This is a genomic window from Idiomarina rhizosphaerae, from assembly GCF_024159085.1.
GTDB classification, from domain to species: Bacteria; Pseudomonadota; Gammaproteobacteria; order Enterobacterales; family Alteromonadaceae; genus Idiomarina; species Idiomarina rhizosphaerae.
Map to the genome: position 1 here is coordinate 170683 of NZ_JAMZDE010000007.1, position 115343 is coordinate 286025.

Annotated in this window: 117 protein-coding genes and 5 tRNA genes (2 of these 122 only partly in view); 48 read left to right on the top strand and 74 right to left on the bottom strand. The window is 46.6% G+C overall.

The window, feature by feature from the left end:
* On the bottom strand, nt 1-557 hold the 5' portion of the coding sequence (locus NJR55_RS08485; protein ID WP_253619566.1) for an NAD(P)H-quinone oxidoreductase. 412 nt of this gene lie to the left of the window's left edge; 557 of the gene's 969 nt are visible here — the first part of the coding sequence; it begins with the start codon at nt 555-557; its stop codon lies beyond the left edge, outside the window.
* Nucleotides 558-641: 84 nt separating this feature from the next.
* On the opposite strand from NJR55_RS08485, the gene NJR55_RS08490 reads away from it, so the two are divergent.
* Nucleotides 642-2285 (top strand): tetratricopeptide repeat-containing response regulator, encoded by a 1644-nt coding sequence (locus NJR55_RS08490; protein WP_253619567.1) that lies wholly within the window; start codon nt 642-644, stop codon nt 2283-2285.
* On the opposite strand, the gene NJR55_RS08495 is transcribed toward NJR55_RS08490, so the two are convergent.
* The 16 genes from NJR55_RS08495 to rpsB form a co-directional block, all read right to left on the bottom strand.
* The gene (locus NJR55_RS08495; protein WP_253619568.1) at nt 2282-3118 is read right to left on the bottom strand and encodes a pirin family protein; all 837 of its coding nucleotides are present in this window, start codon (nt 3116-3118) and stop codon (nt 2282-2284) included. The two genes, NJR55_RS08490 and NJR55_RS08495, sit on opposite strands and share 4 nt — an antisense overlap.
* Nucleotides 3115-4077, bottom strand: coding sequence for a glutathione S-transferase family protein (locus tag NJR55_RS08500; protein WP_253619569.1), 963 nt, complete (start codon nt 4075-4077; stop codon nt 3115-3117). Before NJR55_RS08500 ends, NJR55_RS08495 begins: the two co-directional genes overlap by 4 nt.
* Nucleotides 4078-4171: 94 nt before the next feature.
* Nucleotides 4172-5311 (bottom strand): lipid-A-disaccharide synthase, encoded by a 1140-nt coding sequence (lpxB, locus tag NJR55_RS08505; RefSeq protein WP_253619570.1) that lies wholly within the window; start codon nt 5309-5311, stop codon nt 4172-4174.
* Nucleotides 5311-6078 (bottom strand): acyl-ACP--UDP-N-acetylglucosamine O-acyltransferase, encoded by a 768-nt coding sequence (lpxA, locus tag NJR55_RS08510; RefSeq protein WP_253619571.1) that lies wholly within the window; start codon nt 6076-6078, stop codon nt 5311-5313. Before lpxA ends, lpxB begins: the two co-directional genes overlap by 1 nt.
* Nucleotides 6079-6534, bottom strand: coding sequence for a 3-hydroxyacyl-ACP dehydratase FabZ (gene fabZ / locus NJR55_RS08515; RefSeq protein ID WP_011234085.1), 456 nt, complete (start codon nt 6532-6534; stop codon nt 6079-6081).
* A gap of 14 nt (nt 6535-6548) precedes the next feature.
* A complete protein-coding gene (gene lpxD, locus NJR55_RS08520) occupies nt 6549-7574 on the bottom strand; it encodes a UDP-3-O-(3-hydroxymyristoyl)glucosamine N-acyltransferase (RefSeq protein ID WP_253619572.1) in 1026 nt (341 codons plus the stop codon).
* Nucleotides 7575-7577: 3 nt separating this feature from the next.
* Nucleotides 7578-8093 (bottom strand): OmpH family outer membrane protein, encoded by a 516-nt coding sequence (locus NJR55_RS08525; protein WP_253619573.1) that lies wholly within the window; start codon nt 8091-8093, stop codon nt 7578-7580.
* A 47-nt stretch (nt 8094-8140) separates the two neighbouring features.
* The gene (gene bamA, locus NJR55_RS08530) at nt 8141-10642 is read right to left on the bottom strand and encodes an outer membrane protein assembly factor BamA (protein WP_253619574.1); all 2502 of its coding nucleotides are present in this window, start codon (nt 10640-10642) and stop codon (nt 8141-8143) included.
* A gap of 31 nt (nt 10643-10673) precedes the next feature.
* Complete coding sequence (rseP, locus tag NJR55_RS08535) at nt 10674-12029, bottom strand: sigma E protease regulator RseP (RefSeq protein WP_253619575.1); 1356 nt, start codon at nt 12027-12029, stop codon at nt 10674-10676.
* Nucleotides 12026-13219: a 1-deoxy-D-xylulose-5-phosphate reductoisomerase gene (gene ispC, locus NJR55_RS08540; protein WP_253619576.1), complete on the bottom strand. Its 1194-nt coding sequence runs from the start codon at nt 13217-13219 to the stop codon at nt 12026-12028. The genes rseP and ispC overlap by 4 nt, the downstream gene beginning before the upstream one ends.
* 4 nt (nt 13220-13223) lie before the next feature.
* On the bottom strand, nt 13224-14087 hold the full coding sequence (locus NJR55_RS08545; protein ID WP_034820446.1) for a phosphatidate cytidylyltransferase: 864 nt from the start codon (nt 14085-14087) through the stop codon (nt 13224-13226).
* 3 nt (nt 14088-14090) lie between these two features.
* Nucleotides 14091-14864: a polyprenyl diphosphate synthase gene (gene uppS / locus NJR55_RS08550; protein WP_253619577.1), complete on the bottom strand. Its 774-nt coding sequence runs from the start codon at nt 14862-14864 to the stop codon at nt 14091-14093.
* Nucleotides 14865-14946: 82 nt separating this feature from the next.
* Nucleotides 14947-15504: a ribosome recycling factor gene (gene frr, locus NJR55_RS08555; protein ID WP_253619578.1), complete on the bottom strand. Its 558-nt coding sequence runs from the start codon at nt 15502-15504 to the stop codon at nt 14947-14949.
* Between the two features lie 31 nt (nt 15505-15535).
* Nucleotides 15536-16270, bottom strand: a complete 735-nt coding sequence (gene pyrH, locus NJR55_RS08560; protein WP_016341299.1) for a UMP kinase — start codon at nt 16268-16270, stop codon at nt 15536-15538.
* Nucleotides 16271-16373: 103 nt separating this feature from the next.
* Nucleotides 16374-17252 carry a translation elongation factor Ts gene (gene tsf, locus NJR55_RS08565; protein ID WP_034820442.1) on the bottom strand — a complete coding sequence of 293 codons (879 nt, stop codon included), beginning with the start codon at nt 17250-17252 and terminating at the stop codon, nt 16374-16376.
* Between the two features lie 15 nt (nt 17253-17267).
* The gene (rpsB, locus tag NJR55_RS08570; RefSeq protein ID WP_011234096.1) at nt 17268-17996 is read right to left on the bottom strand and encodes a 30S ribosomal protein S2; all 729 of its coding nucleotides are present in this window, start codon (nt 17994-17996) and stop codon (nt 17268-17270) included.
* Nucleotides 17997-18281: 285 nt separating this feature from the next.
* Between rpsB and map the strand changes: the two genes are divergently transcribed.
* Genes map through dapD form a run of 3 tightly spaced genes read left to right on the top strand, consistent with a single transcriptional unit; the run spans nt 18282 to nt 22564 of the window.
* On the top strand, nt 18282-19070 hold the full coding sequence (gene map / locus NJR55_RS08575) for a type I methionyl aminopeptidase (RefSeq protein WP_253619579.1): 789 nt from the start codon (nt 18282-18284) through the stop codon (nt 19068-19070).
* A gap of 20 nt (nt 19071-19090) precedes the next feature.
* Nucleotides 19091-21730 (top strand): [protein-PII] uridylyltransferase, encoded by a 2640-nt coding sequence (gene glnD / locus NJR55_RS08580; protein ID WP_253619580.1) that lies wholly within the window; start codon nt 19091-19093, stop codon nt 21728-21730.
* Nucleotides 21731-21739: 9 nt separating this feature from the next.
* Complete coding sequence (dapD, locus tag NJR55_RS08585) at nt 21740-22564, top strand: 2,3,4,5-tetrahydropyridine-2,6-dicarboxylate N-succinyltransferase (protein ID WP_034820436.1); 825 nt, start codon at nt 21740-21742, stop codon at nt 22562-22564.
* Between the two features lie 3 nt (nt 22565-22567).
* Here dapD and truC read toward each other — a convergent pair whose 3' ends face one another.
* Both truC and NJR55_RS08595 read right to left on the bottom strand, forming a co-directional pair.
* On the bottom strand, nt 22568-23278 hold the full coding sequence (gene truC / locus NJR55_RS08590) for a tRNA pseudouridine(65) synthase TruC (protein WP_253619581.1): 711 nt from the start codon (nt 23276-23278) through the stop codon (nt 22568-22570).
* A gap of 2 nt (nt 23279-23280) precedes the next feature.
* Nucleotides 23281-23625, bottom strand: a complete 345-nt coding sequence (locus NJR55_RS08595; RefSeq protein ID WP_011234101.1) for a YqcC family protein — start codon at nt 23623-23625, stop codon at nt 23281-23283.
* A gap of 93 nt (nt 23626-23718) precedes the next feature.
* Between NJR55_RS08595 and NJR55_RS08600 the strand changes: the two genes are divergently transcribed.
* Together NJR55_RS08600 and NJR55_RS08605 are read left to right on the top strand one after the other, a co-directional pair.
* Nucleotides 23719-24750, top strand: coding sequence for a DUF3549 family protein (locus NJR55_RS08600; RefSeq protein ID WP_253619582.1), 1032 nt, complete (start codon nt 23719-23721; stop codon nt 24748-24750).
* Nucleotides 24750-25061, top strand: coding sequence for a DUF3301 domain-containing protein (locus NJR55_RS08605; RefSeq protein WP_253619583.1), 312 nt, complete (start codon nt 24750-24752; stop codon nt 25059-25061). The genes NJR55_RS08600 and NJR55_RS08605 overlap by 1 nt, the downstream gene beginning before the upstream one ends.
* Nucleotide 25062: 1 nt before the next feature.
* Here NJR55_RS08605 and NJR55_RS08610 read toward each other — a convergent pair whose 3' ends face one another.
* Both NJR55_RS08610 and syd read right to left on the bottom strand, forming a co-directional pair.
* Complete coding sequence (locus NJR55_RS08610; protein WP_253619584.1) at nt 25063-25743, bottom strand: GNAT family N-acetyltransferase; 681 nt, start codon at nt 25741-25743, stop codon at nt 25063-25065.
* 94 nt (nt 25744-25837) lie between these two features.
* Nucleotides 25838-26392, bottom strand: coding sequence for a SecY-interacting protein (gene syd / locus NJR55_RS08615; protein WP_253619585.1), 555 nt, complete (start codon nt 26390-26392; stop codon nt 25838-25840).
* A gap of 59 nt (nt 26393-26451) precedes the next feature.
* On the opposite strand from syd, the gene queF reads away from it, so the two are divergent.
* Complete coding sequence (gene queF / locus NJR55_RS08620) at nt 26452-27276, top strand: NADPH-dependent 7-cyano-7-deazaguanine reductase QueF (protein ID WP_253619586.1); 825 nt, start codon at nt 26452-26454, stop codon at nt 27274-27276.
* Nucleotides 27277-27280: 4 nt separating this feature from the next.
* On the opposite strand, the gene NJR55_RS08625 is transcribed toward queF, so the two are convergent.
* Nucleotides 27281-29086 (bottom strand): M61 family metallopeptidase, encoded by a 1806-nt coding sequence (locus NJR55_RS08625; RefSeq protein WP_253619587.1) that lies wholly within the window; start codon nt 29084-29086, stop codon nt 27281-27283.
* Nucleotides 29087-29237: 151 nt separating this feature from the next.
* Between NJR55_RS08625 and NJR55_RS08630 the strand changes: the two genes are divergently transcribed.
* The 5 genes from NJR55_RS08630 (at nt 29238) to NJR55_RS08650 (ending at nt 35215) form a co-directional block, all read left to right on the top strand.
* Complete coding sequence (locus NJR55_RS08630) at nt 29238-30761, top strand: GGDEF domain-containing protein (RefSeq protein WP_253619588.1); 1524 nt, start codon at nt 29238-29240, stop codon at nt 30759-30761.
* A gap of 74 nt (nt 30762-30835) precedes the next feature.
* Nucleotides 30836-32191, top strand: coding sequence for a nucleotide 5'-monophosphate nucleosidase PpnN (ppnN, locus tag NJR55_RS08635; RefSeq protein ID WP_034820396.1), 1356 nt, complete (start codon nt 30836-30838; stop codon nt 32189-32191).
* Nucleotides 32192-32198: 7 nt separating this feature from the next.
* The gene (locus NJR55_RS08640) at nt 32199-32585 is read left to right on the top strand and encodes a DUF3192 domain-containing protein (protein ID WP_253619589.1); all 387 of its coding nucleotides are present in this window, start codon (nt 32199-32201) and stop codon (nt 32583-32585) included.
* On the top strand, nt 32582-34105 hold the full coding sequence (locus NJR55_RS08645; RefSeq protein WP_253619590.1) for a hypothetical protein: 1524 nt from the start codon (nt 32582-32584) through the stop codon (nt 34103-34105). The genes NJR55_RS08640 and NJR55_RS08645 overlap by 4 nt, the downstream gene beginning before the upstream one ends.
* Before the next feature lie 105 nt (nt 34106-34210).
* On the top strand, nt 34211-35215 hold the full coding sequence (locus tag NJR55_RS08650) for an isocitrate dehydrogenase (RefSeq protein ID WP_011234112.1): 1005 nt from the start codon (nt 34211-34213) through the stop codon (nt 35213-35215).
* Between the two features lie 93 nt (nt 35216-35308).
* Here the strand turns inward: NJR55_RS08650 and NJR55_RS08655 are convergent, their stop codons facing one another.
* From NJR55_RS08655 to NJR55_RS08705, 11 genes are all read right to left on the bottom strand, one after another.
* Entirely contained in the window at nt 35309-35614 is a 306-nt protein-coding gene (locus tag NJR55_RS08655) for a helix-turn-helix domain-containing protein (RefSeq protein WP_253619591.1), read from the bottom strand.
* 15 nt (nt 35615-35629) lie between these two features.
* Nucleotides 35630-35986, bottom strand: coding sequence for a type II toxin-antitoxin system RelE/ParE family toxin (locus tag NJR55_RS08660; RefSeq protein ID WP_253619592.1), 357 nt, complete (start codon nt 35984-35986; stop codon nt 35630-35632).
* A 268-nt stretch (nt 35987-36254) separates the two neighbouring features.
* Nucleotides 36255-37364, bottom strand: coding sequence for a 23S rRNA (cytidine(2498)-2'-O)-methyltransferase RlmM (rlmM, locus tag NJR55_RS08665; RefSeq protein WP_253619593.1), 1110 nt, complete (start codon nt 37362-37364; stop codon nt 36255-36257).
* A complete protein-coding gene (locus NJR55_RS08670) occupies nt 37364-37744 on the bottom strand; it encodes a DUF423 domain-containing protein (protein WP_253619594.1) in 381 nt (126 codons plus the stop codon). Before NJR55_RS08670 ends, rlmM begins: the two co-directional genes overlap by 1 nt.
* Complete coding sequence (locus NJR55_RS08675; RefSeq protein WP_253619595.1) at nt 37741-38364, bottom strand: alpha/beta fold hydrolase; 624 nt, start codon at nt 38362-38364, stop codon at nt 37741-37743. The genes NJR55_RS08670 and NJR55_RS08675 overlap by 4 nt, the downstream gene beginning before the upstream one ends.
* A complete protein-coding gene (locus NJR55_RS08680) occupies nt 38364-39263 on the bottom strand; it encodes a transcriptional regulator GcvA (protein WP_011234116.1) in 900 nt (299 codons plus the stop codon). Before NJR55_RS08680 ends, NJR55_RS08675 begins: the two co-directional genes overlap by 1 nt.
* Before the next feature lie 97 nt (nt 39264-39360).
* Nucleotides 39361-40125, bottom strand: a complete 765-nt coding sequence (locus NJR55_RS08685; protein WP_011234117.1) for an SDR family oxidoreductase — start codon at nt 40123-40125, stop codon at nt 39361-39363.
* A 20-nt stretch (nt 40126-40145) separates the two neighbouring features.
* Nucleotides 40146-41042 carry a 3-hydroxyisobutyrate dehydrogenase gene (mmsB, locus tag NJR55_RS08690; protein WP_253619596.1) on the bottom strand — a complete coding sequence of 299 codons (897 nt, stop codon included), beginning with the start codon at nt 41040-41042 and terminating at the stop codon, nt 40146-40148.
* 27 nt (nt 41043-41069) lie between these two features.
* Entirely contained in the window at nt 41070-42191 is a 1122-nt protein-coding gene (locus NJR55_RS08695) for an enoyl-CoA hydratase/isomerase family protein (protein ID WP_253619597.1), read from the bottom strand.
* Between the two features lie 9 nt (nt 42192-42200).
* On the bottom strand, nt 42201-43358 hold the full coding sequence (locus NJR55_RS08700) for an acyl-CoA dehydrogenase family protein (protein WP_253619598.1): 1158 nt from the start codon (nt 43356-43358) through the stop codon (nt 42201-42203).
* Between the two features lie 12 nt (nt 43359-43370).
* Nucleotides 43371-44870, bottom strand: a complete 1500-nt coding sequence (locus NJR55_RS08705) for a CoA-acylating methylmalonate-semialdehyde dehydrogenase (RefSeq protein ID WP_253619599.1) — start codon at nt 44868-44870, stop codon at nt 43371-43373.
* A 69-nt stretch (nt 44871-44939) separates the two neighbouring features.
* Here NJR55_RS08705 and NJR55_RS08710 point away from each other — a divergent pair, with 69 nt between their 5' ends.
* Nucleotides 44940-45818: an EamA family transporter gene (locus NJR55_RS08710; RefSeq protein ID WP_253619600.1), complete on the top strand. Its 879-nt coding sequence runs from the start codon at nt 44940-44942 to the stop codon at nt 45816-45818.
* A gap of 9 nt (nt 45819-45827) precedes the next feature.
* Here the strand turns inward: NJR55_RS08710 and NJR55_RS08715 are convergent, their stop codons facing one another.
* Entirely contained in the window at nt 45828-47009 is a 1182-nt protein-coding gene (locus NJR55_RS08715; RefSeq protein WP_253619601.1) for an acetyl-CoA C-acyltransferase, read from the bottom strand.
* A 78-nt stretch (nt 47010-47087) separates the two neighbouring features.
* Here NJR55_RS08715 and NJR55_RS08720 point away from each other — a divergent pair, with 78 nt between their 5' ends.
* From NJR55_RS08720 to rcsF, 11 genes are all read left to right on the top strand, one after another.
* Nucleotides 47088-47507, top strand: coding sequence for a MerR family transcriptional regulator (locus NJR55_RS08720; protein WP_034820370.1), 420 nt, complete (start codon nt 47088-47090; stop codon nt 47505-47507).
* Nucleotides 47504-48673: an isovaleryl-CoA dehydrogenase gene (locus tag NJR55_RS08725; protein WP_011234125.1), complete on the top strand. Its 1170-nt coding sequence runs from the start codon at nt 47504-47506 to the stop codon at nt 48671-48673. The genes NJR55_RS08720 and NJR55_RS08725 overlap by 4 nt, the downstream gene beginning before the upstream one ends.
* A gap of 15 nt (nt 48674-48688) precedes the next feature.
* Entirely contained in the window at nt 48689-50296 is a 1608-nt protein-coding gene (locus tag NJR55_RS08730; RefSeq protein ID WP_253619602.1) for a carboxyl transferase domain-containing protein, read from the top strand.
* A 16-nt stretch (nt 50297-50312) separates the two neighbouring features.
* The gene (locus tag NJR55_RS08735; protein WP_253619603.1) at nt 50313-51098 is read left to right on the top strand and encodes an enoyl-CoA hydratase-related protein; all 786 of its coding nucleotides are present in this window, start codon (nt 50313-50315) and stop codon (nt 51096-51098) included.
* 14 nt (nt 51099-51112) lie between these two features.
* The gene (locus tag NJR55_RS08740; protein WP_253619604.1) at nt 51113-53083 is read left to right on the top strand and encodes an acetyl/propionyl/methylcrotonyl-CoA carboxylase subunit alpha; all 1971 of its coding nucleotides are present in this window, start codon (nt 51113-51115) and stop codon (nt 53081-53083) included.
* Nucleotides 53084-53115: 32 nt separating this feature from the next.
* Nucleotides 53116-54015: a hydroxymethylglutaryl-CoA lyase gene (locus NJR55_RS08745; RefSeq protein ID WP_253619605.1), complete on the top strand. Its 900-nt coding sequence runs from the start codon at nt 53116-53118 to the stop codon at nt 54013-54015.
* A gap of 22 nt (nt 54016-54037) precedes the next feature.
* Nucleotides 54038-55981 (top strand): acetoacetate--CoA ligase, encoded by a 1944-nt coding sequence (locus NJR55_RS08750; RefSeq protein WP_253619606.1) that lies wholly within the window; start codon nt 54038-54040, stop codon nt 55979-55981.
* 3 nt (nt 55982-55984) lie between these two features.
* Entirely contained in the window at nt 55985-58201 is a 2217-nt protein-coding gene (locus tag NJR55_RS08755) for a putative bifunctional diguanylate cyclase/phosphodiesterase (protein ID WP_253619607.1), read from the top strand.
* A 17-nt stretch (nt 58202-58218) separates the two neighbouring features.
* The gene (locus NJR55_RS08760; RefSeq protein WP_253619608.1) at nt 58219-59868 is read left to right on the top strand and encodes an electron transfer flavoprotein-ubiquinone oxidoreductase; all 1650 of its coding nucleotides are present in this window, start codon (nt 58219-58221) and stop codon (nt 59866-59868) included.
* A 326-nt stretch (nt 59869-60194) separates the two neighbouring features.
* Entirely contained in the window at nt 60195-60611 is a 417-nt protein-coding gene (locus NJR55_RS08765) for an H-NS family histone-like protein (RefSeq protein WP_253619609.1), read from the top strand.
* Nucleotides 60612-60796: 185 nt separating this feature from the next.
* A complete protein-coding gene (rcsF, locus tag NJR55_RS08770) occupies nt 60797-61093 on the top strand; it encodes an Rcs stress response system protein RcsF (RefSeq protein WP_110012560.1) in 297 nt (98 codons plus the stop codon).
* Here the strand turns inward: rcsF and NJR55_RS08775 are convergent.
* Complete coding sequence (locus tag NJR55_RS08775) at nt 61090-61731, bottom strand: hypothetical protein (RefSeq protein ID WP_253619610.1); 642 nt, start codon at nt 61729-61731, stop codon at nt 61090-61092. The two genes, rcsF and NJR55_RS08775, sit on opposite strands and share 4 nt — an antisense overlap.
* A 213-nt stretch (nt 61732-61944) precedes the next feature.
* On the opposite strand from NJR55_RS08775, the gene tsaA reads away from it, so the two are divergent.
* Nucleotides 61945-62652, top strand: coding sequence for a tRNA (N6-threonylcarbamoyladenosine(37)-N6)-methyltransferase TrmO (gene tsaA / locus NJR55_RS08780; RefSeq protein ID WP_253619611.1), 708 nt, complete (start codon nt 61945-61947; stop codon nt 62650-62652).
* Between the two features lie 78 nt (nt 62653-62730).
* Nucleotides 62731-64434, top strand: coding sequence for a proline--tRNA ligase (locus tag NJR55_RS08785; RefSeq protein ID WP_253619612.1), 1704 nt, complete (start codon nt 62731-62733; stop codon nt 64432-64434).
* A 79-nt stretch (nt 64435-64513) separates the two neighbouring features.
* Here the strand turns inward: NJR55_RS08785 and gpt are convergent, their stop codons facing one another.
* On the bottom strand, nt 64514-64999 hold the full coding sequence (gene gpt, locus NJR55_RS08790) for a xanthine phosphoribosyltransferase (protein ID WP_253619613.1): 486 nt from the start codon (nt 64997-64999) through the stop codon (nt 64514-64516).
* Nucleotides 65000-65006: 7 nt separating this feature from the next.
* On the bottom strand, nt 65007-66299 hold the full coding sequence (locus NJR55_RS08795; RefSeq protein ID WP_110012563.1) for an NCS2 family permease: 1293 nt from the start codon (nt 66297-66299) through the stop codon (nt 65007-65009).
* Nucleotides 66300-66407: 108 nt separating this feature from the next.
* On the opposite strand from NJR55_RS08795, the gene NJR55_RS08800 reads away from it, so the two are divergent.
* A complete protein-coding gene (locus NJR55_RS08800) occupies nt 66408-66728 on the top strand; it encodes a 2Fe-2S iron-sulfur cluster-binding protein (protein WP_253619614.1) in 321 nt (106 codons plus the stop codon).
* A gap of 12 nt (nt 66729-66740) precedes the next feature.
* Here the strand turns inward: NJR55_RS08800 and NJR55_RS08805 are convergent, their stop codons facing one another.
* From NJR55_RS08805 to prmB, 5 genes are read right to left on the bottom strand one after another with little or no spacing between them, the layout of a single operon-like run.
* Nucleotides 66741-67883 (bottom strand): ATP-NAD kinase family protein, encoded by a 1143-nt coding sequence (locus NJR55_RS08805; protein WP_253619615.1) that lies wholly within the window; start codon nt 67881-67883, stop codon nt 66741-66743.
* A gap of 2 nt (nt 67884-67885) precedes the next feature.
* Nucleotides 67886-68014, bottom strand: a complete 129-nt coding sequence (locus NJR55_RS08810) for an entericidin A/B family lipoprotein (protein WP_110012565.1) — start codon at nt 68012-68014, stop codon at nt 67886-67888.
* 13 nt (nt 68015-68027) lie between these two features.
* Entirely contained in the window at nt 68028-68573 is a 546-nt protein-coding gene (locus NJR55_RS08815) for an elongation factor P hydroxylase (protein ID WP_253619616.1), read from the bottom strand.
* Nucleotides 68574-68579: 6 nt separating this feature from the next.
* Nucleotides 68580-69668, bottom strand: coding sequence for a chorismate synthase (aroC, locus tag NJR55_RS08820; protein ID WP_253619617.1), 1089 nt, complete (start codon nt 69666-69668; stop codon nt 68580-68582).
* Nucleotides 69668-70597, bottom strand: a complete 930-nt coding sequence (prmB, locus tag NJR55_RS08825) for a 50S ribosomal protein L3 N(5)-glutamine methyltransferase (protein ID WP_253619618.1) — start codon at nt 70595-70597, stop codon at nt 69668-69670. The genes aroC and prmB overlap by 1 nt, the downstream gene beginning before the upstream one ends.
* 86 nt (nt 70598-70683) lie before the next feature.
* Between prmB and smrB the strand changes: the two genes are divergently transcribed.
* Nucleotides 70684-71247 (top strand): endonuclease SmrB, encoded by a 564-nt coding sequence (gene smrB / locus NJR55_RS08830; protein WP_253619619.1) that lies wholly within the window; start codon nt 70684-70686, stop codon nt 71245-71247.
* Between the two features lie 3 nt (nt 71248-71250).
* Here the strand turns inward: smrB and sixA are convergent, their stop codons facing one another.
* Genes sixA through NJR55_RS08845 form a run of 3 tightly spaced genes read right to left on the bottom strand, consistent with a single transcriptional unit; the run spans nt 71251 to nt 72531 of the window.
* Nucleotides 71251-71733, bottom strand: a complete 483-nt coding sequence (gene sixA, locus NJR55_RS08835) for a phosphohistidine phosphatase SixA (RefSeq protein ID WP_253619620.1) — start codon at nt 71731-71733, stop codon at nt 71251-71253.
* Nucleotides 71730-72107 (bottom strand): RnfH family protein, encoded by a 378-nt coding sequence (locus NJR55_RS08840; protein WP_253619621.1) that lies wholly within the window; start codon nt 72105-72107, stop codon nt 71730-71732. The genes sixA and NJR55_RS08840 overlap by 4 nt, the downstream gene beginning before the upstream one ends.
* The gene (locus tag NJR55_RS08845) at nt 72085-72531 is read right to left on the bottom strand and encodes a type II toxin-antitoxin system RatA family toxin (protein ID WP_253619622.1); all 447 of its coding nucleotides are present in this window, start codon (nt 72529-72531) and stop codon (nt 72085-72087) included. Before NJR55_RS08845 ends, NJR55_RS08840 begins: the two co-directional genes overlap by 23 nt.
* Nucleotides 72532-72638: 107 nt before the next feature.
* On the opposite strand from NJR55_RS08845, the gene smpB reads away from it, so the two are divergent.
* Entirely contained in the window at nt 72639-73118 is a 480-nt protein-coding gene (gene smpB, locus NJR55_RS08850; RefSeq protein ID WP_034820895.1) for an SsrA-binding protein SmpB, read from the top strand.
* Here smpB and NJR55_RS08855 read toward each other — a convergent pair.
* The 13 genes from NJR55_RS08855 to queE all read right to left on the bottom strand — a co-directional run bounded on the left by NJR55_RS08855 (nt 73060) and on the right by queE (nt 82754).
* Nucleotides 73060-73572 carry a tetratricopeptide repeat protein gene (locus NJR55_RS08855; protein ID WP_253619623.1) on the bottom strand — a complete coding sequence of 171 codons (513 nt, stop codon included), beginning with the start codon at nt 73570-73572 and terminating at the stop codon, nt 73060-73062. The genes smpB and NJR55_RS08855 overlap by 59 nt on opposite strands.
* The gene (locus NJR55_RS08860; RefSeq protein WP_253619624.1) at nt 73526-73918 is read right to left on the bottom strand and encodes a DUF192 domain-containing protein; all 393 of its coding nucleotides are present in this window, start codon (nt 73916-73918) and stop codon (nt 73526-73528) included. The genes NJR55_RS08855 and NJR55_RS08860 overlap by 47 nt, the downstream gene beginning before the upstream one ends.
* Nucleotides 73915-74703 (bottom strand): type II secretion system F family protein, encoded by a 789-nt coding sequence (locus NJR55_RS08865; protein WP_253619625.1) that lies wholly within the window; start codon nt 74701-74703, stop codon nt 73915-73917. The genes NJR55_RS08860 and NJR55_RS08865 overlap by 4 nt, the downstream gene beginning before the upstream one ends.
* Nucleotides 74700-75551: a type II secretion system F family protein gene (locus NJR55_RS08870; protein ID WP_253619626.1), complete on the bottom strand. Its 852-nt coding sequence runs from the start codon at nt 75549-75551 to the stop codon at nt 74700-74702. The genes NJR55_RS08865 and NJR55_RS08870 overlap by 4 nt, the downstream gene beginning before the upstream one ends.
* A complete protein-coding gene (locus tag NJR55_RS08875) occupies nt 75533-76756 on the bottom strand; it encodes a TadA family conjugal transfer-associated ATPase (RefSeq protein ID WP_253619627.1) in 1224 nt (407 codons plus the stop codon). The genes NJR55_RS08870 and NJR55_RS08875 overlap by 19 nt, the downstream gene beginning before the upstream one ends.
* Entirely contained in the window at nt 76753-77967 is a 1215-nt protein-coding gene (locus NJR55_RS08880) for a type II and III secretion system protein family protein (RefSeq protein ID WP_253619628.1), read from the bottom strand. The genes NJR55_RS08875 and NJR55_RS08880 overlap by 4 nt, the downstream gene beginning before the upstream one ends.
* On the bottom strand, nt 77952-78659 hold the full coding sequence (cpaB, locus tag NJR55_RS08885; RefSeq protein WP_253619629.1) for a Flp pilus assembly protein CpaB: 708 nt from the start codon (nt 78657-78659) through the stop codon (nt 77952-77954). The genes NJR55_RS08880 and cpaB overlap by 16 nt, the downstream gene beginning before the upstream one ends.
* A gap of 184 nt (nt 78660-78843) precedes the next feature.
* Nucleotides 78844-79350 (bottom strand): hypothetical protein, encoded by a 507-nt coding sequence (locus NJR55_RS08890; RefSeq protein WP_253619630.1) that lies wholly within the window; start codon nt 79348-79350, stop codon nt 78844-78846.
* Nucleotides 79351-79460: 110 nt separating this feature from the next.
* A complete protein-coding gene (locus tag NJR55_RS08895; RefSeq protein WP_253619631.1) occupies nt 79461-79961 on the bottom strand; it encodes a hypothetical protein in 501 nt (166 codons plus the stop codon).
* A 2-nt stretch (nt 79962-79963) separates the two neighbouring features.
* Nucleotides 79964-80503 (bottom strand): hypothetical protein, encoded by a 540-nt coding sequence (locus NJR55_RS08900; protein ID WP_253619632.1) that lies wholly within the window; start codon nt 80501-80503, stop codon nt 79964-79966.
* Nucleotides 80490-81713 (bottom strand): TadE/TadG family type IV pilus assembly protein, encoded by a 1224-nt coding sequence (locus NJR55_RS08905; RefSeq protein WP_253619633.1) that lies wholly within the window; start codon nt 81711-81713, stop codon nt 80490-80492. Before NJR55_RS08905 ends, NJR55_RS08900 begins: the two co-directional genes overlap by 14 nt.
* Nucleotides 81710-81988: a Flp family type IVb pilin gene (locus NJR55_RS08910; RefSeq protein WP_253619634.1), complete on the bottom strand. Its 279-nt coding sequence runs from the start codon at nt 81986-81988 to the stop codon at nt 81710-81712. Before NJR55_RS08910 ends, NJR55_RS08905 begins: the two co-directional genes overlap by 4 nt.
* Before the next feature lie 94 nt (nt 81989-82082).
* Nucleotides 82083-82754 (bottom strand): 7-carboxy-7-deazaguanine synthase QueE, encoded by a 672-nt coding sequence (gene queE, locus NJR55_RS08915; protein ID WP_253619635.1) that lies wholly within the window; start codon nt 82752-82754, stop codon nt 82083-82085.
* Between the two features lie 62 nt (nt 82755-82816).
* Here queE and queC point away from each other — a divergent pair, with 62 nt between their 5' ends.
* Nucleotides 82817-83473 (top strand): 7-cyano-7-deazaguanine synthase QueC, encoded by a 657-nt coding sequence (queC, locus tag NJR55_RS08920; protein ID WP_253619636.1) that lies wholly within the window; start codon nt 82817-82819, stop codon nt 83471-83473.
* A 29-nt stretch (nt 83474-83502) separates the two neighbouring features.
* Here the strand turns inward: queC and nagZ are convergent, their stop codons facing one another.
* The gene (gene nagZ / locus NJR55_RS08925) at nt 83503-84495 is read right to left on the bottom strand and encodes a beta-N-acetylhexosaminidase (protein ID WP_253619637.1); all 993 of its coding nucleotides are present in this window, start codon (nt 84493-84495) and stop codon (nt 83503-83505) included.
* A gap of 133 nt (nt 84496-84628) precedes the next feature.
* Here nagZ and NJR55_RS08930 point away from each other — a divergent pair, with 133 nt between their 5' ends.
* Entirely contained in the window at nt 84629-85975 is a 1347-nt protein-coding gene (locus tag NJR55_RS08930; RefSeq protein WP_253619638.1) for a S41 family peptidase, read from the top strand.
* A gap of 31 nt (nt 85976-86006) precedes the next feature.
* Here NJR55_RS08930 and NJR55_RS08935 read toward each other — a convergent pair whose 3' ends face one another.
* From NJR55_RS08935 to hemA, 10 genes are all read right to left on the bottom strand, one after another.
* A complete protein-coding gene (locus NJR55_RS08935; protein WP_253619639.1) occupies nt 86007-88346 on the bottom strand; it encodes an acyl-CoA dehydrogenase in 2340 nt (779 codons plus the stop codon).
* A gap of 63 nt (nt 88347-88409) precedes the next feature.
* A complete protein-coding gene (locus NJR55_RS08940; RefSeq protein WP_011234169.1) occupies nt 88410-89036 on the bottom strand; it encodes a TetR/AcrR family transcriptional regulator in 627 nt (208 codons plus the stop codon).
* Between the two features lie 114 nt (nt 89037-89150).
* A complete protein-coding gene (locus tag NJR55_RS08945) occupies nt 89151-90644 on the bottom strand; it encodes a TrkH family potassium uptake protein (protein ID WP_253619640.1) in 1494 nt (497 codons plus the stop codon).
* Between the two features lie 4 nt (nt 90645-90648).
* The gene (kdsA, locus tag NJR55_RS08950) at nt 90649-91491 is read right to left on the bottom strand and encodes a 3-deoxy-8-phosphooctulonate synthase (RefSeq protein WP_420844465.1); all 843 of its coding nucleotides are present in this window, start codon (nt 91489-91491) and stop codon (nt 90649-90651) included.
* Between the two features lie 15 nt (nt 91492-91506).
* The gene (locus NJR55_RS08955) at nt 91507-92778 is read right to left on the bottom strand and encodes a DUF819 family protein (RefSeq protein ID WP_253619642.1); all 1272 of its coding nucleotides are present in this window, start codon (nt 92776-92778) and stop codon (nt 91507-91509) included.
* A gap of 15 nt (nt 92779-92793) precedes the next feature.
* The gene (locus NJR55_RS08960; protein WP_338034532.1) at nt 92794-93168 is read right to left on the bottom strand and encodes a SirB2 family protein; all 375 of its coding nucleotides are present in this window, start codon (nt 93166-93168) and stop codon (nt 92794-92796) included.
* A 24-nt stretch (nt 93169-93192) separates the two neighbouring features.
* Nucleotides 93193-94665, bottom strand: coding sequence for a response regulator (locus NJR55_RS08965; RefSeq protein WP_253619643.1), 1473 nt, complete (start codon nt 94663-94665; stop codon nt 93193-93195).
* A gap of 2 nt (nt 94666-94667) precedes the next feature.
* The gene (prmC, locus tag NJR55_RS08970) at nt 94668-95513 is read right to left on the bottom strand and encodes a peptide chain release factor N(5)-glutamine methyltransferase (protein ID WP_253619644.1); all 846 of its coding nucleotides are present in this window, start codon (nt 95511-95513) and stop codon (nt 94668-94670) included.
* Nucleotides 95510-96601 (bottom strand): peptide chain release factor 1, encoded by a 1092-nt coding sequence (gene prfA, locus NJR55_RS08975; protein WP_145914817.1) that lies wholly within the window; start codon nt 96599-96601, stop codon nt 95510-95512. The genes prmC and prfA overlap by 4 nt, the downstream gene beginning before the upstream one ends.
* Before the next feature lie 7 nt (nt 96602-96608).
* Entirely contained in the window at nt 96609-97880 is a 1272-nt protein-coding gene (gene hemA / locus NJR55_RS08980; protein ID WP_253619645.1) for a glutamyl-tRNA reductase, read from the bottom strand.
* Between the two features lie 132 nt (nt 97881-98012).
* On the opposite strand from hemA, the gene lolB reads away from it, so the two are divergent.
* From lolB to ychF, 6 genes are all read left to right on the top strand, one after another.
* Nucleotides 98013-98639, top strand: a complete 627-nt coding sequence (gene lolB / locus NJR55_RS08985; RefSeq protein ID WP_253619646.1) for a lipoprotein insertase outer membrane protein LolB — start codon at nt 98013-98015, stop codon at nt 98637-98639.
* Nucleotides 98630-99490 (top strand): 4-(cytidine 5'-diphospho)-2-C-methyl-D-erythritol kinase, encoded by an 861-nt coding sequence (gene ispE / locus NJR55_RS08990; protein ID WP_253619647.1) that lies wholly within the window; start codon nt 98630-98632, stop codon nt 99488-99490. Before lolB ends, ispE begins: the two co-directional genes overlap by 10 nt.
* A gap of 15 nt (nt 99491-99505) precedes the next feature.
* Nucleotides 99506-100453, top strand: coding sequence for a ribose-phosphate pyrophosphokinase (locus NJR55_RS08995; protein ID WP_016341307.1), 948 nt, complete (start codon nt 99506-99508; stop codon nt 100451-100453).
* A gap of 139 nt (nt 100454-100592) precedes the next feature.
* A complete protein-coding gene (locus NJR55_RS09000) occupies nt 100593-101258 on the top strand; it encodes a 50S ribosomal protein L25/general stress protein Ctc (protein WP_034820239.1) in 666 nt (221 codons plus the stop codon).
* A 14-nt stretch (nt 101259-101272) separates the two neighbouring features.
* A complete protein-coding gene (pth, locus tag NJR55_RS09005; protein WP_034820237.1) occupies nt 101273-101869 on the top strand; it encodes an aminoacyl-tRNA hydrolase in 597 nt (198 codons plus the stop codon).
* Between the two features lie 6 nt (nt 101870-101875).
* The gene (ychF, locus tag NJR55_RS09010; RefSeq protein ID WP_253619648.1) at nt 101876-102967 is read left to right on the top strand and encodes a redox-regulated ATPase YchF; all 1092 of its coding nucleotides are present in this window, start codon (nt 101876-101878) and stop codon (nt 102965-102967) included.
* 49 nt (nt 102968-103016) lie between these two features.
* On the opposite strand, the gene NJR55_RS09015 is transcribed toward ychF, so the two are convergent.
* The 4 genes from NJR55_RS09015 to NJR55_RS09030 are packed head-to-tail and all read right to left on the bottom strand — an operon-like array spanning nt 103017 to nt 107242.
* On the bottom strand, nt 103017-103424 hold the full coding sequence (locus NJR55_RS09015) for a group I truncated hemoglobin (RefSeq protein WP_253619649.1): 408 nt from the start codon (nt 103422-103424) through the stop codon (nt 103017-103019).
* A 9-nt stretch (nt 103425-103433) separates the two neighbouring features.
* Nucleotides 103434-104288: a DUF3034 family protein gene (locus NJR55_RS09020; RefSeq protein ID WP_253619650.1), complete on the bottom strand. Its 855-nt coding sequence runs from the start codon at nt 104286-104288 to the stop codon at nt 103434-103436.
* A gap of 6 nt (nt 104289-104294) precedes the next feature.
* Entirely contained in the window at nt 104295-106586 is a 2292-nt protein-coding gene (locus NJR55_RS09025) for a bifunctional diguanylate cyclase/phosphodiesterase (protein WP_253619651.1), read from the bottom strand.
* Nucleotides 106586-107242: a methylamine utilization protein gene (locus tag NJR55_RS09030; RefSeq protein ID WP_253619652.1), complete on the bottom strand. Its 657-nt coding sequence runs from the start codon at nt 107240-107242 to the stop codon at nt 106586-106588. Before NJR55_RS09030 ends, NJR55_RS09025 begins: the two co-directional genes overlap by 1 nt.
* Before the next feature lie 194 nt (nt 107243-107436).
* Between NJR55_RS09030 and NJR55_RS09035 the strand changes: the two genes are divergently transcribed.
* The 7 genes from NJR55_RS09035 to NJR55_RS09065 all read left to right on the top strand — a co-directional run bounded on the left by NJR55_RS09035 (nt 107437) and on the right by NJR55_RS09065 (nt 110146).
* A complete protein-coding gene (locus NJR55_RS09035) occupies nt 107437-108819 on the top strand; it encodes a class II fumarate hydratase (RefSeq protein ID WP_253619653.1) in 1383 nt (460 codons plus the stop codon).
* 24 nt (nt 108820-108843) lie between these two features.
* Nucleotides 108844-109512, top strand: a complete 669-nt coding sequence (locus tag NJR55_RS09040; RefSeq protein WP_253619654.1) for an SDR family oxidoreductase — start codon at nt 108844-108846, stop codon at nt 109510-109512.
* A gap of 144 nt (nt 109513-109656) precedes the next feature.
* A tRNA-Met gene (locus NJR55_RS09045) sits at nt 109657-109733 on the top strand.
* Nucleotides 109734-109752: 19 nt separating this feature from the next.
* Nucleotides 109753-109837: transfer RNA gene (locus NJR55_RS09050), tRNA-Leu, on the top strand.
* Between the two features lie 21 nt (nt 109838-109858).
* Nucleotides 109859-109933: transfer RNA gene (locus NJR55_RS09055), tRNA-Gln, on the top strand.
* Nucleotides 109934-109970: 37 nt separating this feature from the next.
* Nucleotides 109971-110045 (top strand) — tRNA-Gln (locus NJR55_RS09060).
* Nucleotides 110046-110059: 14 nt separating this feature from the next.
* A tRNA-Leu gene (locus NJR55_RS09065) sits at nt 110060-110146 on the top strand.
* Between the two features lie 77 nt (nt 110147-110223).
* On the opposite strand, the gene NJR55_RS09070 is transcribed toward NJR55_RS09065, so the two are convergent.
* Complete coding sequence (locus NJR55_RS09070) at nt 110224-111366, bottom strand: FAD-dependent oxidoreductase (RefSeq protein WP_253619655.1); 1143 nt, start codon at nt 111364-111366, stop codon at nt 110224-110226.
* 106 nt (nt 111367-111472) lie between these two features.
* Between NJR55_RS09070 and NJR55_RS09075 the strand changes: the two genes are divergently transcribed.
* The 4 genes from NJR55_RS09075 to ybeY all read left to right on the top strand — a co-directional run.
* Entirely contained in the window at nt 111473-112342 is an 870-nt protein-coding gene (locus NJR55_RS09075) for a DMT family transporter (RefSeq protein WP_253619656.1), read from the top strand.
* 79 nt (nt 112343-112421) lie between these two features.
* Nucleotides 112422-113861, top strand: a complete 1440-nt coding sequence (gene miaB, locus NJR55_RS09080) for a tRNA (N6-isopentenyl adenosine(37)-C2)-methylthiotransferase MiaB (protein ID WP_253619657.1) — start codon at nt 112422-112424, stop codon at nt 113859-113861.
* 15 nt (nt 113862-113876) lie between these two features.
* The gene (locus NJR55_RS09085) at nt 113877-114866 is read left to right on the top strand and encodes a PhoH family protein (RefSeq protein WP_253619658.1); all 990 of its coding nucleotides are present in this window, start codon (nt 113877-113879) and stop codon (nt 114864-114866) included.
* A protein-coding gene (gene ybeY / locus NJR55_RS09090) for an rRNA maturation RNase YbeY (protein ID WP_253619659.1) crosses the window boundary here: on the top strand, nt 114866-115343 show its 5' portion. Its footprint extends 14 nt past the window's final position; only the first 478 of its 492 coding nucleotides appear in the window; its start codon is at nt 114866-114868; its stop codon lies off the right edge, out of view. The genes NJR55_RS09085 and ybeY overlap by 1 nt, the downstream gene beginning before the upstream one ends.

Below are 115343 nucleotides of genomic sequence, written 5' to 3' on the forward strand. Positions count from 1 at the left end.
ATTGCATGCTTTGCACCCAGTTTCAGACAAAACTCTGCTTTCTCTCCACTACCCACTATGGCGATAAGTTCGTTACCGCTTTCCCGGCAAAGCTGTGTTAATGAAGAGCCTACCCCACTGGCACCTGCATGAGCTAAGACTTTCTCTCCGGGTTTTAAGTCAGCTAATTGATAGACATTAAGATAAGCCGTAGCAAAAGTTTCCAGCCAGCCCGCAGCTTCTGCATGACTCCAGCTTTCCGGCACCTCCAGTATTTGTTCAGCGGAAACATTCACCTGCTCAGCAAAGCCGCCGCCAGCCAATAACGCGCTGACACGTTGCCCGGGTTGCCAACCATTGACCTCGCTACCCACTTTTTCTATAACACCACAGACTTCTAAGCCGGGAACAGCTGACGCGCCTTTAGGTGGTGGGTATTTCCCTGCTATTTGCATTAAGTCGGCACGATTAAGTCCGGCGCTTAGTACCCGCAGCTGAACTTCATTAGCCTGTGGTTCGTCCAGTTCAGGGTGGTTCTTCCAGTGTACTTTTTGTTCGGAAATCGCAATTGCTTTCATATCAGCCTCTGTTGCCGCTTAACATTATTGAAATTAGCCAGTATGCTGTCGGTATGAATAAGATCAGGATACTGTTTGACGCAAATGGACAAAACCTTAGAGCTCAATAATAAACGCGTATTATTAATAGATGACCAGAAGCCCTTTCAGGTCATGCTCAAAGGCTTGCTGTTAAACTTGGGGGCGCAGGACGTACAAGTCAAGACCACTGGCGAAGCCGGCATTGCCGCTTACATCAAAAATCCGCACGATATTCTGCTGGTAGACTATAACCTGGGGCGTGGGCGCAATGGCCGTCAAGTTTTAGAGGAACTGCAGGTTCGGGGGTTAATGAAAGAGCACACTCTGTTCTTTATTATTACCGGCGACAACACTCGCCCTATGGTGCTCAGCGCACTTGAATTACAACCCGATGATTATTTGATGAAACCGTTTTCACATCGTGTGTTGCGCTCCCGTCTGGTGCGCGCTTATAAACGCCGCATGTGGTTAAAAGACGTATTCAAGGCGCTGACAAATCATGATTATGAGGCCTGTATTGAGGCCTGCCAGAAACATATTCAGTCTAACAGCCGCTACAGTAATTACTGCCGCAAACTGCAAATTGAGTTGTACAACAAAACCGGGCAACTGAATAAAGCGGAGACGGCAATTAAAGAGTTGCTGGAAGAAAACTCTCACAGTTGGGTCTTTCTAAAACTGGCTGAAACGCGGTTATTACAAAACTCTCCCGAAGAAGCCCTGAATATTCTTAACCATTTAATTAAACGCATGCCTAATGCTGTTGAAGCGTATGACCTGAAAACGGAGTGTTACCTTCAACAGCAACAGCTGGAAGACGCTTTGGAAAGCGCCCGTGATGCCATTACCATGGCGCCATTTTCAATTGAAAGACAAACCAAACTGGCTCATATTGCCCGCGATAACGGCGACTTTGATATCGCCAAGCAGGCCATGAACAACGTGTTGCAGATAGCCCGTAAGTCAGTTTTCCGTAACGCACATCACTTATGCAACTATTTACGCAGTATTCTAGACGCGGCCGAAAATAGCGATACGCCTCAGCAAATCAGTAAGTATCAGACAGAAGCAACAATGGAGCTGCAACGAGCCCGCTATGACGAGCATCTGTTGCATGCCGATATTTCGTTTGAGGATTTGGAATCCATTTTATTGTCGCGTATTGATTCATTTAATGGTCGTCTACGCGAGGCACAACAGCGCTTAAATGAAGTTGTCGGCGAAAAACTGGCGCACAACCAGCCTATCAATAAAGACTTATTACCTGACGTTATCGCCATTTTGCTGGATGTCGGAGAGTATGAAAAAGCAAATGCCCTGGCAGCGAATCAGGACGAAAACCCGACTCTTGACAGTTACACTTCTAAAATTTTACAGGCGCGCTTAGCTGCTGCTCAAAAACAGCAGGACAACTTCTTTGAGGTTCACAAAGCAGGCTTAGATGCATACCAGCAAGGCGACTACATTCGTGCACTGGAACTGTTTCGTAAAGCCATGGAAGCCGCGCCAATGAACAGTGGTGCCGCACTTAACTTTATTCAGGCGGCCGTCCGTTATGTTGAAGAAACTCCAGGTGGAGAGCGAGTTCGGCTTAAGAAAGAATGCGATAATTGCTTTAAAGTCTTAGAGGGGCTGCAATTATCCAGTAGCCACAGTAACCGCTATGAGCGGTTACTGGAGCAAACTGAAGGATTAGAACTGCGTTAGCTCAGCTTTTGGTTAGCGGCTAACTGACCTGATTGATAATCCTTAATAGCCTGCTCAATCTGATCCGACGAATTCATGACAAAAGGACCGTACTGGGCAATGGGTTCTTCAATAGGTTTCGCGGCCAGCAGAATAAAGCGCGCATTTTCAGTGCCGGAAATATCTAATGTTTCAGCAGGATCAAGCAACATTAACTCGCCCTCTTTCGCTGCTTCTCCATTCACTGTCAGCTCCCCCTGATAAACATAAGCCAGACGTCGTTTTTGCCCTTGTGACGGCAAACTGAAGCGGTCACTTCCTAAGTGAACATCCAGCATTAGAAAGTCTCTTCCCGGCGCATTTACAGGGCCATTCTGCTGCTGGTATTGCCCCGAAATAATTCTGACCAGAGCATCACCATTTTTCACTTCAGGAATGGTAGCTGACGGGTAGTCGTGCCACTCAGGTTCACTCATTTTTTCATCGCCCGGCAAATTGACCCAGAGCTGAAAGCCCCACATAAGGCCTTCAACTTGCTTCGGCATTTCAGCGTGAATAATACCTTTCGCTGCTTTCATCCACTGCACACCGCCTGCATCAACTTCACCGCTATTACCGACAGAGTCTTTATGTTCCATAGTGCCCGCTAACATATAGGTCAGCGTACAAAAACCGCGGTGTGGATGGGGCGGAAAACCAGCAATATAATCATCCGGGTTATCGGAACGAAACTCATCCAGCATTAAAAACGGATCCTGATGTTTTAACCCTGGCTGATTAATAATACGAGTGAGTTTAACTCCCGCGCCGTCCTGCGCAGGCATTCCCCGATGTTTGGCTAAAATAACACTCATGACTGGCTGCTCCCCTCGCTACCCCGGTTATGTGTCTGGTGAAAATCGATTTCCGGCCCCTTAGGTACCACTTGGGTCGGATTAATGGTTTTATGGCTGGCATAATAATGCGTTTTAATGTGGTCCATCACTACGGTCTCCTCTACGCCCGGGTGCTGGTATAGCTCCAATAGGTAATTCCACATGTTAGGGTAATCGACAATGCGCTTCTTGTTGGTTTTAAAGTGCCCGAAATAAACCGCATCAAAACGAACCAAAGTAGTAAATAATCGCCAGTCCGCCTCGGTGAGCTTATCCCCGGTTAAATAACGGTTTTGACTAAGAATACTCTCTACCTTGTCTAAAGCAGCAAACAACGACTCGTAGGCTTCTTCATACGCCTGCTGCGTGGTCGCGAAGCCACTACGATAAACGCCGTTGTTAATGTCGTTGTAAACCCACTCATTAACTTCTTCGATTTGCTTTTGCTTATCTGCAGGAAAGAAGTCCAGCGTATTCCCGGTCAGTTCATTAAACGCAGAATTGAAAATGCGGATAATCTCGGCCGACTCATTGTTCACTATAGTCTGATTTTTCTTATCCCATAGCACTGGGACGGTTACTCGTCCGGTGTATTCAGGGTCGGCTTTTAAATACAGCTGATAAAGAAAGTCTGCGTCATACAGTGGCTCGTTAAGTGGCGCGTCAGCAAACTCCCAGCCATTCTCCAGCATCAGCGGGTGCACAACGGAAACGTCGATATGACTTTCCAGACCTTTTAATTTGCGGAAGATAAGCGCCCGGTGAGCCCACGGACATGCGTAAGAAACGTAAAGGTGATAGCGCCCGGACTCAGCCTCAAACTCAGTACCCTGCGCTACGGTATTGCGAAACTGTGATTCACTGCGAACAAAGCGGCCACCATGCTTTTTGGTGTCATACCACTTGTCGTGCCATTGGCCATCAACTAATAAACCCATAATAAACTCCTTAAGTTGGTATAGCCTTATAATAGAGTCAATTTTTTGGAATTATTAGCGCATTATTTTCTATTTATTATTCTAAAAAATAGAACTATAGAAAGGATTCGACCACATCAGCGGCTTTTTCGCTCGCCGACACCTTCAGTTGTTGGTGAAGATTCGTGAATTGCTCCAACAAGGGCTGGTTGTCTTGCTCAATTAACTGGACAAGCGCTTGTTCGATAGCCTCTTCAGAGGCTTCTGATTGAGCCAGTTCCGGCACTATTTCTTTACCCGCTAAGAGGTTAGGTAAGGAAAAGAAAGGCGCGTGAAACAAACGTTTAATGATTTGATAAGATAACCAATGAAAACGATAAGCTACTACCATTGGCCGTTTAATCAGCAAGGCTTCAAGCGCAACAGTTCCCGACGTTAGCAGTAAATAATTGGCTGCAGCCATAACTTTTCGACTTTCACCAACAGGTAGTGCAATATTCAGATCGGGGCTGTACTGATCTACTAGTTCCTGCAATTGTGTGGCGCGAGCTTCGCTTATCATAGGTGCCACAAAGCGTAGTTCTGGATATTTTTTCGCTAGCTTGTTCGCGACCTTCAGAAATATCGGCGCCATACGGGCAATCTCACCCTTACGACTTCCAGGTAAAATGGCAAGATACGTAACATCAGGTTCAAGTTCCAGTTCGTTACGTGCTTCTGTTTGTTGCCACTGCATAGGAATATCATCTGCCAGCGGATGACCAACAAAGGTTGCTGGTAGCTGGTGCCTGTCGTAGAAATCTTTCTCAAAAGGCAATAAACACAGTACGTGATCAACAGCCTTTTTTATGCCTTTGATACGACCCTCACGCCATGCCCAGACAGATGGACTGACATAATGAATAGTAGAGATACCGGCTTTTTTAAGGCGGGCTTCAACCGTCAGATTAAAGTCAGGAGCATCAATGCCTATCATCACATCCGGTTGCTCAGAAATGAGATAGTTCACCAGGTTCTTTCTGTGTTTTAACAACTTAGGCAGTTGCTGAAAAACTTCAGCAATGCCCATAACGGCCAAATCATCCATGGCAAAGAACGAGTTCATCCCCTGCTCTGCCATTAAAGGCCCGCCGACCCCAATAAAAGTTGCATTGGGGTGACGTTTGGCAATAGCCTGCATTAGCCCGGCACCTAACAGATCCCCCGAGTGCTCACCGGCAACAATAGCTATTTTAGGCGGCTGATTGCGGCTCATTACGGACGAATAATGCCTCGTGAACTGTTTTCAACAAAAGCTTTAAAACCATCCAATACCGGTTCATTTAATGCTGAAATAGCTTCCAGGGCTTCGTCGACAGTCAGGCTGGAGCGGTACAAAATTTTATAGGCACGACGAACGTTTTGAATTTGCTCAGACGTGTAGCCGCGACGCTTTAAACCTTCGGCATTGATTGTTCTCGGTTTAGCGTTATGACCCTGCGCCATCACAAAGGGAGGAATATCCTGAACGATAATCGAGTTAACCGCGGCGAAAGAGTGCGAACCAATATGACAAAATTGATGCACACCACTCATACCACCCAGAATAACCCAATCACCTACGTGAACATGGCCAGCCAGAGTAACCTGGTTAGCAAAGATATTGTCATTACCTATGACACAGTCGTGAGCAACATGTACGTATGCCATAAACAGGTTATTATCGCCAATTTTGGTTAGCGAATTATCCTGCACCGTACCACGATGAATGGTTACTGACTCGCGGATAACGTTATTGTCGCCAATCTCAAGCTCTGTCGGTTCGCCATCGTATTTTTTATCCTGACAGTCTTCACCAACCGACGCAAATTGATAAATGGTATTGTTTTTACCAATGGTTGTCGGGCCTTTTAAAACAACGTGTGAGCGGATATCGCAGTTGTCACCGATAACAACATCTGGGCCAATAACCGTCCATGGACCGACACTAACGTTAGTACCGAGTTTGGCGCTGGGGTCAATAATTGCGGTTTCGTGAATCACTTAAACTTCTCTTCTTGCACAAATAATTTCGGCAGTACAGGCAACGTCACCGTCGACTTCCGCACGACCGGTAAACTTCCAGATACCACGACGTTCTTTTTCGAAGGTAACAAAGAAATCAACCGTATCACCCGGGATAACCTGACGTTTAAAGCGGGCATTATCAATACCAGCAAAAAGATACAAATCGTTTGCATTCTTCTTGCTTTCTGTAATTTTAAAACCTAATAAACCACAAGCTTGAGCTATAGCTTCAAGCAATAACACTCCCGGGAAAATAGGCTTCGCCGGAAAATGCCCATTAAACATAGGCTCATTAAAAGTAACGTTTTTTATAGCGTGTAACGAGTCTTTAGAGTTTGTTTCTATAACTCTGTCTATTAATAAAAACGGATAACGATGAGGCAGTAAATCTAGTACGCCCTGAATATCAAAACCTGATTCCGTAATTTTCAAATCTTTCACCTTACTCAGTTATTATCGTCAGCTTGTTTTTCTAACTCTTTGACACGCTTGAATAGATCATCCAGCTGACGGAATCTCGCCCCATTACGTCGCCATTCGCGGTGTCCACTGGCGGGGATCCCTGACGCATAAACTCCTGGCTCGGTGATTTCTTTTATCACCATAGCAAATCCCATAATTTGTACGTCGTCACACACACTGATATGACCGTTAATAGCCGAAGCCCCACCAATCATACAGCGCTTACCAATGCGGCAACTGCCTGCTAGTACAGTACAGCCTGCGATAGCCGTATCTTCATCAATGAATACGTTATGCGCAATTTGGCATTGGTTATCAATAATGCAGCCCGACGAAATAATAGTGTCGTCCAGAGCTCCGCGATCGACCGTTGTACTGGCACCAATTTCAACATTGTCTTTAATAACAACGCGGCCTAGCTGAGGAATTTTTAGCCATTTGCCATTATCAGGAGCCCAGCCAAAACCATCAGCACCAATAATTGAGCCGGAATGAAACAGGCAGTCATCACCAATAACACAACGGTGGTAGATTTTAACGCCTGACCAAAGTGTGCATCCGGAGCCAATTTGAGTTTCCGAACCTATATAACAATGTGGCCCAATACTGGTGTTATCACCAATTATGACGCCATCATCAATAACCGTATATTCACCAATACTAACGTTCTTACCGATACTGGCTGACTGCGCAATTTTTGCGGTTTCAGCTATGCCTCTAGCTGGCTTTGGTGTGGTGTCTAATAGCTGTGCAATTCGTGCAAAAGCCGCGTAAGGGTTAGCTACCCGAATTGCGTTATCAATCGCATCGCTATCGTCTTTTTCAGAGACAATAACAGCGCCGGCAGAGGTTGTTTCTAACTGACTTTTGTAACGGCTATTAGCCAGAAAAGCGATAGCGTCACCAGTAGCAGACTGCAAGGTCGCCACGCGCAAAATGGGGAGCTGCGAATTACCTCGCACCTCCCCACCCACATGGTCAGCCAACTGCTGCAATGTGTACTCAGACATAAATTAGTTACCTGAAGTCATTTTCTCGACAACGGCACCAGACAAGTCATTATCGGCTTTCATGTAAGTAACCGCGTTACTTTCAAGAACCATGTCATAGTCTTTTGCTTCTGCAACAGCAGTAATCGCGTCCTGAACTTTTCCAAGCAACTTGTTACGTTCTTCATTTTGACGACGACGAGTGTCCTCTTGCAACGCTTTGCTTTTCAGCTGCGCTTCAGAAATAGTCTGCTCAATGTCACGTTCTAGCTGAGTTTTTTCAGAAGCTGACATGATTGATGCATCGCGTTCTTGCTTTTGACGCAGTTCCTGAACTTTCTGTTCAAGCTGACGCATTTCCTCAAAGCGATCCTGGAACTCGGTCTGCAGTTGCTCGGAGATTTGCTCACGTTGTGGTAACTGCTGGAATACTTCCATCATATCGACCACACCGATTTTTTGTTGTGCCTGTGCGGCACCAGCAAAAAGCGCTGTTGAAACAGCAACCGCTGCAGCTGTAGATTTAATTAACTTTTTCAAGGTAAAACTCCTTCAAATTTTTTGTAACTATTATGTAATTATTATTATCAGAATGTAGTTCCGATATTAAATGAGAACACTTGGGTTTCATCACCCTCAACTTCTTTTAAAGCCCGACCTAACGAGAAAGTTAATGGACCCATTGGAGATATCCATTGCACAGACACACCTGCCGATGCGCGGAAATCTCCCGGTGAGCTATAGTCAGTTAACGGTTGTGGACTAGTATTTTCCAAGTCCTTGTATCTATCGTAGTCGAATTCAGTATCCCAAACCATACCAAAATCAACAAAGACACTAGTTCGTATGCTATTACGCATACCTTCGTCAACAAAAGGTGTCGGTACAATCAGTTCCAGTCCACCAGAGACTTTAGCATTACCGCCTAAAGAATAGTTATTTTGTACAAACAACTGCTGGTTACCCGTTTCCGAACTGTAGTTCGGTGTTGGCAATCCTGTGAAGTCCGGAATACCCTCTGAATTGACTGACTCAGGTACAACATACACAGCTCTAGGACCTACAGTATTAGGTTCAAAACCACGTAAGTCGCCCTGGCCACCAATACGGAAGTATTCCCAGAACGGTAACAGGTAATCATTTCCGGCATCGTCTTCACCGTAACCGTTACCATAACCTAAATTCAGTCTGGTGAGAAATGACCACTGCTGATCACGACTTAACGGATAATAGTGCTTGTACTCATAGTTTAAACGAAAATATTTCACATCGCTAAATGGTGCTGAAATTTCGGCACTAGCTTGCTGCGACGAACCGCTCGTCGGGAACATGCCTCGGTTAAGAGTCACACGCGACCAACCTGCGTTAAGTTCATAAATATCGAAACTGATTGGTCGCTCTGGATTCTGATCATCCAGATAAGACCGGTAAAACTGCTGAATCTGCTCAATACTTTGGTTCTGTGAATTGACACTCACTTCCTGATTTTTATAACCAACTCCAAAGTTTAAGCGGTTAATTTCATCTATTGGAAAGCTTAGTCCCGTGGATAATCCATAGGTTTTCTGATTATAGTTAACGAGGTTTTGCGCATTACCTGCGTCAAACTCACTCATATAAATCTGACCTGAGAGTCCAACACCATTCATAGTGAAATAAGGGTCGGAATACGACACGCTGACGTTTTTGTTAAAACGACTGGTACTGATATTGAACCCGACTCGGGTACCCGTACCTAAAAAGTTGTTTTGCTGAACACCGGCATTAAGTTGCAGACCAGAGTAATCGCCGTAACCAATACCGGCATTAAAGGAACCTGAAGGTTGCTCTTTAACCTTATAAGTCACATCAACCTGATCATCCCGACCTTCAACCCGTTCAGTGGACGTTTCTACGGTTTCGAAATAACCAAGACGCTCAAGACGCACTTTACCCTGCTCAATGTTGCTGTCAGACAACCAAGCGCCTTCGAGTTGACGCATTTCACGGCGTAATACCCGGTCTTTGGTCGCGCCATTGCCTTCAAAGTTAATATGACGAACGTAGACGCGTTTTCCTGGGTTTATCGAAAAGGTAATTTTAACCGTTTTATCTTCGTCATCGTGCTCAGGAATAGCTCTAACTTCTGGGTACGCGTAACCATAGCGACCATAAAAGCGGCTGATCATGTCTTCAATATAAGTTACCTGTGCCGCGTTATAGAGCGTGCCTTCTTCAATTTTAGCTATTTTCCCAACCAACTCGTCATGACCTTTTAAATCACCAATGACATCGGTTTCGCTAATTTTATATTTATCACCTTCACTCACGTTTATGGTGATATAAATGCCTTCACGATCCGGCGTCATAGAGACCTGTACGGACTCTACCCGGAAGCGCAAATAACCGCGGTCACGATAAAATGACTCTAAGGTTTCCAGGTCACCGCTTAATTGTTGCTTCTGATAACGCTTTTCACCTATAAAGTTCCACCATGGAAGGTTATCTCGAAGTTCAAAGGTATCCAGTAATAGCTCATCAGCGAAAGCTTTATTGCCCACAATGTTGATTTGTGCAATTTCTGCTGCATCACCTTCTTCAAAGTTCATGCGCAACTCAACACGGTTACGTGGCAAATCCACCACCTGAACTTCTACCGATGCATTGTATTTACCCACACTGTGATAAAAGTCTTCCAGACCTTTTTCAATGCCAGAAATAGTGGTTCTGTCTAACGGCTCACCAGTAACAATATTATTATCAACTAAGCTTTCCTGAAGCTGTTCGTCTTTAATATCGCTGTTACCTTCAAAGGTGATTTCGGCTATGGTTGGCCGTTCACTAACGGTGAAGATCAAAGTGTCTTCATCTCTGCGCGCATCGATATAGTCGAAGTGAGTAGAGGAGTAAAGCGAACGAATGGCGCTACGAATTTGCAGCTCACTCACTTCGTCACCAACCCTCACGGGGATGTAAGTTAACGCAGCACCTAAGGCGACACGTTGTAACCCTTTTACTTCAATATCTTCGACAACAAATTCATCTTGTGCGTAGGCTGGTGCTACTGCACCTGCAATCATGGCACTCACTAACAGCTTTTTAAACGTCATTATCACTAGCTACTTATTGTTAATTCGTGACTCAGAATGCGAAACGGGCGATGTCATTTGATATTGCTAACGCCATCAACGCGAATACCAGCACCCCACCAATCCTATAGCAAACGTCTTGCACTCTTTCGGATACCGGCTTACCACGCACCCATTCAATGCTATAAAACATCAAATGACCGCCATCTAAAACCGGTAAAGGTAATAAATTAATTATCCCTAAATTGACACTTAGCAGCGCCAAAAAACTTAAAAAATAAACGAACCCATTGCTGGCACTAACTCCAGCACTTTCGGCAATACTTAAAGGTCCTGCCAGGTTCTTTACAGAAACATCTCCGGTCAGCAGTTTACCTATCATTTTCACGCTAACAACCATCAATTCCCAAGTTTTTTCTGCGCCTTTAGCTAAGCCACCGAAAAAACCGTATTGATGGTTAAAAACGTAATTGTCTGGCAACGGCTCTGTTACCGGAACTACGCCAAGGTAGCCTATGACACCATTTTGGCTTTCCCGTTCCCCTATTTGAACAGAAATTTGCTGCTCAACCTGGTTCCTCTCAACAGTAAATAAAACTTCCTGTCCCGCCGATTGAGCGATTATTTTACGTATTTCAGCCCAGCTTTCGACACCTTCATCACCAATTCGAGTGATTGTGTCACCTTCTTTTAATCCACCGGCTTCGGCTGGCGAGCCACTTTCCACCTGGCTAAGTTCGGTATAAACAGTGGGTTGATAAACCTCAATTCCTAAACTGCCAAAGGTCGATTCCGTTTCCGGATCAAACTGCCAGCCACTTAAATTCAGTGTACGTTTCACTTCATCGCCATCCGGCGTTCTTAATGTGAGTACAGTTTCATCGTCACCAATTGCCGACATAAGCCCCAGCTGAACCTGTTGCCAGTCATAGGCTTCAACGTTATCAACTGAAAGAATTTCGCTGCCTCTTTCAAGCTGAGCTTCGGCTGCAACAGAGCCGGCTTTTACATCGCCGATAACCGGTTTCACCGTTGGAACACCAATGCCAAACATCAACCATAAAACAGCAACCGCTAATACAAAGTTCGCGATTGGGCCTGCAGCAACTATCGCGAAACGTTTATATACTGACTGCGCGTTAAAGCTGACATCTCGCTCTTCCTCGCTGACATCATCAATGCGTTCGTCCAGCATGCGAACGTAGCCACCAAGAGGAATAATACCCAGTTGATAAACCGTGCCGTCTTTGCCTTTACGTTTCCATATAGCCCGGCCAAAACCCACAGAAAAAGTTAATACTTTTACACCGCAACGGCGCGCAACCCAGAAGTGACCAAACTCGTGGAAAGCAACTAAAATGCCCAGAGTTACAACGAAAGAAAAGAAATACCAAATTGCGTCTATCACTGTGCGTACTCCTGCAACCATTTATTGGCCGCTAAACGCGCTTGTTTATCTATGGCTAACAGCGTCTGTAAGCTGTCGGCCTCATCAGCTTGTATTGACTGCAATACCGAATCACAAACTTTTGCAATATCAGTAAAACCAACCTGTTCTTGTAAAAATGCAGCAACGGCAACTTCGTTCGCCGCGTTTAAAGCCGTAGTGGCCCACTGCCCTTCCCAACATGCTTCTATCGCCAACTGTAAACACGGATAACGTTGCGCTTCGGGCTGCTTAAAGGTCAGTTCGGCGATTTGAGTAAAATCTAAGCCCGCAACACCACTTTCTAAACGCTCTGGATAACCCAGGGAATGGGCTATAGGTGTGCGCATGTCCGGCTCGCCCATTTGAGCAAGTACGGAACCGTCGGTGTATTGCACCATAGAGTGAATAACGCTCTGCGGGTGAATAACAACTTTAAGTTGGTCGCGCGAACAATTAAATAACCAGCGGGCTTCAATGTATTCCAGCCCCTTATTCAGCATGGTGGCAGAATCCACCGAAATTTTCCGGCCCATGGACCAATTCGGATGATTGCATGCCGCTCCTGGAGTTTGTTGAGACAACTCATCAAGAGGTAAATCACGGAACGGACCGCCGGAGCCGGTTAACAATAAATACTGTATCCCATGCTCGGTTAACTCCATAGTGCCGACCTGCTGCTGCGCAGCCTGAGGTAAACACTGAAAAATAGCGTTGTGCTCACTGTCGACCGGGATAATTTTAGCGCCAGAGCGTTGAGCATGATCAATAAACAATTGACCGCTCATGACCAGGGCTTCTTTATTGGCCAACAATACGTCTTTACCCGCGTCAATTGCGGCAAGTGTCGGTGATAATCCGGCCGCACCTACTATAGCCGCCATAACCACATCCACCTCACCGTCCGAACTGACTTCAGCTAAAGCCTGTTCTCCATAAATAACCTGAGTTGAAGTCTGTTGACCGAGCAGCGATTTAAGCTCAGCAGCGGCATTTTGTGAGCCCATAACCGCATATTGCGGATTATGCTTTAAACAAAGCTCAGCCATAGCACTAATCTGGCTATGGGCTGTTAAGGCAAAAACCTGAAAGTCATCCGGATGCCGTGAGACAACGTCCAGCGTGTTTTGACCAATAGAGCCGGTTGCTCCCAAAACTGTTATTCGACGCATAGGTTTAATGCAAAAACTCCAGATAAGCTAAGGTGAAAATAGGCACTGCAGCTGTAAGACTGTCAATACGGTCAAGAATTCCCCCGTGCCCGGGTAAAATTGAACCACTGTCCTTAACCCCTGCACTACGCTTAAACATGCTTTCGTTTAAATCACCAAATACTGAAGCAACCACAGTAAACAATCCGGTTAAGTAATAACCGGTAAATTGATCGGCCGGCACTTTGGTCCAGTGCGCCACAACCATCATCACCACAAAAGCTAAGGTCACACCACCACAAAGGCCTTCCATCGTTTTACCCGGGCTTACCGCCGGCATCATTTTATTACGACCATAGCGTACGCCGGCAAAATACGCACCGACATCTGCCGCCCAAACCAGCAGCAAAATAAACAGAACCACCCAGCCACCAAAGAAGCGAGACTCATCAATATCAATTGAGCGTACGGTAACTAAAGCGGCCCAGGTAGGAATAAAAATTAACAAACCAAATACGCCGACAATGGCGCGGGTTCGTGACCACATACGTCGGCTAGAGGGATAATTTACAATCATTGCCAGCGCAACGACCCACCAGACACCGCCAGCTAAAATGGTGTAGTAGATGAGTTTAGAGAGCTCACCGCCCTCCCATAAGTGCTCGTACGGAGCCAGCCAGGACAACACGCCAATTATGGCACCGACAAATAAGGTGTAAGCAATTCGCGCTGAGGTGCGGCGCACGCCCATTAGCGGCGACCATTCCCAGGCGCCTAGCATAAGTACACCCTGAATAAAAAGAGCAAAGCCCCACAACGGCAGCATAAAAACACCGTACAGTGCCACCGGAACCAGCAATAGTGCTGTAATAATACGTTGTTTTAGCAAGTGTTATTCCTCTATCCGAGTTTCTATGCCTTGCATTAGCACGGTTAGTTGTTCGCTTGTTAAACCAAAGCGGCGTTCCCGTTGCGCAAAATCTGTAATTGCCTGAGCAAAGGCCGTATCGTCAAAATCGGGCCATAATACTGAGGTGAAATACAGTTCGGCATAAGCCAACTGCCATAAAAGAAAGTTACTGATACGATGTTCACCGCCTGTACGAATGAGTAAGTCCGGCAAAGGCTGGTCTGCCATCATCAATTCGCCTGCTATTGTCTGTTCAGTAATTTCTGTCGGCTCTATTTCACCAGCTTTCACTTTCTCAGCTAATTTACGACTGGCTTGCGTAATGTCCCACTGACCGCCGTAGTTCGCCGCTATGTTCAGATTGAGTCCGCTGTTACTTTGCGTTTGCTCTTCTGCTTCGCTCATGCGCTTTTGCAAACGCTTTGAAAAAGCCTCTTTGTCACCAACTATGCGCAAGCGAATATCGTTGTCATCTAATTTTTTAATTTCGCTTTTCAGCACTGACATAAACAGTTCCATCAATACCGATACTTCAGTGGCCGGACGCTTCCAGTTTTCACTACTAAATGCGAACAAAGTCAGTGACTCAATACCGTTACGGCGAGCAAAGGCAACAGCCTTGCGCACTGCTTCTGCGCCCGCTTTATGACCAAAGGTTCTTATTTTACCGCGTTGTTTCGCCCAGCGCCCGTTACCATCCATTATAATGGCAACATGCTTGGGGACTAACTGCTCAATTGACGGTAATTCTTTCATTCAATCTGCCGTAAACATTAAAAAACGCCGTGCGAGTATACCTGACACGGCGTCATAGACCAACGTAGGGAAGGTTTGATGGTTAAATTTCCATCAAATCCGCTTCTTTTGCTTTCAGAGCTTCATCAATTTGCTTCACGAATTTATCGGTCAGTTTTTGAATCTCTTCTTCAGCATTACGTTCTTCGTCTTCAGTAATTTCTTTCTCTTTCAGCAGATCTTTAATATCGCCATTAGCATCGCGACGAATATTACGTACCGCAATACGTCCATTCTCAGCTTCGGCACGAACAATTTTAACTAAGTCGCGACGACGCTCTTCTGTCAACGGAGGTAATGGAATACGAATAACTGCGCCTGCAGAGGCCGGGTTCAGACCCAAATCGGAATTAATAATAGCTTTTTCGACAGCGGCTGAAGCTGACTTATCAAACACAGTCAGAGCCAGAGTTCTGGAGTCTTCCGTGGTGATATTAGCTAACTGCTTAAGAGGCGTGTCTGTGCCGTAATAGTTCACCATGACACTGTCCAGTATACTAGGATGAGCACGGCCCGTACGCACTTTTGACATCTGACTGCGCAGCGACTCAACACTCTTTTCCATGCGATCTTTAGCGTCTTCTATAATTTCTTTTATCACTGTCTTATACCCTTTTATTCAATAACTGCAGTTACTCTGCGTTCTTGCTGATCAGTGTACCTTCTTCTTCACCCATTATCACGGCTCGTAAAGCACCCGGCTTATTCATATTAAACACCCGGATAGGCAAAGCATGATCGCGTGCCAGAGTAAATGCGGCTAAATCCATTACTTTTAACTGTTTTTCCAGTATATCATCGTAATTAATATGCTTATACAAAGTCGCATCCGGGTTACTCACCGGGTCATCGGAATATACTCCGTCAACCTTGGTTCCCTTAAGTACGACTTCAGCTTCAATTTCGATACCGCGCAAACAAGCGGCAGAATCTGTAGTAAAGAACGGGTTACCGGTTCCCGCAGAAAATATCACCACACGTCCTGATTTTAGCAAACTGATAGCTTCAGCCCAGTTGTAACTGTCACAGACACCCGTCAATTCAATAGCTGACATTAAACGTGCGTTAACAAAGGCGCGGTGTAAAGCGTCACGCATAGCCAGGCCGTTCATTACGGTTGCCAGCATGCCCATGTGGTCGCCCACAACACGATTCATACCTGCTTTTGCTAAGCCTTCTCCACGGAATAAGTTACCGCCCCCAATGACTAAACCAACCTGAACCCCAAGTTCAACTAATTCTTTAATTTCCTGCGCCATACGATCAAGTACTTTGGCGTCAATACCAAATGGCTCATCTCCCATAAGGGCTTCACCACTGAGTTTTAACAATATGCGTCGATAACTGGGTTTCGGATGGGTGCTCATCATTGCCTCTACTCTTTCCTTTAGTTTAAAAAAAACCGCGTCCTGAACGCTCAAGACGCGGTTTATAATTTTCTATTTCATGGGGCTGGTCGAGACCACGCTATTAGCCTTTACTCGCTGCCGCCACTTGTGCCTGAACTTCAGAAGCAAAATCTTCTTCTTTACGTTCAATACCTTCACCCACTTCAAAGCGAACGAAAGTAACAACATCAGCACCAGCTTTCTTCAGTAACTCACCAACAGTCATTGATGGATCTTTAACGAAAGGCTGACCTGTCAGGCTGATTTCGCCGGTAAACTTACGCATACGGCCTTCAACCATTTTTTCAGCAATTTCTTTCGGCTTACCGCTTTGCATTGCGATATCAACCTGAATAGAACGCTCTTTTTCTACAACTTCAGCTGCAACGTCTTCAGGCTTAACGAATTGCGGGCTGCTTGCAGCAACGTGCATGCACAGGTCGCGAGCCAGATCTTCGTCACCGCCGGTTAAAGCAACAGCAACACCAATGCGGGCACCGTGAGTATAAGTCGCAACAACGTCGCCAGCTTCAAGAGTTTGAACACGACGAACATTCATGTTCTCACCAATTTTAGCCACTAAGTCTTCACGAGTCTTCTCTACAGTCTGACCATCGATGTCAGTAGTTTTTAATGCTTCAACGTCATTTTCTTTGTTAGCAAATGCAGCGTTGATAACTTTATCGCCGAATGCCAGGAAGCTGTCATCGCGAGCAACAAAGTCGGTCTCACAGTTCAGTTCAACCAAAGTTGCCTGGTTACCTTCAGATTTAACTAAGATAACGCCTTCAGCCGCAACACGGCCTGCCTTTTTAGCTGCTTTTGCCTGACCGCTTTTACGCATCAGTTCAATTGCCGCTTCCATATCACCGTCGACTTCCTGCAGTGCTTTTTTGCAGTCCATCATGCCAGCGCCTGTGCGCTCGCGCAGTTCTTTAACTAGAGCTGCTGTAATAGCCATGATTCTATTCCTCGATTATTCAGTTGCTTCGACGAAATCGTCTGAGTCTTTCGCTTCAACTTGCGCTGTACGTGCTTCTTTTACCGCTTCAGCAGCAGTGTTCAAGTATAATTGAACCGCACGGATTGCGTCATCGTTACCTGGAACAATGTAGTCCACACCGTCAGGGTTAGAGTTTGTATCCACAACAGAAACAACTGGAATGCCCAGGTTATTTGCTTCTTTAATAGAGATGTGTTCGTGATCAGCGTCGATAACAAACAGAACGTCAGGTAAGCCGCCCATGTTTTTGATACCGCCTAAGCCTTTTTCCAGCTTTTCCATTTCACGAGTATTAACCAAAGCTTCTTTCTTGGTCAGTTTCTCGAAAGTACCGTCCTGGCTCATTGTTTCAAGGTCTTTTAGACGCTTGATTGATTGACGAACTGTTTTCCAGTTAGTCAACATGCCGCCTAACCAACGGTGGTTTACATAGTACTGACCACAGTTAATGGCTGCTTCTTTAACCGCTTCAGCTGCTGCGCGCTTAGTACCAACAAACAGGATTTTACCTTTGTTAGAAGCAACGTGCTGCATATAGCTCAACGCATCGTTGAACATAGGCACAGTTTTTTCGAGGTTAATGATATGAATTTTGTTACGAGCACCAAAAATGTAAGGTTTCATTTTTGGATTCCAGAAACGAGTTTGGTGACCGAAGTGGACACCCGCTTTCAGCATGTCACGCATTGACACGTTAGCCATAATATTTTCCTTTTTAGGGGGTTAAGCCTCCATACATCCCATAAGCCGACCTGTTCTTAGACAAGCACCCCGCCTTATGTGTCGATGTATGTGTGGATTATAATTTACATACAAGTGTACTTTGTTGGCATAAGGCCAAAAAAGCGTGCGTTTTATACCATAAAGCCGAGCCCTGCACAACAAAAAACCTTCGCTAACTTCTGCTTTGACCCGCCTCAAAGATAGCGAATTTTATCAGTCACTGTTAAACTGTCGGCTTTTCCAGCAGTCATGGACAGGAAGAGAATGACCATCTCAATTAAGACACCCGAAGAAATCGAAAAAATGCGCGCCGCGGGCAAGCTCGCCGCCAGTGTGCTTGAAATGATTGGTGAGTACGTCAAACCCGGCGTAACCACGGAAGAACTGGATGATATCTGCCATAAGTACATCACGGATCATAACGCCTATCCAGCACCATTAAACTATCACGGTTTCCCTAAATCGATATGTACTTCGGTTAACCATTGTGTCTGTCATGGTATTCCTGGCCCGAAAAAACTGAAAGACGGCGATATCATGAATATTGACGTTACCGTTAAACTGGATGGTTACCATGGCGACACCTCGAAAATGTTTGTTGTGGGTAAACCTTCAATCATGGCCGAACGGTTAATTAAGGTAACTCAGGAGTCGCTTTATAAAGCCATAGAAATGGTTAAGCCAGGTATCAAACTGGGTGACTTTGCTGAAGTTATTCAGAAACATGCCGAAGGCCATGGCTACTCTATTGTTAGAGAATACTGTGGTCACGGTATTGGTTCTGTATTCCATGAAGACCCACAAATTCTGCATTACGGTGAGGCCGGTACTGGCGAAGAGCTAAAAGCCGGTATGTGTTTCACTATTGAACCTATGGTCAATGTGGGTAAGCGTCACACAAAATTAATGAAAGACGGCTGGACCGTACTGACTAAAGACCGCAGCTTAAGTGCACAGTGGGAACATACATTATTAGTCACCGAAAACGGTGTTGAAGTACTGACACTGCGCAGTGACGAGCCCGACTTAGCGCGAGTTATCGAGCACAGCTAACGCATTTGCAGGGAGAGCCTATGGCTAACGTTCAAGAAGATAAAGACTTTCACGGGCGCTGGCCTGACCGAACCCTGCAACCTTGCCTAAAAGACTACAAAGCGCTTTTAGAAAGTTACCAGAACTGGTCTGCAGCACGTTTTGTCACCGCCGATATCGATGAGCTGGTTCATCACCGTGCGACCTTCTTTGACCAGTTAATAAGCCAGTTGTGGCAGCAATTTCAGCTTGAGAACGAGCCCGCAAGCATCTTAGCTGTGGGTGGCTATGGTCGTGAAACTCTGCACCCTGGTTCAGACATCGACCTGCTCATTTTAGTGGGTTCGGAAAATGCTGAAGCCGAAGCTAAGTTGTCTGAAAAGCTCGGTCAGTTCGTTACCTTTTTATGGGACTTGCACCTGGATATCGGCCATTCGGTACGTACTATCGAAGACTGCTTCGCTCAGTCAGAAAACGATATCACGATAGCCACAAACCTTATTGAAAGTAGATACCTTTCAGGGGCTGAGTCGCTTTACAATGAATTTCATCAACAGTTGTTAAATGACTTCCCCTGGTCAAGCCGTGATTTCTATCAGGCCAAGCTGGATGAACAAAAGCAGCGCCACCAGCAATACCACAGTACATCTTATAACCTGGAACCGAATATTAAATCGAGTCCCGGTGGGCTACGTGATATTCAGACCGTAGGCTGGATTGCTAAGCGTCATTTCCGCACACACTCGGATGAAAACCTGGTTGAATACGGTTATATGACAGCCGATGAATTCGTTGAATTGCGTGACTGCATGAACTGGCTATGGCGTATACGCTTTGCCCTTCATTTGGAAGCAGGTAAGCGCGAAGACCGCTTACTCTTTGACTTTCAGCCAGGCGTTGCTGTTCGTCTGGGCTACGGTAACGACGGTAAGGCATCCGTTGAAACCATGATGAAAGATTACTTTAAAGTGGTTTTACGCGTCAGCGAGCTTAACCAGATGCTTCTGCAGTTTTTTCATCAAGCAATATTAGGAACACAGGACTTACAACACGCTGAACATATTAGCGATGACTTTGCGGTTGCCAATAAACTGTTAACAGCACGCCACGATAATGTATTTGATAATCACTGCAATATTATCCGCGCTTTTGTCTGCATTGCGGAACACCCGCAAATACAAGGCATACACTCGAATACCATACGTTTACTCAGAAATGCCCGAGCCCAACTCGGCGAGCCGCTAAGCCACGACCCCGAATGTCGTGACTTATTCAATCAGTTGATTCAGCATCCCAGAGGCTGTGGTTTGCCCTTTGCGCTGATGCATCACCACAGTGTTCTGGCAAGTTACCTGTCGCAGTGGCAACAAATTGTCGGACAAATGCAGTTTGACCTTTTTCACGCCTACACCGTGGATGAACACACCTTTCGTTTAGTGAGAAACTTATACCGCTTTAGCGACGAGGATTATCAGGATCAGTTTCCGCTGTGCGAGAAGCTCGTGGCGCAAATGGATCGCCGTTATTGTCTGTATCTGGCGGGTATCTTCCATGACATAGCAAAAGGTCGCGGCGGTGATCACTCAGAGCTTGGCGAAATGGATGCGCGAAATTTTTGCCACCAACATGGTTACAGTGAAGATGACGCCGAATTGGTTGCCTGGCTGGTGCGGCATCATTTAACCATGTCGGTTACCGCGCAAAAGCGGGATATTCATGACCCGGAAGTTATTCAGGACTTTGCAAATCAAGTTTCGACGCTCGAGCGGCTAGATTACCTTTACTGTCTTACGGTGGCTGATATTCGGGCAACGAACCAGTCGCTGTGGAATAACTGGAAAGCAACGTTACTGGAAGAGCTTTATAACGCCACTTCGTACTTGCTGCAGCAGGACACTAATAAGCCCACTCTGGATATTCGCCAAAGAATTAATGAAAATAAAGCCAGTGCAATGGCCTTGCTGCTAAGCGCTGGCTTTGAAAAAGCTGAAATTCAGGCATTATGGGGACGTTTTACCGCAGATTATTTTTTCCGCCATACGGCAGAGCAAATCAGTTGGCATTCACAGCATATTCTGAACCTGCCAAGCGAGCAATTACCGCTCATTCTCATTGGAGACGAAAACAACTATGGCACAACCGAGTTGTTTATCTACCATCACGAAGAGGGTCATTTGTTCGCGTCGGTTGCCGGTGTTCTCGACAGTCAGCAACTAAACATTCTGGACGCCCAAATTCTGGCTACCCGCGACGGCTTTGTCATGGATACCTTTGTGGTACTACAACGAGACGGTAAGCCGTTAACAGAGCATCATCGTATTGAAGAGGTAAAACAGCAATTGCTGGATGTTCTGCACAAGCGGATACCCGTTCCCAGCACTAAGCGGCCATTGTCGCGTCGCATGAAGAACTTTTCGGTGGCAACTGAGGTCACTTTTATACCCAGTAAACATCACGGCCGTACCACCTTCGAGCTGGTAACACTGGACAGGCCGGGGCTTATTGCTAAACTTGCCGCTATTTTACAACAACAGAACGTTATCCTGCTGGCAGCGAAAATTACGACCATAGGCGAGCAGGCAGAAGATTTATTTATTGTCACTACCGAGCAGCAAACCGCCCTTAGCGACAAACAGAAAAAAACATTGAAAGCAAAAATTATCAAAGACCTGGAGTTTTAAATTCTTATCATGGAAAACATAAAGCAGCGCATCATTGATGCATTTGAACAACGCGATCAAATCAATGCCCGTACAGACAACGACGACCTTCGTGAAGCCGTCCGTTACGTTATCGACGAAATTGACCGCGGCGAGTTACGGGTAGCCGAAAAAATTTCCGGTGAGTGGGTTGTTCATCAATGGCTTAAGAAAGCGGTTCTGTTGTCATTTCGCTTAAACGACAACGACCTGATTGAGGGCGGAGAAACCCGCTTCTGGGACAAAGTACCGGCCAAATTTGCTGACTATGACAGTGCCCGTTTCCGCGCTGAAGGCATGCGCGTTGTGCCACCGGCTATGGTTCGTAAAGGTGCCTTTATCGGCCGCAACGTTGTCGTAATGCCATCGTACGTTAATATTGGTGCTTACGTTGGTGAAGGCACTATGGTGGATACCTGGGCTACCGTGGGCTCTTGTGCGCAAATTGGAAAAAATGTTCACTTGTCCGGCGGCGTTGGCATCGGTGGTGTATTAGAACCGCTGCAGGCCAACCCAACCATTATTGAAGATAACTGCTTTATCGGCGCTCGCTCAGAGATTGTAGAAGGCGTCATTGTTGAAGAAGGCGCGGTGATTTCCATGGGCGTTTACATTGGCCAGAGCACCCGCATTTATGACCGCGAAAATGACCGTATTCTATATGGTCGCGTACCTTCAGGCTCCGTTGTTGTACCCGGTTCATTGCCTTCTGCAAATGGAACGCACAGTCTTTACGCTGCTATCATTGTTAAACGGGTTGATGCTAAAACTCGTGCCAAAGTGGGTATCAATGCCCTGCTACGCAGCGCGGAATAACTTTCACTTAAGAAATGGCTGGTGAAACTCATCCGGCAGTGGTATTTCCAAATTGATGGAGTCACCACTGACCGGATGTTTAAAGCTAAGCCCAGTCGCTGCCAGCAGTAAACGGTGGCAATTAAAGTGCTCGCGAAAGAAGTTATTATGCCGTCCGTCACCATGGTTAGTATCACCGACAATGGGATGCCGAATGTGCGCCATGTGTCGACGTAATTGATGCTTGCGCCCCGTTTCCGGTTGCATCTGAACCAGTGAGTAGCGCGTGGTGTCATGTTTTTTACTGACTTTATACGGCAGTTCAACCTGCTTTAAACACTGATAATGCGTAACGGCTGGCTGCTTATCTTTATCCGGATCCGCGTCTTTATCAGCAAGCTTATCCAGTTCTTCATTCAGTGCGTAATCGATAGTGCCGTTTTCTGGTACGTAACCTCTGACCACAGCATGATAAGTTTTACTCACTTCGCGCGCGGTCAGTTGCTCTGTCATGGTACGGGCAACATCGCTGTTTAAGCCAAAAATCAACAAACCGGATGTCGGGCGATCTAAACGATGAACAGGGTAAACGTGGCAGCCAAGTTGATTACGCAGCATTTGCATTGCAAACTCACGGGCACCGCTTGCTATACGGCTTCGGTGAACCAATAAGCCACTGGGCTTATTAATAACGGCAAGGTGCTCATCAAGGTAAACAAGGTCTAACTGACTCACCGTTAGACATCTTCCTGCAAGGGGTCAGTTCCGCTGAGCAACACATCAAATTCACGTATCAGTGCAATAAGTTGTTCGTATTGTTCCAGCTCGCTGCGATATATATGCGCAGCCATGGGGCTAACGGCAATACCTTCAGGCAAAGGACGCTTGCTATCCACTAACGCCCACATTCGGGGAAGCATAATAAACTGCAACCACTGATGAAATTCCAGCGTGTCGACAGCAAAAGGCTGCTGACTCTCCAACGCCTGCACCGGCGGGTGGTGAGACTGCCATAAGCCAAGACTGTTCAGTTCACGCTCTATTCTATCCAGCAATCGAGCGGCTTTCTGATACTGCTCCATATCAGACTCCGTTACCACATCATTGTATAAACCGATATAATGGCGCCATAGTGATTTAATACGCCTTAAAATTCAAGCGAAAAGGGAGCGCCTGTGTCAGCACCGACCATCACCACCTTAGGTGAGTTTTTGCAAGCCGGCCAAGCCGAATACAAAATTTTTGATATTGGCAGATGCCTGACGGAGCTGTCTCAAGAAGAGTTTGCAGCTATTGAGCAACAACAACGTCCGTACCCCTACCCCATTGCGCGGCAGGCTCAATTGGCAATACTGTTCCAACATAAACAACATGACCAACAGCCTTTTATCTGGTTTTTGCAATTTCCGTTAGACGAGCGCGGGCTCTTAAATATAGCCGCACGTAATCAATACCTGGAGTATGTAGTTAATGCATTAGGCCACGAAATTACCGGAGAAATGACCGAGGAGCAGCAAAAACAACTGCAGCAAAATCCGTATTTATTGACGCCGAATGAGCAACAGCGCGCGGCTTTGCATGCCCGGGTTCAGCGCCAGCAAAAATTGTCGCCGTCCATACATTTTGAAACGGCGGAAGCCTATTTGAGGCAACCTGAAAGCGGCATAGACTGGCAACAAATAGGCTTGCAGGGTTTACATGACTGCGCTGCCCGGTTAGAGCAATTGCCGGAACTGAGCAAAGCCATAGCAACGCATTTCTCTCATTATCCGAGTACTGTGCGCCAGCCGTTGGCGGTTGCGCTTGAGCAACAAAGCCTGACGCCACCGGTAAGAGACGCTCTTTTGCATAACCTCGAGAGCAGCAATGCTCAACTGTGCACTGACAGTTTGCGCGCGCTGGCCTCAGCGTCAGCTCATCCTCGGGTACAAAAAGCAATAAACAAACTGGTTCCAAATGCTAATGCCGATCAGCTCGTTGTTATTGCTGCACGTTTATGGCCGGTGCTTTGCGAAGAACAAAATTTGCTGCGCTACTTAGACGCCATCGCAGAGCTTGATAATTCATTATTTGATGCATTATTCCAGGATATTATTGCCCTGCCAGACATACGTCCGTTACTGTTATCCATTATTGCTCAACAAAAACAGTCTGCGGCGGTTAATGAAGCATTAAACCGATTAAAACAACAGACTCAGGGAAGCTAATGAATTTACTCGATGTCATTGTTTTACTGATGCTGGCAACAGCAATATGGGTGTTCTGGCAACATCGCCAACAGTCAGAAAGTGCGCAAAAACATGCGGTATTTTACTGTAAGCAGCAAGGGCTTCAGTTTTTAGATATTCGTCGCGAGGAGACACGTTGGTCGTTTAAAGGCAGCCAGCCGGGCTGGCGTAGTACTTTTAAAATGGGCTTTAGTAGCGACGGCGAGACTCGTTATGAAGGCGACTTAACCCTTCATAACCAGCGTTTGGTCGGCGTAGAATTACCGCCCTTTAGAATTCCCGCGCAATAATTTAACCAGGCTGCCGTTGGTAGAACAGGACTTCACCGGGCAGCTTTTCAACTTCTATCTGAGCTTGTATGCGGTAGCCGCGCTTTTTAAAGAAAGCCTGATAATCCGAACGAGTGACATAAACGGCTATCCCTTGTGATTCCGGATCTTCTTCAAAAACCGCTTTCGCGGCTTCAACAAGTAAGTGCCCCACTCCCTGCGACTGATACTGTGGTGCTACCGCAATAAATGCCAGCATATGGTAAGGCACATCCGGCATCGCTTCCTGAATTAAGCGTTCCTTTTCAAGTACCTGTTTAGTACTTAAAAAACCAGCCGTGAGCAACATGCTTATCCGCCAGTGCCAGAAACGCCCAGAACCAAAGCTTTTGCCAGGGCGGGTAAGACACGCGACACCTAATAGTGTGCCACCGTCTCTAATACCAATAATAGGCTGTCCGCTTTCCCAAAAAGCGTTTAAGTCTTCGCGGATAGCCGCGCGTAAACGCTTATCGTAGTCAGGTTTGTCTGACCGGAAAATCTTTTGCAGCAATTCATCATCGTAATAAGTCTGGAACAAAAGCGAGGCCGCTAATTTCAGGTCTTCAGCAACAAGGTAAACCAGCTCGCCCTGAACATGCTCACTGCTGTTCTCACCTGCCTCATCAATTTCGCTTTCCGTTTTTTCTGTCAGACCCTGCATAGTGAATAGCCAATTGTTAGTTTTTCATAACACCAACTTAACCATTTTTCGGAATTCTGTCGAGAGCCATTTCTCCACTATTCCAGCAAAGCTGTCACCAAGAGTTTTTGCCTGCATCAATTTGAGGCTGGCAATTATCAAGCCAGTCAGCCAATGAGTCCGACAGAACTTCGTGCTGTTCTTTACCTACCCACTCAAGTCCAACCGCACCACTTTGGTTATCTAGGGTTACCAATAAGCCGTCATCCTCGCTGCCTAAACCAATAAAGACAGTTTCAGGTTGCTTCAAACGACGCTTCATTAAAATGTGACCAGTAATATTTTCTAATAAACGCTCACCGTCTTCCAAACTCTGCGTTTGTAGTAAGCTAATTGTGTGCCCCTGATAATCAAGCGCAAGGTCTCCTGCGTACCAGCGACCAAACAAAGTCTTAATACTTTCATGAAAACTCACTTCCAAAGCACTCTCAAGATCATCAAAGTTTAACGCTTCGGGTTGCCGGCTCGGCGTCCATTCAACGGTATTCTCATCAATAACAGTTCCGTAAATTGGGCTATTCCACTCTTCTACGTACTCTGTATAGCGCACAGGAACATTCTCCTGATAGCGCATCATTAGTGCATCGATTGATTCTTCTAACGTCTTCATCTGGTACTTACACCTAAGAAAATTTACAATACGGCCATTGTACTTACGGAGCGACTTAAATGCCAAAGAAGGACGCACTAGACCATTTATCACTGGGTCAGCACACCGACTACCCTAATGAATATGATCCGAAGCAGCTGCAGCCAGTCCCCCGCTCACTGAATCGGGAACCTATAGGGCTTAAAGATAAGCTACCTTTTTCAGGTGTGGATTTATGGACCGGTTATGAAATCTCCTGGCTAAATTCAAACGGACTGCCACAGGTTGCGGTAGGTTATTTTTCGGTGCCGGCCGAAAGCCCTAACCTGATCGAATCCAAGTCGTTTAAGCTTTATTTAAACAGCTTCAATGACTCGCGTTTTGGCACTTGGGAGCGTGTGCAACAACTGATGGAAACCGACCTGTCCGCTTGTGCCGGTGCGCCGGTTAACGTCAAGCTGAGACATTTATCTGAGCTGGAAGGTGAATCGGTGGCGACTTTCCCGGGTCATTGCATAGATGATCAGAATATTAGTATTTCGCATTACGACTATCAGCCGTCACTACTTGCTACAGAACAAAATGAAACAGAAGAAGAACTGCACAGTCACCTGTTAAAATCGAACTGCCTGATAACCAATCAACCCGATTGGGGTTCGGTTTACATTCATTATCAGGGGCCGAAACTGGATCGCGCGGCGCTGCTGGCTTATCTGGTCTCATTCAGACGTCATAACGAATTCCACGAGCAATGCGTTGAGCGCATTTATCAGGATCTGAAGGCACTAAGAATGAAGAAGTTGACGGTTTACGCCCGTTACACACGTCGTGGTGGTCTGGACATAAACCCATTTCGTTCCGACTTCGAGCCAGCGCTGCAAATGCAACGCATGGCCCGACAATAATTGATTAAGCGTTAGGGTGCGGAATTTGTAACCATTGCAGGAAACGAGCTTTCTGTTTAGCAGTAGGCTCGTCTAATGGTTCAATTTTTGCGTCAGTTGCAGGAGTTGGTTGCACCGTTAAGGTTTTCTTGTGCAACTGGTCGCGACGGAAGAATGTCACTTCAATTGAATCACCCGTTTTATATTCAGCAAAAGCTTCTTTAAAGCGACCATCAACTACGGTGTGTCCGTCGTAAGCAACAATGACATCGCCCGGCGTAAAGCCCGCTTCCCAGGCGGGGCTGCCCTTACTAACCCGAGTCAACTCCATACCGCCGCTGACTTCGCTGGCACTCCAGCCAGCCCAGACTTTCTCAGCTTCGGGTTCGCCCTCGTCTTCATCCTTGTCCTGATCGTAAACCAGCTCTAAACCCACCTGCTCCAGCATGCTCTCAAACGGAATATCTGCGGCCGGACTTTCAACATTCTCTTGCCACCAGTCCTGCCAGGACTCACCCGTTAAATCTTTCAAAATAGTTAGCACGTCGGCTGAGGTGAAGCCCTGCTCTTCGGCATCGAAGCGCTGATACAACTCATTATGCACGTCGCGATAGCTAACTTCCCCATCAGTTGTTTTCAACAATTCGCTGTCCAGCAGCCAGGAAACCAGAGCACCTTCCGAATAAATATTCACAGAATCGTTGTGCGCGCGGTCTCCATATTGATCAATCCACGCCTCAAAAGAGGCTTCAGCCACTGACATAACCTCCCGGCCTGGCTTTGATCGATAACGGTCAATACTGGTTGCTACTCGTTCAAAATACTCAGACGGCTCCATAATGCCCGCCTGTAATAACAAATGGTTCTGGAAGTAACTCGTTGAACCTTCCGCAATCCAGAATAAATCGGTGTAGTTTTCCTCTTGATAATCGTATGGAACCAGCCCGTCCGGACGATAAGCTTTCACGTTCCATGTATGCACAAACTCGTGTGACGCTGTGGACATAAACGACAGGTAGTCATCGCGACTGGCAAAGCTGTATCTGGGACGTTGTATAATGGTTGAGTTTTTATGCTCAGTTGCGCCACCCGCGCCAGTTGTCGCGTGGATCATGAAAACATAACGCTCAAATGGATAACTGCTCCAAATCGAGTCACCGGTAGCGACCAGCTTTTGTAAGTCCTCGACCGTTTTTTCAGCGTCGTAGTTACCCTCCCCCCAGAATACGACTTCATAATCGCGATCATCCTGAGTGAATTCATAGTGTTTGTTAATACCCGTCTCTATGGGCGAGTCAACTAAGACATCCCAGTTTGCGGCCGAGAACTGGTGCTCGCCTTCTCTTTCCATACCGGAGTAACTCTTCCACTCGCCCGGAACATCCAGAGAAACGGACACCGGCTCATCACGCCAGGCGTCTGCATACATAAATACAGCGGATGCATCTAAGTAGGCATGAGTGTCATCGATATGCCGACTGCGACGCCCAAGTTGATTGGCGTAAATTTCGTAGTCAACGGTTACTTCGCCGCTGTCTTCAGGTAAATAAACGCGCCAAGTGCTTTTATCGACCTTTTCCCAGCGAAGTTCTTCCCCGTTGCTCTGGGCATCAAAGTCACGAACGCCATTAGCCAGGTTCAAAATGCGGTAATAACCTGTTCTCCAGGCTGGCATTTTTATATCCAGAAACTTAGCATCACTGGCCGGGAAGGTTATCGACACTTCGCCTTTGTGGTGCTCAGGTTGCGTTAAATCAATTTTATAATCGGTATTTGCCAATACAATGGAAGGTGCCAACATAACACCAACAGCTAATAAGCTCTTGCGCACAGTTTATCTCCGTTAGTTTCGCTTTATTTGTTAGTTAACTTGTTCAGAGACTACCACAATTCACCAATAGAAAATAAATTCAGATAGGTTAGACTTTATGGGATTATCTTTCGTATTATGCGTATTGACTTCAAAATTTGGTAGGTGAGCATTGGCAATACCGGAAACACCGCAAGAGCAGGTTCAGCACCTTAGCAAGAAGCTGCGACAAAGCATCCAGTCGCGTAAACAGATAGAAGACGACTATCAGCGCGACTCGCAACGTTACTCAAACTTTGTGAACGACCTTTGTCTGGCATTAAATGGTGTTGATAGTGAGTTAGACGGTTTACTGCATAAATTACGAGGTCACCTGCAACAAAATGCGTCAGCTGCGGTTCTAGAACCTATGATGCAACAAGTGGGTGAGGTAATTTCTCAGCATACCGTGCGTATGCAAACTCTGCTGAAAGAAACCAACGAAAGTATTAGCCTGGCATTACAGTCTATTAAGCCGCGCGATAGCGGCGGCAGAAGCCAACTACAAAAAATAGCAAATGAGTTCGAGCAACCAACAATGACGGTTTCTCATTATTTGCCATTGGTTAACCAATTGATGGCATTATCCTACCGGCAACAAGGTACTCAGACAGAAACTCCAGTAACCCAATATCAAAGTCAATTGCTTGATTTACTGAGTGAAGTCGAGTTTCTTGGAAGCGCAGCTGATACCTTGCAGCAAGTAAAAGTGGCTTTGCAAAAGCCGCAAACCAGCGAAACCTTGTTAGCTATCACCCTGAAAGTTATGCGGTTGCTATTTAACAACATTAATGATGAACGCCGCTCAGCGCAGCTGTTCCTGCAACAATTAAATGCTTCTTTAGAATCTGTTCAGAGTGTATTAGGTAAAACCATCAGCCACTCTGAAGACTTTGCCGACCAGCGACTGCACCTGAATCAACAACTAAAAAGTGGCGTTTCCGAAATAAAAGCTTGCGTCACTGACGCGTATGAACTGAACGATTTAAAAGAATCGGTCGGTTTGCAACTGCACCGTTTAGGTGAAACTTTAAATCAGCACCTAAAGTTGCATGACGAAGAACGTCAAAGCTTTCATAGCAACACCCAGGCCATGGAGCAGAAACTTCGTGAAACCGAAGAGCAGGTTTTACATTACAAGCAGGAGCTGGCTAAACAAAAGTTCCGCAGCTTACAGGACAACCTGACCAAGCTACCTAACCGCTCTGCTTTCGACGAACGACTGAATCTTGAATTTCAACGTTGGATAAAAGATGAAACTGCACTCACCGTTGCAATCATCGACGTTGATCATTTCAAAAGTATCAACGACAACTTCGGCCACATTGCCGGTGACAAGACCTTACAAGTCATCGCAGGCACGCTTAGCAAATCATTACGAGAATCAGCCTTTGTTTGTCGCTATGGTGGCGAAGAGTTTGCTATCATATTCTGTTCCGATGGACAAAGTGCCCATCAACATATAGAGAATACGCGGGAGAAAGTGGCTAATATCCCGTTTAAATTTAAAACCGACGATATACGCATTACTATTTCCGCGGGAATAGCACAATTTAAATACAATGAAGATACACCGCTGGCGGTTTTTGAAAGAGCCGATAAGGCGCTCTATGAAGCAAAAAATAGCGGGCGCAACAAAGTCATCGCAGCCAAATAGAAACCAACGCTGATGATCACCGCCGGCACAAGGATGACGCCGAGTCATCGTTATTACAGGAGTATGGAAAAATAATGAGAGCAAGTATTTCTCCAAGAGGCACCATGTCTCTTTTGTCACAACTGGAAATAGAACGTTTAAAGCAATCCTCAAACAGCCAACTTTATAAATTGTTTCGTAATTGCTGTCTCGCGGTTTTAAATGCCGGAAGTAATACCGACAGCAGTGCTGAAATTTACGATAAGTATAAAGATTTCGCCGTTAATATTATCCGCAAAGAGCGCGGTATTAAAATTGAGCTGATTGAACCGCCGGCAGAAGCTTTTGTTGATGGTGAACTCATTGTCGGTATTCGTGAGTTACTGGAATCTGTATTGCGCGATATCCTCTTTACCGGAGAACGATACTCAGAAGAAGAACTGAAAGACGCCGACAGCGCTACCCTAACCCACGTAGTGTTCGATATTTTACGCAACGCCCGTACTATTCAGGCCATGCAAGAGCCCGATATGGTCGTCTGCTGGGGTGGTCACTCGATTAACGAAGCTGAGTACAAATACACTAAAGAAGTGGGTTATCAGTTGGGTTTGCGTGGCTTAAACATCTGTACCGGGTGTGGTCCGGGTGCCATGAAAGGCCCTATGAAAGGCGCGACTATTGGTCATGCTAAACAGCGTATTAGTGGTGGTCGCTACTTAGGCCTTACTGAGCCTGGCATTATTGCTGCCGAACCACCTAACCCTATCGTTAACGAACTGGTTATTTTGCCCGATATTGAAAAACGTCTGGAAGCTTTTGTTCGCTGTGCGCACGGTATTGTTATTTTCCCGGGTGGCGCTGGTACCGCTGAAGAGCTTTTGTATCTTCTTGGCATACTGATGCACCCGAAAAACCAACAACAAAGCTTACCGGTTATATTGACAGGCCCTGAAGCGTCTAAAGACTACTTTGACGCGCTGGATACCTTTATTGTTGAAACTCTGGGTGAAGAGGCTCGAGGCTTTTACCGTATTATTATTGCTGACCCCTCAGGTGTTGCACAGCACATGCACGCCGGCATGGCAGCCGTAAAACAATACCGCCGTGATTCTGGTGACGCTTACTACTTTAACTGGACCTTGTTTATTGATGAAAACTTCCAGCGCCCGTTCTACCCGACTCACGAAAATGTTGCGTCACTGAACCTGCACCCGGAACAACCTAAGGAAGAGTTAGCAGCAGACTTACGCCGTGCATTCTCAGCTATTGTGGCCGGTAATGTTAAAGATGGTGGCATTCGCCAAATTAGGGAAAAAGGTGTATTTACCATTCATGGTGAAAAAGAGTTAATGAAACGACTGGACGTATTGTTAAGAGCATTCGTCGAACAAGGACGTATGAAATTGCCAGGTTCGGTGTATCATCCTTGTTATAAGGTTGTTACTGACTGAAGGATTTATGAAAAATAAAGTCTTTGTCATACTCTCCATTGGCGCTGTTTCTTATCTAGCTATAGTAGGAGCAGTGCTGATGCTTTATCAGGCTGATCCTGCTGATTTACAGTGGCAGGAACGAGAAACCTACAACGCCAGACAAATTGGTCAATTTGATCTCGGTATGTCCAAAGATAGCGTTATCCGAGTTTTAGGCTCACCAGACATAACTGAAGCAAAAGCGTCATCTGAAGGCGACATGCAAGTTTTGTTTTATCGAACTCATCACGTGACTTCTGACGGAATAACGACTAAAGATGAATGTACCCCTTTGGTTTTTCGCGATAATAAGCTTATCGCCTGGGGCAACGACTCTTATCGTGACTATCAGAATTATCAGAGGCGAGAATGAGAGAACTGACCGAGTGTTGTGAAAAAGCGGCAAGTTTACTGAAACAACACGACGTTCGTCAGCTTTATCGTCTGGTTCAGTTTATTGATGAAGAATATCAGCAAAACCGCTGGCCTGAACTGCTTCCCCTTTACGCTCAGCAACACGCTCCGGCGAACAACCAGCTAGTAAGTGAGTTACTCGCGCTTTGTGTAAACGCGTTGTATTGCGGCTACCAATGGTCTTTGCACTCACATTATCGCCGAATTCTGGCCGCTGCTTGTGTCAGTGAAAAACTTAACCCAGACCCTGTCCACTGGAAGCAGTTGCATTTAAGACAGCCTCTGTGGCTCTCTGCTTTAGAGCCTTTAACACTAAAGTCCGCTGACATTGTCGTTTTTCGCTACTGGGTTAACGCCTTAACTCAGGTTCAACTGCAACGCGGCGAATCCACACAGGCATTTTTTCCCTTATTAAACGGCAAATTCCGCTATCGCTTCTGGACGCTGTTAAATCAGCAGGATGCGCTTCCGGTACGGCTAACCGGGCAAAAATTTTCACATCATAAAAACCAACAGACCGCAGTACTTTTAGGTTTTGAAGGAAAGCATCAGATTCTGGCTCTATTACATAAGCTGGACAGCCCGTTTTATGTCAGCCCGGACGAAACACAAAACTGGCAAGTTAACGACAAGCCTTTGACTCAGGAACAGATGAACGCTCTGGCTCAGCACCGTTTGCTAAAACACGAGCAGAAAAGTGCAACACAACAAACGCCCAGACAACTGTTACGCGCAATAAACCGTTACGCCAATGCCAGTGGCGCCTTAAACGCAGTAATTCAGCAAATTAACCAACTGCCTTTTTTAGCCAGCAGTCTTCATGCCGCCGTGCATCAGAGCGAACGCATTGGCTACAGCGAAGCCAGCCGTATGGACTTGAAACAGTCTTATTTATGGCTAGGCTCTAAACGGGCTTCTGTTATTCTTGCCACCGCTTTTTTGCAGCACCAGTTTTCATTAAATACCATTCCTCTGCATAACGCATTGATGCAAAAGCTCGGCTTACTGACCACAACGCTACAGCACTTATCGGCAGAAACCGGCGTTAGCCTGCCAACCCCGGCACCACTACTTGCCCTACTTTCAGGGTCCGATCTTTTTCGTCACCCGGAGCTGCTTAAATCGGCAAAGTGGCCCCGTCCGCGCGAAATAGAGCACTGCTACAGTACAAGTTGGGTAGGCTCTGCGCTGGATATCAGTGACTTTCGTCGCAGTCGACAATTAGTTAAACGCTGGCAATTGTCCCCGGCTACCGAAAACTTATTAAACCCGGATAAAGCCGAAGCCAGTAAATTAAGTGCGCTATTTTTCTTAGCTCATTATTTAACACTAAGCACTTATTATCCCGATGTGTCGTTAAGCAGTTCAGTAAAATCGATGCTAAAGTCTTATTGTCAGCAACTGCAAATAAACAATGAGCAACTGACCCGAGTTAAAGCCAAATCGGCTTTTGAAAGTCACTGTTACTCACCGTTATAACCTACATTCACTGGCTGAATAATGCTTTGCTAGTCAGTATTAGCGCGGCAATGGTAGAATTACCATTCCTGTTTTTGTTGTAACACGGTTTAAAGGAATCAATTCATGAGTAGAACTATCACAGTAATTCCAGGTGACGGCATCGGTCCGGATATTGTCGAGTCTGCAACCGCTATTCTCGATAAAGCAGGTTGTGACTTTGAATATGAATACGTCGACGCTGGTTTAACTGCTTTGGAAAAAACCGGAGAGTTATTACCTCAGAATACTCTTGATGCGATTGAACGTAACGGTGTTACATTGAAAGGTCCACTGACCACTCCGGTTGGCGAAGGCTTCACCTCTATTAATGTCAGCCTGCGTAAACATTTTTCGTTATACGCTAACGTACGTCCTGTTTTGTCTTTTACCGGCACCCAGGCGCGCTACGAAAACATTGATATTATTACCATTCGTGAAAATACCGAAGGTATGTATTCCGGCTTAGGCCAGAAAGTGTCTGAAGACGGTAATGAAGCCGAAGCAGTCAGCAAAATTACCCGTGAAGGCGCTGAGCGCATTGTTCGTTTCGCCTATGAAACTGCACGCCGCGAAGGCCGTAAGAAAGTCACCGCGGTGCATAAAGCCAATATTCTGAAGTCCACTTCTGGTCTATTCTTAAAAGTAGCGCGTGAAATTGCTGAAGAGTACCCAGACATTGAATCGACAGAAATGATTGTTGACGCGGCCTGCATGCGCTTAGTTATGAACCCGGAAGAGTTTGACGTTATTGTTACCACCAACCTGTTTGGCGATATTCTGTCAGACCTGTGCGCAGGTTTGGTCGGCGGCTTAGGTATGGCACCCGGCGCTAACATTGGTAAAGACTGCGCCATTTTCGAAGCTGTACACGGCTCAGCCCCAGATATTGCCGGTAAAAACCTGGCAAACCCAACCTCAGTTATCTTAGCGTCAATTCAGATGTTGGAATACTTGGGCATGCAAGAGCAAGCCGAAAAAATCACCAAAGCACTAGAAGATGTGATTTCCAGTGGCGACCGTACCACTCGTGATTTAGGCGGTTCGCACGGTACCACTGATTTTACTCAGGCAGTTATTGAGCGTCTTTAACAAGGCTCAGCTTACAAGGCCAGCCTGAATTCACAGAAGCCAGTTTTCCCTAATTGGGAAAGCTGGTTTAATGCCATAGTCAGACTAACTTATTTACTTAAACTGATTTATCTCAACGTCCTGACCATCTGGAAACTTAGCGTGTAACTCCAGTGTTCCCCCTAAAGCTTCAACATAATGTCTCAATGTACTTAGCAGAGCATCAGGCCGCGTCTCAACCTGAGATATATTAGATTGAGCAAGGTTAAGCTTTTTAGCAACAACAGACTGGTTAAACCCCCGCGCTTTTCGTACTTCCGCCAGAGTCATTTCCGCAATGATACCAACCGCTTTAGCTCTCGCAGCGGCTTGTACTTCTGGCTTGATTTTCTTTTTCATCTCGTGCAATGATTTTGCCATAACCACCCTTAAGCTTTAGCTACTGTCAGTTTTCAAATAATCCAGAAACAACTTTTCAGCTAACGGGATCATTCGTTTATAAAAGTGTTTATCCCTACTTCCATCTTTACGACCGCCACATAACAAAACTGCCTGTCTTTTAGGATCAAATGCGTAGAACACTCTATATGGCTTCCCGTCATGTTGAATCCGGAGCTCTTTCAGGTTCTTCAAGGCTTTTGTTCCTTTTAAAGTGTCAGCTTGCGGCCTTCCCAAGCCAGGACCTTTAATTTCCAGTACATCTACCATCGCCTGAACATCGACTTGCTCTGCATCATTAAGCGTAAAAAACCACTCTTCGTAGTCATCCGTAACTAAAATTACCCAATCCATGGTTTACTCCTAAAATATACACTTAAAAGTATATATTTTCAAAAGTATATTACATATATTTATTCACTGAAACAATCATCTAGTAAGTGGCGAAGTATAGACAGTAATTTAAGAGTTGAAGGTGGGAACTTAGCTGATTCTTACATAAGACATCAGGAATTATAGGATATTATTCAATTGTACTTAAAATCTGGTGGAGCAGAGATCTTGAGAGTATGACAGGAAGTGCAGGCATAGCCATGAATGAACTCAGGCTATGCCTTTAAAGCTAGCTGCGTGGCAGCCAGCGCAAGTGTACGGTAATTTCTTCACGGTCGTGGTAAAGGTGCTTGGCCTGAATTTCAAACGGCTTAGTCCCCTCGGTTTGTAGCTGTTCTTTAATCTGATCCAGGTAGCCTTTAACAGCAGCATAGCGCTGACGCATTGGTAACTTAAGATTAAATATAGCTTCTTCACAGTCACCTTCGAGTAACCAACTGGTCATCAGCTCTCCGACACGTGCGGGTTTTTCAACCATATCGCACACCAGCCAGGTAATATTTTTGCGTTTCGGGCGAAATTTAAAGCCGTCTTCCTGAATGTGCTTAACCTGACCGGTTTCCATCAAGGATTCTGCCATTGGCCCGTTGTCCACAGCCTGTACCATCATGCCTCGACGTACCAGCTGATAAGTCCAGCCTCCCGGCGCCGCACCAAGATCTACCGCCTTCATGCCCGAATGAACACGTTTTTCATGTTCGTTTTCAGGAACAAACACCTGAAAGGCTTCATCCAGTTTCAACGTTGAACGGCTTGGTGCCTCTTTTGGCATACGCAAACGCACAATGCCACCGTTATGTACGGTTTGGTTATAGCTGTATGAATACCCCACCAAAGCATGTGCTGCATTGACAAATAACACATGCAGCACAGGTCGTTTAGCTAGCGGTTTATTACTTAAAAGCTCTTCTTTACGCAACGCCTGACGCAGCGGTACGCTAAACTTACGGCAAAATTTGGATAGCTGATTAGCTTCATTAGTATCTGGAGTTCCCACCCGTAACTCACCGGCTAAACCGAACGTTTCCTGATGAGGCTTTAACACTTTAATGACTTCGCTGGCACGGTCTTCAATACCGGCCACTTTAACCGGCCCCAGTAAGGCAAACATTTCGCGCGCAAAGACCAGGTCTTTCAGCGTCAGTTTACGGGCAATATGCTCTGCTTCTTCGTGCTGGCAATGATAGGTAACGTAAGCTTGCTCGGGTTGTGTCTGGCAATAACCATAAACACCCAGTTCCGCGGTTTTATCCTGAATTTCAGCCGCGCAATCACCTTCGAACCCTGCACGACACAGCAATACAATGCCACTACCTCTGCCGTTAACAATCTCACTCATTAACTACCTGCTCCTAACTTCATTGCGCCAACTAATAAACTGACCCAGCCAGCAATAAATAATACCCCGCCAATAGGCGTTATAGGTCCAAACCATTTAACACCGGTAAGTGCTAAGGCATACAAACTGCCGGAAAATAAAACCACGCCAGCCAGCCACAAATAGCCGCTGGCAACAAACCAAACCGACTGTGACTGCTTTAACCAAAGCGCTAAAGCAAACAGTGCCAATGCGTGATAAAACTGATAAGTGACGCCGGTCTCAAAAGCACTCAGCAAACTCTCACTTAATTTCGATTTTAAACCATGCGAAGCAAAAGCCCCCAACATAACGCCGGTACCGCCTAAAATGGCGGCCACAATTAAAAATATCTGACTCATTGAATAAACTCCTTAATGGCATCTGCGGCCTGTTCCCAAAGCTTCGGCGTATTCGCCGCTTTGGTTTTTGTGGCGGCAAAACCGTGATCGGCACCCTCTAGCCATTGTAACTGCCAGTTGTGCGGTAGCTCCACGCATTGCCCCTGCTCCGCTCTTTTTAAAAGCGGCTTACTGAAGGGGTCACGGGTTCCCTGCAAAATAAGGCCGGGCGCCTGCGTCATCTTTAATTCTTCATGACGTGACTTCTCAGGTTTTTGCGGCGGGTGAAACGGAAAGCCCAAAGCAATTACTGCTTTCGCGCCGTATTTATCGGCTAAGCGCAACATCACCCGGCTTCCTAATGACTTACCCATCAAAACTAACGGCTTATTATCTTGCTGTAATTCGTTCAGCAGTTCATCAATCGCATCGACCAATGCCTGCATTTTATTCGGCGGCCGAGGTTTCCCGGTTTCACGAACCTTTTCCCAATAAGGAAAGTCCGGGCGCACAACCTCCGCACCAAGCGCTATGCTCTGCTCTGCAAAGAAATCCATAAAAGCTGTGTCGGGACCGCCTCCTGAGCCGTGCAAAAACACGATGCGGAGCGCTCCTTCCGGGTTCTGTTGTTGATAACGCATTATTGGTTAAACTCTTGCTCTTCTTTTTGAACCAAGTTTAGCAGCCACTGACGGAAGGTCGCGATTTTACCTATCTCCGCCTGATTGTCACGACAAACCAGATAAAACGCTTTATTCCGCTGCAGTGCCTGAGGGAAAATACGAACCAGGTGGCCACTGTCAATTTCGGACTTCACCAGCACGTTATTGGCTAATGCAATGCCCTGCCCGTGGACTGCAGCCTGTAAAGCCAGGCTCGAATGACTAAACACCGGTCCGTTATCGCCTTTATACTGAGGTAAACCCACCAGTTGAAACCAATCCTTCCAGGCGTTACGAGTTTCATCGTGCAGCAAGGTTTGTTTGAATAAGTCTATCGGTTCTTTGATATTCGCTTTATTTAATAACAACGGCGAACAAACCGGCCACAAATACTCTTCGTGTAGCTGGTAAGCTTTTACCCCGGGCCAGCGGCCATCGCCATAGTAAATAGCAACATCCACGTCATCGGTTAACGAACCACTAATTTCATCCACGGCTTTTATGCGTATATCCATATCAGGGTGTTCTTCGCGAAAACTACTAAGCCGCGGAACAAACCATAAAATAGCGAAACTGGGCGGAACCGACACGGTCAAAGCACCGCGTTCAGACACTAACCGAAGCTTATCCGTGGCCTGCGCCAGTTGCTCAAAAATATCGCGTAACTCTAAGTAGTATTCCTGCCCTTCTTCGGTCAGCAACAGCGAGCGGTTACGCCGGATAAAAAGCTTAAGCTCAAGGAAGTCTTCTAACGCTTTTACCTGGTGACTGACGGCCGCCTGAGTCACAAATAACTCTTCGGCTGCTTTGGTAAAACTGAGGTGACGCGCTGCCACTTCAAATGATTTAAGCGCGTTTAAGGGAGGTAATTTCCGCATGCCATTAACTAAAAAGCGTCTCTGTTTAGTAGATAACCACCACTATAACAGAGACGCCCTTTGTTCGGCTATTTATCATTACTTTATCTAATGTGACTTACAACCGGACGCCGCCGTCAATTTCGACCACACGGCCGCTGAAGAAGTCATTTTCAATAATGTAGCGGGCACTGTGGGCAATTTCATTGGGCTGGCCCCAGCGTTTTAGCGGCACCATAGACAACGCGCGATCAACCGCTTCAGGTTTCATCTGTGCCGTCATTGGGGTTTCGATAAAGCCAGGCGCAATGGCACCACAGCGAATGCCGTAGCGACCCAGTTCACGAGCCCAGGTTACCGTCATGGCAACCACACCGGCTTTCGTTGCTGAGTAGTTGGTCTGCCCCATATTGCCAGCACGAGCGACACTGGAAATATTGATGATAACGCCTTTCTTACCAGCTTTTACCATCTGCGCTGCGGCTTCACGGCCACACAGGAACGTGCCGGTGAGGTTCACATCCAGTACCGATTGAAACTGCTGTAATGGCATTTTTTGTTTCAGTTCACCGTCTTTGAATTTAATCAGCAAACCGTCACGCAGTAGGCCTGCATTGTTCACCAGCACATCAATGCCATCAAACTCTTGCTGAATTTGCTCAAATACGGTTTCTACCGACTCTTCATCGGTAATATCAACTTCATAACCAACCACTTTGGCTGCACCCAGCTTTTCACATTGCTCCTGAGCTTCACCTAATACGTCGCCGTTAATATCGATAAGCGCAAGTTTGGCACCTTGTCTGGCGAAATCTTCCGCCATCGCAAGGCCCAGCCCCTGAGCACCACCGGTAATAACAATGACACTGTCTTTAATTTGCATGTGTTTCCCCAATTCTTAGGTTACTTCTGTGACTTAGGTGCCACATAATTAAAAATACTGGAAAAGTCCTGACGGCCATGACCTTGTTCAGACCAGCTGTGGTAAAGGTTGCGAGTCAGTGATCCCATAGGTGTTGCGGCACCGCTTTCTAATGCAGTTTGCTGCGCCAGGCCTAAATCTTTAGCCATTAAGTCAACCAAAAAGCCGCCCTGATAGTCATTACTTGAAGGCACGTTGTCCATTACCCCAGGGCACGGATTATATACCTGTAATGTCCAGTTGCTACCTGAGCTTGCCAGCATAATTTCGGATAAAACTTTCGGGTCCAACCCGTTAGCCTTACCTAATTGCAGTGCTTCAGAAGTCCCCACCATTAATACTGACAACAACATGTTATTACAGATTTTTGCAATCTGTCCTGCACCGACATCACCGGCGCGGAAAACATTTTTGCCCATGTCGTTAAGTACGGTGCGAGCCCGGTCAACGTTAGTTTCTGTGCCGCCACAAATAAAGGTTAAAGTACCGGCTTTCGCGCCACCAACACCACCGGAAACCGGAGCGTCGATAAAGGCAATACCGGCTTTCTCTAGTTGTTCACCCACATACATAGCGGTTTCAGAAGAAATGGTACTGCAATCAATAACGAGCTGATCTTTATTCAGCTTGTTGATTAGACCATCATCACCAAGGTAAACACCTTTTACGTGACGGTCTGCAGGCAGCATCGAAACCACAAACTCAGCTCCGTCAATGGCTTCAGCTGCTGTTTTCGCGGCCTGTGCACCGTCAGCAACTATTGCTTTAAGTGCTTCTTCCGATAAGTCAAAAGCCTTAACTGTGTGGCCTGCTTTTGCCAGGTTGCTGGCCATAGGGCCACCCATGTTTCCCAGTCCAATAAATCCTACGGTTGCCATAATGGCACTCCTTCTTGTTAATTCGTTTTATTTATCAAGATCGGCTAATGGATGCGTTCGCTCGCCCCAGGGCGGTAAAAAGAATGCATCAACCTCTTCCGCTGGTACTTCGGCTACCGAGCTATGCTGCCATTGTGGATTCTTATCTTTATCAATCAGCAGTGCCCGAATACCTTCGGCAAAGTCACCACGAACCGCACAGTTACAGGACAAGGTTAGCTCTAAACGGAAACAGTCAGCCAACGACAAGTCAGAGCCTTGCTGCAACTGGTTCCAGACCAGGTGCGAAGTAAAAGGACAACCATTGGCCAGGTTCTTCCGCGCCCGCGCCAGCCATTTATCATCAGTTTCGTCATTGACAATACGCTTAACAATATCGCCAATGTCGTTACCGGATGTCAGATCTGTTATTAGCTTCTGATGCGGTTCTACTTGCGGTGTTGGTAACGCTGTTGGGTCACTGCTTGCCACGTCACTTAGTAAATCCGTCACTTTTTGTTTGTTCAGTGCCTCGGTATTGCCCCACTGAACTTCTTTCAGCTGATTCAGAATGCTTTCTTTACTTTCGTGCCCGACAAAGTGATCGGCCAGGTTCAGATACAGTGCATCGTTCGCATTCATCGTCGCGCCGGTAATACCTAAGAACAACCCGCAACCTTGTGGCATACGATTAAGGAAGTAGGTCGCACCAACATCAGGATACAAGCCAATAGTCACTTCAGGCATGGCCAGTAATGAACGTTCGGTCACAATACGATGACTAGCCCCGTTCATTAAGCCCATACCACCGCCCATAACAATACCGTCACCCCAGCAGATAAGAGGTTTAGGGAAGGTCTGAATAAAGTAGTCCAGTTGATATTCCTGCGTGAAGAAGTTTTCGACTTCTTCCACTAATTTCCCCGGCTCTGCCTGCATAGCTTTATACATGGCGACAATGTCACCGCCGGCACAAAAGGCTTTTTCACCAGCCCCCTGTAACCAGACACAGGCGACTTTGTCATCCTCTGCCCACTTTTTCAGTTGTGGTAACAGCTTTTCAGCCATTGCCAGGCTCAGAGCGTTTAAAGATTTTTCGGAGTTTAATGTAGCAACGCCGATGACTTTCTCACCGGCGTTCAGTTCTTCAAAAAGTACAACGTCTTGCATGGAATCTCCTTACAAGATTTCGCGGTCATTATCCGCCAACATACGGCGGCCAATAATCATACGCATTACTTCGTTCGTGCCTTCCAGAATCTGGTGCACACGAACGTCCCGCACATGGCGCTCTAACGGATACTCTTTAATGTAGCCATAGCCACCGTGCAGCTGCAGTGCGTCATTACACACCTTAAAGCCGACATCGGTCGCAAACTGTTTCGCCATGGCACAATAGGTAGTTTTATCAGCATCGTTGTTATCGACTTTACTGGCCGCCAAACGCACCATTTGCCGGGCTGCGACCAGTTCAGTTGCCATATCAGCTAACTTAAACTGTAGTGCCTGGAACGCAGCCAGTGGTTTACCAAACTGCGTACGCTCCTGCATATAAGCTTTGGCAGTATTCAGTGCCGCTTGCGCTGTACCCACAGAACACACCGCAATGTTAATACGACCACCATCTAAGCCCATCATCGCAAACTTAAAACCTTCGCCTTCTTTACCCAGCAGGTTCTCTGCCGGAATGCGAACGTCTTCAAAGGTCACTAAGCGGGTAGGCTGTGCATTCCAGCCCATTTTGTCTTCAGCTTTCCCGTAAATAATGCCTTCAGCATCAGCCGGTACGGCAAAAGCAGAAATTCCTTTAGGGCCATCTTCGCCAGTACGAGCCATAACCACCAGTACATCGGTTTCGCCGGCGCCGGATATAAACATTTTAGAGCCGTTCAAAACGTACTCGTCACCGTCTTTTTTCGCACTGGTACGTAAGCTCGCAGCGTCTGAGCCTGAACCGGGTTCAGTTAAACAGTAAGAGCCCAGCTTCTCGCCGGTAACCAATTCTGGTACCCATTGATCGATAACTGACTGCTGGCCGAATGAGCCAATCATCCAGGTAACCATGTTATGAATGGTCATCATAGCGGTGGTTGCTGTACAACCACCCGCCAGTTGCTCAAAAATAAGCGCAGCGTCAAGACGGCTCATACCAAAGCCACCGGCCTCTTCCGGCGTGTACATGCCCATAAAGCCCATTTCTCCGGCTTTGCGGAACACTTCAACCGGAAAGTGATGTTCTTCGTCCCACTTAGCCGCGTTAGGTGCCAGCTCTTTGTCGGCAAACGCCTTGGCAGTATCTACAAAGGCTTGCTGGTCTTCTGTCAATTCGAAATTCATCGTTATCCCCTACTACCTTAGGTTAATTGACATATTTGGACCGGATACTTCTTCCAGATCACTTTCAAACCAACGGGCCGTTACTGTCTTAGTTTCGCTGTAAAAACGAACGCCCTGCTTACCATAAGCATGAAGGTCGCCAAAGAATGAACGCTTCCAGCCAGTAAATGAGAAGAACGGCAGTGGTACCGGAATTGGAATGTTGATACCGACCTGACCCACTTCAACTTCGTGCTGATATTTACGTGCGGCGGCACCACTTGCGGTAAAGATAGACGTACCATTACCGTAAGGGTTGTTGTTAACCAATTCCAAAGCGTCTTCAAGGCTGTCCACTTCTGTAGCGCACAATACCGGACCGAAAATTTCCGTTTTATAAATTTCCATATCCGGCGTTACGTTAGAGAAGACCGTTGGCCCAACCCAGTTGCCGTTTGGCAGACCGTCAACTTTGCAATTACGACCATCAACCAGCAATTTAGCGCCTTCTTTTTCACCCTGAGTAATCAAAGCTTCAACGCGTTCTTTCGCTTGTGGACTAATAACCGGGCCATAAGCGGCACCTTCGTCATTCCATGCGCCCGGACGAACCTTAGCAATAGCTTCCGCTATTTCAGGGATCCACTCTTTTGCCGCGCCAACAAATACCGCGACAGAAATAGCCATACAACGTTGACCCGCCGCACCGACAGAAGAGCCAACCATATTGTTGATGACTTGCTGTTTATTGGCGTCAGGCATAATAACGCAATGGTTTTTCGCACCGGCAAAGGCCTGTACACGCTTACCATTTTCCGTACCACGACGATAAATATATTCAGCAACCGGCACTGAGCCTACAAAAGACAAGGCACGAACGTCCGGGTGGTCTAACAGAAAGTCGACCTGTTCTTTATTGCCGTGCAATACCTGCAGTACGCCTTTAGGCGCGCCAGCTTCTTCGAACAGTTCAGCCAAACGGGTTGGCGTTAACGGATCTTGCTCGGAAGGCTTCAGAATGAAGGTGTTACCGCAAGCAATAGCCAGCGGGAACATCCACAATGGGATCATCGCCGGAAAGTTAAACGGCGTAATACCAGCGCAAACACCTAATGGCTGAGTGTAGCTATAAGAATCAATTTTACGGGCAACGTTTTCAACTGTCTCGCCCATTAATAACGAAGGAATATTCGCCGCGTGTTCAACCACTTCAATACCACGCCAGACATCACCTTTCGCATCTTCAAAAGTTTTACCGGTTTCTTGTGCCAGAGTCTCTGCAATTTCTTCCTGATGTTCTTTTAACAAGGCCTGATAACGCATCATTACGCGAGCACGCTCAGAAACAGGCACTTCTTTCCAGGTTTTAAAAGCTTCGCGGGCACTCTCAACCGCTGCGTCCATCTCGCTTTGCGTTGCAACCGGAACTTCAGCGATAACTTCCTGAGTTGCCGGATTGGTCACAGGGATCCACTGTTCTGACTTCGAGGCGATAAATTCACCATCTATATACAGAGGCACTTTCTTAGACATAATTCACCTTCTTATTGTGTTATTTTGTCATCTATTGATGAGCTAAATTTAGTTAAGTGAGCCTTTTACGTGACCCTCTTAATTCTGATTACTTTACTTTGGGCCGCCAGCTTTTCGCTAATTGGCGTTTACCTTGCCGGCCAGGTTGACGGTTATCTGGTTGTCTTTATTCGCATGATTTTAGCACTGATAACAGTGTTGCCCTTATTCCGCTGGCGTCATCTGTCGCCCCAAAATGGGCAATTGCCTCAACTGGCTAAACTGGCCGTTATCGGCGCTGTACAAATTGGCGCCATGTATTTGTTTCTTTATCATGCGTTTTTGTATTTGAGCGTTGCCGAAGTGCTTTTGTTCACTATCTTTACACCACTCTACATAACGCTAATTGATGAGCTGATACTTAACCGCAAGCATCTGCCGCTGTTATGGTGGATAGCCGCAGCGGTATCGGTATGCGGCGCCGCCATTATTCGCTATCAACCCTTGTCCGATGACTTCATCACCGGCTTCTTTTTAATTCAGGCAGCCAATGCCTGCTTTGCCGCCGGCCAGGTTGCTTATAAACGCTTACCCACGGGTAAAACCTTAGAACAAAGCCAACAATTTGCCGCTTTTTTCTTTGGCGCCAGTGTTATCGCCGGCCTTGGTGTTCTATTCTTTGGCGACTTAACCAAAATGCCGACCACCAATCTTCAATGGGGCATTTTATTGTGGCTCGGTATTGTTGCCTCCGGGCTTGGTTACCTTGGTTGGAACCTTTCCGGAAAACGAGTCAATACCGGGCAACTGGCCACCATGAACAATGCGTTAATTCCCGCGGGCATTTTGGTTAATGTCGTGTTTTGGGAGCAGCCTTTCGACTATACCCGGTTAAGCATTGGCGCTCTTGTTATTATTCTTGCCGTATGGCTGGCAGGACGGGTTAACAAACTTAAACCCGCCCGCTAACCAGCGGTTTTAGATCATTTCTACGGCCAGAGCAACGGCTTCACCACCACCAATACACAGTGAGGTGATGCCTCGTTTCTGGCCTTTTTGTTTCAGTGCATGCAGCAAAGTAACCAATAACCGTGCTCCACTTGCGCCAATAGGGTGCCCTAAAGCACAGGCGCCGCCATGGACATTCACTTTAGCCGGATCCAGTTTCATTTGCTGAATAGCCAGCATGGTGACCATGGCAAAGGCTTCGTTAATTTCCCATAAATCGACATCGTCTTTGGTCCAGTCCAGCTTACTCAGCAAGGAGTTCATTGCTCCAATTGGGGCAACGGTAAATTCAGACGGAGCCTGAGAATGCGTGGTATGACCCATAACACGTGCCAGTGGCTGCAGGCCTTTGGCCTTTGCATCGCTCTCACGCATTAAAATAAGCGCTGCTGCACCGTCAGAAATGGAACTGGAATTAGCCGCAGTAATGGTGCCGTCTTTTTTGAATGCCGCACGCAACTGAGGAATTTTATCCAGACGCGCTTTACCCGGTTGCTCATCAGTATCGACAGTGACATCGCCTTTACGGGTAGAATATGTCACTGGGGTAATTTCATCTTTGAAAAAGCCATCTTTAATAGCGGCCTGAGCTTTGGTCAGTGAGTGAATGGCAAACTCATCCATTGCTTCACGACCCAAACCGTATTCGTCAGCAGTGTCCTGTGCGTAACACCCCATAGCTTTATGTTCGTAGGCGTCTTCCAGACCGTCCAGCATCATATGATCCAGCACTTGTCCGTGCCCCATACGATAACCGCTGCGGCCTTTTGGCAGCATGTAAGGTGCATTCGACATGCTTTCCATGCCACCGGCCAGCACAACGTCTGCTGAGCCCGCTTTAATTAAATCGTGCGCCATCATTGCAGCTTTCAAGCCAGAGCCGCATACTTTATTAATGGTTGTGGCGCCCGTTGAGCGAGGTAAATCGGCATGCAGCATTGCCTGACGCGCTGGCGCCTGACCCAAGCCCGCAGGTAACACATTGCCCATGATAACTTCTGAAATATCATCGGCTGTTAAACCGCTGTTACTCAGCGCTGCTTTTATAGCTGTTGCTCCCAAATCAGGAGCAGTAACTTCACTTAAGCTGCCCTGAAAACCGCCCATTGGCGTACGGTTGGCCGCTACTATAACGATTGAATCGCTCGACATTTTTCCTCCAAATGCACTTTACGTTAACGTAAACTTCCTCTAAGCTTAGATCTTAGGACAACCAAAAAGCAAGTACCGATGAACAATAAAGTGACCTACAGTATTGGCGAACTGGCAAAAGAATTTGACATTACCACCCGCAGCATTCGTTTTTATGAGGACGAAGGCTTGCTTTCCCCCAGACGCCAGGGGCAACAGCGCATATATACCAACAAAGACCGGGTTCGTTTAAAGCTGATTCTACGCGGCAAACGACTCGGTTTTTCACTGGCCGAAACCCGCCGTTTGTTCGAACTTTACGACGCGGATAATAGCAGTGCGGCCCAGCTCGAAAAGGTACTTGAGCTGGTCAGTGAGAAAAAACACTCACTCAAACAACAAATGGAAGATATTAATGTGTTACTGACCGAACTCAGTGGTCTGGAGCAACGTTGTCAGGACGAGCTCGAGAGCATTCAGTCGTCAGTTTCAGAAGTTCATTCTCAGGAGTCGTTATGATCAGTCAATATACCACCTTTAACTTCGGTCTCGGCGAAACAGCCGACATGATCCGTGAACAAGTTAATGCTTTCGCGCGTGACGAAATAGCCCCACGCGCCGCCGAAATTGATGAAAAAAATGAATTTCCCGGCGATTTATGGCAAAAGCTTGGCGACATGGGTCTGCTTGGCTTAACCGTTGCTGAAGAATATGGTGGTTCCGGTATGGGCTACCTTGAACATGTTATTGCTATGGAAGAAATTAGCCGCGCTTCTGCCTCTGTTGGCTTAAGCTATGGTGCTCATTCAAACCTCTGTGTGAACCAAATTCATCGCAACGGTAACGAAGAACAAAAACAAAAGTATTTGCCTAAACTATGCACCGGTGAGCACGTTGGTGCTTTAGCTATGAGTGAACCTAATGCCGGTTCTGATGTAGTCAGCATGAAATTACGTGCAGAGAAGAAAGGCGACAAGTACATTCTGAACGGCAATAAAATGTGGATCACTAATGGGCCGGAAGCCAATGTCTTCGTAATTTACGCTAAAACCGAACCCGAGAAGAACTCACGGGGCATTACGGCCTTTATCGTTGAAAAAGACACACCAGGATTCAGCCAGGCGCAAAAACTCGACAAACTGGGCATGCGCGGCTCAAACACCTGTGAACTGGTCTTCGAAGACGTCGAAGTCCCCGAAGAAAACATTCTGGGAGAGCTAAACGAAGGTGTTAAAGTGTTGATGAGTGGTCTTGATTACGAGCGCGCTGTTCTTGCTGCGGGCCCTTTAGGTATTATGCAGGCCTGCCTTGATACTTGCGTACCTTATATTCATGATCGTAAACAGTTCGGTAAAGAGATCGGCGAATTCCAGCTAATTCAGGGCAAAGTTGCTGATATGTACACTCGCACTAATGCGGCGCGTGCCTATGTTTACGCAGTGGCTCAATCTTGCGATCGTGGCGAAACTACACGTAAAGATGCCGCCGGAGCGATTCTATACGCAGCAGAATTGGCGACTCAACTGGCACTGGATGCTATTCAGTTATTAGGCGGTAACGGCTACATTAACGAATACCCTACAGGACGTCTGCTACGTGACGCTAAGCTTTACGAAATTGGCGCTGGTACGTCGGAAATTCGCCGTATGCTCATTGGTCGCGAACTGTTCACTGAATCCAAATAATAAGGAGGCAACGCCGTGGCGATTTTATCCAGTAAAATCAACACCCGCGATGCACAATTTGCGGCTAATAGCGAGTCTATGCAGGGCGTAGTTAATGACCTGCAGGAAAAAGCGGCGAAGATTCATCAAGGTGGCGGCCCTAAGTATCAGGAGCGCCATTTGTCCCGGGGTAAATTATTGCCCCGCGACCGTATTAACAAACTGCTGGACGCGGGTTCGCCGTTTCTGGAAATAGGTCAATTTGCGGCCTGGGAATGTTACGAAGACTACGTTCCCTCAGCTGGTGTGGTTGCCGGTATTGGTCAAGTTGAAGGCACCGAGTGCATGATCATCGCCAACGACGCCACAGTGAAAGGCGGCACTTATTACCCATTGACCGTTAAAAAACACCTGCGCGCTCAGGAAATTGCCGAGCGTTGCCACCTGCCCTGTATTTACCTGGTGGACTCCGGCGGCGCTAACCTGCCCCGTCAGGATGAAGTCTTCCCGGACAAGGAACACTTTGGTCGCATCTTTTTCAATCAGGCAAATATGTCAGCCAAAGGCATTCCACAAATTGCGGTGGTTATGGGCCTGTGTACCGCAGGCGGTGCTTACGTACCGGCTATGGCCGATGAAAGCGTCATTGTAAAAGATCAAGGCACTATTTTCCTTGCGGGTCCGCCATTAGTTAAAGCGGCAACGGGCGAAGAAGTTTCAGCCGAAGAGCTTGGCGGTGCCGACGTGCATACACGCATTTCCGGTGTTGCAGATCATTTTGCTCACAACGACGAACACGCTTTAGCCTTAGCGCGTCGCTCAGTAGCCCGCCTTAACCGCGGTGAACCAACTAAGCTCGACCGCCAACCAGCCAAACCACCGCGTTACGATGCAAAAGAGCTGTACGGCATTGTCGGTACCGACCTGCGTAAACCTTATGACGTTCATGAAGTCATTGCGCGCATTGTTGATGACTCAGACTTTGACGAATTTAAAGCTAACTATGGTAATACACTGGTGACTGGATTTGCCCGCATTGACGGTTATCCGGTTGGCATTGTGGCCAACAACGGCATTCTATTTTCTGAGTCTGCGCAAAAAGGCGCTCACTTTATTGAGCTTTGTGCCCAGCGCAAGATTCCACTGGTGTTTCTGCAAAACATTACCGGCTTTATGGTCGGTAAAAAATACGAGGCCGAAGGTATTGCTAAGCACGGTGCGAAAATGGTTATGGCCGTTTCCTGTGCCAAAGTACCTAAGTTTACCGTATTAATTGGCGGTAGCTACGGCGCCGGTAACTACGGCATGTGTGGCCGTGCGTATGATCCAACTATGATGTTCATGTGGCCGAATGCCCGTATCTCGGTCATGGGTGGCGAGCAGGCAGCCGGTGTTATGGCACAGGTAACTAAAGACAATTTAGCGCGCAAAGGCGAAAGCTTAAGTGAAAAGAAAGAACAAGAACTGAAAAAGCCTATTGTTGAGCAGTACGATAAACAGGGGCACCCCTATTATGCCTCAGCCCGCTTATGGGACGATGGCATTATTGACCCGGCACAAACGCGCGAAGTTCTGGCATTAAGCCTTGCCGCTTCATTGAATGCACCGATTGAAGACAGCCGCTTCGGCGTCTTCCGCATGTAATCGGAGGTTATTAATAATGGCGAAATACACAAAGCTTGATATTAACGACCAGGGCGTTGCCACGCTGACATTAAACCGGCCTGACGTTCACAACGCGTTTGATGACGTGATGATTGCAGAACTGCTACAGGCGTTAAAAGAAGTCGAAGAGAATACGAAAGCGAGAGTGTTGGTGCTTCGTTCAGAGGGTAAAAACTTCTCTGCCGGTGCGGATCTTAACTGGATGCGCTCCATGGCCGATAAAAACTACCAACAAAACGTTGATGATGCTGGTGAGCTTGGTTTGCTAATGGAGCGTCTGGATTTGCTCAGCAAGCCCAGCATAGCCTTGGTACAAGGTGCAGCTTTTGGCGGTGCTGTAGGCCTTGCCGCTTGCTGTGACATTGTCCTGGCGCAGCCGCGTAGCAGCTTCTGCCTGAGTGAAGTCAAAATTGGGCTTATTCCTGCGGTTATCAGCCCTTATGTTGTGCGTACTATTGGCGAGCGTCAGTCGCGTCGCTATATGCTCACCGCCGAGCGTTTTTTTGCCGATAAAGCACTGGAGCTAGGCCTGGTCAACGAGGTTGTTGAAGACTTTGAAGAGCCCTTGAGCAAATTACTAGAAGCTCTTTTAGCGAATAGTCCACAAGCGGTAGACGCCTGTAAGCAACTGATTCGCAACGTGGGTTCACGTCCAATTGATAAAAACGTCCGTGAACACACTATTAAAGCCATTGCCGAAATTCGCGTGTCGGAAGAAGGTCAGGAAGGACTCAGTGCGTTTCTTGAAAAACGCCCCGCCGCCTGGCTTAAACAGAGTTAACAACAGGTCTCATTATGATCAAAACATTATTGATTGCGAACCGTGGTGAAATTGCCTGTCGTATCATTGCCACAGCTAAAAAAATTGGAATTCGCACCGTAGCGGTATTCTCCGATGCCGACCGTAATTCACGCCACGTTAAGCTGGCAGATCAGGCTGTACATATTGGCCCTGCAGCGAGCACGGACAGTTACCTGCGTGCGGATAAAATTATCGCCGCCGCTAAACAAACCGGTGCCGAAGCCATTCATCCCGGTTATGGTTTTCTTTCAGAGAACGAAGATTTTGCCGACCAATGTCAGGCTAACAATATTATCTTTGTTGGCCCGCCGGTATCGTCCATTGCCGCTATGGGCTCTAAGAGCGCGGCGAAATCTATTATGCAGGACGCCGGCGTACCATTGGTTCCGGGTTACCATGGTAGCGAACAGGATATTGAAACGCTAAAAGCAGAAGCCGAAAAAGTTGGCTTCCCATTACTGCTGAAAGCCGCGTACGGCGGTGGTGGTAAAGGTATGCGCGTAGTTGAAAATATGGGCGAATTTAATGAAGCTCTGAATTCGGCGAAACGCGAAGCTAAGTCCTCTTTCGGTAACGATAAAATGCTGATGGAGCGTTTTATTCGTAACCCCCGTCACGTGGAAATTCAGGTGTTTACCGATGAACACGGTAACGCCGTTTATCTGGCAGAACGGGACTGTTCGGTGCAGCGCCGTCACCAGAAGGTGCTTGAAGAGGCCCCTGCTCCGGCATTGACTGAAAAGACTCGCACAGAAATGGGCGAAGCTGCCATTCGTGCCGCCCAGGCGATAGATTACGTTGGTGCAGGCACGGTTGAGTTTCTGTTTGACCAAAGTGGCGAATTCTATTTCATGGAAATGAACACCCGCTTACAGGTTGAGCATCCGGTTACGGAAATGATCACAGGTCAGGATTTAGTCGAATGGCAGTTACTTGTCGCTTCCGGTCAGCCGCTTCCTCTGGCACAGAATGACATTCAGGTAAACGGTCACGCATTCGAAGCACGGATTTACGCCGAAGACCCGGACAACGATTTCTTACCTTGCACTGGTACCATTAAGCATTTACGTACGCCTGCAGAAGAAAACGGCATCCGCATTGACACTGGTATTGAAGAAGGCGACGAGATATCTGCTTTCTATGACCCAATGATAGCGAAGCTGATTGTCTGGGATACCGACCGTACCCGTGCTCTGCTGCGTCTGCAAAAGGCTTTGCGTGAATACCGTTTAACCGGGTTAACAACTAACGTCGACTTTTTGCATCGTTTGGCTTCGCATCCTGAGTTTGTGAAAACTAACCTGACAACCGAATTTATCCAGCAACATCAGGAGGAGCTGCAACCAGATAGCTCGGTAAATTATCAGCAAATTGCGACTGAAGCGGCTTTGTTTGATATTTGTCAGCGCCAACAGCAACGTGGCAGTTCACCATGGCAAAGTGGTAATGCGTTTAGAATGAACTCAGCGGCAACACATACGGTTCCACTGCAATTTGGCGAAGAAACCTACTCTATTTCACTAATAGAAACCGCTAACGGAGAGTTCCTGCAGCAAGTTGATGAAGAAAGCATACAATGGCAGACGTCTTTAACCGACGACAAACTCACGTTGACTGCCGGCAGTATGCGTTATCATCGTTATGTCAGTGCCGACGACCAGCAAATTACGGTATTCACCGATAACGGCCCTATGACTTTCCATCGACACCGCGTGGCTGATACGCTGTCGGATGAAGCGGCCCACGGTGGTCACGTTGCGCCAATGAACGGTACCATTATGGAAGTGCTGGTTAAAAAAGGCGATACAGTCAAAAAAGATCAGCCGCTTGTCATTATGGAAGCCATGAAAATGGAATACACCATTAAAGCAGGCCATGAAGGTGAAGTCACCGACGTCTTTTTCGCCGCAGGAGATTTGGTCAGCGACGGCGATGAACTGCTTGCAGTGAGCGAAGACGAATAATAAAAAATAATCAGAAGTGATCAGGAGTGACTATGGCAATTGCAGAACAGATAAAAATCGTCGAAGTTGGCCCTCGTGACGGCTTACAAAATGAAACAGCTGTTTCTGTTGACGCCAAAGTTGCCTTAATAGAAGCGCTGGCAGAAGCCGGCGTTTCTTACATTGAAAGTGCCAGCTTTGTCAGCCCCAAATGGGTGCCACAAATGGCCGACAGCACTGCTGTTATGGAACAGATTAAACGTCGTCCAGGAGTTACTTACGCCGGTCTAACGCCAAATTTGAAAGGTTTTGAAGCTGCAGTTGCAGCCAATATGGACGAAGTAGCAGTGTTCGGTGCGGCATCGGAAGCTTTTGCCCAAAAGAATATTAACTGCAGTATCGACGAGTCGCTGGAGCGTTTTAAACCAGTTATTGCCGCAGCTAAAGAAAAAGGCATTCCCGTCAGAGGCTATGTTTCCTGCGTTTTGGGTTGCCCGTATCAGGGTGAGGTTCCGGTAGAAAATGTTGTTAAAGTTGCAGAAGCCTTGTATCAAATGGGCTGTTATGAAATATCACTGGGTGACACCATAGGCGTCGGTACGCCTTTAAAAGCTCAGGAAATGCTTGCCGCCGTTGCAGAGAAAGTCCCCATGGACAAACTGGCGCTGCATTTTCACAATACATACGGACAAGCTTTGGCCAATATCATAGCCTGCCTTCCACTGGGTGTTGCTACCATTGATTCAGCCGTAGCTGGCCTGGGTGGCTGCCCATACGCTAAAGGCGCCAGTGGCAATGTCGCCACCGAAGATGTGGTTTACATGTTAAATGGTATGGGCATAAAAACCGGTATTGACCTGAACAAGTTAATCGCAGCCGGAGCCGATATTTGTCAGCATTTAGCGCATGGCCCTCGCTCTCAGGTCGCAATAGCAGAATTGGCAAAAGCTTAATTAGCAAAATAAGGGGATTAAAATGACTTCAGAAGCTTTATGGCAACCGTCAGCAGATACCATTGCTAATGCCCGCATGACTGATTTCCTGCAACAGGTGAATAAAGAAAAAGACGTAGCGCTGGCCAATTATCACGACCTTTATCAATGGTCCGTCGACAACGACGAAAGTTTCTGGTCTATGGTATGGGATTACTTTGATGTTATTGGTGAAAAAGGCTCGACGATAGTCACCGATAAAGAAAAAATGCCCGGTGCTCAATGGTTCCCTGACGCCAGCCTAAATTTTGCCGAAAACCTGTTGCGTCATAAAGACGACCATATTGCTCTAATTTTTCGCGGTGAGAATGGCACACGCCAACAGCTAACTTATGCCGAACTTAACCACGAAGTTGCCGCTTTTGCCGAAGGCTTACGCCAACGCGGAGTTGAGGCCGGTGACCGTGTTGCAGCCATGATGCCTAACTGCATAGAAACCATAATTGGTATGCTGGCAACCACCAGTATCGGCGCTATCTGGTCGTCTTGCTCGCCGGACTTTGGCGTTCAGGGCGTACTTGACCGTTTCGGTCAGATAGAGCCTAAAGTTCTGATTACTGTTGATGGTTATTTTTATAACGGCAAAAACCTCAACATAAAAAACAAAACCGCCGATATCATTAAACAAATTCCAAGCATTGAAGCCACGGTGTTGGTTAATTTCAGCCAGCAGAAAGACCGCATTGAAGGCGACAAAGTGTTTTCATGGAGTGATTTTGGCGACGCTGATAAGACCCAAATAGATTTTGCTCCACGCAACTTTAACGACCCGCTCTATATTATGTTTTCATCAGGTACCACGGGCGTCCCAAAATGCATTGTTCATGGTACGGGCGGTACTTTATTGCAGCACTTGAAAGAGCACGGGCTGCATACCGATTTAGACCGTGACGACAATCTGTTTTACTTCACCACCTGCGGCTGGATGATGTGGAATTGGCTGGTCAGTGGTCTGGCTGTGGGCGCAACCTTAACCTTATTCGACGGTTCGCCTTTTGCACCTAAACCTGAGTTTTTATGGGACGTGACTGACGAAGAAGGCATTACCGTATTTGGTACCAGCGCCAAATATTTAGCCGCACTTGAAAAAGAAGGCGTTAAACCGCGAGAAAGTCATAACCTGGAAAAGTTGCGTAGCATCTTAACCACGGGGTCGGTACTACCGCCAGAAAGCTTTGACTACGTTTACCGCGAGATTAAAAAAGACCTGTGTCTCTCCTCAATATCAGGCGGTACGGACATTGTCTCCTGCTTTGCCCTTGGCTGCCCTATTCTGCCGGTTTACCGGGGCGAATTACAATGTCGGGGCCTTGGTTTAGCCGTTAACGTTTATGACGAGAACGGAAAGCCAGTTAAAGGCGAAAAAGGCGAGTTGGTGTGTGAAAACTCATTCCCCTGCATGCCCGTAAGCTTCTGGAACGACGAGAATGGCGAGCGTTACTTTAATGCCTATTTCGACCGCTTCGAAAATACCTGGGCACATGGCGACTTTGCCGAGCTGACCGAGCACGACGGCGTTATTATTTATGGTCGTTCCGATGCCGTTCTTAACCCGGGCGGCGTACGCATTGGCACTGCGGAAATTTACCGTCAGGTAGAAAAGGTTGATGAAGTGCTGGAAAGTATTGCTGTCGGTCAGCAATACGAAGATGACGAGCGCGTCGTTCTTTTTGTAAAGCTAAGAGACGGCATAAAGCTTAGCGATGAACTTCGTCAAACCATTGCCAAAACCATTCGGGCCAACGCGACTCCACGGCACGTGCCTGCTGTAATTTTGCAGGTTGACGACATACCCCGTACTATAAGCGGTAAGATAGTCGAATTAGCGGTACGTAATGTGGTTCACGGCGAGCCTGTGAAAAACACGGATGCTCTGGCAAACCCAGAGGCACTGGATTACTTCCGTGATAGAGAGGAGTTGCGTTAATCCATGATGTTCCTGCACGGATCACGGCAGGCTGTTATAGCAGCCCTTGTTGGTTTGGTCATTACTGTTACCGCTTTTAGCTATTTGCGTTATCAGGAAAATCAAGTTGTCCACGATGCCCTGGAAGCCGAAACTTATAACTTGCAACGCGACATTCGACAAAGCCTGGTCTCCCATTTATTTGTCGCTGAATTGTTAGCTCGCGAGTGGGAACGTAGTGATCTTTCAATAGAGGAACGCTGGCAGGAAAATGCGGATATCGTCACTTTGTACTATCAGAATGTACAAGGCATCACCTGGCTCAATGATGAGCTGGATATTGAGCTTATCTACCCTCAAAACGAACAACCCGAACTACTGGGAACCCCTTTTGCTAAAACTCCATTATTAGAAAAACTGAAGACTTCTGAAGGCAACCGTCACGCAATGATGGGAGCCGCCGGAAATTTGGGGCGTATTAGCAGCGACATAGCTATTTTTGTCCGCGTAGAGCAAGAACAAACCCACGGCTTTCTGGGTTTTGTGATAAGCCTGCAAAGCCTGTTTAATAATGTCGTACGCAGTAACATCAGTGAAGGTTTCCAGCTCAGTGTACGCAGTGACAACGACATACTGTATCAATTTGCCGGCGATACTTCATTACGCAAAGAATGGTCACATTTTCATTCACTACAATTGGTAGGAAATAGCTGGGAGCTTTCGGTCTGGCCAACCGCTGGTCATCTGGAACAACTCCGTGGTGGAATTTCAGTAGCCGCTTTAATCGCCGGTTTACTCGTAACCGGTATGCTGACTTTTGTCCTTTATATTTTAGGCCAAAGTCGTTTTAAAGCACAGCAACTGGCTGACTCCAATATTGAGCTTTATAGTGAAATTGATGAACGCGAGCGCATTGAAAAACAGATGGCTTACCTTGCAGAACATGATTCTCTCACCGGCCTTGTAAACCGAAATGCGCTAAAACGTATTCTGGGTGAGTGGCTGGAAACCGAATCACCGCATAAAAAAGCCGCTTTGTTGTTTATCGATTTAGATAGGTTTAAAGAAGTCAATGATGCGCTGGGTCATACGGTTGGTGACGAATTGCTACGCCGGGTTGCGCGACGCATTACAAAATTAGCACCTAAAGGTAGCGTTCTGGCAAGAGCCGGCGGTGATGAGTTTTTGCTGGCAATAGCAAAGCCTGATAGTCGTGAAAGTGTTATCAAACTGTCGGAACAACTTCTCCAGGCGCTCGATACGCACTTTTTCGTGGACGTCTATGAGCTCTTTATTAGCGCCTCTATTGGGGTCACTTTTGCGGATGATGCCGATTTTAACGCTGAGTACTTTATTCGTAACGCAGACACAGCGCTATATCAGGCAAAAGAACATGGTCGCAATACCTATAAAGTTTACGATAAAGCCATTCACCGCGATTTGACCAAAAAACTGGAGCTCGTTAAACGGCTGCGCCACGCGGTTTCTAAGCAGCAACTAACGGTTTATTACCAACCTAAAGTTGAGCTCGGTAGCCGCCGTATCAGTGGTTTAGAGGCTCTGGTTCGCTGGGTTGATGACGATGGCAGTATCATTCCTCCGGATGAGTTTATTCCACTGGCTGAAGATACCGGTCTCATTATTCCAATATCGGAATACGTGATGGAAGAAGCCTTCCTACAATTAAAGCAATGGCACGAACTTGGCTTCGAAGAATTGAGCATTGCCATCAATATCTCAGGAAAGCAGCTACACTTAGCTGATTTGGTCGATGACATTATGGAGCGGGTGAACGAAGCGCAGATACCGCCAAACAAAGTAGAACTCGAGCTAACTGAACAAGTGTTTATTGAAAACATTCAGTCCCATACCCGTTTTATGCATTCGGTGCGTGAACAGGGAATGTCACTGGCTATAGACGACTTTGGTGTGGGCTATTCGTCATTGTCATATTTGAAGAATTTTCCGGTTACTTCGTTAAAAATAGATCGCTCTTTTGTCAGAGATTTACCACACAACGAAGACGACGCAACCATTACCCAGACCATTATTAGTCTGGCGCGCAATTTAAATCTGCAACTGGTTGCCGAGGGTATTGAAACCGAAGAACAAGTCGAATTTTTATTACAACGTGAATGCAGTACCGGACAAGGCTTTCTTTTCAGTAAACCGGTTCCGGCGCGGCAAATCACTGAACTATTACAGCAGTATAAAGGGCTTATCCCTATCCAGATAGCCTGAATATAGCGGAGGTTAACGTGGAACGCGAAAGCATGGAATTTGATGTCGTCATAGTTGGTGCAGGCCCGTCAGGGCTGGCAACCGCCTGTCGACTCGGCCAACTCGCACAGGAAAATGAGCAAGAACTCATGATATGCGTGGTTGAAAAAGGCGCTGATATTGGCGCTCATATTTTATCCGGCGCGGTGTTCGAACCACGAGCCCTGAATGAGCTTTTCCCTGACTGGAAAGATCGCGGCGCTCCGCTCAATACCGAAGTTACCGGCGATGATGTTTTATTGCTAAAAGACGAGAATAACCACAGTCGCCTGCCGGACTTTAGTGTCCCTAAAACCTTCCATAATAAAGGCAACTACATTGCCAGTATGGGTAACCTGTGCCGCTGGATGGCAGAACAGGCTGAGCAACTGGGCATCGAAATATTCCCTGGCTTTGCGGCCTCTGAAATTCTGTATAACGACGATGGCAGTGTTGCTGGCATTCAAACCGGTGACATGGGCGTTGCTAAAGATGGTAGCGAAAAAGACGGCTATATGCCGGGAATGGAACTGCGTGCTAAATACACCTTATTCGCAGAAGGTTGTCGCGGTCATTTAGGCAAAGAGCTGATTAGCAAGTTTGAACTGGATAAAGACAGCACCCCGCAACATTACGGTTTAGGCTTTAAAGAAATTTGGGATGTACCGGAAGACATGCACGAGCCCGGAAAAGTGGTTCATACCGCGGGCTGGCCACTAACCGACAGTGACGCCACTGGCGGCGGTTATCTTTATCATGCCGAAGACGGGCAAGTGTACTTAGGCCTTATTGTGGATCTTAACTACGCTAACCCTTACCTGAATCCATTTCAGGAGTTTCAGCGGTTCAAAACCCACCCGGCTATTAAGCAAGTTATAGAAAATGGTAAACGGGTGTCCTACGGCGCGCGTGCTATAGCTAAAGGTGGCTATTATTCGCTACCGAAAATGACCTTCCCCGGCGGTTTGTTGGTTGGCTGTAACGCAGGCACCTTAAACTTTGCCAAAATTAAAGGAAACCATACCGCTATGAAATCGGGTATGGTTGCTGCTGAATGTGTATTTGAACAGCTAAAAAATGGTAAAGCCAACGACGACATTACCAGCTACAAAGAGGCGTTTGAAAAGTCCTGGGTATTTGATGAATTGTATCGCTCACGCAATTTCGGTGGTGCTGTGCATAAATTAGGCACAATACTCGGCGGCGCTTACAATATGGTCGATCAAAATTGGTTTGGCGGTAAATTACCTTTTAAATTTAAAGAGTGGACGCCAGACTATAAAGCAACAGGTAAAGCCGAAAACTATACGGAAATCGACTATCCAAAAGCTGATAATAAACTGACATTTGACCGTCTGTCATCGGTATTTTTGTCGAATACTAATCACGCAGAAGATCAACCCTGCCATTTAAAACTCAGTGACGCTAATATTCCATTAGAAGTCAATTTACCGAAGTTTGCAGAACCTGCACAACGTTATTGCCCCGCCGGGGTTTATGAGGTTATAGAAGAAGACGGCAAACAAGTTTTTCAAATTAACGCGCAAAACTGCATACATTGTAAAACTTGTGATATTAAAGATCCCAGCCAAAATATTACCTGGGTTGTACCTGAAGGTGGCGGCGGACCTACCTACCCTAATATGTAAACACTTCGTAAAATTAATAACAAAAAACACCAAAGCATGTTAAATGTTTTGGTGTTTTTTCGTTTTAGGAACTGAAAATTATAAATTTTTAGAATTATCAAGTCGTAAAATGCACTTTTAAACGAGACCTATAAAAGCAGTAAAAAGAAAGCAGCATTGATAGTAATTATAAATAATTGTTAATAAATAACGCTAGACGGTGGATTTAATCCACCATTTCTATTTCTATGCACTTATTTAATAGAAAGAAGTTTCAACTTAAACTGTAATAACAGCTATAATGAAAACAAACCAATATTTAAGCAATCAAATAAGGTAAGCAAAAAATGAGTGAATTCATTAACATTCTTCGTCACGAACGCCGTTTAAAAGCAGCATTAAAAGAACTGGATTTAAATGAACTGGAAAGTGTTAAAGCTAAATTTGATTCGGTAATTTCTCAGCGTCGTGAAGAGGAAGCTGAAAAGCAACGTCAGAACGAAGCAAAGCAGAAAAAAATTGAAGAATTTAAAAGCGCGATGGCCGATGCCGGCATTGAATTGTCCGATATATTAGAGCAAGAGCTGGGTGGCGAACCTATCGCTAAAACCACTCGTAAAAAACGAGCGCCTAAGCCTCCTAAGTACGAATACACCGACGAAAACGGCGAAAAACAAACCTGGACCGGCCAGGGCCGCATGCCTAAAGCCATGAAAACAGCTGTCGATAATGGCAAATCATTAGAAGCATTTCTAATTAAATAGCGTTAATCAAGCGTAATCTCTGCCAATAATAAAGAGTAGAGATTACGCTTTTTGTTGAACAATAGGCTCAGCTTGATTAGGCTATAGAAAATTCAAACTGGCAAGGATCGACATTGCGCTATCGTTTCATAGCATTCGTATTAACGCCATTATTCGGCCTTTCTGCCTGTAGCATCTTACCTCAGATGTCAGGAGGCTTTAATCAGATCGACTCAGGTGATGTTGAAGTTTATCGTGGTGACAACAAGCCCTCGCGTGCATACGAGTTGATAAGTATTGTAAATGGTGAAAGCTGCCAGCGAAAATTTAGAGGCGCAGAAGCGTCGGCGAACGATGCCGTTCAAGCTCTGCGGGAAGACGCTGCCCGGTTTAAAGCTCATGCCATTATCGGCGCTCAGTGCTTTTCTTTTAAACCCGAAGCCGACTCCATCTGTTACAGTGAAGTCAGCTGCGTGGGTCGTGCTATTCAATGGCGTGATTAATGACCCTGTTTTAAGGTAACGTCACCAACGCCAACTTCAACCTTGATTCTGACAGAGCCGTTACCCCGATAACTTGACTCAGATGTCACAATCATTCTGTCTTCCTGAGTATTGCCGAAGTTCTTTAAACTGGTATCGCCAACTCCTACCGATGCTTCTACTTGCTTGTAGTCGCCCTTCGCCAAATTCAAGGATACATCACCAACACCTAAATCAACTTTTAAGTCGTTGAATGGTACGTCACCTTCAATCTGCCCAACACCCAGATCAATCTCCAACAACTTGCTACGCGGCACGGACACTATCCAATGTTGTGACATATCGTCATCGGGTGTTGCCGAAATTTCCAGACGATTCCCTTCCCGCTCGCCTTTTATAATCACTTTATCGAGCTCACCGCCACTGGCAAACCAGCCGTCATCATCCGACTCTACACGAAGCTCAATTCCGACAGTATCACCGTCGGTTACACTTAACTCAACCGTTCCCACCGTTGCGTCTAAATGAATTTCTGTATCACTGCTAACGATATAGCTACTGCTTAACGTGCGTTCACTTTCGGCAGAAAACGCGGCTGTACTTACTGTAACTAAACCAATAAAACCTAAAGTTAAAGGCCAAATTTTGTGTTTCATCATTTTTCTTTTCCTATTGTTATTAAAACGATTCATGCCAACCCCTAAAGAACTAAAAGTTGCTTATGCCTAGCTTTTGCAACGCTTGTGCCAAAAATAAAAAATCATTAATAATCAATTATTTAAATAAAAATCTTTTTTAGAGGTTAGTGAATTCACAAACAATGTGGTCAAATTGGCTACCACAGTTCTGTGGTATTCACTAACGGAGTCAGAATGAGAAGCCAGCAACAACTAACCCCCATCGCTATCATTCGTACGCCTTTTCCCGAAAAGTTTAGTGTTCCCCGGCAACCCGGTCTGGCTCCCTCTGCATTAGCTCAGGTTGAGTTAGTTGGAAATTACCAGCACACGCAAGCCATAGAGGGTATAGAGCAGTTCTCTCATCTTTGGCTAACCTTCGAGTTTCATCAGCACAGTTCGTGGCAGGAGCGCGTTCGTCCGCCACGGCTTGGCGGTAATGAACAGCTGGGCGTCTTTGCCACACGCTCACCCTTCCGGCCGAACCAACTAGGCTTATCTGTGGTTGAGTTAGTTGCAGTAGAAACCGAACCTAAGGTGGTGTTGACGGTGCGCGGAGCGGACTTAGTGGATAACACCCCTATTGTTGATATAAAGCCTTATATTCCCTACGTCGACGCCATTAGTGACGCTCGTGCGGGATTTGCTCAGCAGAAGCCGGAAGAAAACTTAAAGGTGCAATTTTTGGAAGCTGCGGAGTCGACTCTTAACATGGAGTCAGAGCGTACTCCTGAGCTTAAAATATTGATTACTGAGGTACTCAGACAGGATCCCAGACCGGCTTACCACAAGTCACAGGAAAACCAGAGAAATTACGGCACAGCACTTTTGAACTACAATATTCGCTGGTATGTACAACAAAACACCGTTTTTGTTGAAGAAATCTCGTTAAAACAGCTGTAAAAGGCTTTTGGGCTGAGTCAGACACTGCTAAACTTCGCTCTAATTTTTGACTACTATAACTTGCAGAGATGCCGGACTATGCGCAGCAGCAAATATTTATTATCAACGCTTAAAGAGACACCTTCTGATGCTGAGATCGTGAGTCATCAGCTGATGTTGCGGGCAGGTATGATCCGTAAAGTCGCCGCCGGGTTATACACCTGGACGCCAACCGGTTTGCGTGTACTGCGCAAAGTTGAAAACGTTGTGCGCGAGGAAATGGAAGCCATTAACGCATTGGAAATTTTAATGCCAATGGTACAACCCGCCGATCTTTGGCAGGAATCAGGACGCTGGGACGACTACGGCCCGGAATTACTGCGTATTAAAGACCGTAACCAACGTGACTTTTTACTGGGGCCAACCCACGAAGAAATTATCAGTGAACTGATGCGCAAAGAAGTCAGCAGTTATAAACAACTGCCATTAACTTTGTTCCAAATCCAGACTAAGTTCCGTGACGAGATCCGCCCTCGTTTTGGTGTTATGCGTGCGCGCGAATTTATGATGAAAGACGCCTATTCTTTCCATTTGACCGACGAGTCTCTGCAGAAAACGTACGACGATATGTATCAGGCCTACTGCCGTATTTTCGAGCGTCTTGGTTTAGATTATCGTCCGGTTATAGCCGATACAGGCTCAATTGGCGGAAGTCATTCGCATGAGTTTCATGTGCTGGCAAGCTCCGGTGAGGACGCCATAGCGTTTTCTGACTCTTCAGATTACGCCGCGAACGTGGAAATGGCAGAAGCACTACCTCCTGTCGGTGAACGCCCTGCTCCGAATCAGAAAGTAGAAAAGCATAAAGTACAGGGCGACGAACTGGCCTCTGTATTACAGCCTTTATCCGTAGAAAGCCAGCAGGCAACCAAGTCGGTCATTGTTAAAGCAGCGGACGACATTGATTCAGAATACGTTCAGCTTGTGCTTCGCGCTGACCATGAACTGAACACAGTAAAAGCCGAGAAACTGGCTCAGGTTGCGGCTCCACTGGAAATACTGACTGAAACAGAGAAAGCCACCGGCGTAGAAGCCCCTTACATTGGCGTTGTAAACGCGAAATTGCCTTTGTTAGTTGACAGCAGTGCAGCGCACCTTGCCGATTTTGCCTGTGGTGCCAATGAAAATGGTCAGTGGCTAACCGGTGTTAATTGGAAACGTGACACGGGTGATTTCAGCATCGTGGATATTCGCAACGTGGTTGCCGGTGACCCAAGCCCTTGTGGTCAGGGCAAAGTCAAAATTGCTCGCGGTATTGAAGTTGGTCATATTTTCCAGCTGGGCAAAAAGTACAGCGACGCGATGAAAGTTGGTGTGTTGTCTGAAAGCGGTAAACACGAAACTTTAACCATGGGCTGCTATGGTATAGGTGTTTCGCGCATAGTCGCTGCTGCCATAGAGCAAAATAACGACGAGCGCGGTATTTGCTGGCCGGAAGCTTTAGCACCTTTCCAGGTTGTTATTGTACCAATGAATATGCACAAGTCAGCACGGGTACAGGAAGCCGCTGAGAAGCTTTATACCGACTTGAAGGCTCAAGGTATCGATGTGCTGTTTGATGACCGTAAGGAACGCCCTGGGGTGATGTTTACCGACATGGAGCTCATAGGCATTCCTCATCAAGTCGTGGTTGGTGAGCGTAACCTTGATGAAAACCAGGTTGAGTACCAAAGCCGTAAAGGTGGAGAAAAGCAGAAAATTAACTTAGATGACTGCATTAGCTTCATACAGCAACAACTCTAACTGACGCTATTAATAAAAAGGCCTGACAGCAAAAACTGTCAGGCCTTTTTTGTCTTGAACCGTTTGAACAGAAAAAAGCTTAAGACTCCTGACCCGCCAAAGGCTCAATGTAGTGTAAATGCATATCCCATGGGAAATGGATCCAGGTGTCCTGATCTAAATCAGCGACATAGTCATCGACCATTTCCATACCACTGGGTTTTGCGTACACCGTTACAAACTTAGCTTTCGGCAATCTCTCCCGCAGAAACTTCAGAGTATTGCCGGTATCCACTAAATCATCAACGACCAGGAAACCTTCGCCGTCTTCCGTTGCCGTTACGTCTTTCATTACCTGCAAGTCGTCACGCTGTTCGGTGTGATCATATGAACTGACAGCAACACAGTCGACAACTCGGATATTAAGCTCGCGTGACACAATTGCCGCCGGAACCAAACCACCACGGCTAACCGCAATAATACCTTTATACTGCTCCGCCGGTAATTGGCGACGCGCTAGTTCACGCGTTGCACGGTGCAACTCTTCCCATGATACAAAAAACTCGCGGTTTGAATGCCATCCCATAATTTCGTTACCCTAACCAAATAAATTTAGCGACAAAAAGTGCGCCCAAGAAAACGACGCTTGGTGTTAAATCCTGATAGCGTCCGCCCAGTAATTTCACCACAACGTAACTAATAAAACCTAGTGCAATGCCGTCGGCTATCGAAAATGTCAGTGGCGTCATCAATAAAACCACTGTTACCGGCGCAGCCTCAGTAATGTCGTCCCATTCTACGTCTTTCAGCGTAAACAGCATTAACACCGCAACGTAAATAATTGCACCTGCGGTTGCGTAAGCAGGGATCATACCAGCCAACGGTGCAAAGAACATGGCCAATAAAAATAAAATACCAACAACCACCGCGGCAAGCCCGGTTTTACCACCTGATGCAACTCCTGCGGCTGACTCAATATAGCTGGTGGTGGTTGAGGTGCCCAGCATAGACCCGGCAACGGTTGCCGTGCTGTCTGCCATTAATGCTTTATTCAAGCGAGGCATTTCTCCATTGGCTTTTGCCAGCCCGGCTTTTTGCGCCACCGCCAGTAAAGTGCCGGACGTATCAAACAGGTCCACAAACAAGAAAGCAAAAATAACCGACAACATGCCTATATCAAAAGCCGCCGCTAAATCCATTTGCATAAAGGTTGGCAGCAAGCTCGGTGGTGCAGACACAATACCATTGTATTCAACCAGTCCGGTTGCCCAGGCAATAACGGTTACCAACAAAATACTGATTAAAGCCGCGCCCTGCACTTGTCGCGCAACTAACCCAATAATGAGAAAGAAGCCCGCTGCTGCGAGCAATACTGAAGGCTCAGACAAAGAGCCTAAAGTCACCATGGTGTCGTCGTTTGCCACAATAATATTCGCATTCTGCAAACCAATTAACGCCAGAAAAGCCCCAATACCCGCGGCAATAGCCAAACGCAATGTGGTTGGAATGGACTTTATTATCCATTCACGAACACGCAAAGCCGACAGCAGGAAAAACAAACAACCGGAAAAGAACACCGCTCCAAGAGCCGTCTGCCAGGTGTAGCCCATGCTAAAAACAACGGTGTAGGTAAAAAAAGCGTTTAGCCCCATACCCGGCGCCAATGCCACCGGATAGTTTGCCCACAGCCCCATGACCAGACAGCCAATAGCTGCAGCCAGACAGGTAGCGACAAATACGGCGCCGTAATCCATACCGGTTTCACTTAAAATGGACGGATTAACGAAGATAATGTAAGCCATAGTTAAAAAGGTTGTGAGCCCGCCAATAACCTCTGACTTAACCGAACTACCACTAGCTTTAATTGAAAACAGCTTTTCCAGCATGAGAAACCTTGAAAGTTTGGCGTTGTGGTTAAAGGGCAGGTATTTTATCCTAACCGCCGTAGAATTTGTTGCTCACTTTTTATTTTTTAACAGGACACTAAATTTATCATGCCAACCGTTTACTTTGTTGATGCCGATGGTAACCAATTTGAAGCTACTGTCGATGCAGGAACCAACGTTATGGAAGCCGCTGTCGAAAACTTTATTGACGGCATTATTGGCGAATGCGGCGGCGTTATGTCGTGCGCAACCTGCCATTGTTACGTACCACCTGAGTGGCAAAGCAAGATTCCTGCTCCTTCAGAGCAGGAAGAAGACATGATAGATATGGTTTTAGACCCGCAGGACAATAGCCGCTTAAGCTGTCAGATAGAAATAACTGACGAATTAGACGGCCTGGTTGTGCACATGCCAAAAACTCAGTTCTAAATAAGCCTGAAATTAATTTACGGCTGCCACCGGCATAAGAACTTCGTCGTGGTAGCCGGTAATAACCCGAATAGTGCCTGAGAGTTCTCGGTCTAGTTCCGAATCGCCGGTATCGACTCGTAGTGGTTTGTTATTCAGTGCCTGCAACTTAGTTTTAGTGGCAACCACCCAAATGTTCTCTTTACCAATATGCCGAATAACCCGTGGACTTAATTGCTGATTTCCACGACCAAATAAATGCCCCTGCCCGCCAATTAAGGTTATCACCAGTTTAATGGTTCCGGTTTCGTGCTGAGCCACTGCTTCATATAAACGGCTCTCGGTTACGTCGCTGGCTAGCAGGTTATTCTGCTGGACTAAATCGACACCGAGCAAGGTGTTCTCATGCCCCATGGACTGCATAATAGCTTCTACTGTAGAGCCAGACCCCATGACTAAAAGTTCGTCGTCAGTGCGCTCTGTTACTTCAGCAGCAATATCATCCAGTACCATCTCGTCACTTTCTTTGCCGCCCATTTTTACCGCCTGAACATATTCAAGTTCGGCCGGTACCGACATTTCACCAAAACGCCGGGCTTTTACTGTACCTTTTCTGAAAGCTTCTTCATCAATATCCATTACGTCGGCATTGTGAATGCTGGATAACTCGCCCTGCAGGATCTTCTCAATAACCCGCCCGGCACCGGTTGGACTAATAGCATAAACACCCGAATGAATTTTAACGCCGGCCGGTATACCCAAAACTAACTGTTGTTCGGGAACTACCTGATAAATATCGCGCGCAGTACCGTCACCGCCGGCGAATAAAAGAATATCGACCTTATGAGTCACAATTTCAGATACGGCTTTTTTTGTGTCTTCTGGTGAGGATGGGGTTTCAGCAGCTTTGTAGACCGAGTCAAATGAAAAACCCAGAGCTTTGAGGCTATCAGCCCCCATTTCATTGTCGGCAGTTACAAAATGAAGTTGCTGCTTGTATGGTTGCAAAAGTTCTAATGCGGTTTCAGCTCGTTTGGCGGCTTTTCTCTCAGCCCCGGCCGCTAATGCTTTTTCCCGAATATCGGCGCCATCGCTTCCCTTTAAAGCTAAGGCGCCGCCAATACCCGCATACGGGTTAATAATAAAACCAACGGTTAATCTACTACTCGTTTCCATTACTACTCGTCATCAGCCTCATCTTCTATTGCTTCACCGGCATTTTGCAAGTCGCGGCCAGCGCCTTCTATTGTTTCACAAGCGCTTAACCCCAGTATTGCAACGGTTACTAACAATGCTCTTAAAAACATAGATAACTCCTTATCAAAGACTACAATTAACTGACTGACCATTTGGCCAGCTACAATTAAAGTCGTGACAGAGTGCTTTTGCAAACTTTGCAGCGCGTGGAGGTATTGTATTTTCTTCCAGTAAACGGTTTAACTGCGCAGCCACTTTCGCAGTAAATGCCTGCCTGTCTACCTCAACACCATTTAAATTATCCACACTTACCTGAAATGGAAAACCACAACATAAAGAAAATAGCCACTCCAACGCCTGTGGTTTTTCCTCAACCTGCTCAAAGGACTTTTGCTGGGCTTCGTTGCGCCCGTCCGGTTCGTACCAATAACCATAATCAAACTGCTTTCTGCGCGCTTCACCCGCTATACACCAATGCGCGGTTTCATGAAGTGCTGAGGCAAAAAAGCCATGAGCAAACACCACTTTATGCGGTTCATCGGCTTTTGTTGCTGGCTGATAATAAGGTTCATCGTCACCAGCAACCAATATTGTGTTGTAATCTTCGCTGAAACAGCGCTTAAAAATCTCAATTAAGCGTTCATAATGGTGTTTTGACGTCTGACTCATATTCGCTTAGCGACTAATATCCGGTGTTTCAGTTTGCGCTGTTAAATTATGCGCACGCTGGCGTAACCAATGGTCGGCTAAAACCAGGCTGGTCATAGCTTCAACAATAGGTACCGCACGTATACCAACACAAGGATCATGGCGGCCTTTGGTCACTATAGCCTGCTCATTGCCCCAGCGGTCAATTGTACGTCCGCTAATGGCAATACTTGAGGTTGGTTTCAGTGCGATATCGGCAAAAATCGGCTGGCCACTGCTAATGCCACCTAAGACTCCGCCCGCATGGTTCGATAAGAAACCGTCCGGCGTCATTTCATCACGGTGTTCGCTGCCACGCTGGCTTACCACCTCGAAACCATCGCCAACACTCACCGCTTTTACCGCATTAATGCTCATCAGTGCTTTGGCTAAATCAGCATCCAGCCTGTCAAAGACAGGTTCGCCCCAGCCCGGTGGCACACCGGTAGCCTGCACCCGAATTTTAGCGCCAATTGAATCGCCCTCTTTTTTCAACTGACGAATAAGCTCCTGCATATCTTCAACGGCATTGGCGTCACCGCAGAACAATTCATTCTCGCGTACCTGCTGCCAGTCAATGTTACTAGCCACAACATGGCCCATTTGCGTTAATGCTGCCTGAACCTGTATGCCCTGCTGCCGCAACAACTTGTCGGCTATAGCGCCAGCGGCTACCCGCATTGCGGTTTCACGCGCTGAAGAGCGCCCACCACCGCGATAATCACGTACACCGTACTTGTGTTGGTAGGTGTAATCGGCATGGCCAGGCCGGAAAGTATCTTTTATGTCAGAGTAATCCTGACTGCGCTGATCGGTGTTTTCAATCAGCAAACCAATGGAAGTACCGGTTGTGACGCCTTCAAATACCCCAGAGAGGATCTTAACTTGATCGGCCTCACGACGTGCCGTGGTATAGCGATTTTGCCCCGGTTTGCGCCGGTCTAAGGCTTGTTGTAAATCGGCTTCGGTTAACTCTAAACCTGCAGGACAACCGTCAACAACGGCACCCAACGAAGGTCCGTGGCTTTCACCAAAGGTGGTGACTTTGAATAACTGCCCAAAACTGTTTCCTGGCATTAGCTGGCCTTAGTTTCCCGTTGTTTATGTTCAATTAGTTGTTGTTTTGTCAGTAAGAATACCCCGTCGCCGCCATTAGCAAACTCAAGCCAGATAAAAGGCGTTTGCGGGTATTTCTGAGCCAGCGCCGGCATGGAATTACCCACCTCACAGACCAACAGACCGCCTTCGTTTAATAAATCCGGCGCCTGCAACAGCATTTTATCCACCAAAACTAAGCCATCATCACCGGCGGCTAACCCCAGTTCCGGCTCGTGAAGATATTCCGGAGGTAAATCAGCCATGTCCTCAAAGTCCACATACGGCGGGTTGCTGACAATTAAGTCGTATTTTTCAGCTTTTACGGCGTCGAATAAGTCTGACTGAATAGGCGTAACCTGATGCGTTAAGCCGTGTTGCTCAATATTAAACTCTGCAACTTCCAGCGCTTCAGTCGAGATATCCAGCGCGTCGACTTCAGATTCAGGGAAAGCGTAAGCACAGGCTATGGCAATGCAGCCACCGCCGGTGCATAAATCTAAAATGCGTTTGGGTTGTTCTGCCAGCCAGGGCTGAAAGTCATTTTCAATAAGTTCAGCTATTGGTGAGCGCGGTACCAACACCCGTTCATCAACATAAAAAGGCAAACCAGCAAACCACGCCTGATGAGTCAAATACGCAGCCGGAATACGCTTTTCCACTCTCTGCTTGAGGAGTTCAGCAAACTCTTGCTTTTCCGAACTCAGCATCCGGCAGTGGCCCATATCGGCCAGCTGAGCGGTATTTAGCCGTAAGACATAACTTAATAACGCCCGTGTTTCATCAACCGGGTTGTTCGTGCCGTGACCATAATACACCTCCGCCTGGTTGAGCTGAGTTACGCTCCAGCGAGTAATGTCATCAATGCTAACTAACTCCTGAATGGCTTGTTCCAGATTACGCACTTGCAAAGGCTGTCTCCCGACCACTGAATGTTTTATACTGAATTAACTTAATGCCTTAAAGATACCTTAATTCAGCGCGGTTTTCATCAATCATGGTCGCAAACAAACGTAAGTCATCATCACTTTCTGAAGACGATATCGAGCTTTTTCGCGAAGCCGCAAAAGGTGCTGCCCGTATAAAGCAGGACAAACTTCCGCCGGAGCCGCCGAAAATTGCTGAATTACGGAAGCGCCGACAGTTATCGCAACACCCCAGTGCACAGCAAATTGCCGACGCCAGCCGCTCGGCCAGTCATTATTTTTCCGATGATTTTGAAGCCCATTTTGCTGATAGCCCGGTACGTTTTGCTGCGGAGGGTGAGTCTGGGTATTTGGTTAAGCAATTACGCCGGGGAGACTACACGCCCGAGTTGCTACTGGACTTACATGGTATGACATTAGCCACGGCACGTCAGGAGTTAGCGGCGTTATTACTGGCATGTGAGCGCGAACACATAGACTGTTGCTGCATTATGCACGGGCACGGCAGTGGTAAGTTAAAGCAGCAATTGCCCCACTGGTTAGTACAGCATCCGCATGTTCGGGCCTTTCATCAGGCCCCGCTGGAATGGGGCGGCGCAGCGTCGTTATTGGTACTGTTAAAAGTTGCGAGCTAGCAATTAGCCCGCACACCGTTCTGCTATTAACAGCTGCTGAAATTTACCGCGTAAGGTTTCCGGCGAAAAGTCGACAACCGCAATACCCGCTGTCGGAAAAATAGGAGGCTGCACGCTGGCATCCAGTTCATGCACTAAATAACTCACCAATGGCATGTGCGACACCAACACCACACTTTCATAGCCATGCTGCTGTATTTCTGCAGCAAGCCAACTGACAACCGAACCGGCATGACCATCGGGCGTAATGTCATCGCAATTTTGCTTCTGCCCGGTTTTCAGATGCGACAATAAGATAGAAGCCGTTTGCTGAGCCCGTATATATGGGCTGACATAAACACAGTCAACTTTCGGCTGTTTATCTATCAACCATTTCGCCGTGGTTGTAACTTCGTGTTCACCGTTAGTGGTTAAACGGCGCTCGCGATCGGAATAACTGCCCTGTGGGTAGTTTGCTTCACCATGACGCATGATATACAGCTTCATTCTGGCTTAGACTCCTCGGCCTGCGTTCGGCGATTTGTGTCAGGCCGGCCACCGGTAACCCGATTAGCCCGGCCAGACTCTTTAGCTTCTTCCGCACGACGTTTGCGTACGGCTTTTGGATCGGCAATTAGCGGACGATAAATCTCAATACGGTCACCGTCTCGCGGCTGTGCATCTAATTTCACCGTCTTATTCCAGATACCCACTTTTTGCTGTTCAAGATCAATTTCTGGAAACTGTTCGAATACGTCCGACATGCGTATGCACTCTTCCACCGTTGCGCCCTCTTGCGGATGCACCGTTAGCAGCACTTGCTTGTCAGGAGTAGCGTAAGCCACTTCAATAGTTAGTTTATTGCCCATGCTGGTTTCCATACACCTGCTCCGCCCTTTTTACAAAGGCATCGACCATACGGGAAGTCACTTCTCTAAATATTTTACCAAAGGCCATACCCAGCAAGCGACTGGAAAACTCAAAGTCCAGCTTAAGCTCAACTTTACAGGCGTCGTCGGCCAGTGGCGTAAATATCCAGCCACCGGTTAATTTTTTAAATGGCCCGTCTACCAGATCCATGTCTATACGTTCGGGTTCGTGCAACGTATTTCGGGTAGTAAAGGTTTTGCTGATACCCGCCTTGCTTATGTCTAACGCAGCCACTTTTTGTTGGCTGGACGACTCCAGTACCCGCGCATCAGCACATCCGGGCACAAACTCCGGGTAAGCTTCAACGTGGTTAACGAGGTCGAACATTTGTTTGGCGCTGTACGAAACTAAAGCACTTTTCTCGATACTCGGCATTTTTTTACCTACGACTAAAATCAACTGCGCAATAATAACGCAACCAGAAACGCTTTGAAGCCCTTAAAGCAATTTTCTTTTCAGTGCGCATAGGTATAATGGCTGTCATGAGTAAAAAGAAACCACAACAATCATCCAATACCATAGCTCGTAATAAAAAAGCGCGGCATGAATACTTCCTTGAAGACAAGTTCGAGGCGGGTGTCAGTTTGCAGGGCTGGGAAATTAAGAGCATACGGGCTGGCAAGGTCAACATAAGCGACAGCTACGTCATTATTAAAAATGGCGAGGCTTACCTTTTGGGTGCCGAAATTCAGCCACTTAACCAAGCCTCAAGCCACGTTTACTGCGAGCCGGACCGTAGCCGTAAACTGCTGCTGAAGCGCCGCGAGCTGGATAAGCTTATTGGCGCCTCAGAGCGTGAGGGCTATTCCATAGTTGCCACAACCATGTACTGGAAAGGCCCGTGGGCAAAACTGGAAATATTTTTAGCCCAGGGTAAAAAGTCACACGACAAACGCGACACCATTAAAGAGCGCGACTGGCAACGCCAGAAGGCTCGGATAATGAAGCATTCGGTGCGTTAATTGGAACTTCAGGTGCGTCACTCAGGCGTGCCTGCTGAAGTTTCAAGAGTTCATTAAGCAGTCTTTCAAGCTCTCCATCAAATGTTTTCAACTCAACACGAGCATCCATCAAAATGTTGGTGGTCTGACGTAAATTAAGTAATGCCAGATTAAACCACACATTCCGGTCAGAAGAGTTAAATCTCAGGGATTGCCCGTAAGCTGATTCACTAGCTTCAAAACGATACTGTCTAAAGTAAATGTTACCGAGTAAAGCCCAACTCTTATCCGTTCCTAACCCCTTACGATGCAACCATTGCAAGTGCTGTTCTGCTGATAAGAGGTCTCCATTCTTATACCAGTTAATGGCGCTCTCCAGACTCTGTTCTCTGACTTGCCTCTCTTCTACTGTCGCACTGCAGCCTTGGCTAATTAAGCTCAATAGCAATACAGCAATCAAAATGCTTGTTTTCATTTAGCTCTCCATGCTTATTAATAAACTTTAGTTTCTTCCCAACCCACTTTTCTAAAGGCCAAAAGTTTCCAGCGGCCATTTCAATTAATCCGTGAGCTCCTTTAAAACGAGCTATTTCGTTGGGACAAATGAATCGACGAACCTCTATAATTTTGTTTCCTTTGTCGAAGGCCACAACATCAATTGGCTCTTTCATTCCCCAAGTGTGTATTGATTTACAAAATGGAAACCAAAAAGCCATCTCTGTCGTTGGTTGCTGCTCGCCCAACATGCCAATCAACCTTTGATGAAACTTTTTCATGGCTTTTACTTTGGGCCATAAAATAATTTCTTTCTCGCTTGTCATCCAAACCCTCCTTGGCTTATTTGAACAATTACTGGACCCAGAATAACCAGAAAATTTACCGGGAAAAAACAGGTTACTAGTGGAAAAAGAAGCTTTACTGGCGCTTCTTGCGCTCTCTTCTCCGCTGAGTTGAGTAGATCCTGTCTTAATTGATTGGCATAAAACCTTAACGATTTGGTCAAGCTAGTTCCTTGCTGATATCCTTTTATTAGCATCGAACACCACTCATGGAGCTGCTTTACGTTATACCGTTCAGAAAGTTCATCCATTGACTGAGCAAAACTTCCCCCTCTCCGAAGCCGACTGAGCATCGATGTAATCTCCCGCGCCAGCAGAAGATCACTGCACGACGCAGATACCTTTTCTAAAGCGGAAATTAACGGAATACCTGAAGCAATCATCATAGAAATTAGATCACAGAAATCAGGAAGTTGGCGAACTATCGCTTTGTTATTTTTTAGAACTAACTGTCTTCTCTTATTTATGATCATTAGTAGTAAGAGAGCATAGGCAACGCTTAAAAGCCAAACCCCAGAAAGTAGAGAGACAGAGACTGATACACATGCCATAAAAACCCAGAAGCAAAATGATCGAGCGGCTCCTTTTAGAAAATCTACTTCCAGGTAACGAACAGTCCATCTTTTGACATTTTCCGGTAAAACGGACCAAATTTTTGATATTGCATAATCAAGCTTTTGCCCAAGCGCCAATATTTGCCAGACCGCGAGAGCTAAGAACGAAAAACAAAGAGTAGCGAGAAATATTAAGACGGCAACTATAATCATTTCTCATCTTCCGGATTCATAATTCTCTTAACCATCCATCCACCAATAACCATCAATATAAGAGCCACTATAAGCATAAAAATACCAACGCGTGACTCAGTGAAAAGCGCTGTATGTTCTGGTTTCATCCAACTTAAAAGAAAATACAATCCAACTGGCATCATAACGAGAATTTTAGCCTGCATTCTGGCTTGTGAAGTCAGCGTTATCTGCCGCTCTTTAATGTGCTGCTGTTGTTGGAGGTTGTCAGCCAACCTTAGAAATAAGTCTGATTGTTGTCCTCCACTTTTCAAACCTAAAACTAAAGATTGAACCACCAGTTTAATGGAGAAAACAGGAACTCTCCGCTGCCAGTCTTCCAGGCAATCCGTTAAGGGTTTACCCACTTTTTCCTGCCTCAATAGCTCGTCAACCTCTTGTCCTAAAGGAGCTAATAACGTTCCTTTTAAATTTTTCAAAGCGGATCCGACACTTGTACCACTTCTTAACTGGTTACTGAGCCCAATCAACATTCCGGGCAACTGTTTTTCAATTTTTATGTAACGTTGCTTTTTAAGTTGACGATAAACAAATGGCGGAGCCAACAAAGTAAGAATAAACGTCGCTACTGCCCAGGTTCTATTAACATAAAACCATACGATTAAGGGCGATAAGAGCGTGACTACCAGATAACTTCTGACCAAAATTATTACCGGCATTCTCAAGAAAAACTCTTCTAAAGAGCGTACTGTTGATAGCGTCAGTTTCTCTTCAAGTTGCTGATATCGTTTTGGTGTTAAATGCGAAAAGATCCATAGCCAGCAAAGCCCGCTGCAAACGATTAAGAACGCTAATCCGAAGATGAACATAACCCATCTCCCATAAGTGACTCCCAGACCTCCTGGCGAATGTCGTCCCCTTGCTCATCAGCGAACTTACATAACGTCTTATTACTTATTAATGACTGAGTCGTATTGCGTCTTTCAAATAGTGGTGACAGCTGTAAAACATTATCGTCTATGCCCGTAACTTCACTGATACTAAGCACGGATCTTCTGCCATCAGAAAGACGCGCTATCTGAATCACAATATTAACGGCACTGGCTATTTGTTGTCGTAACGCAGAAATAGGAAGTTCTATTCCGCCCATCAAGACCATAATTTCCAAACGTCTTAAAGCATCGCGAGCGCTATTCGCATGAACCGTGCTCAGAGATCCCGCGTGACCAGTATTCATAGCCTGTAACATGTCCAAAGCTTCCGACCCACGGCACTCACCTACAATAAGTCGATCAGGACGCATTCGCAGTGCATTGATAACGAGCTCGCGAATATTTATAGCGCCTGTTCCCTCCTGGTTTTTGGGTCTGGCCTCAAGACTTATCAAATTATTATGATCTAATTGCAGTTCAGCCGCATCTTCGATACTGATAATTCTTTCATCTTCAGGGATTTCCTGAGATAGAATATTTAATAAGGTTGTTTTTCCCGTTCCTGTTCCACCAGAAACAATGATATTTTGGCGACAACGAACAGCAAGTCTTAAGAATTCAGCAGCTTGCTCCGTTAATGAGCCACTATCTACTAAGTCCTCGATCGTTAGCGATTTCTTGGTGAACTTTCGAATAGTGAGACACGATCCTTTGGTCGCTAAAGGTGCTAAAACAGCGTTTACGCGAGAACCGTCCGGTAAACGAGCATCGACCATCGGCGAGGCATCATCAACGTGACGACCTAAAGGCAGAACGATCTTATCGATAGTCCGCCGCAGAGAGAATTCGTTACTGAATTGTTCATCCGCTTTTTTCAACTTACCTGAGCGTTCAACATAGATCTGATCATAGCTATTAACCATAATTTCAGTTACTGAGTCATCTTCTAAAAGGCGCTCAATAGGGCCCAGACCAATGACTTCAGCCACTACATCTGCTATATCTTTTCCAGACTCACCTGTAGTTTTCTTTAAATAGGATTCAGCATAGCGTCTCAACTCACATTCACTCATAGCCTCAAAACGTGGATCTCTGGTATCTAAATGCTCTTTAAGGCTATTGATCAAATTTACTGATGTCATCGAAATGTCTCCCTTAGCTGTAAAACGGAGTCTTTCTGATACCAGTCGTGTTTTTGCGCTAACCGTTTCTGCTTATCATTCAACCGCTCTTTAGCCGTATCCATACGCTCAGCGGTAACCATAATAATTAATTCCGTGGTTTGCTCTCTGTTCTGCTGGCTTCGGAAAGCATTTTCCAGAATCGGCAATGAACCTAAGCCCGGTATCTCGTCATCCTGAGCTGACTCATCTGTACTTAAAAGACCAGACAAAACCAAAGTGTCTCCGTCATTTGAAAGAAACACCGACTCCGTACGACGACTAAGTATGCCGGGGACACCTGAAACAGAAACAGCAGGATCAATATTGCTTAATTCGGCGTGGAGCTGCGTTTTAATTCTATTGTCATCTAAAACCACCGGCTGAATAACAAGTCTGATACCGTATTCGCGGAAAGTGACGTCCTGCATGCCCTGCGCAACAACTTGAGGGATAGGCAGTTCACCTCCCGCAAGAAAAGTCGCCTTCTCGCCACTTTGGGTAGATAAAACGGGATTTGCCAATAATTTCGCTAGACCACGACGCTGCATAAGCATCAGTTGGGAATTAATTTCCGCGTCCCACTCGAACAAACCAGATAGTGAGCTCGAAAATGTAGGGCCGCTCGTTGTCCCTTGCCATCTAATTCCAAGATCTTCGAGATACTGGTGCTTGGTTTCCAGAATATTGACTCGTAAGGTCAACATAGGAGGCTCTTCCTGAAAAGATTCTGTTAAATTTAAAATCTCTTCATGATTCTCAGAAATTTTCTCGAGTTCGTCGTAATTTCTTTTGGATACCTTGCCCGATAAAACTGTAAGCCCTGACTTTTCTGTTTTATTAAGAGCCTGTTCTGCTTCAGATATAGCTTCTAAACGCCCCTCCAGAGAGAGTTCCAGGCTAGCCGTTACCATAACCTTTAATTCTTTTAATACCTCTTCGGATTTGAGCCAGATATCAGCTTTGCCAACTCCCACCCCTCTTAGAATTGCCCTGCTATTATCGAGCACATGAACATCTACAACACTCTCATCACTGATAAGAATATCGCTTCCAGGTTCTATACTGATAATTCGAGTCTCACCTTCTTCAAGATAGTAGGAGCTATGATTAACCTCGGCCCTAACACTAAGGGCGACGAAAAATAACAAAGTCACGACTAAGTAATATTTGAACTTTACTGAACCTTCCATGGTTGCACCTTGCTTTGTTTAGAATCTTGATTCCAAATACTTGCTTGATCCAAATGGCGGCCTCTCGCCCAGACCAACATTGGATTTCCAATAGCTTTCGTAAATGCCGCTACCTTCTCAGGCTCCACCAACAATGTCAGCGAATATGAACCATATCCTTCCTGCAATCCGTGGATATCGAAAATCTCAATCTCTTCAAACGAAACGTATTCTCGCGAACTTTCAAAAGAGTCCCCGGCAAATACAATATCGACCAGATCACCGACTTTCAGTAGCGCATTATGGTGGCCTAAATTGTCCGTAGTCACCGTAATAGCGTAGTAACCACTAGGCAAAACTTCCGACAAACCACTGTTCTGATTATTTGATAAAACACGTTCAGAAACGGGTTCACCAGATTTAACAGAACTTCGTAGTTTCCTACCGATAATCAAACTCGCGGAACTCTCCAAGTACCAATGCTCATTGATGAGTTCGTGCGGATATTTTCGAACCAATAAGTCGTTTACCTCAAGAGTATCTCCGACATTAAGGTCTTTGGAAAAAACAACAACACTACCAGCACTTCCTGAAGCCTCTTGAAGTCGTCGGGAAGTTTCTTGCTGTAGATATTGATGAATTAAAAAAACCGTCACCATCGAAATTATTGAGCTAAAAATTACGGCAAAAATCCATTTCGCCTTTTTTGTCATGAGCCTCCTCCTGGAATTAGTACTAAATAGCGCCAAATAAAATAATAAAACTCTTTCGCCTTACGGCCGGTCTCAACTAGGTAGTCAATCAGTGAAAATTGCTCTTCAACAATAAATAAAGTGGTCATTATTAAGAGAGAGATCAATAACCACTCTGTCGATGTCTGGCCACTCTGCTTTCTTCTCATAGGACATGAACCAAAATCACATACTCACCTTGTTCAGAGAACATTAGGCGCCCCATATCTTCTTTAAAGACCCAAAAATCATGTTTTTTTTCAATCGATTGAAAGGAATCGATTTTTTGACTGTAAGTTAATTTCAATACGTTTTTTATATCTTTGAATTTGAATGTTGATAAATAAACCCAGACCTCTTTTCCATTTTTCTGGGTTTTTGAAATGGCATGAAAAGGCCCGTCAAGCTTAGGCCTTTCCATATACGGAAGAATTATTTTACTTAAAATCCATGAACCATCATTTCCTTTGAAGAAAGTCCAGTTATCTTTTCCAATAGGACAGATCCAAAAATCTCCATGAGGAGCTGGACAGTAGGAATAGAAATCTTCAATAACACTCCAGTCTGGAACATTAGGACTTTGTAAAAAATAAGCAGTAGCCGTCGCATTCTGAGAAATTGGTATTTCAGACCATTCCCATTTATCAAACCCAGCAGGAATATCAGAAATCATATTTATACACCTCAATTAGAGCTTCAACCGCTACTTATTACCGCTGTACTCGCGTGCTTTTTAGCTAAGTCGGTTTCGTAGTTCGTATCGGAACATGACTAAAATCTTCCTCATAAAAAATGAGCCAGAATCACATACTCGCCTTGTTCAGAAAAAATTACGCGCCCCATATTCTCTTTTAATATCCAAACATCATTTTCCTGCTCAATAGATTGAAAAGAATCAACTTTTTGACTGTAATAGGACATCATTGCGGTTTGTAATTGTTTAAGCGGGTATCTAGCCAAATAAATCCATATATTTTCTCCATTTCTCTCATGTTCTGAAATGGGAGTAATAGGTCCCTTTAAAGATTCTTCATGTGCTGGAAAATTAGTCAGTGGCATTAGTATCCATTGTCCGTTTTCTACCTCAAACAAGGTCCAATCGGTATCTTCTATGGGACAAAGCCAAAATATTATTTCCCCTCCGGGACAATATGGATAAAATTGGCTCAACTTTTTCCAGTCAGGAGTTTCTGGCTTTCTCAAAAAAAGAGCATCAATATTGATGGATGAGCTAATCGGTTGCTCAGCCCAGCTCCAGTCATCTAAAACTACGGGTAAATCCATAACTATTCCTTTTTTTGAAGTACTTCCTCGGGCACGACATCTGGAGATATCGTACCGAAAACTAAATAATCTGAACTAAGCTCTTTAGCCAAAAAAATTGAGCCAAGCCCATCTTGGATTAATTCTGTTATTTCTCCTGAGAGTAAGTTATTTACAACTAAAGACGCAGGCCTAGTCGATAGCTCCTCGCTGCTTCTCGCCTGCCAACTATCTGTTAACCTAGTCATTGGATAAAAAGGTTTTTTATCCAACTTCTTCAACTCTCTTAAGTTTTTTCCCTGGAGCTTTACGGGGAGAAGCTTATTTAGAGGGATAAATAGCTTTTCTGTATGTTTATTTAGCCGATACTCTCCCGATAATTTAGCTCGATCAACATCCATAACCCTGCTCCAAATAATTTTACGAGCCTCAATAAGGTTAACGGTACTGTTGTTAACCGAAGGTATAAGAACTTGATACAACGACAAATAAATAGCTAGCAAAATACCAATTGATAACATAACCTCAACAGTAGCTTGACCTTTATATTTAAAGCGCGTCACGACCTAAAATTCCTGTTTTATCTTTATAAGATATTGAAGTTAGCTGAGGCTCCCAGAGCGCATTAAACAAGTTATCCGTTTCATAAAGCTCATCTTTTCTAGAGAAGATTTTGTCTGGACGACTAAAATGCGTTTTTGCTTTAGCATATGCAACTTGGTTACTGCCCCCCACTTTTATTATCACCGTATCCATGCTCATCTTTAAAAAGTTGTTTAGCCGCATATAGCTAAACTTTTGCGGATTCGAATGAAACGACTCCATCTGAGCTAATCCTAGTCGGGAAGACATTGAGTTACTTTGAAACGCCTCCCCATAACCGGAACGATGATAACGTCTTTGCTGCTGTGCTTTAGCGCCCCAGCCTAATGGCAATTGCTCCCTATAACTTCCTACAAGCCATTTTCGTCCGTGAAGCGAGACTGAATCCAGAGCATGCCAGTCCCAGCCTCCGTTTCTATTTCTTGATAATTCTGTTCCGCCACGCTTTACTATTTTATGAGTGAATATGTCTACCCAGTCATATCCTCTATTTCGGCTAAAGGGATCCAAGCTTTTTAAAGTAAGTTCTTCAAACTCTTTGGATTCCTTAGTATTTTTAGTATTTCGAACTTCTGTTTTGCGCCACCAAAGAGTTGGAAATGGCACGACACCTCCTCCTTGATAGGCTTCCCAACTTAGATCTCCGGAATGCTTAGAAACGATATCTTGAATAAGAAGTGGTAACTCCATAACGAAACTCGCATCTAGAAGTCTCTGGGCTGCCGATATTCCCTGTATTACAGCCGATTGAAAACGGATTAAGACGCGCGCCAGTTGCTGATAGCTTTCCTCGACTCGGTCGAGAATGGTGGATAACACTCTGGTTATTTGCCCCAGATAAGGAATAAATGATGTCACAGTCTCTAAATTGTCCGCAGTCCGGTCCAACATAGACATATAGCTCGCTAGACCAACCCACTGAGCTATTGCCACCTGGTTTCCAATAAGAGCTCGATTTGTTAAAGCTAGAAAGTTCATCTGCCGGGACATAGCAACAGCTGCGCTATAAGCCGCGTTATCAGCAACACTTTGCAAGTACCATTGACGCCGGGCGTGTTTCCCCATATCCGTCACAGCGAAAAGCAACATCGAAACGAGTAACAAAACCCCGACCATTAAAATCAGGGTTTGTCCTTTTATTCGCGTGTTGGATTTTTCCAAAGCAATCATTTCTTCTTGCCTTGCTCAGTAGCCTCGTCATAATTTCCGAGGTTTACTTCAGTATTTGCTACGGTTCCTGCGCGTCTTGACGACTGGCGAGCTCGGTTTAGTTGTTGCGTAGATGATTGCCCTGTCATTTCCTGAGCAAGTCCAGCCACCTGGTTACGTATGGACTTACCAAAAAGTGAATAAACTCCGATTGCCGCAACGGCAACCAAAGCAACAATAATGATGTATTCCGTCATTCCCTGACCACGAGAACGCCGAGCTAAATGCGTATTCATAATTCCCTCCTGGCAATATCAACACCACAATTGGCGTTGACGTCAGGAAGTATAGAACGAGTTTTAGAGGGTCAGATCAGAAGTAGCAAATGTCTTACTCAATATTAAGATATTTATGCATCTGCACGGAAAGACGCCAGTTGCGCGCTATGCAGGTTTTCATGGCCAGCTCGGTGGCGCGCGGGCGCTGGCTTATCGGTTGCAGGCAAATAATAGCGTCTGCTTTGGGTGGGCAGCGTTCTAGTAAGGAATCTAGCGCGTCTATGTGTTTTTGCATGGCTATGGGGTGCTTTATTTCATTAGCGCGTGCCATGCAGTCGGGGCGTACTAAATAACCACCGGGCATATTCAGCTTGGGCGATACCGTTACCCAGGTGCTGTCAGTTACTTTTAGCTCAAAGGTACCGCTGGTTTCTATTTGCAGCTGGTAGCCTTTAGCTTCTAAGGCTTTGCCAAGCGGCAGCAAGTCAAACATAGCGGGTTCGCCACCGGTTATCACTACGTGTTTGGAGGTGTAACCTTCTTGCTCAAAGCGCGCAATAATGTCCTCGGCGGTCATTTCTGACCATTTTGCTGAGGCTTCGGTTTTTGCCATCATGGTGTCTATGCTGACCTGGTCGCTGGGGTTGGTTTCCCATGTGTGCTGGGTATCGCACCAGGGGCAGCCCACAGGACAACCCTGCAAACGCAGAAAAATAGATGGCACGCCGGTAAAGGTGCCCTCGCCTTGCAAGGTTTCAAAAATTTCGTTGATGCGGTAAGACATAGCTTCCGTTAAAATGGCTTTGATTAAAATGAGTGAATGCGGATTATACGGGGAGTTACAGCATGTCGCAAAAGGTCGTTGTTATTTATTCAGGCGGAATGGACTCTTTTACCGTTTTGCACAAAGCCCTGGCCGAGGGAAAAGAGGTACTGGCTCTGTCGTTTAACTACGGACAACGCCATGTCAAAGAACTAGAAGTTGCGGCTAACGTCTGTAAACAGCATGGGATACCCCATAAAGTGGTGGACATTACCGCTATTAACTCGCTGCTGTCGGGTAGCTCGCTCACCGACGACATAGACATTCCTGAAGGCCACTACGAAGAAGAGTCAATGAAGTCCACTGTGGTGCCCAACCGCAATATGATTTTACTGTCATTGGCCATTGGTTACGCGGTGTCTGAAGAGGCCTCTGCGGTGTATTACGGCGCGCATTCGGGTGACCACGCTATTTACCCGGACTGTCGTCCGGAGTTTGTACGGCAAATGGATGTAGTGAGTAAAATGGCGAACTACGAGCCGGTAGCGGTTCATGCGCCCTATTTAGATGTGGATAAAAACGCGATTTTGGCCGACGGCATTAAAATGGGGCTGGACTACAGTCAAACCTGGACTTGCTATAACGGCCGCGACAAAGCCTGTGGTAAATGCGGTGCCTGCCAGGAACGTTTAGAGGCCTTCGCCGCCAACGGCATTGAAGACCCCATTCTTTATGAATAAAGACCTACGAATAAAAAGCTACGAATAACCTACAGCCAGCGTTGGGCTTGTTCCCAACGCTCGGTGCGTTTTAACTCTTCCAGCGACACCGCACTGGACGACATTAGCATTCGATTCACGCGCTGGGCACTCTCTGGCTCTGTTGCTGGCAAATCAGCGTCCAACACTTGCACCGCTCCTGCTCTGTCATTACACACCAGTATCATGTCGCAGCCAGCCTTTAGCGCCGCCACAGCGCGCTGCTGCATGTCACCAGCAACGGTTGCGCCCTGCATAGACAAGTCGTCACTAAAAATAGTGCCATTAAACTGCAGTTCGCTGCGCAGTATTTTCTGTAGCCAGAACTCGCTGAAACCGGCGGGTTGTGGGTCTATTTGCGGGTAAATAACGTGAGCCGGCATTATGCCGTCCAGTTTCTGGCTTAATGACAAAAACGGCTTTAAATCGTGCGCGCGAATTTGCTCTAAGGTACGGTCGTCTTCCGGAATGGCAATGTGGGAATCGGCCTGAACAGAGCCGTGCCCCGGAAAATGCTTACCCGTACAAGCCATACCCGCTTCATGCATGCCTTCAATAAAGGACGACGCCAATTTAGAAATTTCAGACGGTACTGCAGAAAATGCGCGGTCACCAATAACGTCACTGCAGTCGTCTACATCCAGTACTGGGGCAAAACTGATATCAATGCCCACAGCCTGAACCTCTGCTGCCATTAGCCAGCCTAAGTCGCGCGCGGCACGCTGGCGTTCGTCTTCATCTTCAATTTTTTGCAGAGAGCCCATAGACGGAATGGCGCTAAAGCCCTCATGAAAGCGCTGTACCCGACCGCCTTCGTGGTCTACTGCAATAAGCAACGGCTTAGCCGCGGCAGCTCGTGCCTCACGTATCAACTCCTGCAGTTGTTCCAGCGAGGCAAAGTTACGCGTAAATAAAATGAGTCCGTTAACGGCGGGGGCCGCAAGAAGGCTTTTGTCTTCTTCGGTCAGCTCAGTGCCCGCAATATCTATCATTAATTGTGCCATAACAGCGGCTTTCTCGTTTGGTTTTCAGTAGTCAGCAGTTTGCCATGAGTTCAGTAAAGACGCCACGTTCCTTGTTTATCTTTTCGTTCGCTGTGCTAAATTAACATTATTACAACAACAAGAGAGACGTAGTATGAAACTCGAAAAATCGCTTTTATGTATTGGTATTACTTTGGCACTGTCGTCCTGTGGCGGCTCAGACAGCGGCAGTTCCGGTAGTTCAGATGGCTCTGCCGGTGGTGGTGACAATAATTACGCTTTTTGTTCTGCTGAATATCAAAATGAAGAATTTTTCGAGTACATGAAAGAGGATTACTTCTGGGCAAGCCAGCTACAGGAGAGTTTAGACCCTGAGGCCTTTGACGACGTTTATGCGGTTCTTGAGGAATTACGCGTGCCGGAGGATACCTACAGCTATATTCTTACGGAAGAGGAATATGATCAGTTGTTTGTCAGTGCCACTTACTTCGGGTTTGGTTTTTCAATGGAGCAAATTAGCGCCAGCCGGGTAAAAATCCGTTTTGTTTATGACGGTTCGCCTGCTGCCGCTGCAGGTATGGAGCGCGCTGACGAAATTCTGGCTATTGATGGCGTATCCGTTTCTGAATTATTGGCCAATGGAGAGTTCAATGAAGCCCTGGGGCCGAGTGAGCAAGGTCTGAGCCGTGAAATTACCTGGCAAAAGCCGGATGGAACCGAGCAGACCGAATTATTGAGCAAAGTTGAAGTAGAAACCAATACTGTTATGGGGGCTCAAACTTACACACAAAATGAAGAAACAGTTGGTTACTTTGCTTTGGACTCCTTTATAAACCGGACAGGCGGCGACTTAAACAATGCTTTTGACCTTTTCGCCACCGAAGGTATTAACCATTTAGTCATTGATGTGCGCTATAACGGCGGTGGTTTAATTCGTTATGCCAATCAAATCGCAACTCAGACTGCAGGCAGCAATGTGCTGGGTAAAACCTTCCTGCAATACCGCTTTAACGAGCAGAACAGCGACCAGAACCAGACCCTCCCTTTTAGTTTGGTCGATGGTGTCGAGCAATTAGATTTAGACCGGGTATTTGTGCTGACCACCGGCAGCAGTTGTTCGTCTTCAGAAATCATTATTAACTCGTTAAGCCCACATATTGAAGTTGTCACTATAGGCGAACAGACATGTGGAAAGCCTGTCGGTCAGCAGCCCGCCGAGCTGTGCGATAAAATCACTTTTGCCATTAACTTTGAAACGGTTAACTCAGAGGGTGAAGGTAAATATTACGACGGTATAGAGCCAAACTGCGCCGTTGAAGATGAAATAAAGGCTGACTGGGGTAGCCCGGAGGACCCATTAACGGCGGCTGCAAACACATACATTAGTACCGGCAGTTGCCCGGTAAGCGCTGCCAGCGCAGAAATAAAAAAGAGCGCTCAGGCGCGCTCTTTTGTTAAACCTATTCACAACATGAAGGATAAACGCGAGTCCCTGCAGTAAGATTACACGCAGAGACCCGAGACAGCAGCGGTTAGTCTTTAACTGCTGCTTTTCTTATGTCGCCTTTAGCTGTGTAGAACTGGTTATTTTCGATAATACCGGGAGCAAAGCTGTCCACGCCAATGGCGGTTAAACGAAGCTCTTCAGTTTCTGCCAGTTTTGCAGCCGTATCTGCATCCACCAAACCTTTTTCCAAAGCCGCATCTGCAAGCTCTTTACCATTGAGGTTAGAGGATAATTCACCACGTTTTTGCGCTTTACGCAGCGTTTTATAAACCGACTTCATTTCCAGCATAGAAATAAAGGCTTTTTCCATGTGTCCTGTGGCATCACCAATACTGTCTTTCCAGTAACACAAGAAAGTATGACGGTCACGAGTGACGCCCGGCTCCATCATGCTGACACTGATGTCCTGTAAAATTTCATCAGACGGCTTTTTGAAATGATTGCCCAGTGGGAATATCAAAATACGCATTACCCACGCCATAAAGCGATTCGGGAAGTTATCAAAGAAGCCGTAGAACGCATCGGCAATGCTGTATAAATGGTGCTTCAACGCATAATGAACGTAAGGTAAATCAGCTACCTGACGGCCTTCGTCTTCAAAGCGCTTCAGTACTGCCGAGCCCATATATAAATGACTTAAAATGTCACCTAAGCGGGCTGAAATCATTTCTTTACGTTTCAAATCTCCGCCCATCATCAGCATAGAAATATCTGATGCTAAAGCTAAACCACGGCTCATACGACCCAGCTTACGGTAATAATGGGCCGTTTCACCACTCACCGGAGACTCGCCAAAGCGTGCGCCACTTAGGCCCAGCCATAAGCTGCCAAAGACGTTACTGACGGCAAAACCGATATGTTTCATCAGCAGACCGTCGAACTCACGCATACCCTCATCTTCATTCGGGTTAGCCGCAGCTTTCATTTCTTTAAGTACGTAGGGGTGACAACGCGTTGCGCCCTGACCAAATATCATCAGGTTTCGGGTCAGAATATTTGCGCCCTCAACCGTAATAGACACTGGTGTCGCCATGTAGGCGTGGCCCAGATAGTTATGCGGACCTAATTGAATACCTTTACCGGCGTGAATATCCATTGCATGCTCTAATACTTCACGACCCATTTCGGTCATGTGGTATTTGGTCATCGCCGTTACTACCGACGGACTCTGTCCCTGACATAAAGCCGAAATAGTCAGACGACGCATAGATTCCAGAATGTAGTTGGTCCCGCCAATTTTACCCATTGATGACTGCACGCCTTCGAACATACCAATTGGCATGCCAAATTGCTGACGCACATAAGCATAAGCACCAGTCATACGCTGAGTTACGTGGCCTGATGCAGCAGCCAGTGCCGGCAGTGAAATACCGCGCCCTGCTGACAAACATTCAACCAGCATACGCCAGCCTTTACCGGCGTAGTCTGAACCACCAATAATCCATTTCAGCGGAATAAAGACGTCTTTACCAAAGGTTGTACCATTTAGAAAAGCCTGGTTCAGAGGAAAATGACGGTCGCCAATTTCAATGCCTTTGTGCGACGTTGGAATTAACGCACAAGTAATACCTATTTCTTTCTTATCACCTAATAAGGCTTCCGGGTCGTAGAGTTTAAATGCCAACCCCAGAACCGTTGCTGAAGGTGCTAAGGTAATGTAACGCTTCGACCAGTTAAGACGAATACCAACAACTTCTTCACCCTCGTGCTCGCCTTTACAAATGATCCCTTCATCCGGAATAGCACCGGCATCTGAGCCAGCTTCAGGCCCGGTTAAGGCAAAACACGGAATGTCGGTGCCATCAGACAGACGCGGCAACCAATAGTCTTTTTGTTCTTTGGTACCATAATGCGTTAGTAACTCGCCCGGTCCCAGAGAGTTTGGAACCATAACAGAGACCGCAGCACTGATAGAACGACTGGCAATTCGCGAAACAATGTAAGAGTTTGCCGCCGGGGTAAAATCGAGGCCGCCGTAATCTTTACCAATGATCATGGCAAAGAAGCGCTCTTTACGCAGATAATCCCAAACTTGTTTAGGCAGATCACGATCCTGCTGCACAATTTTAAAATCATCCAGCATGTCCAGCAGCTTAGCCAGCTGGTTGTCGACAAACGCCTGTTCTTCGGCAGTGAGTTTAGGTTCAGGTACATCCAGCAGTTTTTGCCAATCCGGACGTCCACTGAATAGTTCACCATCCCACCAGACATCGCCCGCTTCCATGGCCTCACGCTCAGTGTCAGACATAGGCGGTAAAATGCGTTTAAAAATAGCAAAAACGGGTTTAGTTACCAGGCTGCGACGGATATCTCCGACTGCAAACACCAGTACCACTAAAACCACTAACAGAATAAGAATTTCCATGGGTATCTCCAGTGCACCATCACAATAAAAGTGTAGTCAAATCTCAAACTTACGACAGGTTGTTTACGCTTCTTCCAGCCCGCCGGAAACAAATGGGATCAAATGATCGATAACGTCCTGCGCACCCACTTTTTGATTGAATTCGGCCTCCGCAATTTCAATCAGAGCTTGTCCCGATACCTGGGCAAAAACTGCAGCTCCCAGAATAAAGTGTAGACGCCAGAACATTTGTTGCTCATCCAAATGTGGATTTGCGCGCTTTAATAAAGCCATTAAATGCTGTAATACCTCACCAAACTCTTGCTGAGTGTATTTACGTAAATGGCCCTGAATTTCAGAGTAAGCAAAGCCCAGTAATCTTAAAAAGATATCGGGACCGTGTTTATTGACTTCGGTTAACTTTGCCAAAGGTATTTTAAAGCGCTTAAACAGCTCTTCTGTTTTTAGCTCGCTCTGCTGCTCTGCCAGTTTCAACTGTTCTTCCAGCACTGGCATAAAAACAACCAGATAACGTGCCATTACGGCCTGAATAAGTGCTTTTTTTGAGCCAAAATGATAGTTTACAGAAGCAAGGTTAACCCCTGCTTCCTGCGTAATTTGCCGTAGTGAAGTCTGCTCAAACCCATCACGGGAAAAGAGCATTTCTGCGGCATTCAGTATTTTCTTTTGAGTCGGAATTCGGGCTGCCATGAAATAAATAAACGCATGATTTAAACATGCGTTTAATCTAATTCATGTCGTTTCAGCGTGCAAGTGTTCGCTGAATTTATTTTTGGTAAGAGTGTAAACCTTAGTAGGCTGCACTTAATGGCGCCAATAATGACGGTGAAACAAAATAAGTACGGTCATAATTTCCAGCCGCCCTGCCAACATCGCAAAAATTAACAGCAGTTTAGCACCAGCATCAAGACTGGAGAAATTACCCGCTGGACCAATAATATCGCCTAATCCAGGCCCCACATTACCCACGGCCGTGGCGGCACCAGATATCGCCGTCATAAAATCCAGATCGAATAACGATAAACCCAATGCAATAACCGCTATCAGTAAGAAATACATAAAGCAAAAAGCGACCATTGAGCCAAGTAAAGAGTCATTTACCCGACGATCCTGATAGGTCTGAACACTAACCAGGTTGGGATGAATTAACTGGCTGAACTGTTTTCTTAACAACAGCTGCGACAACTGAAAACGAAAAATTTTCATACCGCCGGAAGTGGAACCGGTACAACCACCAATAAACATTAAGTAGAAGAAAGCCATTAATGACCAGCTTCCCCAATTTCCGTAGTCTTCGGTTGCGTAGCCGGTTGTCGTCACTACCGAGACGACATTAAATGCCGTATGCATTAACGCGTCACCTAAATCCCGACCTTTAATTATCTGAACCAGAGTAATCAACGCAATAGCAATGAGAAGAAAAGTCACAAAAGCCCGTACCTGGCTATCCTTCCAAAGTGGTCCAAAGTCGCCTTTTACAAAGCGTATGTAGAGCACAAACGGTAGGGCTCCTGCCACCATAAAAATAGTGCCCGTTATCACCAAAAATGGTGTATCAGAGAAATGCCCAAAAGACGCATCGTAGTTAGAGAAGCCTGCTGTCGCTATAGTGGTCATGCCGTGCACAAAGGCATCAAAACTGCCCATACCGCCAATTAAATACAAGCTAATAACGGCAGCCGTCAAAATGAGATAAACCCGCCCTATTGCCAAAACCATATGACTGGAGCGTGGCATAAATTTACCCGACATATCGGAAGATTCAGCCTGGAACAGACGCATGCCGCCAACCTGCAAAAACGGCAAAATGGCCATGGCCATAACGATAATTCCAATTCCGCCCAACCATTGCAGCATAGCCCGCCACAACAAAACACTCGCGGGTAAATCGTCCAGCCCCGAAATAACGGTAGCTCCGGTTGTGGTAATGGCTGACATAGCTTCAAACCACGCACTGGAGAAGTCCAGGTAGGGTCGCGCAAAAATAAATGGCAAGGTTGCGAATAAGCTGGCCGAAACCCAGCATAAGGAGGTTAACAGGAAAACTTGTCGTGCCCGCAGTTTGGCTTCCCCCGCTGGCTGCAAAAACAAAAGCAAACCAAAAACCAGACCCAGACTGGATAATGTCAGGTAAGTCCACTGCTCTTTTTCACCATTAACCACCGCCATAACAAAGGGTGCCAGCAAGGCGATAGAAAGCAAAGCAATGAGCCCGCCAATGGCTTTCAGCAATAACTTAATAGCCTGGCGCTTATCAAGCGGAGTCTGACGCAATGACTGGCTGGCCTGCATTGACATAGTTTTAGTTAGACGTGTCTAAAGGAGCAAATGATTTCACCAAATCATCAATCGCTTTCATCTGCTGTAGGTACGGCTCCAGAGCGCGAAGAGGCAACGCACAAGGACCGTCGCATTTGGCTTCATCGGGGTTCGGGTGTGCTTCAATAAACAACCCCGCAATACCCAGCGACATACCAGAACGAGCCAGCTGCGCCGCTTGTGCTCGGCGTCCGTCAGCAGAATCGGTTCGGCCACCTGGACGCTGCAAGGCGTGAGTCGCATCAAAAATAACCGGCGCCATTGGCTTCATTTCGTCCATACCAAGCATATCAACAATAAGGTTGTTATAACCAAAGCTTGAACCACGCTCACACAACATCAGCTTTTCATTGCCAGCCTCGGCAAACTTTTTAATAATGTGCTTCATTTCCTGCGGCGCAAGAAACTGTGATTTTTTAATATTAACCATAGACCCGGTTTCAGCCAGTGCTACCACCAGGTCAGTCTGACGGGCAAGAAACGCCGGTAACTGCAATACGTCAACCACTTCAGCGACCGGAGCGGCCTGATGCGGCTCGTGTACATCGGTAATTAAAGGCACATTAAACTGCTTTTTCACTTCTTCAAAAATACGCAGTCCTTCTTCCAGACCGGGGCCGCGAAAAGAGTGAATGGATGACCGGTTGGCTTTATCAAACGACGCTTTAAACACGTAAGGTATGCCAAGTCTACTGGTCACCTCAACGTAATGTTCCGCAATTCGCAAAGCTAAATCACGGGATTCCAGCACATTCATCCCGCCAAATAAAACAAAAGGTTTATCATTTGCTATTTGAATGTCACCAAGCTGCAACTCTTTAATCATCATAAACTCCCGCGGTTAACTACCAACAACTCGTAGAATCTGTCCGGCGAAATACGCCATATACGTTCCAAGCGCATAACCCATTACCGCTAATAGTACACCAACCGGTGCCAATGACGGATGAAAAGCTGAAGCAACAACCGGTGCTGACGCTGCGCCCCCCACATTAGCCTGACTACCCACTGCCATATAAAATACAGGAGCACGAAGCAGTTTAGCCACGAATAACATAAGCCCGGCGTGGATCAGCATCCAGATGGCACCAATTAAGAAATACTTAGGCGCTTCTACTATTTTGGTTACGTCCATATGCAGACCAATGCTGGCCACCAGAATGTAAACAAAAACGGAGCCTATTTTAGACGCTCCGGCAGCTTCCAGAGAACGAGCCCGGGTGAAGGAAAGTGCAATACCGCCAGCAGTGGCTAAAACAATAACCCAGAAAAACAGACTGTCCAGGCTGAACTTACTTAATGCGGGATAGTGAGTTGCAATACCCGGAGCTATCCAGTCAGCCAGCAAATGCGCTAACCCCGCAACACCGAAACCAACAGCCAGAATCAGCATTAAATCGCGTAAGCTTGGGTTTCTGACATGCTCCTCTTCATACTGCTCCACTTTACGGCGAATGTTATCGATAGCGGATGTATCAGCACCGGTGCGTGCATCAATTTTCTTAGCATTTGCCGCCATATAAAGCAGCACAGCCATCCATAAGTTGGCAACAATAATGTCTACGGTCACCATGGCTGAGAAAATATCGCCGCCGACTTCGTAAACTTCTTTCATTGCAGCCTGATTTGCACCACCACCAATCCAGCTTCCGGCAATGGTTGTCATACCACGCCACACAGCATCGGGGCCAGCACCGTCAAGCATTTCCGGGAATATGGCAGACACCAGTAACAAGGCTATAGGGCCGCCAATGACAATACCGAAAGTACCGGTTAAAAATAGGATCAGAGCTTTTGACCCAAGACCCATAATGGCTTTTAAATCCAGACTTAAGGTAAGCAGCACCATACAGGCTGGTAACAGATAATCCATTGCTATATCTGTTACGGCGGTTTGATTTCCGTCGACAATACCGAACGTATTCAGCAAAGACGGTATGAAATAGCAAAGCAATAAAGCCGGAACAAAACGATAGAATTTCTTGAAAAAAGGATGCTCGCTGCTATTGGTATAAAACACAAAACCAAGAATGGCCAGTAATAAACCAATAACAACCCCATCGTTAGTGATTAAGGCATTCGTTTCCGAAACAACAGACTCAGGCGCTAACATAGGTACTCCTTTTACTTAACCGGCAATAAGTGCTTGTTTGGACAAGGCCACGTGCAATAGAAATGCTATCCAACCGCAAGCGCCAATAAAACCAAGCCAGCGCGCACCCGCTGTTTTTCCTTTCATAGCTAAGACACCAAAGCCAATATAAGCAATAACACCTATGACTTTGTCAGTTAACCAGGGAACCTGAATTGGGTACATGCTTAACGTCACCATGATACCGACCGCACTAAGCAACAATAAGGTATCGTTAATGTGAGGAACTATCTTCAACCACTTCTTTTTTAATAGGGGTGAATCAAGAAGCAGAAGCACAAAACGGAATAAAAAAAGGCTGATCGAAATCAGCACAAATAATACATGCAGGTGTTTAAAAGCAGCGTACACAGTAACCTCTTATTTTTAATTTAATTAAATGGTTCTCAACTCAGGCAGGGATTTTATAACAACATCAAGAAACTTAGGTGAATAATAGCGGCCCCGTTCATCTTTCAGGCGTACAGCAATATCGCTGTCACTAATGTCACTTTCCCACCAATCCAGCAACTGCTCGGTCAACAGAAGAACTTGAGTGCTTATTGCAATATCCGAACCTTGTTTACCTTCGGGCAGACCCAGTCCGTCCCAGCGCTCTAGTCTTTCAATTAGTGCCCTGTGCGCATTTTGTGTTGCTTCGTGCTCACCGTGCCCCAACGCTCGTAATGAGCGGGAAACTCGTTGCTGACACGTGGTTTCTACCGCTGCAGCCGCATCTGAAGCGCAATTCAGCAACGGCCGCGCCTGCGCAAATAAAGACCAGGCCAAAGCCGTTGTCTCAGCGTCTTCTGCCGCGACTTTTTGAGCTACAGCGTACGCCAACCGGACTTCGCTATTTTGCTCCAGAATGCCGTTAAAGTGGCTGGCATGGTGCAGCATAAGTTGGTCAGCTAAACGCGCCAGAAACTGATCGGAATCTTCCAGACAGACCACGTTATCCTGTGCCAGCTGTACGTTTTCAGAAAATAGCTGAAGTACATGGTGATCATCGGCCGTAAGTGCTCTGGACAATCCGCCGATAAACAAAACAGAACCGTGCGACCGGCAATGACTTCGGCAATACAACAACACGAAGTCGTCACCATAATACGAGCCATGATTTGCGATAACATGCTCTAGCTCGGCTAAGGCTTTTGACGGAATAACCGAACGCAAAGTCTGACCAACGCACACTCCGGAATCTTCCCCATGAGCGGCTAACACTTTATAGGACGAGCCGTCTTCATTGGAAGTCGCGTACAAGGTTTGTTTGGCACCGCCGATAACCCAGCTCAACTGCTGCACTAAACCATCAACAAAACTGTTCATTGGTTGCAGAGCATAGAGATTTGCCGAAGCGGCGATGATTTTCTCAAGCCCGTGACGACTTTGGTCAATGGACATGATATCGCGGTACGAACGCAGCGATGACATTACTGCAGTAAAGAGTTTCTGTGCGGTAAGTTCGGTTTTGGATTTGTAGTCGTTGATGTCGTAGTTGACGATAACCGTGCGTTCAGGTGCCTGCCCCGGCTGCCCTGTTCGCAAAATAATACGGGTAAAGTGGTTGTCGGCCTCTTCCCGAATATAACGTGCCACCTGCAGTCCGGCATCATCGGTTTCCATAACAACATCCAGCAGTAATATGGCTGCGTCAGGATGCTCATCAATTAACTGCTTTGCCTCTTCACCAGAAAAAGCACTGTAAAACTTTAAACCACGACCTAAAAAATTAAAGTCGTTGAGTGCCAGTTTGGTTACCGCATGCACCTCTGGTTCATCATCGACAATCAGAATTTTCCAGTATTCTGTCGGTAATTTTGTGGTTTGCTGGCTGGCTTCGTCAGCAAACATAAACTGATTGCTCATTATTAGTCTCTCCCCGCCCTGGCTTTTGTCCCGCCGGTAACTCGTTCTACCCTAGCATAATCCTGCCAACGGTTAACCTTTTTATAACCACTTTTAAACAGTAGCTCCACCACGCTATCAGCCTGTTGCCATCCCTGCTCAAGTAGTAACCACCCCTGGTCTGCTAAATGGTTGTTGGCTTCTTTTATAATAGTCTCTATATCGGCTAAACCGTTATTTTCCGCAATTAACGCCGTCTGGGGCTCAAATCTGACATCTCCCATACTCAAGTGCGGATCGCCTGCATCAATGTAGGGAGGGTTCGATAGAATCAAGTCAAATTTAAGAGACTTTGGCACAGATTGAAACCAGTTACTGCACAAAATTTCAACATTTAAACCTAAAGCCTGACTATTTCGGCGTGCCAGTTCCACCGCATCGCGGCTTTTATCGCACGCCCAAACTTGCCAACCGGGACGTTCAGACTTTAATGCCAGCGCAACCGCACCCGTACCCGTGCCTAAATCCAGTACACGCGCCTGTTCGGGAAGTTCAAGACTAAGCGCCGCTTCAACCAGCGTTTCAGTATCGGGACGGGGAATTAACGTGCTGTCGTTTACTTCAAGCATCAATGACCAAAACTCGCGGCGACCAGTGATATGAGCCACGGGCTTGCCTTGCTGTCGAGCTAAAACACAATCCTCATAATACCGTTGCTGATCTTCCGTCAGCTGCTTTTCCGGCCAGGTCATAAGGTAAGTTTTTTCTTTATCCAGCACAAAGCAAAGTAAGGCAGAAACATCCGCAGCAGCATCTTCACTCTGCTTTAACTGCTCCCGCCCCCACTTTATGGCTTGCTGCAGGGTCATTGCTGTCCTTCAGACAGAGCCGCCAGTTGATCCGCCTGATGCTCAGTAATAATGGCATCCAGTATCAAATCAATATCGCCGGTTAGTACTTCATCTAACCGATACAATGTCAGGTTAATGCGATGGTCTGTTACCCGACTTTGCGGATAATTATAGGTGCGAATACGCTCCGAACGATCACCACTTCCAACCAGGTTACGACGGGTACTATCTTCTTCTGCCTGACGTTTTTCATCTTCCAGGCGTTGTATTCTTGCCTGTAAAACCGACATGGCTTTAGCCCGGTTTTTATGCTGCGAACGCTCTTCCTGACATTCAACCACCACACCGGTTGGTATGTGGGTAAGACGAATAGCAGAATCGGTTCGGTTGACGTGCTGACCACCAGCCCCCGAGGCGCGGTAAGTATCAACACGTAAGTCCGCCGGGTTAATTTCAACGGCCTCTGCTTCTGGAATTTCCGGTAACACAGCAACAGTACAAGCTGAAGTATGAATACGCCCTTGCGATTCAGTTTCCGGAACACGTTGTACGCGATGCCCACCAGACTCAAACTTCATGCGTCCGTAAACTCCGTCACCGCTCATATGCGCTATAATTTCTTTATAACCGCCATGTTCACCATCACTGGCACTGACAATATTGACCTTCCAGCCATTTTTTTCAGCGTAGCGACTGTACATACGGAATAAATCACCGGCGAATATTGAAGCCTCATCACCGCCAGCTCCGGCCCGAATTTCCAAATAGCATGAACGATCATCGTTCGGGTCTTTAGGTAACAACAGAAGTTGCAGTCGGTTTTCCAGCTCTTCTTCGGCTTTTCTTGCCTCTTTTAGCTCTTCTTCCGCCATTTCGCGCATGTCAGCGTCATCATCTTCAGCCATATCTTTTGCAGCTGCCTGATCGTCCTGATTCTGGCGGTACTCTTCAAAGCACCCAACCACTTCTTCTAATTGAGAGTACTCGCGCGACAACGAGCGAAAACGGTTTTGATCACTGATCACATCGGGCTCACCCAATAAAGCCTGCACTTCCTGATAACGCTCAACTAACCCTTCTAGTTTGCGTTCAATGGATGGATTCAACATGTTTTTATTTGCCTTTTGATGAGTCAGAGGATGGCTCTGACCAAAGTTGTTGCAAAACGGCCAGCGTATATTGGTCGTTATTTTCGCCGGCAGATTTCAATAAGCTTGTCGGTTTATGCGTTAACTGCTGCACCAGCCTGTGACTGAATCGTTGCAGCACTTCGGCCGGGTCTTTGCCCTGCTCTATTTGCGCTAATGCTTTTTTTAACTGCTCGTCAGCTAGCGTTTTTGTGTGGGTACGGTACTCCCGCACCAGCTCCACACTGTTCAGCGACTTCAGCCAGTCATTAAACTCTTTCGTTTGCTGCTGAATAATAACCTGAGCTTCACGAGCCGCCTGCTCACGGTTACGGATATTTTCACTAATAATACTTTGTAGATCGTCAACGGTATAAAGGTAAGCGTCATCGAGTTCATTAACCTGCTCTTCAATGTCTCGTGGCACAGCTAAGTCAATTAACAGCATGGGTCTGTGACGGCGCTTTTTCAGTGCTTTTTCGATGCTGCCTTTGCCGACAATAGGCAAAGTACTGGCGGTTGAACTGACGACAATATCGGCCTGCGGTAATAACTCTGATAACTCAGACAAGCTGTGAGCCGTTGCGCCGACACGTTCAGCCATTTCGCTAGCTCGTTGCAGAGTCCGGTTTGCCACCAGAATTTCCGTTACACCTTGTTGTTTCAAGTGCTGAGCAACCAGCTCGGAAGTATCACCGGCTCCTATCAGCAGCACCTTCGATTGCTGCAAATTAGCAAAAATATGACGCGCCATAGAAACCGCAGCATAAGCAACCGAAACCGCGTTTTGACCTACCGCGGTTTCATTTCTAACGGTTTTTGCTACACGAAAGGTTTGCTGAAATAAGCGTTCAAGGATACCGCCGACAGAGGCCTGACGTTTCGCGGCCTGATACGCTTGTTTTACCTGCCCCAGAATTTGTGGCTCGCCAAGTACCAGCGAGTCTAAACCACTGGCGACCGACATAAGATGGGTAATGGCTTGCTCGCCCTGAAAGTGATAATGATGATTTTCCAGAGCCTTTGGTGCCAATTTATGAAAACCGGTTAACCAACCCAGGAGCAAGTCACCAGACACTTCCCCACGGCAATATAGCTCGGTTCGGTTACAGGTAGAGACGATAACGGCTTCTTCAACACCTTGAAGATTACGCACGGCCTGCAGCGCAGCATCAAGCTGTTCAGCACTAAACGCGACTTGCTCGCGCAAATCGACTGATGCGGTTTTATGATTAATTCCGAGAGCTGAAATGGTCATCTGACTGTGAAACTCGTTATCCCAACGCGGCCAAAATCTAAGTTGCCCGATTGTACGTGAAAGCCTTAGTCATTGAAAGTGACAGCGCTTTCTGGTCAACTAATTACATTCCGATTGCAGCAATTGAAAAATATGATTCAACGCCGAATATTCTGGGTTTGCCTGATTGTTATTGTATCGTTAACCGGGTGCGCGCTGCCTACGCCATCAGAGCAAGCAAGCAGTACTGAAGTTAATCAACGTATTATTGACGCCCATCAACAAAAGCTGGAGCAGTTGCAACAATGGTCGCTAAGTGGTCGCATGGCGGTTATCCAGAAGCAGAATAAGGAAAGAGACAGCTTTTATATTAACTGGCGTTACCAGCCTCATCAGCAAATTATTCGCTTTTCTCATCCGCTAAAAGGTCAACTGGCTAAACTGACCGTAGACGACAGCGGCGCTTTGTTGACTAACTCCGATGACCAGGAACGCTGGGCTCCTTCAGCCGATGCCTTATTATACCGTCTGCTGGGCGCGGCTGTTCCTTTTGAACAGTTACACAACTGGGTTCTGGGCAGAAAAACAAGTACGCTAAAATCTGTGAGTTATCATAAAGATGGAACCTTAGCTCAGTCGACGATATTTCATCAGGGGCAAAACTGGCAGCTCAGTTGGTTCTATGATCAGAACAAAGCACAAACAGTAACCTTGCCGGAACAAATCCACCTGGAAAGTCCAGAGCTACAGATAAAGGTGCAAGTTAACGAATGGCAGTAAATATATTAACGCTCCCTGCTCCGGCGAAACTTAACCTGTTTTTGCATATTATCGGGCGTCGCTCCGACGGGTACCACAATTTACAGACCGTTTTTCAATTTCTGGACTACGCTGACACCCTGAAGTTCTATACCACCGATGACAACCAATTTGATTTAATTGACCATAACAGCCAAATTCCCCGCGACGAGAATTTAGTCTGGAAAGCGTTAACCGCGCTGAAAAAAGCCTATGAAGAAAAAGGCATTGGGCAACTGCCGGGCTGCTCGATTGAATTAATTAAGAGACTTCCTCAAGGGGCCGGGCTAGGTGGAGGTTCATCTAATGCAGCAACCGCACTGGTAGGACTGAATCAGCTTTGGGGCAGTCATTTAAATAGTACTGAATTACAGGCAATAGGTCGCAAACTGGGTGCAGACGTGCCGGTATTTATTCATGGACATGCTTGTTTCGCTGAAGGTATCGGCGATGTATTCACTAATATAACACCGCCTACTCCATGGTATTTAGTAGTTAAACCAAATGTTTCTATCAGTACCGCTGCGTTGTTCTCTCACCCTACGCTACAACGCAACTGCTCGCCGGTTACTGCGGAAAACTGGCAACAGCAAAAAGTCGCGAATGTGTTTGAACCAGTGGTATGCGATCTACACACCGAAGTTGCTATGTTACGCCGTGCCTTGCTAGAATACGCCCCGACTCGGCTCACTGGCAGTGGAGCATGTCTTTTTTCAACATTCGAAACAAGACAAGCCGCAAAGGAAGCGCAACAGCAGGTTCCCAAAGAACTTTGCTCATTTATCGCTCAAGGCCAGAACCGTTCACCACTTATCCAGACATTAACCCAATAAAAGTCGAGGTATGTTGTGCCTGACATGAAACTTTTCGCCGGCAACGCCACTCCTGAGCTAGCCCAGAAAATCGCCGATCGCCTTTATATCAAACTTGGTGAAGCTTCCGTTGGTCGCTTTAGTGACGGCGAAATTAGCGTCGCCATTAATGAAAACGTCCGCGGTTCCGACGTCTTTATTCTTCAATCTACTTGCGCCCCAACCAATGACAATTTAATGGAACTCATTGTTATGGTGGACGCATTACGTCGTGCGTCAGCTGGTCGTATTACTGCAGTAATGCCTTATTTTGGTTACGCTCGTCAGGATCGCCGGGTTCGTTCAGCTCGTGTTCCTATTACGGCTAAAGTTGTTGCCGATTTCTTATCCAGTGTTGGTGTTGACCGTGTACTGACCGTCGACTTACACGCAGAACAAATTCAGGGCTTTTTTGACGTACCTGTCGATAACGTTTTTGGTACTCCGGTATTGTTAGAACACATGCGTCAGCAAAACTTCGACCATCCGGTTGTGGTCTCTCCTGATATTGGTGGTGTGGTACGTGCCCGTGCTTTTGCCAAGCTTATGGACGACACCGATTTAGCCATCATTGATAAGCGCCGTCCGTCAGCCAACGTGTCGCAGGTTATGCACATAATTGGTGATGTTAAAGGCCGTGACTGCATTATTGTCGATGACATGATTGATACTGGCGGAACGCTTTGCAAAGCCGCAGAAGCACTGAAGTCTCACGGTGCAAAACGGGTATTTGCATACGCTACTCACCCGGTATTTTCCGGTAATGCGGTGCAGAACATTAAAGACTCTGAAATTGACGAATTTATCGTTACCGACAGTGTTCCGCTGAGCGATGCGATGAAAGCCACAGGTAAAGTTACTCAGTTAACCTTGTCCGGTATGCTTTCAGAAGCACTGCGTCGAGTGAGTAACGAAGAGTCTATTTCAGCAATGTTCGATTACTGATTGTTGTAATTATTCCTGCCCAGTGCTAGTATTGCGCGCCCTTAGAAACCGGCCACGTTGTCGGTTTCTAAGTTTCTGGGTCAGCTCTTGGTCGCGAGTGCTGACAAATAAAAAACTTTAAACATTGAGAGGCCAAATCATGGCTGAATTAGATTTTAACATCCAAGCTACCGTCCGCACGGACAAAGGGAAAGGTGCGAGCCGCCGCCTGCGTCATGAGGACAAAGTACCAGCGATTTTATATGGTGGTCAGGGCGAGCCAATCGCATTAGCATTAGACCACAACAAAGTGAATAACATGGCCGACTACGAAGCCTTTTATTCGCACATTTTGACGCTGGAATTTGATGGTAAGAAACATCAGGCAATTCTGAAAGACATGCAGCGTCACCCGTACAAGCCTAAATTGACTCACCTGGATTTCCAGCGTGTAGAAAAAGGCCACAAGCTTCACACTAACTTACCTCTGCACTTCTTAAATGAAACAACTGCGAAGGGCGTTAAAGAAGAAGGCGGTGTTGTTGTTCACCACGTAAATGACGTGGAAATTACTGTATTACCGAAAGACTTACCAGAATATCTGGAAGTTGATATTGCTGAACTCAGCGTTGGTGACACCATTCACCTGACTGACTTAAAACTGCCTAAAGGCGTTGAGTTAGTTGAACTGACTAAAGGTGAAGACCACGACCAGGCGGTTGTGTCTATTACTGCTCCTCGCGTCGAGAAAGAAGAGACCGAAGAAGATACAGTAGCACCTGGCGACGTTCCTGCTGAAAACAGCAAAGACGCTGACGAAGAATAAGTCAGTCTCCTGTTATGGGAACTGAAGTAAAACTACTTGTGGGCCTGGGAAATCCGGGCCCCGAGTATGAACGAACTCGCCACAACGCTGGTTTCTGGTTAGTCGATGACTTTTGCAGACGCCACGCGATTACGCTCTCCCCTGATGCAAAAAGCAAAGCTCTGATTGGACGCTGGCAACAAGGCGCTCATGACCTGCGCATTGTATTACCACAAAACTTTATGAACCGCAGTGGCTTCTCTGTTGCGGCTCTGGCTAATTTTTATAAAATACCGGCTAACGAGATTTTAGTGGCTTACGATGAGCTCGATTTACCCCCCGGCGTTGCTAAATTTAAAAAAGGTGGAGGTGCCGGCGGGCATAACGGAATTAAAGATATTATTGCTCAGACAGGTAGCCAGGACTTTATGCGGTTACGCATTGGTATTGGCCACCCGGGCGATAAAACAAAGGTAACTGGCTTTGTCTTAGGCAAAGCTTCAGCAAATGAACAGCGGCTTATTGATGACTGTATCGATGAAGCCAGCCGCAGTATCGACACATTAATGGCGGAAGGCTGGGGAACTGCGTTGCAGCGCCTGCATAGCTACCGCCCTGAACAGAAAGGCTAAACTCTCATGGGATTTCGATGTGGTATCGTTGGTTTACCTAACGTAGGTAAATCCACTCTCTTCAACGCACTGACAAAAGCAGGCATTGAAGCTGCAAACTTTCCATTTTGTACCATCGAACCAAACACTGGCGTTGTGCCTGTTCCTGATCCTCGTCTTGATAAGCTAGCCGCTATTGTTAACCCGGAACGCGTTATTCCAACAACCATGGAGTTTGTGGATATCGCCGGGCTAGTTAAAGGTGCTTCAAAAGGCGAAGGCTTAGGTAACCAGTTTTTAGCAAACATTCGTGAAACTGACGCTATTGGCCATGTTGTTCGCTGTTTTGAAGACGACAACATCGTGCATGTCAGCGGTGGTATCGACCCTGCCGATGACATTGACACCATTAACACCGAGCTGGCATTGGCCGATTTAGACTCGGTTGATAAGTCTCTATACCGTTTAAGTAAAAAAGCTAAAGGTGGGGATTCACAAGCTAAAGCCGAAATCGCCGTGCTGGAAAAGCTGAAACCGGCATTGGACGAAGGCAAAATGGCTCGTTCTGTTGAGCTAAGCAAAGATGAGCGTGCCACTATTCGTTCATACAATTTGCTGACTTTAAAGCCGACCATGTACATTGCCAATGTCAACGAAGACGGTTTTGAAAATAACCCTCATCTTGACAAAGTTCGTGAAATTGCCGCAACCGAGAATGCGGTAGTGGTTCCGGTATGTGCCGCTATTGAATCAGAAATTGCCGAACTGGACGAAGCGGACAAAGAAGAGTTCTTAAGCGAGCTTGGCCAAGACGAGCCTGGCCTGAACCGCGTTATTCGTGGCGGCTATGAACTACTTAACCTGCACACTTACTTCACTGCCGGCGTAAAGGAAGTTCGCGCCTGGACAGTTAAAGTGGGTTCAACTGCACCGCAGGCAGCCGGACGCATCCATACTGACTTTGAGAAAGGCTTTATTCGTGCTGAAATCGTTGGTTATGACGACTATATAGCAAACAACGGTGAACAAGGTGCAAAAGATGCCGGTAAATGGCGTCTGGAAGGGAAAGAGTACATTGTGAAAGACGGCGATGTCATTCACTTCCGCTTTAACGTTTAAATACCAATTAATGGCTCGCTCTCAGCGAGCCATTTTTTTCACTCACCCATTACTCTTCAACGATATCGCCATGCATTGGTGCCAGCAAACCCAATAGCTGATTCTGCGCAGAAACCGGAACATCCTCTTTTTCCATGGCGGCAATCAAGTGTTCGACTAAAGCGTTAAAATCCGCATTGTCTACTCCCATATTACGATGAGAAGTTTTCATATCCTCACCACTGTAATCACAAGGACCACCACTTAAATCACACACTTGTTCACTGATGAGTTTGTGCACACGCATAATATCAACACCATCAAAATGATGCGCAATACGCTCATCACCCCCCACCTGATAAAGCATTTCTTCGACAATAGTCTCTATGCCCTGCTGCTCACCCAGTTGCTGATATAGGCTCTGAGCGAAACTCAGTGGCGCAAACAACAACGCAGCCAATAACAAAACGATTTTCATAGTCTCTCCTTAAAAGGCTGCCTGAACCGATAAATACCAACCCGTTTGATCATTCAGGCCGGCAATAGAGCCCAGATCGGTGTAGGCTCCAACAACCGATACATGTTTATTCGGAAAGTAAGCAACAAAAAGATCTTTCCAGTCCTGCTCTTCCGCAAAACTTAAGTTGTCCGGTTTCTGCCGGTACTCAACACCTACAGCCCAGTAACGATTAATAAATGCAGCTACGGAAGCTTCAGCCAGCCACTCGCGGCTATCTTCTTTATCGCCGCCAAAGCCAAGTAGACCCAGTTGGTTTGCTTTGCTTGAACGCAACGTCAGGTTGGCAACCCAGGTACGGTGGAAAGGCCCGTCCAACCATGCTTTTGCTGCACTGACATACCAATCGGTGCCGTTGTCATCCTTGGAGCCTACCGCAGCGGGCAACTCATAGTCGTTGTTCTTCTTGTGTTGTAAACCCAGGCTAATTTGCGGTAGGTCACCATAAATTAGATTGCCGGCCAAACGTACTTTTGCACCAATAATTCTTTGGCTTAATTCGCCGCCAATGGTGGAGAGATCAAAGGTTTGCTCCGCATACGACAGCTCAATACGGTTATTCCAGCTCAAGCTGGCGCCCTGAACGCTTAAGCGAAAATCATCAACAGACACTTCACTCAAGTTAACCGTCGCGCCAAACTGGTCTTCACCGGCATAACTGCTTAACGTAGCCCAGGGCACTATGCCTCCGCCACCAGAGCCTTCAAGACTACTGGTGCCACCGGTTGCCAGTAATCGGGCTCCCTGCTCTGCGGCCGCAGGTGGGCTTAAAGCTAAAACACAGGTCAGCAAAAAACCGCCGCCATATAAACACTTGTTCATCATTCGTTATCATCCATTGGTTTCATGGTTATTTAAGTACTCTATAAAGCCTGAAATCGGTAAGGGTTTACTAAAGAAATAGCCTTGCAGCTCATCGCAATGCATCGACTGCAATACTCTCCAGCTGTCCTCATTTTCCACACCTTCTGCAACAACACGAAGGCCTAACTCGTGAGCTAAGTGTATGGTTGAACGAACAATAGACTTGTCCTTAGACTCTTCGCTCAAATGCTGTACGAAGGCTCGGTCTACTTTCAATTCCTCTACCGGTAAACGCCGCAATTGTGCCAATGACGAATGCCCGGTGCCGTAGTCATCAATAGATATTGAAAACCCAAGACGCTTCAATGTTTCCAACCGGGCAATGGCTTTCTCCGGGTCTTTCATTACCGCACTTTCTGTAATTTCCAGTACCAGTAACTTCGGTAATTCGGGAAAATCAATAATGAGTTGTTCAAACAGCAAAGGTAAGGCGTCGCTCAATAAGTCGACGGTCGACAAGTTGATGCTCAGTTTTAGAGTCCGCCCCTGCTCATGCCAGCTCTGAAGCAGTTTGGTAGACTCTCTGCACACCCAGTTGGTCAACTCTGTAATAGCTCCCGACTGTTCGGCTAACGGAATAAATTCATCCGGCCCGACAAATCCAAGCTTGTCACTTTGCCATCTCAATAATACCTCAGCCCCCACGACTGAACCCGTCTGGCAATTAATTTTGGGTTGCAATACCAGGTTTAGCTCCTGATCCGCTACTGCACCTTTAAGTGACTCGATAATTTGTAGGCGGCGCATGTATTGTTCGTCTAACCCACTTTTATATTCAACATAAAAGCTCTTCTCGAGTTTGGACTGCTGAACACTCACTTGCGCACGACGAATAAGTAAATCGACTTCACTACCCTGCTCAGGAAAATAAACAACACCGATATTAAAGGCCAGCCGATAATCACTGTCGCCAACTTTAAAAGGCGTATCAAGAAAAGAATGAAGCTCTTTAATTTTGCCATCGAGGTCGAATGCGGGTTTATCAGAAGCGTATAGAACGGCAAATTCGTCCCCCCCGATACGAGCCAATAACTCAGCATTGCCACAACACCACTTCAAGCGAACAGATAACTGACGTAGGATGTCATCACCAATTTCTTGTCCCACACTGTCGTTGAGAACCCTAAATTGATGAATATTCAACAGTAAAAGACATCCGGAGCTGGTATTCCCATCTAACCGGTACTGCAACTGCTCACGGAAAAACGAACGATTAGGTAAATCGGTTAAATGGTCATGAGATGCCTGATAAGAAATTCTTTGTTCACGTTCGGAAATAGCCGTGCGCATGCTGCCAAAGGTATTGGCCAGTTCTCCGAACTCATCATCGTTCAACGACAATTCGGACTCACTGTAGTCACCTTGCTGTAATTTTCTTGCGGCTCCCGATAACTGCTGTAACGGACGGGAAACACCTCGGGCTATGATAGCCGCCAAGAGCATCGCGATAACCAGAGCGACAATTGCAATTAAAGCAATTTGCCAATGCAGCCGCGTGAACTCGGCGGCGGCAGTTTCAAGTGACGTCGTTAAGGCCACATGAACGGCATCATCGGAACCGGCATCAAGCACCACCTCACTCCCCGCCAGTTCCTGACTTAACAGCCAGTTATCAAGAGTATGGCCGTCTTTGTTCAACGCTTTTGCGAACGAGGACACTTGCCGTGCCGCCAGACTGGAAGCAATAACTTTCCCTGAATTCTCCAGCCACAGGGTGATATCGGCATTAGCCAGGTTTTTTAACTCTTCAGCTAAACCCGAGTCCACTTCAAAACCTAAGGTTGCCCAGGCAATAAGATTTGGAGCATTAACCGGTACCGTAACCAGTTGAAACAGTTCTTCTTCGACAACCGCTAGCTCGCTGTTCGAGCCCGCCCCACTATGGTTAATGCGTAGCTGATCAAAAGCATGAGATGATGCAATTTCTTCACCTTCGGGAGTTTGCAACACCATCAACTCGGCCTCAATACGCTCACCGTAGTTGACCAAAGCTGACACTATGGTTTCCCTATCTTTTGAAGCCACCGCGCGTTTAAACCCAAAATCATCGGTGAGGACTTCTGCCGCTTGCAGCAATTGCGCGCTACGACTATCCAGAAGCTCCCGGAAGACTCTTTCACTGACACTAAGCTCGCGCTCAATGGAGCGATCTAACTGATTCTCTGTAGCGACCCAAACCGCGGCCAAAGCAACCAACAAAGCGCCAGCTACGAGTCCTGCAAGGATGAGAATTAAACGGGTTCTGAACCGTGTTATCATCAATTCCCTCTGCGATTAAATCGCTGTTCCAGCCGCGAGGGCTCTTTATCTTCCTGCACCGGCGGTGATACTTGCACCTGCGCAGTCAGCTTCCCTGAGTCTGAGGTTAATTTCACGTTCTGTGCTTTAGACAGTTCGTCCCCCATCCAATAGTGCCACACCTTGACTTCGGCGGGAGCTGCATTTTCTTCCAAATTCAGCTCGACAATACCCTGCTCATTCGTTACCGCAATATCGTATTCATCACTTACCAGCACATAAGCAACCATCTGGTCGTGGATATTACAGCCCAGAGTCACTATGCCTGCTTTATCAAAATTAACGCTTGGCTTTTCTTTATCTGAATAGAGTTTTAACTCAAAATTCTTAGCCTCAGAGAAAGAGTAAACATGATGCCGAATGTTATCACTGTTAGGAAAAACAACGTCGGTGCCCGGCTCTACTGCGCTAACCGTGGGGGTAAACTGCTTGTCCACCTGATCAACTACCGCCGACTGCCCAGGTACTTTGACAGATGGCTTTTCCCTCTCAATTAATAGCGCAGCATTTGCCAACGGCTGACCATCTGCGGCCAAAACCTCAACCCGTACGGTATCTGCAACTACATTTTGAACCGCAAATACCGTGAAAAAAACACCAACAAAAAATCGCTTCACACAGGATCCTCCACAAAATCACCATTGGGCGCGCACCAGTCAACCGTAACCGAAAAAACGAAACTGCGCTATGATTGGAGTACGTATTAATGATCCACTATGGTTCATTATTGGTACTTGAAATACAGTAAGTGTAGACATACGAATTTAGACACTAAGCTATTACTCTTAGCTTAATGACAGGAGGGATATTCATGAGTCAGGATTATCGCACAGAGAAAGACAGTATGGGCGAGGTCAAAGTCCCCCAAAAAGCACTTTATGCTGCACAAACTCAACGCGCCATTGATAACTTTTCCATCAGCGGGTTAACCTTACCCACTCAACTGATACAAGCCATAGCAATGGTTAAAGCGAGTGCGGCCGGAGCAAACGCTAAAATCGGTCAGTTAGAAAAAGAGCAGGCGGACGCCATTATCAAAGCGGCTAGAGAAATCATTAATGGCCAACACTTAGAACACTTTCCTATTGATGTATTTCAAACTGGCTCAGGCACCAGTTCCAACATGAATGTAAACGAGGTTATTGCCAATTTAGCTAAGCAAAACGGTGTTGAAATTCACCCCAATGACCATGTGAACCAAAGCCAGTCGAGTAACGATGTTATACCTACCGCCATTCAGGTGGCGAGTGTACTGGCTGTAGAAAAGCAATTAGAACCGGCTTTAAAAGGCCTTATTGATGCCATTCGCAGTAAAGCCATTGAGCTACGTAATGTGGTAAAAACTGGCAGAACCCATTTAATGGATGCTATGCCAATGACCATGGCGCAAGAACTTGAGACCTGGGCCGGTCAGTTGGACATTACCGCTGAACAGCTTCCGCAGTTACTGCAGCGCAGCCGCGTTCTTCCTCAGGGCGGTACAGCAATAGGCACCGGAATAAATGCCCCTAAAGAATTCGCAGCTGAGTTTGCTGAGCAGTTGACTCAGCTCAGTGGCAGTGACTTTAAACATTCAGCCAACCCTTTTACGGGTATTGCCGGACAGGAAGTCAACTTACAGCTCTCAGCACAATTGAATACATTGGCGACCACCTTACTCAAAGTCAGTAACGACTTACGCTGGATGAACAGTGGTCCACTGGCGGGCTTAGGTGAAATACAGCTAACTGCACTACAACCCGGAAGCAGCATTATGCCGGGTAAAGTGAACCCCGTCATTCCGGAAGCTGTAGCTATGGTTGCCGCTCAGGTTAATGGTAATCACACCACAATTACGACGGCTGCTCAGCAAGGCAACTTCCAACTTAACGTTATGCTGCCGGTTATTGGCTACAACTTATTACAGTCCATTAATATACTCAGTAACAGCTGTGACGCTCTGGCAAACAAAGCTATTGCCGACTTTGAAGTTAATGAAGAACGGCTGCAGCAAGCCTTAGCAAAAAATCCTATTCTGGTTACTGCCCTTAACCCGGTCATTGGCTACAATAAAGCCGCTGAAATTGCCAAAGTAGCTTACAAAGATGGACGAGCCATTATTGATGTCGCCGATGAGATGACCGACTTAGGTCGCGACCGGCTTGAGCAATTGCTGGATCCGAAAAAACTAACTGAAGGTGGCGTTAGTGAATAACGCCTCTGGTATTTGGAGTACAAAATGAGTCAACAACAGGTTTTAATTACTGGTGCTAACCGTGGCATTGGCTACGAATTCGCGCGGCAGTACGCCGAACAAGGCCACAAAGTTATCGCCGTTTGTCGCAACAATTCAAAGCAATTAACAGAGCTGGACGTTGAAATTATTGAGGGCATTGATGTCACCAAAGCCTCCGATTTACTGCGTCTTTCTGAAACCTTAGGTGATAAGAAAATTGATGTTTTAATTAATAACGCTGGATTGCTTCATAAAGACGAGCTAGGAGAACTAGACGCCGGTAATATCCGTGCTCAGTTTGAAGTCAATGCGTTAGCGCCGCTACGTGTAACAGAAGCCCTGCTTCCTAACTTAAAAAATGGCAGTAAAGTGGCCTTAATTACCAGCCGCATGGGTTCCATAGGCGATAATGGCTCGGGCAGCCGTTACGGTTACCGAATGTCAAAAGCCGCATTAAATGCCGCAGGTAAATCTCTGGCGCTGGACCTAAAAGACAAAGGTATTTCCGTTGTTCTGCTGCATCCGGGCTTTGTACAAACCGAGATGGTTAACCACGCCGGAGATATTCCACCGGAAACCGCAGCTGAACGTTTAATGCAACGCATTGAAGAATTGAATTTAGATACCACCGGACAGTTTTTTCATAGCAACGGAGAAAGCCTGCCTTGGTGATTTGCTGCCTTTTTAAGCAAATAACTGCTTTTTTGCTCAAACGCGCCCGTTAATATCGTTTTTTCTCAAAAATAGGTTGACGGGCTGCGGAGCGATTTGCATAATACGCGCCGCACTCACAGAGAGCGATAAGTAAAAAGGTATGGCTACGTAGCTCAGCTGGTTAGAGCACAGCACTCATAATGCTGGGGTCGCAAGTTCGAATCTCGCCGTAGCCACCAACCTTTAACTGATTATGATGCGGACGTGGTGGAATTGGTAGACACGCTGGATTTAGGTTCCAGTGCCTCACGGCGTGAGAGTTCAAGTCTCTCCGTCCGCACCAACTCTCAGAGCCAGCTAAAATTGGGGCATAGCCAAGCGGTAAGGCAGCGGGTTTTGATCCCGCGATTCCCAGGTTCGATCCCTGGTGCCCCAGCCATTAGTTGTTTCCAAAAGTGATTGCCATCTTAGTAGGATGGGGCATAGCCAAGCGGTAAGGCAGCGGGTTTTGATCCCGCGATTCCCAGGTTCGATCCCTGGTGCCCCAGCCATACTAACTACTGTTGCGGTGGTGGCGGAATTGGTAGACGCGCTAGCTTCAGGTGCTAGTGTCCGCAAGGACGTGGGGGTTCAAGTCCCCCCCTCCGCACCACTTTATTCGAGTATAATTTTACTCAAGTAAAAGTGGAAAAACAGAAAGGCCACCTTAAGGTGGTTTTTTTGTGCCTATTATTCGCCCACAGCCTGTTGTAATAACCAACGCTTCACCCACGGTAAAGCCGCTATTTTCAGAGATGCTGCGGTTGCAAGCTGCATAATTGGATTACTGCTACGCCAGCCTAACTGTATAGCATCCATCATCCGCATCATTTTCGCATTTTCGCCTTGCCGGGTCTTTTCGTACTTAGCCAAAGCTACGCTTGGAGTATTTTCTTGTAGCACCTCAACCAGACAGCGAACATCGGCAAACCCCAGGTTAACGCCCTGCCCGGCCATAGGGTGAATACTGTGTGCAGCATCGCCTAATAAAACAATAGAGTCTTCTTTAATGTAGCGTGCAGCATGTTTTCTCTGCAGAGCAAAACTAGCACTTTTAAGCACCCGGAAGTTGCCTATATGAGGAGAAAAGGTCTCACGCAAGTAAGCTTCAAGGCCCGCCTTGTCTTTCTGCAGGGAATTGATGTTGTCACGTAAGCCGTAGTCTATAAGGCAAGCTTGTTGTTCAGTCAGCGGCAGCAAAGCATAAGGCCCCTGCTTACGAAAAACTTCCCAGGTTTCGGGTTCTATTGGCTTTTCCAGACTGACATTAGCTAATAAGCAACGTTGGTCGTAGTCCCAGCCCCGATAATGAAAACCGGCAAGCTGCGCCACTTTAGAATTGGCTCCGTCACAGCCCAGCAACAGATCATAACTGAGCGTATCGCCCTGACTTAAAATCACCGTTTTTGTTCCAGCATTGAGTTTATCGAGCGTGTCGCCTGTTCGTAAGTCGACGTTTTTAAGAGTGCGCAATTTTGTCCATAGCGCCAGCTGCAAAGCGTTATTTTCAACCATAACGCCCAGTTTGGATAAGCCCGCTTCACTTGCCTGAAAGCTCAGGTTATGACCACTTTGCGATGTCACGCTCAGTTTCTGATAGTCAAAGACTCGCTGCTGACGCACACAAACGCCAATGCCTAAATCCAGTAACCATTCCCAATTGCTGCTATTCACAGACGATATGCGTAAATCCCAGTCAGGGTCTTTACTGCAATCTTCTTCTGGAGGAAAGGGTTCAAGTAAGGTCACATTTGCACCTTGCTGCGCTAATGCTAGTGCGGCCGCAGCACCAACCATTCCGCCGCCATTTATTAATACTGATAGCTGTTTCATGTACCGCGCCCTCACTCCTCACATTCCTGCTAGCCCTTATAAATAACACATCTCGTTGTGAATTTCCGTTATCATAGTCAATAAGACGATGTTCAGAGTGTTTTTTATGCAAGCCAGGGAAAGTTCACAAAAAGCGGTCATTATTGCTTCTTTGCTTATTTTAAGTGCCGAAGCCAGTTTTGCAGGCGTAAGTGCTCTGGTTAAATACATCAGTCAGGATCAACCTTTCGAGCAATTGGTCTTTTTCCGCAACCTGATGGCCTTTCTCGTTCTTCTTCCCTGGTTATGGCGAAAAGGCCTTGGCAACTTAAAAACAGAACGCCTGAAACTGCACCTTATTCGAGGTGCTGCGGGCATTGCCGCTATGTACCTGTTTTTCTACGCTATTGCGACAATACCGTTGGCGCAGGCCACTTTGGTTCTGTTGTTGTCCCCCTTTTTAATTCCGGTTATTGGCTGGCTTTGGCTACGCGACTATGTGGCTAAACAAACTTGGCTGGCTATTGGGCTGGGGTTTATTGGTGTCTTTATTTTTCTTGACCCTATGAACAGCCAACTTTCACCTGTCATCGGCTTAGCCTTTTTAGCCGCTGCATTAGCAGCCTTCACCAAAACGGTCATTCGCCGTATGTCGGACACCGAATCGACAAGTAAAATCGTATTCTACTTTTCCACACTTGCCACCATTGCTTCAGGGCTTCCTCTACTGTGGTTATGGCAGCCCATTCCAACGCAACACTGGTTGGGCGTTATTGTTATGGGTCTGCTGGCAGTTTATGGGCAATTGGCTATGACCAAAGCTTTTTCCATAGCTCCACCGGCAAAGGTTGGGGTGTTTACTTACAGCTCGGTTTTGTTCGCCGCGTTACTCGGCTACTGGTTATTTGGAGAGGAACTTGCCTGGCACATGTTGTGGGGCGCGTTAATCATTGTTGTTGCAGGCTATTTTGCCATACGAACACGGCGCAAAAGTTAATCATTTCAAACTTGGCAATCTGCTCCAATACGCGATAAAATAAGCGCCTTATACGAAATCCATCAACCATCGAGTGGTCATGAGTAAGAAGTTATATATCAAAACCTGGGGTTGCCAGATGAACGAGTACGATTCTGCCAAAATGGCAGAATTGCTGCACTCAACCCACGGCTACGATGTTGCCGAAGAAGCCGAAGATGCCGATCTCATTCTGTTGAATACCTGTTCCATCCGCGAAAAGGCGCAGGAGAAGGTTTTTCACCAACTAGGTCGCTGGAAAAATCTGAAAAAGAGCAACCCTAATTTATTGATTGGTGTTGGCGGCTGCGTTGCTTCTCAGGAAGGCAATGAAATACGCGCCCGCGCGCCTTTCGTCGATATTATCTTTGGTCCTCAAACTTTGCACCGCTTGCCGGAAATGGTGAATCAGGTCAGTGAAACTCATGCACCTATGGTTGACGTCTCTTTTCCTGAAATTGAAAAGTTTGACCGTTTAGCCGAGCCTAAAGCAGACGGTGCCAGCGCTTTTGTCTCTATTATGGAAGGCTGCAGCAAATATTGCTCTTTCTGTGTTGTGCCTTACACGCGTGGCGAAGAAGTCAGTCGCCCAGTTGATGATGTCATTTATGAAATTGCACAACTGGCGGAACAAGGCGTCCGTGAAGTCAACCTGTTAGGACAAAACGTTAACGCCTATCGCGGTGAGCATTACGACGGCGAAGTGTGCCGCTTTGCCGAACTTCTGCACCTGGTTGCAGCAATTGATGGTATTGATCGCATCCGCTATACCACATCGCATCCGGTTGAGTTTACAGACGACATTACCGAAGCCTATAAAACCATTCCGGAGCTGGTCAGTCATTTACACTTACCAGTACAAAGTGGTTCAGACCGTATATTAACCATGATGAAACGCGGTCACACGGCGTTGGAATACAAATCGAAAATTCGCGCCTTGAAAAAAGCGCGTCCTGATATCGCCATGTCATCCGACTTTATCATCGGTTTCCCCGGCGAAAGCGATGCCGATTTTGAAGCAACCATGGATCTTATCCAGAGCATTGACTTCGACATGAGCTTCAGCTTTATTTATAGTGCTCGCCCGGGAACACCAGCGGCTGATTTACCTGACGACATTAGTGAAGAAACCAAGAAAAAGCGGCTGCAGCTATTACAGCAACGTTTGAACCAGCAGTCTATGGCGCACGCTCGTCGTATGCTGGAGACGGAGCAACGCATATTGGTTACCGGCCCATCGAAAAAGAACCCGATGGAGCTTACCGGACGCACTGAAAACAATCGGGTTGTAAATTTTGTTGGTCAACCCCATATGATTGGACAGTTCGTTGATGTACGTATTACCGAAGTTCTTCCTAACTCGCTACGCGGTGAGTTAATTCGGGAAGAAGCCGATATGGGGCTTCGTGTAGATACGGCACCAGAAATTATTTTGCAAAGAGGAAAATCGAGCGAGCCTGATGAATTAGGCGTTGTTCGAATGCCTCGACAAGCCAGTTAAGTAAAGAGGAAACGATTGAGTCCACAAACACAGACACTTGATTTTGAGCTAGAGCCGACGGATTCACGTCGGCTTTCCAATCTCTGCGGCCCTTTAGACGAGAATCTGAAGCATATAGAGCGTCGCCTGGGCGTAGAAATAACGCACCGCGGTCATCAGTTTCAGTTGATAGGTCACGCAGCCAGCGTTGCAGCCGTGCACAAATTGTTACTCGACCTCTACATTGAGACGGCAACCCTAAAAGGCAAAGAAGGCCAGATTGAACCCGAACAAGTGCACCTGGCCATTCAGCAGGCAAAAGTGCTTGAGCAAAGCGACGATCAAGGCGACCCTGCCGCTGAAAAAATGACTCACATTAAAACCAAACGCGGCTTAATTAAGCCTCGCAATCATAATCAGGCTGGCTATGTTCGTGCCATTCTGGCTCATGACGTGAATTTTGGTATTGGACCGGCCGGTACCGGTAAAACTTATCTGGCGGTAGCTTGTGCAGTAGATGCTTTGGAACGTCAGGAAGTACGCCGTATTCTCTTAACTCGTCCGGCCGTAGAAGCAGGTGAAAAACTCGGTTTCTTACCGGGAGATTTAGCTCAGAAAGTAGATCCCTATTTGCGCCCTCTTTATGACGCTTTATTTGAAATGCTCGGCTTTGAAAAGGTTGAAAAACTGATTGAGCGTAACGTCATTGAGGTGGCTCCGCTGGCATACATGCGCGGGCGTACGCTGAATGACGCCTTCATTATTTTAGATGAAAGCCAGAATACCACTTGTGAACAAATGAAGATGTTCCTGACCCGTATTGGTTTTAATTCACGAGCCGTCATTACCGGCGACATCACTCAGGTTGATTTACCCCGCGGCCAACGTTCAGGATTAAGGCACGCCATTGAGGTGCTGAATAAAGTAACGGACATTAGCTTTACCTTCTTTCAAGCCGGTGATGTTGTACGCCACCCCGTAGTGCAGCGCATCGTTCAAGCCTACGAAGAATTTGATAAAAGCTAATGGCTGATTTAACACTGGATTATCAACTGGCTGACGGTATTACCGAGGCTCCAGAGGAAAACTCTGTCCATAACTGGGTCTCGGCCACTCTGGATTACCTGAAAAAAAATGATAAAGCGGTTGAGCTAACGGTGCGCATTGCTGCATTAGAAGAAGCTCAGCAACTTAATAATGAGTTCCGTAATAAAGATTACGCCACCAATGTTTTGTCTTTCCCCTTCAATAGCCCGGTCGAATTACCCGTCACTTTGTTAGGTGATTTGGTTATCTGTCAGAGCGTCGTTGAACGTGAAGCTGAAGAGCAACAAAAGTCAGCCATCGACCACTGGACGCATATGGTGATACACGGTACTCTCCACCTATTAGGTTACGATCATATTGAAGACGACGAAGCCGAAGAAATGGAACAAATTGAACGTAACATCTTAGCGAGTCTGGGAATATCAGACCCGTATCAAACTGCAGACAATATGGAGC

What these genes read in the sequence shown, in the direction of transcription:
- NJR55_RS08490 (WP_253619567.1), top strand. Translation starts at nt 642, where the DNA reads ATGGACAAAACCTTAGAGCTCAATAATAAACGCGTATTATTAATAGAT.
- NJR55_RS08495 (WP_253619568.1), bottom strand. Translation starts at nt 3,118, where the DNA reads ATGAGTGTTATTTTAGCCAAACATCGGGGAATGCCTGCGCAGGACGGC.
- NJR55_RS08500 (WP_253619569.1), bottom strand. Translation starts at nt 4,077, where the DNA reads ATGGGTTTATTAGTTGATGGCCAATGGCACGACAAGTGGTATGACACC.
- lpxB (WP_253619570.1), bottom strand. Translation starts at nt 5,311, where the DNA reads ATGAGCCGCAATCAGCCGCCTAAAATAGCTATTGTTGCCGGTGAGCAC.
- lpxD (WP_253619572.1), bottom strand. Translation starts at nt 7,574, where the DNA reads ATGTCTGAGTACACATTGCAGCAGTTGGCTGACCATGTGGGTGGGGAG.
- bamA (WP_253619574.1), bottom strand. Translation starts at nt 10,642, where the DNA reads ATGACGTTTAAAAAGCTGTTAGTGAGTGCCATGATTGCAGGTGCAGTA.
- ispC (WP_253619576.1), bottom strand. Translation starts at nt 13,219, where the DNA reads ATGCGTCGAATAACAGTTTTGGGAGCAACCGGCTCTATTGGTCAAAAC.
- uppS (WP_253619577.1), bottom strand. Translation starts at nt 14,864, where the DNA reads ATGAAAGAATTACCGTCAATTGAGCAGTTAGTCCCCAAGCATGTTGCC.
- pyrH (WP_016341299.1), bottom strand. Translation starts at nt 16,270, where the DNA reads ATGAGCACCCATCCGAAACCCAGTTATCGACGCATATTGTTAAAACTC.
- tsf (WP_034820442.1), bottom strand. Translation starts at nt 17,252, where the DNA reads ATGGCTATTACAGCAGCTCTAGTTAAAGAACTGCGCGAGCGCACAGGC.
- rpsB (WP_011234096.1), bottom strand. Translation starts at nt 17,996, where the DNA reads ATGGCTAACGTGTCAATGCGTGACATGCTGAAAGCGGGTGTCCACTTC.
- map (WP_253619579.1), top strand. Translation starts at nt 18,282, where the DNA reads ATGACCATCTCAATTAAGACACCCGAAGAAATCGAAAAAATGCGCGCC.
- glnD (WP_253619580.1), top strand. Translation starts at nt 19,091, where the DNA reads ATGGCTAACGTTCAAGAAGATAAAGACTTTCACGGGCGCTGGCCTGAC.
- dapD (WP_034820436.1), top strand. Translation starts at nt 21,740, where the DNA reads ATGGAAAACATAAAGCAGCGCATCATTGATGCATTTGAACAACGCGAT.
- NJR55_RS08595 (WP_011234101.1), bottom strand. Translation starts at nt 23,625, where the DNA reads ATGGAGCAGTATCAGAAAGCCGCTCGATTGCTGGATAGAATAGAGCGT.
- NJR55_RS08605 (WP_253619583.1), top strand. Translation starts at nt 24,750, where the DNA reads ATGAATTTACTCGATGTCATTGTTTTACTGATGCTGGCAACAGCAATA.
- NJR55_RS08610 (WP_253619584.1), bottom strand. Translation starts at nt 25,743, where the DNA reads ATGCAGGGTCTGACAGAAAAAACGGAAAGCGAAATTGATGAGGCAGGT.
- syd (WP_253619585.1), bottom strand. Translation starts at nt 26,392, where the DNA reads ATGAAGACGTTAGAAGAATCAATCGATGCACTAATGATGCGCTATCAG.
- queF (WP_253619586.1), top strand. Translation starts at nt 26,452, where the DNA reads ATGCCAAAGAAGGACGCACTAGACCATTTATCACTGGGTCAGCACACC.
- ppnN (WP_034820396.1), top strand. Translation starts at nt 30,836, where the DNA reads ATGAGAGCAAGTATTTCTCCAAGAGGCACCATGTCTCTTTTGTCACAA.
- NJR55_RS08640 (WP_253619589.1), top strand. Translation starts at nt 32,199, where the DNA reads ATGAAAAATAAAGTCTTTGTCATACTCTCCATTGGCGCTGTTTCTTAT.
- NJR55_RS08645 (WP_253619590.1), top strand. Translation starts at nt 32,582, where the DNA reads ATGAGAGAACTGACCGAGTGTTGTGAAAAAGCGGCAAGTTTACTGAAA.
- NJR55_RS08650 (WP_011234112.1), top strand. Translation starts at nt 34,211, where the DNA reads ATGAGTAGAACTATCACAGTAATTCCAGGTGACGGCATCGGTCCGGAT.
- NJR55_RS08655 (WP_253619591.1), bottom strand. Translation starts at nt 35,614, where the DNA reads ATGGCAAAATCATTGCACGAGATGAAAAAGAAAATCAAGCCAGAAGTA.
- NJR55_RS08660 (WP_253619592.1), bottom strand. Translation starts at nt 35,986, where the DNA reads ATGGATTGGGTAATTTTAGTTACGGATGACTACGAAGAGTGGTTTTTT.
- rlmM (WP_253619593.1), bottom strand. Translation starts at nt 37,364, where the DNA reads ATGAGTGAGATTGTTAACGGCAGAGGTAGTGGCATTGTATTGCTGTGT.
- NJR55_RS08670 (WP_253619594.1), bottom strand. Translation starts at nt 37,744, where the DNA reads ATGAGTCAGATATTTTTAATTGTGGCCGCCATTTTAGGCGGTACCGGC.
- NJR55_RS08675 (WP_253619595.1), bottom strand. Translation starts at nt 38,364, where the DNA reads ATGCGTTATCAACAACAGAACCCGGAAGGAGCGCTCCGCATCGTGTTT.
- NJR55_RS08680 (WP_011234116.1), bottom strand. Translation starts at nt 39,263, where the DNA reads ATGCGGAAATTACCTCCCTTAAACGCGCTTAAATCATTTGAAGTGGCA.
- NJR55_RS08685 (WP_011234117.1), bottom strand. Translation starts at nt 40,125, where the DNA reads ATGCAAATTAAAGACAGTGTCATTGTTATTACCGGTGGTGCTCAGGGG.
- mmsB (WP_253619596.1), bottom strand. Translation starts at nt 41,042, where the DNA reads ATGGCAACCGTAGGATTTATTGGACTGGGAAACATGGGTGGCCCTATG.
- NJR55_RS08695 (WP_253619597.1), bottom strand. Translation starts at nt 42,191, where the DNA reads ATGCAAGACGTTGTACTTTTTGAAGAACTGAACGCCGGTGAGAAAGTC.
- NJR55_RS08700 (WP_253619598.1), bottom strand. Translation starts at nt 43,358, where the DNA reads ATGAATTTCGAATTGACAGAAGACCAGCAAGCCTTTGTAGATACTGCC.
- NJR55_RS08705 (WP_253619599.1), bottom strand. Translation starts at nt 44,870, where the DNA reads ATGTCTAAGAAAGTGCCTCTGTATATAGATGGTGAATTTATCGCCTCG.
- NJR55_RS08715 (WP_253619601.1), bottom strand. Translation starts at nt 47,009, where the DNA reads ATGTCGAGCGATTCAATCGTTATAGTAGCGGCCAACCGTACGCCAATG.
- NJR55_RS08720 (WP_034820370.1), top strand. Translation starts at nt 47,088, where the DNA reads ATGAACAATAAAGTGACCTACAGTATTGGCGAACTGGCAAAAGAATTT.
- NJR55_RS08725 (WP_011234125.1), top strand. Translation starts at nt 47,504, where the DNA reads ATGATCAGTCAATATACCACCTTTAACTTCGGTCTCGGCGAAACAGCC.
- NJR55_RS08735 (WP_253619603.1), top strand. Translation starts at nt 50,313, where the DNA reads ATGGCGAAATACACAAAGCTTGATATTAACGACCAGGGCGTTGCCACG.
- NJR55_RS08740 (WP_253619604.1), top strand. Translation starts at nt 51,113, where the DNA reads ATGATCAAAACATTATTGATTGCGAACCGTGGTGAAATTGCCTGTCGT.
- NJR55_RS08745 (WP_253619605.1), top strand. Translation starts at nt 53,116, where the DNA reads ATGGCAATTGCAGAACAGATAAAAATCGTCGAAGTTGGCCCTCGTGAC.
- NJR55_RS08750 (WP_253619606.1), top strand. Translation starts at nt 54,038, where the DNA reads ATGACTTCAGAAGCTTTATGGCAACCGTCAGCAGATACCATTGCTAAT.
- NJR55_RS08755 (WP_253619607.1), top strand. Translation starts at nt 55,985, where the DNA reads ATGATGTTCCTGCACGGATCACGGCAGGCTGTTATAGCAGCCCTTGTT.
- NJR55_RS08765 (WP_253619609.1), top strand. Translation starts at nt 60,195, where the DNA reads ATGAGTGAATTCATTAACATTCTTCGTCACGAACGCCGTTTAAAAGCA.
- rcsF (WP_110012560.1), top strand. Translation starts at nt 60,797, where the DNA reads ATGTCAGGAGGCTTTAATCAGATCGACTCAGGTGATGTTGAAGTTTAT.
- NJR55_RS08775 (WP_253619610.1), bottom strand. Translation starts at nt 61,731, where the DNA reads ATGATGAAACACAAAATTTGGCCTTTAACTTTAGGTTTTATTGGTTTA.
- tsaA (WP_253619611.1), top strand. Translation starts at nt 61,945, where the DNA reads ATGAGAAGCCAGCAACAACTAACCCCCATCGCTATCATTCGTACGCCT.
- NJR55_RS08785 (WP_253619612.1), top strand. Translation starts at nt 62,731, where the DNA reads ATGCGCAGCAGCAAATATTTATTATCAACGCTTAAAGAGACACCTTCT.
- gpt (WP_253619613.1), bottom strand. Translation starts at nt 64,999, where the DNA reads ATGGGATGGCATTCAAACCGCGAGTTTTTTGTATCATGGGAAGAGTTG.
- NJR55_RS08795 (WP_110012563.1), bottom strand. Translation starts at nt 66,299, where the DNA reads ATGCTGGAAAAGCTGTTTTCAATTAAAGCTAGTGGTAGTTCGGTTAAG.
- NJR55_RS08800 (WP_253619614.1), top strand. Translation starts at nt 66,408, where the DNA reads ATGCCAACCGTTTACTTTGTTGATGCCGATGGTAACCAATTTGAAGCT.
- NJR55_RS08805 (WP_253619615.1), bottom strand. Translation starts at nt 67,883, where the DNA reads ATGGAAACGAGTAGTAGATTAACCGTTGGTTTTATTATTAACCCGTAT.
- NJR55_RS08810 (WP_110012565.1), bottom strand. Translation starts at nt 68,014, where the DNA reads ATGTTTTTAAGAGCATTGTTAGTAACCGTTGCAATACTGGGGTTAAGC.
- NJR55_RS08815 (WP_253619616.1), bottom strand. Translation starts at nt 68,573, where the DNA reads ATGAGTCAGACGTCAAAACACCATTATGAACGCTTAATTGAGATTTTT.
- aroC (WP_253619617.1), bottom strand. Translation starts at nt 69,668, where the DNA reads ATGCCAGGAAACAGTTTTGGGCAGTTATTCAAAGTCACCACCTTTGGT.
- smrB (WP_253619619.1), top strand. Translation starts at nt 70,684, where the DNA reads ATGGTCGCAAACAAACGTAAGTCATCATCACTTTCTGAAGACGATATC.
- sixA (WP_253619620.1), bottom strand. Translation starts at nt 71,733, where the DNA reads ATGAAGCTGTATATCATGCGTCATGGTGAAGCAAACTACCCACAGGGC.
- NJR55_RS08840 (WP_253619621.1), bottom strand. Translation starts at nt 72,107, where the DNA reads ATGGAAACCAGCATGGGCAATAAACTAACTATTGAAGTGGCTTACGCT.
- NJR55_RS08845 (WP_253619622.1), bottom strand. Translation starts at nt 72,531, where the DNA reads ATGCCGAGTATCGAGAAAAGTGCTTTAGTTTCGTACAGCGCCAAACAA.
- smpB (WP_034820895.1), top strand. Translation starts at nt 72,639, where the DNA reads ATGAGTAAAAAGAAACCACAACAATCATCCAATACCATAGCTCGTAAT.
- NJR55_RS08855 (WP_253619623.1), bottom strand. Translation starts at nt 73,572, where the DNA reads ATGAAAACAAGCATTTTGATTGCTGTATTGCTATTGAGCTTAATTAGC.
- NJR55_RS08860 (WP_253619624.1), bottom strand. Translation starts at nt 73,918, where the DNA reads ATGACAAGCGAGAAAGAAATTATTTTATGGCCCAAAGTAAAAGCCATG.
- NJR55_RS08865 (WP_253619625.1), bottom strand. Translation starts at nt 74,703, where the DNA reads ATGATTATAGTTGCCGTCTTAATATTTCTCGCTACTCTTTGTTTTTCG.
- NJR55_RS08870 (WP_253619626.1), bottom strand. Translation starts at nt 75,551, where the DNA reads ATGTTCATCTTCGGATTAGCGTTCTTAATCGTTTGCAGCGGGCTTTGC.
- NJR55_RS08875 (WP_253619627.1), bottom strand. Translation starts at nt 76,756, where the DNA reads ATGACATCAGTAAATTTGATCAATAGCCTTAAAGAGCATTTAGATACC.
- NJR55_RS08880 (WP_253619628.1), bottom strand. Translation starts at nt 77,967, where the DNA reads ATGGAAGGTTCAGTAAAGTTCAAATATTACTTAGTCGTGACTTTGTTA.
- cpaB (WP_253619629.1), bottom strand. Translation starts at nt 78,659, where the DNA reads ATGACAAAAAAGGCGAAATGGATTTTTGCCGTAATTTTTAGCTCAATA.
- NJR55_RS08890 (WP_253619630.1), bottom strand. Translation starts at nt 79,350, where the DNA reads ATGATTTCTGATATTCCTGCTGGGTTTGATAAATGGGAATGGTCTGAA.
- NJR55_RS08895 (WP_253619631.1), bottom strand. Translation starts at nt 79,961, where the DNA reads ATGGATTTACCCGTAGTTTTAGATGACTGGAGCTGGGCTGAGCAACCG.
- NJR55_RS08905 (WP_253619633.1), bottom strand. Translation starts at nt 81,713, where the DNA reads ATGATTGCTTTGGAAAAATCCAACACGCGAATAAAAGGACAAACCCTG.
- NJR55_RS08910 (WP_253619634.1), bottom strand. Translation starts at nt 81,988, where the DNA reads ATGAATACGCATTTAGCTCGGCGTTCTCGTGGTCAGGGAATGACGGAA.
- queE (WP_253619635.1), bottom strand. Translation starts at nt 82,754, where the DNA reads ATGTCTTACCGCATCAACGAAATTTTTGAAACCTTGCAAGGCGAGGGC.
- queC (WP_253619636.1), top strand. Translation starts at nt 82,817, where the DNA reads ATGTCGCAAAAGGTCGTTGTTATTTATTCAGGCGGAATGGACTCTTTT.
- nagZ (WP_253619637.1), bottom strand. Translation starts at nt 84,495, where the DNA reads ATGGCACAATTAATGATAGATATTGCGGGCACTGAGCTGACCGAAGAA.
- NJR55_RS08930 (WP_253619638.1), top strand. Translation starts at nt 84,629, where the DNA reads ATGAAACTCGAAAAATCGCTTTTATGTATTGGTATTACTTTGGCACTG.
- NJR55_RS08935 (WP_253619639.1), bottom strand. Translation starts at nt 88,346, where the DNA reads ATGGAAATTCTTATTCTGTTAGTGGTTTTAGTGGTACTGGTGTTTGCA.
- NJR55_RS08940 (WP_011234169.1), bottom strand. Translation starts at nt 89,036, where the DNA reads ATGGCAGCCCGAATTCCGACTCAAAAGAAAATACTGAATGCCGCAGAA.
- NJR55_RS08945 (WP_253619640.1), bottom strand. Translation starts at nt 90,644, where the DNA reads ATGTCAATGCAGGCCAGCCAGTCATTGCGTCAGACTCCGCTTGATAAG.
- kdsA (WP_420844465.1), bottom strand. Translation starts at nt 91,491, where the DNA reads ATGATTAAAGAGTTGCAGCTTGGTGACATTCAAATAGCAAATGATAAA.
- NJR55_RS08955 (WP_253619642.1), bottom strand. Translation starts at nt 92,778, where the DNA reads ATGTTAGCGCCTGAGTCTGTTGTTTCGGAAACGAATGCCTTAATCACT.
- NJR55_RS08965 (WP_253619643.1), bottom strand. Translation starts at nt 94,665, where the DNA reads ATGAGCAATCAGTTTATGTTTGCTGACGAAGCCAGCCAGCAAACCACA.
- prmC (WP_253619644.1), bottom strand. Translation starts at nt 95,513, where the DNA reads ATGACCCTGCAGCAAGCCATAAAGTGGGGGCGGGAGCAGTTAAAGCAG.
- hemA (WP_253619645.1), bottom strand. Translation starts at nt 97,880, where the DNA reads ATGACCATTTCAGCTCTCGGAATTAATCATAAAACCGCATCAGTCGAT.
- lolB (WP_253619646.1), top strand. Translation starts at nt 98,013, where the DNA reads ATGATTCAACGCCGAATATTCTGGGTTTGCCTGATTGTTATTGTATCG.
- ispE (WP_253619647.1), top strand. Translation starts at nt 98,630, where the DNA reads ATGGCAGTAAATATATTAACGCTCCCTGCTCCGGCGAAACTTAACCTG.
- NJR55_RS09000 (WP_034820239.1), top strand. Translation starts at nt 100,593, where the DNA reads ATGGCTGAATTAGATTTTAACATCCAAGCTACCGTCCGCACGGACAAA.
- pth (WP_034820237.1), top strand. Translation starts at nt 101,273, where the DNA reads ATGGGAACTGAAGTAAAACTACTTGTGGGCCTGGGAAATCCGGGCCCC.
- ychF (WP_253619648.1), top strand. Translation starts at nt 101,876, where the DNA reads ATGGGATTTCGATGTGGTATCGTTGGTTTACCTAACGTAGGTAAATCC.
- NJR55_RS09015 (WP_253619649.1), bottom strand. Translation starts at nt 103,424, where the DNA reads ATGAAAATCGTTTTGTTATTGGCTGCGTTGTTGTTTGCGCCACTGAGT.
- NJR55_RS09020 (WP_253619650.1), bottom strand. Translation starts at nt 104,288, where the DNA reads ATGATGAACAAGTGTTTATATGGCGGCGGTTTTTTGCTGACCTGTGTT.
- NJR55_RS09025 (WP_253619651.1), bottom strand. Translation starts at nt 106,586, where the DNA reads ATGATAACACGGTTCAGAACCCGTTTAATTCTCATCCTTGCAGGACTC.
- NJR55_RS09035 (WP_253619653.1), top strand. Translation starts at nt 107,437, where the DNA reads ATGAGTCAGGATTATCGCACAGAGAAAGACAGTATGGGCGAGGTCAAA.
- NJR55_RS09040 (WP_253619654.1), top strand. Translation starts at nt 108,844, where the DNA reads ATGAGTCAACAACAGGTTTTAATTACTGGTGCTAACCGTGGCATTGGC.
- NJR55_RS09070 (WP_253619655.1), bottom strand. Translation starts at nt 111,366, where the DNA reads ATGAAACAGCTATCAGTATTAATAAATGGCGGCGGAATGGTTGGTGCT.
- NJR55_RS09075 (WP_253619656.1), top strand. Translation starts at nt 111,473, where the DNA reads ATGCAAGCCAGGGAAAGTTCACAAAAAGCGGTCATTATTGCTTCTTTG.
- miaB (WP_253619657.1), top strand. Translation starts at nt 112,422, where the DNA reads ATGAGTAAGAAGTTATATATCAAAACCTGGGGTTGCCAGATGAACGAG.